This window comes from Lactobacillus sp. 23-2 (genome assembly GCF_044902225.1).
Lineage (GTDB): Bacteria > Bacillota > Bacilli > Lactobacillales > Lactobacillaceae > Lactobacillus > Lactobacillus absianus.
The window spans coordinates 1-115,343 of sequence record NZ_JAOQBX010000004.1 but is presented as its reverse complement, the minus strand read 5'-3'; the positions used below and the strand labels follow the sequence as shown (position 1 = coordinate 115,343).

Genomic DNA, 115,343 nt, shown 5'->3' with positions numbered 1-115,343 from the left:
AGGAGAACAACATGAAGAAAAATGAAATCGTCGAAGTCGAAATCACCGACTTGTCCTATGAAGCCATGGGGGTTGGCCACGTCGATGGGGAAACCGTCTTTGTGAACAACGCTTTGCCTGGCGAAATTGTCAAGGCCAAGATCCTGAAGACCAAGAAGGCCTTTGCTTTTGCCAAGATTGAGGAAATCATCAAGGAAAGTCCCGACCGGGTTAAGGTGCCGCTACGCCAGTATCTGCAAACGGGTCTGGCCAGCCTGGCCCACCTTAAGTATGACAAGCAGCTGGAATTCAAGCAGCAGCAAGTGGCAGGACTCTTGAAGAAGGTTCATTTGGATCAAATCAAGGTCAACGCTACCCTGCCAAGTCCGCTGCAAGACAGCTACCGCAACAAGGCGCAAGTGCCGGTCAGAGAAGTGAATGGCAAGCTGGAAATCGGCTTCTTCCGCCGGCATTCACACGACCTGGTGCCACTGGAAGACTTCTTCACCAATGACAAGGAAATCGACCGCGTCCTGCTGGCAGTGCGCGATATCTTGCGGGAAAACCATGTTCCAGCCTATGATGAAGTCAAGCACCAGGGTGAGGTGCGCTATCTGGAAGTCCGCCGCGGGATCGCGACGGGCGAGATCATGGTCATCCTGGTTTGCCTGCACAAGGAATTTCCAAGGCTGGCCAAGGTGGTTGACGAAATCAAGGAAATTGCCGGGGTCAAGAGCATCTTCTTGAACCACAATCCCAGAAAGACCAACGTGATTTTGGGGACGAGCGACTATCTCCTGTGGGGCAAGCGGTATATCGATGACAAGATTGGCGATTTGACCTTTGAAATCTCACCGCAGTCCTTCTTCCAGATCAACTCTTCCCAAACGCCGCGCCTCTATGACTTGGCGTTCAAGCAGGCAGGCTTGAAGGACAGCGATTTGATCGTTGATGCCTACTCCGGAATCGGGACGATCGGCTTATCAGCGGCCAAGTACGTCAAGGAAGTGCGCGGGGTGGAAGTAGTCAAGGCCGCGGTCAAGGATGCCAAGAACAACGCCCGCATCAACCAGATCCACAACGCCAAGTACTATGCTGGCAAGGCGGAAGACTTGATGCCGAAGTGGGCTGAAAAGGGCCTGAAGACCGACGTGATTTTTGTTGACCCGCCGCGTAAGGGCCTGAGCCCGGACTTTATCGAGGCCGCGGTCAAGACCGGCCCAGAGAAGATCGTCTACATTTCCTGCAACCCGGCAACGCTGGTGCGCGACATGCAGCTGTTCATGGAGAAGGGGTACACGACCGATGAGGTTTCACCAGTTGACATGTTCCCGCAGACCCCGCATGTGGAATGCGTGACCGTGTTGAAAAGAACAAATTGAAAGAGGGCCGAAAAAGCCCGTGTTTAAGCCATTTCTGCGGCATCTGTCTTTCTGAGAAGAGAGGCGGGTGCCGCGTTTTTTATAGAAAAAATGTGAAAGTTGGTCGGGCGTGGCTGTGGGAAGGCTTTTCTGTTTTTCACGAATTCCAAACATGATATACTAAGTATCGAATTGTGCTGATGAGAAATGGATATAATTGCAACTGATTTCAAAGCCACTTGGAATAAGACAAGAACGTATTCCAAGATATAAATCAGGATTTGGCTCAGCCTACGAAGGAGTGGTTGGATACACTCACTGAGAAACAGATCCTTGCGGTTATTGTATGGCATTTCAGGAGAGATCATTTTAGTGAAGGTAGCTGGATCGCAGATTCTGGAGCTGATGGACATATGGCTGTATTGGTGGATGCATTGTTGGGAAGATGCGAGCGACAGGGTTTAATTATGAAGACAAAGACAATAGAAACCGACGGAATTACATATATAGAGCCTGTTCCCGGAGCCACAAGTGAGTGGTATTACGGTATGGATTATGAACACGGTGATCTTTACGAGGCCGAAGAACTGTTTAAGGATGGACATGTGGTAAAAGGAAGAAAGCTTTGTCTTGTCCATTTTCCGGACGGAGAGGTTTTCTTTCCAGTTCCGAAGACAGAGGGGCATTATAGCGAAAAACCGATATTCTTTGACGGCGGAATATATATGCTTGATGTGGATTTTCCAAATGGAGTGATCAGGATTGTCAGATTCGACAGCAGAGATCATCAGGTAAGCATTCATACGGAGCTTCCGCTTTCATCAGTGAAGGATTGTTATAATCTGCAGCTGCGTATCAGTCCACTTACGCTTTTGAGACAGAGCGGTAATGAATTGGATATTGTTTGGCCGGAGAAGGTCAGCCTTTCAATGGAGGATCATGATTCCTTCTTTTTACGGGATGGAGAGAAACTGTTCTTTAACAGATGGTTTGAAGAAGGGGAAGACGTGGATTACAAGTACTGGGAGGAGACTATAGTTCGGGATCTTAATGGAAATGTAATTGAGATATTTCCCGGGGATGTAATGCAGATGCCAAATGGAGAAATGTGGTACTTGAAGTAGATTCTTAAGAGAAGATGACAAATCGAAAGTTAGAGGATTAGACATGAATCATTGTGGAACCTATACGATAGAAACGAAAAGGCTGTTGTTAAGAGAATTTATGGTCGAAGATGCAGAGGCCATGTTTCAGAATTGGGCATCAGACAAAGAGGTTACAAAGTTTCTGACATGGCCTGCTTATACCAGTTTGGATACCGCAATTCATATATTGAATGAATGGACTGCGTCCTATGAAAAGCCGGACTTTTATCAGTGGGCAATTGTGCCGAAAAATCTCAACGAACCGATTGGTTCAATATCTGTTGTATCAATCAATGAAAAAACGCAGATGGCAGAAATTGGTTACTGCATTGGCAGACCGTGGTGGAACCGTGGAATAACTTCGGAAGCGTTGAGTGCAGTAATTAATTTTATGTTCGATCAGGTCGGTGCGAATCGCGTCCAGGCAAAACACGATGTAAATAATCCTCATTCAGGACTGGTTATGAAAAAATGCGGAATGAAGTATGAAGGTACCCTAAGAAGCGCGGCTGTAAATAATCAGGGCGTCTGCGATGTGAGCATCTATGCATTATTAAAGTCAGATCGATAACTTCCAGTTCAATGTGGTTTGCAATGTCGCTGATATCATTGAAGGTAATGGAGCATCATATTTCTGACAAATTCCCGAACAGCATGTCCCTACCTTGACCAATTCCCAGACAGCATGAACCAGTATGATTATTTTTTCTACTGTCTCGGGGCATGTTGAGACCGTGGCTCTGCTAACGAGAGTAAATTGAAAGAGGGCTGGAAAAGCCCGTGTTTAAGCCATTTCTGCGGCATTCGTCTTTCTGAGAAGAGAGGCGGGTGTCGCTTTTTCTTTTTGAAAAAATGTGAAAGTTGGTCTGGCGTGACTGTGGGAAGGCTATTTTGATGAATTTTTAACTGGCGAGACTGTAGCTTTGCTATTTTCGGAGGTTGTGACTGTGGAAAGGCTATTTGACCAGGAATAGAAAAAAGGCGATGCAGAATCATCATCTGCACCGCCTCCCATCGTGTTAATCCTCTTTGAAAAATTCGCTTTCCAGCTTCTTTATCCGCTTCCGATCGGAATAGATTGTGTTGCTGGGAAGATTCAGCATTTCATGAATTTCCTTCACACTATAACCTTCATCCTCGAGCAGCTTGATTTTAGCCAGCTTCTTCTGATGCTTCGCAAGAAAGTTAATAAGCTCGTCGTATAAAATACGCCCCATAGCTTCAGTGCTCGTGATGTCCTCTGTGGCAGGTTTCCAGTTGCTGTTCTTCTTCAGGTCTTCGATATAGGATGTTTGATTTGTCTCCATATCCTTCCCGGCATTTGGACAGCAGGTGCAGGATGCCCTGCGGCAGATGATCGGTGTTCCATGAGCACCTTCAACACGGCACTTATGTGAACGAAGGTTACGCTTATCCTCCGACCAGTCAGGCCGCATCATCGCATTGAACAGTTCCTCAAGGACGGGTACCATGTAGCATTTGTACTGACGACTGCCTTTCCACCACATGCGAATAAGTTCTGGTACAAAACTGTGTGCTGAGGTGTCAGCAGTCTCAATATCCATCGGATACATCCGGTATCCGTCAGGAGGCACGATTTCAACTCGTCCATCCTCATAGGTCTTAACTTCTACTGTTGCATAAATTCTGCCGTTTTCATAAAAATTTACTCTTTTGACTTTGATTGCCATCTTGGCGTCCTCGTTTCTTTCCGAAACGGGGAGCCGGTGATGACAGATTCAATTTTTCCTTCATTCAGGCCACCTAAGCGGGTTACCCCGTTTCTAATCAGCGTCCAGCCGTGCATGAAGCTGAACCAAATTTGTCTTGTTGCCTGCTCCATCCGGAGATGCACTCGTCTATCCGCGGTAGGGCGCACCGAGTGGAGCAGGGAATTCCCTTGCCTTGTCCTGATCGTTAGCTGGACGATAGGACCGAAGGACTTTCGTATTCAGTTGTCAGTCGTAGTTCTCGATGTAGGCATAAAGCTCAGAGAATACTTCTTCGTAGTCGCCCGGATTCAGGTCGTAGATGCTTCTTGCACCATGTTCCCTGAGAATGAAGTGAACAACTTCTCTTCCGCAGATACCGGCAACCTCGTCTGCTGTGTTTTCCAGATTGATAATCCAGTCTTTGTTTGACATGCTTTTGTCTCCTTTTGTCATGGAGGCTTGCTTACCCTATGAACAATGTCCTCGTTTGCAGGTGCATCACCAAACGTTCGGGTCAGCCTTGATCAGGGGCTATTGCTTGGCGGTGACATGTTTTCTGAAATAGGAGCGTAGGTTGGTCTCTTATTTCAGATGTGCTCATCTCATCTGCTCGAGCCATCTCTGTGCACGAGAGTGAGCATCTGTGAAGGGTGGACAGTTTAACGACATATCCAGGTCATTGGATTTTCGACTTTCGGCTTCCAGAGTCTTGATGTCACTTTGAAAAAGCAAATATTTACGTGATCACGCAAATAAATTCCTTTAAGGATAGAAATAAACACGATATTCTACTATGCTGTTAGATGTAAGGCGTTCCCTCTATCTGCAAATAATTCTAAAAAAATCGCCGGCAATAGTATTTGCCAGCGATTTACCACCAATTTACCAGTGATTTTCCGGACGCCCAGTTTTGGAGGTGTAATGTGAGTGAACTAAATACGGCTTCTTATATACTGACCCTTCGATCTGGCCTTTCGGCGAACGGAGGAAAAGAAGCTGCAGCGAATCTGATTCTTGGGACAATCAATAATCAAGATTATGTTCGAGAACATGGATATGAAGAGGATCTCTCTTCCAAAAAGATAAGCCGAGTGTTAGGAGAACTGGCTAATACACCTGATGGTATTAAACAGGCATCAGTTATCCCTGAAGTGATAGATGAGACTATTGAAAATTTTAACAAAGACGTGATTCCAGATTTGAATCCTCATCTGAAGGACGATACTTTGGCAAACATCAGAAAACTCATCAGGTGCGATGTGACGATTTCGGAGCCAAAGAAGGAATCTCTTCTGAATTATTACAAGCATGGGCAGACTACTAAATTTCTTGCTTACACCTTTTTATATGCAGTTAATAAACCCAACATAGTGAGAGAAGGTGAAGAAGTTCAAGTTGACGACATACCGTTCCTTGCAGAGGTGGGGTATGAATGCCCGTTGTGCCATAAGGAGCTTGTTGAGCAGGTGCGCGGTAGGGCAAGAAAAAAGTATAGGATTACTCAGATCTTTCCGAATGACCTGGATGATAACACAGCAGCGGAGTTTGAGGCAGAATATCCAAAGCCGTTGAACTTGAATGCTCCAGAAAACTTAATAGCCCTGAATGAAGAGGAGTCCAGCGATTACTTGTTTGATCCATCAGTGGAGCTTTATAAGAAGTTATATGAGACTAAGAGGGCTCTGGTTAAAAGCCACCAAGCAAAGATGAATGTAAACCAGGAACAGCTGGAAGAAGAGATCAGAACTGTCCTAGATGCAGTTATGGATTTACAGGACCAGCCAGCGACTGAGCCGCTTAACTTTGATGCCCTGCATGTTGATGAAAAAATCAAAGAGCCATTCGTACTACGGAAAACCGTGAGGGACGAGGCGATTACTTATTACAGCTATATTGAGAAGGTGTTCAGGGATTCTAATGCAAACTTTGATGTCATTGCTTCGCAAATAAAAGCTAGTTCAAAGATGCTGGAGAGTTCTGGACTTTCTCAGAAAGAAGTGATAAGTCAGCTCTCCGAATGGATCAGACATCGTGCTGGGCTCGGAGACGATGCAGAGATGGCCAGCAATATAGTTGTTTCGTTTTTTGTTCAAAACTGTGAGGTGTTCCATTCATGAAATTTCCAAGCAAGGTTACCCCATATAAAGAAAGTTCAATCGCAAAGATGCCGGTCATATTAAATGCACTTGAAAAGTGTGATATGACTCCAAAGGAGCTTTATGGAAAGGTAAAGAATAAGATGTCAGGTATACAGGAGTTCATTGACCTTTTGGATAGTCTGTATGCCATGAGAAAGATAGATGAAAAGGAGGGCGCCATTCATTATGTTGACGGAAATAAGATGCGAAAAATTTGTAAGTAATGGTCAGCCCAGAGAACCTATAGAATTTCATCCAGGCCTGAATGTTGTTCTGGGGGATGACAATGGATCAAATTCTATAGGAAAGTCGACATTCCTTATGATAATTGATTTCGTCTTCGGAGGAAAAGATTATATCAAGAAGAGCAAGGATGTGCAGGAAAATATTGGAGAACACAATATTTGCTTTGCATTCGACTTCGAAGGCGAGAAATACTATTTCAGCAGGAATACTGTTCACTATATGCAAGTGCAGAAATGTGACGAAAAATATCAGCCACTTGCGAATACAGAACCATTAAGTTTGGATGCATATAATGATTTTCTCAAGAGCAAATACAACATCAGCAAGGAATGCTCAAGTTGGAGAGGTGCAGTCTCAAGATTTATTCGAGTTTATAAAAGAGAAACACTAAATGAAAATCATCCACTAAAGTCAGCAACATCGGAGTCTGCAGATAAGGCAATCAAAAGTTTTATGAAACTTTGGGGTAGGTACGAAGTTGTAGAAAAACAGATAAATGCGGCAAGTCAAGCAGCTGATGAAATGGATGCCTTTAATAAGGCACAGCGGTATAACCAGATTCGTAGTGCCAGAAATAAAAAGGAATTTGAAAAAAATAATAAACAGATTAAGTCCCTGCAGGATAAAGAGAAAGACTTAGTAAAGAACAGCAATGAGGGCCTTTTAAATCTAGATGGTATGCAGGCACAGAGACTTTCTGAGCTGCAGACTCAGATAGTTCATTTTCAGCGTGAAGCAGCTCAGGTACGCCACGATCTTAATAATGTTAGACGTGATATGACTGGTGAAAAGAAGAGCTTTACGAAAGGATTTGGTGAATTAGAACGATTCTTTCCGAATGAGGACTTCCGTTTGCTTGAGGAGATAGAAGCTTTTCATAAGCGCTTATCTAAAGTGCTGCAGGATGAATACAAGGATGCCGAGCGAAAACTCGCGACTTCCTACATGACGTTGAATAACGAAATTGTAAGGCTCAAAGAGGAAGTGGCTTCAATAAAGAAGATCCCGAATGTATCGACAGCTATTTTGAAAGAGTATGCCAGAATTATGACCGAACTCAATAATCTTCAGGAAGCGAATAAGAACTATGAAGAACATGAACGACTTAATAAAGTGGCAAAGGAATATGCTGAGAATCGTGACAATGTTATCAAGGATCAGTTGTTTGCCATTCAATCTGCAATCAACCAGGAAATGCGTGCGATAACCAATCAGATTCTTGGCAGAGGAAAGCAGTCGCCAATATTAAAACTTGAAGGATTAAAAAAGTATTCCTTCGAGACACCTAATGACGGCGGAACCGGAGCACAGTTTAGAGGGGTTATTACTTTTGATCTTGCAAATCTGCGATTGACAACTCTTCCATTCATTGTTCATGACTCAGTTGTTTTAAAAAACCTATCAAAAGATACGCTGGCGAAGATTGTGAAACAGTATGCTTCATTTTCATCACAAGAAGGAATGGAAAAGAAACAGATCTTTATTTCATATGACTCCTTGGATTCTTATGATGCAGATACTGAAAAGATCATGAAAGATCATGCAGTATTGGAGTTATCACCGAATGGCAATGAGCTGTTCGGATGGCCTTGGAACAAGGAAGCGGAGACAAAGTGATATGAAGAAGGAAAAAATGAAATTAGAAACACAGTTTAGTTATAACAAGCTGTGGAAACTTCTAATAGATCGTGGCTTGAAGAAACAGGATCTTCAGAAAATGAGCCATGTGAGTGCGGCATCAATTGCTAAGATGGGACGTTGCGAGAATGTTACAACAGAAATTTTACTTCGGATCTGCGAAGCACTTGACTGTGAAGCGCAGGATATTATGGAGCGAGTAGAAATTCCTAAAAATAATGAAAAGCAGAAAAGCACGGAGGAACAATAATGGATAACCAGGAGTACAACTCGATAGTCAGTTTTATATGGGGAATCGCAGACGATTGCCTGCGCGACGTCTATGTCCGTGGCAAATACCGTGACGTTATTCTGCCGATGACAGTCATTCGCCGCCTTGATGCAATGCTTGAAGGAACAAAGAAAGCCGTCCTTACCATGAAGAAACAGCTAGACGCTGCCAAGATCGACAATCAGTGGCCTGCACTCTGCAATGCAGCTGGACAAGCGTTCTGCAATGCTTCGCCATTCCTTTTAAAGGATCTGACGAGCCGCTCGAAGAAGCAGACACTTGAAGCCGACTTCAGGGCATACCTGGACGGTTTCTCTCCGAACGTTCAGGAGATCCTCGACAAGTTCAAATTCCGCGACCAGATCAGAACTATGGTCGATGCGGATATCCTTGGTGCGATCATCGAAAAGTTCACGTCATCGGATATCAACCTCAGCTCGAATCCTGTCTATAAGGACGCGGAGAAAAAGATCGTGAAGCTGCCGGGACTCGATAACCACGGCATGGGAACAATCTTCGAAGAATTAATTCGCCGCTTTAACGAAGAAAACAACGAGGAAGCCGGAGAACACTGGACGCCGCGTGACGTTGTCGAGCTCATGGCAGACCTTGCGTTTTACCCGGTGGAGGACAAGATTCTGGATGCATCGTACTCCTGCTATGACGGGGCGTGCGGGACAGGTGGAATGCTTACAGTTGCACAGGCACGGCTTTTGACTCTCGCAAAGCGCCGGGGCAAGAACGTCTCCATTCACCTGTTTGGGCAAGAGATTAATCCGGAGACTTATGCGATTTGCAAGGCGGACATGCTCCTCAAAGGCGATGGTGAGGAAGCTGAGCACATTTCTTATGGATCAACCTTGTCGCTGGACGGAAACTCCTCTCGTCAATTCGACTTCATGCTCTCCAATCCGCCGTACGGCAAGAGCTGGAAAACAGATGCAGACAAACTGGGTGGCAAGAGTGAAATCCTAGACACTCGTTTTAATGCATACCTTCCCGGCGGTGAGGAGCTAAAGATGATCCCGCGCACAAGTGATGGACAGCTTCTCTTCCTGCTCAACAACGTATCCAAGATGAAAACCGACACAGAACTCGGCAGTCGCATCATCGAAGTCCATAACGGCTCATCCCTGTTCACGGGCGACGCAGGAAGCGGCGAAAGCAACGCACGCAGATATCTAATCGAGCGCGATCTGGTAGAGGCCATCATCGCATTGCCTGACAACATGTTCTACAACACAGGTATTGGCACATACATTTGGGTGCTTTCCAATAAGAAGGAAGAACGCCGCAAAGGGAAGATTCAACTCATCGACGCGACCAACATGAAGAGCCCGTTGCGCAAGAACATGGGCAATAAGAACTGTGAATTCACGCCGGAAATCCGTAAGGAAATTGTTCGCATTTTCCTTGACATGGAGGAAAGCGATGTAAGCATGATATTCGATAACAGTGAGTTCGGTTACTGGAATGTGACCGTCGAGCGCCCGTTGCGCCTGCGCGTATTCCCGGAACGAGAAATCCCTGAAAAAAATGAAAAGGGGAAGCTTTTGTTTAAGAAAGCGACAGATCTTGAAACGGTAAGAAAGGCGGTCGCCGATGTGCCGAATGACACACCACTTGACGATTGGGACGCTTTTGCCAAGGCGACAAAGCTCAAAAAAACGCAGCTCAAGAAGATCCGTCCGTTTATCACGGAAGCTGATCCACATGCAAAAGAGGTTGAAGGCGAATCCGATCCGAACCTCCGCGACTCGGAAAACATCCCGTTCAACTACGATGGCGGGATCGATGCGTTCATCGAAAAGGAAGTCAAGCCATACGCGCCGGACGTCTTCGTGGATGAAAGCAAGACAAAGATCGGTTACGAGATCAGCTTCACGAAGTACTTCTACAAGCCGGTGCAACTCCGTGATATGGGGGACATCCTTGCCTCACTTGAAGAGCTCGAAAAGGAATCGGATGGCGTCATGGATGAGATCATGGAGGGGCTGAAGTAATGTTGGAATACAGTTCTTATAAAAATTCATCCTATGATTGGCTTGGTCAAATTCCCGCTCACTGGAAAGAAAAGTTCTTAGAGCAGACTGCATCTGAGAAATGCATTAAGAATATCGGTGGTACAGTTAAGCAAGTTTTGTCCTTAAGCTATGGAGAAATTAAGAAGAAGAGTGATTTAAACAAGGGATTAATCGCACAAGATTTGTCGACGTATCAAATTATTGAACCCGGCGATATCATTATGCGTCTTACTGATTTGCAAAACGATCATAAAAGTCTTCGTACTGGCCTAGTTAATGATAATGGAATCATCACTGCAGCATATTTGTGTCTCGTTCCAAGAATGAATTCCGGATACCTACACTACTTACTGCATGCCTATGACGTTCAAAAAGTCTTTTATGGCATGGGAGGAGGCGTTAGGCAATCTATTGGGTTCAAAGACATCCGCCACATGTATATTCCCGTTCCTCCCCGCGCTGAGCAGGATCAGATTGTGCGCTTCCTCGATTGGAAGGTCTCTGAGATCAACAAGCTGATTGGAATACGCCGGAAGGAAATACAGGAATTCAATCAACTGAAGAACACGGTTATTACTAAAACTGTAACTACAGGACTAAAACGAGAAGAAATGTGTGGGACAGATAATAGCTACTATCGGATGATTCCAAAAGGATGGCGAATTACGAAAACACTCCGTGTCCTTTCACAACCGCTGACGGACGGCCCACATACAACTCCACAGTTATATGAGGAGGGTATCCCCTTTGTTTCTGCAGAAGCTGTTTCGTGTGGTAATGGAAAAATTGATTTTAATCATATTCGAGGATTTATTTCTCAGGACTTTTATGAAGAATGTTGTAAGAAATATGTGCCTAAGATTGATGATATATACATGATCAAATCAGGCGCGACTACTGGACGAGTATCAATTGTAGATACAGATAGAATATTTACTATATGGTCTCCACTTGCCGTTTTCCGTTGTAATCAAGAAGTGATGTTACCGCGTTTTCTCTTTTACGCTTTGCAGGCTTTGCCATATCAACAACAGGTGCAGGATGGTTGGTCATATGGTACTCAGCAAAACATCGGCATGAGAGTATTGGAACAGTTAAAACTTGCTTATCCTGATGTTACTGAGCAAGAGAAAATTGCTTGTTATTTGGACGATAAATGCGACATGCTTGATAAAGCTATTCAATTAGCAGAAAGCAAAATAAAAGCGCTTCAGGAGCTAAAATCAACAATCATCTCGGATGCTGTCACCGGCAAAATCGATGTCCGCAATGTTACTGTTCCCGAGTATGAACACGTAGATGACGTCGTTGACGATGATTCGGAGAATAACGAAGAAACAGAGACCGACGGAGAGGAGGCTTGATCATGGCTTTTACGGATAAAACCGAGAAGGGCTTTGAGACGATAATCGTGAACTGGCTCGTGGAGCAGAATGGCTACGAGCAGGGAACGAATGATGATTACAACAAGGAATACACCGTAGACGAAACCCGCCTCTTCCGGTTCCTGAATGATACGCAGCCGAGGGAAATGGCAAAGCTTGGTGTAAATAACAGCGAACAGAAAAAGCGGCATTTTCTAAACCGCCTCTCCGGAGAGATTGCCAAGCGCGGCATTATTGATGTTCTGCGAAACGGCGTGAAGGAATACCCGGCTGATCTCATCATGTTCTACTTTACGCCGACGGAAAACAACGAGAAGTCGAAGCAGATGTTTGAAAAGAATATCTTCAGTGTGACACGGCAGCTTCGCTATTCCATCGACGCTTCAAAGCTCGCACTCGACCTTTGCCTATTCATCAATGGTCTTCCGGTCGTCACGATTGAGCTCAAGAATCATTTCACTGGTCAGTCGACAGCAGATGCCGTTGAGCAGTATAAGGAAGATCGCGATCCGCGGGAACCGCTGTTCTCGTTCAAACGGTGCATGGTGCATTTCGCGGTAGACGACCAGACCGTCATGTTTTGCACGAAGCTTGCTGGTAAAGACAGCTGGTTCCTGCCATTCAACAAGGGCTATAACGATGGCGCGGGCAATCCGCCGAATCCGGACGGCATCATGACAGACTATCTGTGGAAGGACATTCTGACGAAGTGGAAGCTCTCCCGCATTATTGAGAATTACTCTCAGGTCGTCGTTGATGTCGATCCAGATACTAAGAAAAAATCGGTTAAACAGATTTGGCCGCGTTATCACCAATTAGACTGCGTTGAAAAGCTGCTCGCAGATGTGAAAGAAAACGGTGTTGGAAAGCGCTATCTCATCCAGCACAGTGCAGGCTCAGGAAAGTCGAATTCTATCGCATGGCTTGCTCACCAGCTGATCGGCCTTGAGCAAGATGGCCATCCGATGATCGATTCCGTTATCGTCGTCACCGACCGCAGGATTCTGGATAAGCAGATCCGCGATACCATCAAGCAGTTCATGCAGGTGAAAAACACGGTCGTTTGGGCGCAGCATTCCAGAGACCTGAAGAAGGCAATCCAGGATGGCAAGCGGATCATTATAACCACGGTTGAGAAGTTCCCGTACATCTCGCAGGAGATCGGTCAGGAACATATCAATAATCATTTTGCCATTATCATCGATGAGGCCCACTCAGGCCAGAGTGGGCGCAATTCCGCGAATATGAATCTGGCGCTTTCCGGCATGGCTTCAGACAACGAAATGGACAATGAAGACAAGATCAATGCGATTGTCGAGGGCCGGAAGCTCGTAAAGACCGCAAGCTATTTTGCGTTCACCGCGACTCCAAAGAACAAGACCGAGGAGATTTTCGGAACGCCATATGAAGAGGATGGTGAAATCAAGCACAGGCCTTTCCATGTCTACACGATGAAGCAGGCTATTCAGGAAGGCTTCATTCTTGACGTCTTGAAGAACTATACGACGATCGACAGCTGGTACAAGATTGCCAAGAAGGTCGAGGACGATCCGATGTTCGACAAGAAGCGCGCCCAGAAAAAAATGCGTTCCTTTGTAGAGGGGAATCCGGATGTTATCGCCAAGAAAGCAGCCATGATGGTGGATCACTTCCATGAGCAGATTATCGCTAAGAAGAAGCTGAACGGAAAGTCCCGCGCAATGGTAGTGACCGCGAGCATCCCACGCTGCATCGAGACCTACTATGCAATCAACAAGTGCCTTGCAGACAGACATAGTCCGTACAAGGCGATTATCGCTTTCTCCGGCGAGTGCAAATACAACGGACAGGAACCTGCCCTGACATCAGCAGAACTGAACGGGTTCCCAGACGCCAAGATCCCGAAGGAGTTCAAGAAAGATCCGTATCGTCTTCTGGTAGTTGCCGACATGTTCCAGACCGGATTTGATGAGCCGTTGCTGCAGACCATGTATGTGGATAAGCCACTTTATGATATTGCGGCAGTGCAGACACTTTCCCGTCTGAACCGCGCGGCTCCCGGAAAGGACGAAGTCTATGTGCTGGACTTTGCAAACAAGACATCGACGATTCAGGACGCCTTCTCTAAGTTCTACAGGACAACGATACTGTCTGGAGAGACTGATCCGAACAAGCTTTACGACCTGATCACGCTCATGGAGAGCTATCAGGTGTATGACAACGATGATGTAGAGCACGTAGTTGATTTGTTCCTTGGCGGAGCTGAGAGAGACAGGCTTGATCCGCTGCTTGATCCGTGCGTGGCTACCTACAACGAACTCGAAACGGACGATCAGATCAAGTTCAAGAGCGCAGCGAAGTCATTTGTCCGTACATATGGTTTCCTTGGCTCCATTCTTCCTTATGGGAATGTGGACTGGGAAAAGTTGTCGATCTTCCTGAATCTGCTAATACCGAAACTTCCGTCACCTCGTGAGGATGATTTGTCAGAGGGCATTTTGTCTACGATCGATCTGGACAGTTATCGGAATGAAGCACAGGAGGCCGTGGCTATAAAACTGGAGGACGAGGACGCCGAAATTGCTCCGGTCCCTGCCGGAAAGGTCGGCCATATCGTCGAGCCGGAACTTGATCCGCTTTCCGAGATCATCATGGATTTCAACGATACGTTCGGAAATATTCAGTGGAATGACGCTGATAACGTACAGCGCCAAATCCTCCGGATTCCGGCGATGGTTTCTCGTGACAAGAAATACCAGAATGCCATGAAGAATTCTGATGAGCAGGAAGCCCGAACAGAAAGCGAGAACGCCCTGCAGAATGTCATTTTCTCCATCATGGCGGACAACATGGAGCTCTTTAAGCAGTTTCAGGACAATTCGTCATTCAAGAAGTGGCTTACGAATATGGTATTCAACCTGACGTACAACAAGGAAGGGAAACCGTATGAAGCACCAGACGATTTGGATTCTTCGAAGGACATAAGTGGCAATTTTACAAGCCATCGTTACCAGACGGAATCATCCACGAGCGGAATGATGGTAGCCGAGGATAAAGCTACATATAGAGAAAAGAGGGACATCGATTCTAAAAAGTAAACAGACGCAGATAAGGGGAGGCATCAAGCGTGGAGTGATCCAAAACTGTAAAGGACAAGACATTCGATGATTACTTTACAGAGGTGGAGCATTCCGAGACGATCAGCGGAATGGTCCGTCCTGGTTCTCTGCGCCTTTTTTGCCTCAACGTCAGAAACGGGAACATCAAATCATCCGAGGGGTTAGTCTGGCCGATGATTATCCAAGTATTTTGACCATGACAGCTTCTGCAAACAAAATGCTGTCAGGAGGTGCGTACAAGATAGAAGCAAGTATCGTAGTGACGATTTTGAATGTGATCTTAATGGGGATATTTTATTTTCGATACCGAAAAACTAAGCGTATCAAGGCACAAGAACAATAAGAAAAAAGACAGACCAAGGCTCCTCGCTTCCGGCAAATGTGTCGGCGGCGAGGAGCCTTTTTATGCTCTGATGTCGATTGTGATGCCGGACTTCAATTCCACGGTGAAGCGGTAATCGTGAATGGTGATCTGCTGGATCAGCTTTCGAACGAGGCTTTCGTCGAATTCGGTGATTTCGGATTGCTGACTTCCGATGAAGTCCTGCAGCTCGGCGACGCGCTTCCGGGTCTTCTCGCGGCTTCCGGTGTCTGCCTCGTACTGTGATTTCTGCTCGCGCAACGTAAAGAGTTCATCGGCGATGGCATCGTAGTTCTGCTTGCTGTTGGCCTTTCGGATGAGCTCCTTCTGCAGCTCGTCGAGCCTGGCCTGGATACTTTCCGGGCTCATCGTGTCGGCATCCATTATCGTTTTTGCGATGTTCTTCTGCATCTGCCGGAGGAAACCGTCCTTGTCGCTGAGTATTCAGAGGTACAGGAGAAAGCAACTTGATCGGTGACCGACCAAGATAAGCGACCAAGTTAACGGCATACTGGGCCTGGACCTTGATCATAAATCGGCTGAGCAGAGCAGGTCGAGACGATGGCCTCCCTCCTGCCCACTGTGTTATAGGTAGAAAAACACGTGGACCAGTTACCACAGACCCCGCACGTTGAATGCATGACCGTGCTGACTAAGGAATAGCTTATGGCCAATTAACAAAGTCCTTTCACTGCCAGGGATGCTTTTTTTGGTTGATGAGCTAATATTCTACGTCTAAATCGGGCAAAAGTTCCTTGAAAGTTTTACCTTCAAACAAGGGAACGTCTTCTACCAACTTACGGAAATTCTTATTTTGAATTATGACTTTTCCGCTGAGTTCTTCGGCAATCATGTAGCCACCGTCACCGTAGGCGGCGGTAATGATATATCTAATACTGTGATACCAGAAAAGAAAATCCATTGTTAAAGGTGGATCGTCCTTTCTTTCCGGAAATTCGTTCCATGATTCAGATAACATAAAACTTTCCCAAGTGAAAGGCTTATCTTCTTCTACGTGATCTTTGTTTGGCTTCATTCTATTTTCTCCCAAGTTAGATGTTTTGCTTTTTGAATACCCTTAATATACCAGAGTTATCAAGAAAAGCGTAAACTATCTCATAGAAGTATTTTTGGGGAATGTAATGACGATGAAAAAATTTATCTATATGAGGAAGGAAAATATGGATGTATAAGGTAATCGCAATAAAAGAATATGAATTTACGCGAGATATCATGGTTGAAAGTCAAAAATCCAAACAGCAATATACAGTATTTGATGATTCGGATTTAATTGGAAATGATCAATTCTCTTTTGTGAAAGAGCAAGAGATCTATGATTGTAAGATAGGCATACTATACGAAGTAAATCATTCTGGAAAAAAATTTTATGTTTTATCTCGGGAAAAGGTTGGTAAGATGAACTTATTTAGGGTAGCAAATTCAGACGGTGATAACTTTTATTTGCCAGCCACCACAGATGTAAAAATTGGTAGTCAAATTAAATTGATAGTAAAAAGATATGATTTGCTCTCAGTTAATAATGTAATAAACGATAGGGCGTTATAATTTTATGGAATGAAGCACATCGGAAGAATTATTATGGCTACAGCAGCATTAGGAAGTAACGTCCCTTCATGTCTAAGCGTGAAGGGACTTTTTTAGTCCAATTATTTGCTCTTTCGTCCAAAATCGGGCAAAATTGGACGAAAAAAAGAGCTAGTTGGACGAAAGGCTATTACAGCTATGAAAAAGACGTTGACTTAGCCAAGCTGGAAGCCAAGTTCAAGGAAGTCTTCAACGACCATTACGACCAACACGTCACTCTTTCAATTGCGGCTTGTAAAATAAACCGCGTCGACTAAAACTAAGCCATTCAGAGGATCAAATTCCCCTGGATGGCTTTTTTCGTAAAAAAATTTGTAAAAATCCAGATCTTGATAGAAATCAATTGGGGAATTCTGCTTTCCCGGTATATTAAAAGCATCAAAGCAAGGAGGTCGAAAGATCAATGCAAAAATGGTTAATGAAAAATCGCAACCGGCTGACGGCCGCAACGGGCATCTTAATCGTCCTGGCCTTCGCCGCTAAATGGTTATTTAAAAGTGAAACAGCAGAGTCCGGCCTGCTCCTGGCCGCCTCCCTCATCGGCGGCTTCCCGATCGCCATAGAGGCTTGGCAGGCCTTAAAGGTCAAAGTCATCAGTATCGACTTGCTGGTGACCCTGGCCATCTTAGGCGCCTTCGTCATCCAGGAATTCGAAGAATCCGCCATCGTGGCCTTCCTCTTCTTGTTTGGGGCTTACCTTGAACAAAAGACCCTGGCCAAGACCCGGTCAGCCATCAAGGAACTGGTGGAGATGGTGCCGGAAACCGCCCTTCGGCAGACGGCGGACGGCGACTTTGAAGAAGTTGACTTAGATGACTTGGACGAAGGGGACATCCTTTTGGTCAAGACCGGCGGCAAGATCCCGGTTGACGGGGAAGTCGTCGCCGGCTTCGGGACGGCCAACGAAGCCAGCATCACCGGTGAATCTATGCCTTTAGGCAAAAAGCCTGGCGACCCGGTCTATGCCGGTACTATTTTGGAAAACGGGACCATCCGGATCAAGGCGGAAAAAGTCGGGGATGAAACGACTTTTGGCAAGATCATCGAACTGGTCGAAGAAGCCCAGGACTCCAAGTCCCAGGCTGAGCGTCTAATTGACCGCTTCTCTAAGTACTACACCCCAGTCGTCCTGCTCCTGGCCATTATTGTTGGCCTCATCAGCCAAGACCTGGAACTGGCCGTAACCATCCTGGTTCTCGGCTGCCCAGGTGCCTTGGTCATCGGGGTTCCGGTTTCCAACGTGGCCGGAATCGGCAATGGGGCCAAGCAGGGGATCCTTTTTAAAGGCAGTGAAGTCATCACCAAGTTCAGCAAGGTCGACACGATCATGTTCGACAAGACCGGGACCTTGACTTACGGTGACCCCCGGGTCAGCCAGGTGAAAAAGTACGGCCAGGGCCAGCTGGCTGAACAGCTTTTGGTCAGTGTGGAAAAAGAATCTTCCCACCCTTTGGCGAAAGCTATCACTGGCTACTATGAAGACCTGGAAGCTAAAGAAGTTGAAGATTCCCAGGTCCTCCAGGGCGGCGGGATCGTTGCTCAAGTAGCTGGCCAGCAGGTCCTGGTCGGCAACCGCTACCTGCTTGACCAGTACCATGTCCCAGTTACAAAAGAAATGGAAAAGGACATGGAAGAGCTGGCAAGTGCTGGTAATTCCCTGGTTCTGGTGGCCGTAAACGGGCAGCTGGAACTTGCTTTAGGCTTAAAGGACGAGATCCGGGCCGGGGTCAAGGAAGACCTGGCTGCTTTAAAGAAGCTGGGCGTCAAGAACCTGCTCCTCTTGTCCGGTGACAACCAGAAGACGGTTGACCTGGTAGCGGAAGAACTGGGCCTCACTGAGGCATATGGTCAGCTTTTGCCAGAAGACAAGGCGGAATTTGTCAAAAAGCGGCAGGCAGCCGGTGAAATCGTGGCCTTTGTCGGCGACGGGATCAACGACAGTCCGTCACTGGCCCGGGCAGACATCGGGATTGCCATGGGCAGCGGGACTGACGTGGCAATTGAGACTTCAAACGTGGTCCTCATGAACGGCAGCTTTGACCGGATTCCGCGGGCCCTGGCCCTGGCTAAGGCCACCCGGCGGAACATGATTGAGAACATCACTATCGCCCTGGCTGTCGTCGCCGTCCTGCTGGTCAGCGTGTTAGCCAGCTCATGGATGAACATGGCCATCGGGATGTTTGTCCACGAAGGCAGCATCCTGGTTGTAATCTTAAACGCCATGCGTCTTCTGGCCTACCAGTCAAAATTACAAAAATCGCGAAAGTTGATAGAAAACAATTTTTCTCAAGCAGAAGGCCCGTATACTAAGGGCATCGAAAGTATCCAATAGGAAAAAGAAAGGACAAGGAATCATGCAAAAAGCAATTTTACAACTCGAAACTTTAGCCTGCCCGACCTGCATGCAGAAGATCGCGGGGGCCATCGCCAGTGTCGACGGGGTTGAAAAGACCAGCGTCAAGGTCCTCTTCAACGCGAGCAAGGCCAAGGCCAACTTCGACCCGGACAAAACCAATTTGGACACGATCACTCAAGCCGTCAAAAACATCGGCTATGAGGTCTTGAAGGCCAGCGCTAAATAAGAGAAAAAAGCAAAAACAAAGTTAAAAAGAGCAAAAGCAAAAACAAGAAAACGACTGATCAAGAAAAAAGGAGAAAAATAATGATCAAGGAATTTTTTACCAAGAACGATGAAATGTTAGACTTATATACACAGGCAATTACCAAGGCCCACGGCGCCCACCACCCGGAAGTCTTTGAAGTCCGCAAGGTTTACGAAGACATTCAAAAGAAGGTGAAAGCCGGCCAGGAAGACTTAACTGCCGACTTCAGCAAGCTGCGGTCCTTGACCGCGGATTACGCCATTCCGGCCGACGCCTGCGGGGCGATGACTAAGACCTACCAGACCCTGGAAGAATTCGACCACTTGGTCCAGGGCTAATTTTTACCAGCAGAGGAGAGCAAAATGCAGCATATATGTGTCAGCCTGGTTCCCTTATTCGCGGACCTGCCAGAAAAAGACCAGCTTAAGATCAATTCCCTGGCCAGTCACCGGCGCTATCAAAAAGGTGAGACGATTTTTCAGCCAGGGGATGAAAAGCTGCAGATCGTGGCCCGGGGAAACATGAAGGTTTACCAGCTGTCTGCCAGCGGCCGCGAGCAGTTGCTCCGGGTTGCCCAGCCGGGTGACTATGAAGGGGAAAAGCAGCTTTTTGGCCTGGAAAACGACAGCTTCTTCGGCCAGGCCATGGAGAATACGGAAATCTGCAGCTTGAGCAAGGCCGACTTCAACCGGGTCCTCCTGGAAAATCCCCAGCTCTCCCTCAAGCTGCTGGAACTCAATACTCAGAAGCTGCTGGCCACGGAAAGACAGACCCAGTTCCTGGCCATGGAGCGGGTCGAAGAAAGGCTGGCCAGCTACCTGCTCGACTTGGCTAAAGTGGCTGGAAGCGACCAGGTCCAGCTGTCCATGAAGATGAAAGATATTGCCCTTTACTTGGGAACTACTCCCGAAACTCTCTCCCGCAAATTCAAACTCCTCGAAAAAATGGGCTATCTGAAAAGGACAGGCAAGCAGGTAAAAATCCTTGACGAAGACGGCCTGCTGGACTTGTAGCAAATTTTTTAACAGAGAGCAAAACTCCCTCTGGCAGATCAAATGCTAGAGGGAGTTTTTTTGTACCTAATTTTTGCTTTTTGTAAAAGGTTGCGTATAAAGATGGAAAAAAAGAATTATACAGGTATGAATTAGTGCAAGGAAGTTACAAAAGTGATCAGGCCAAAGATAATGCCAGGGACATTGGCGATAAAGACCGGCCAGTCCTTGTACTTCTGCAAAAGGGCGTAGCTGCACCAAAAGGAGCTGTTGATGCAGGCAACCAGCGGCTGCATGGGGTTGCCATATTGGCCGTGCAGGTTGTTGATGATCTGTGGAATGTAGGAGACGTACATCAGAATTGACATGATGCTGGCAATCCGGCCGACAAGCATGGCTTTCTTAGAATTCATTAGCAGCCTCCTTTAAGTCCAAACTGCTCTCTTCTTGCCGCAAAAGCCCGTAGAGGGTTCCTAGCAAGTTAGCGTCATTGCGGTACTTAGCCGCCACGATCTCTGGCTTGGTTAAAGTTTCGCCGATAATGGCGGGATTAGCGGTCAGCCGGTCATAAGCGGCCTGGATCCGGTCAAGCAGGAGGGGCTGGGCGGAAACGCCGCCGCCAATGGCCACCCGGTCGCCGTCAATGATGGTCTGGATGTTCAAGATCAGCTGGGCCAGGTTGAGGCTGTATTGGTCCAAAACCGTCAGAGCTGCCTGGTTGCCGCTGGCCGCGCTGGCAAAAGCTGCCTGCCCGTCCAAAAGGTCGATATTCCCGGCTGCTTGGTTCATGGCCTGAACCATCCCCACGGCTGACCCGTTGTGGGCCACCATTTTTTCATCGCCAGCCGCCGGATCCCGGGTCATCATGAAGCTGAATTCCCCGGCCTGGGCGTGCAGGCCATAGTGAAGCTGGTGACCGATTACGATCCCGCCGCCAACTGCCGTTCCCAAAACGATAACGGCGCCGGTGTCAGTGTCTTTCAAGCTGCCCTGCCAGACTTCAGCTAAAGCCGCGGCCTTGCCGTCGTTTTCAACATGAACCGGCAGGCCGAAGTCGCTGAGCAGGTCGGCAAAATTAATCCCGTCCAGGAAGGGAAGCATCCCTCCAAAGCGCAGGCGCTGGGTCACTGGATCAACCGTGCCCGGCGTGCTGATGGCGATCCCGCTGATCCTGCTTCTGTATTGGCTGACCAGGGACCGGATCTTGCCGGTAAAAGCTTCCGCGACTGCCGGCGTAGAGGATGACTGCTTGTCAGTCAAGTTGCCTTGGTCATCAGCCAGGGCGCTTTTTAACTTGGTGCCCCCGATGTCTAAGCAAAGATAAGTCGTCATGCTAGTCCTTTCTTAAAAAATCAGCGATCTGTTTTACCGCCTGGTCGCTTTCCGGCATGTCAAAGAGGACAAAGACGTGGAAAAGTCCCGGCCAGACCTTCAAGGCCGTGTCAACCCCGGCCTTGGTGGCCAGGTAGTTCAGAATCAAGGAGTGGTCCAGCTTGACCTCTTCGCTGCCGCAGTTGATCATCATTGGCGGGAAGCCCTGGAAGTCCCCGTAGATCGGTGAAATCAAGGGATCTTTCTTGGCCGGTTCAGTGAAATACGGCACCGGGTCGCCGGCCCCAACCAGCATCGGGTCCCGGTCATCGTTTAAGTATTCTGAGGTCAAAATGCTGAGCTGAGAAATAACCGGGGAAAAGAGGGCCAGCCTGTCTGGCAGCTTTTCGCCTTTTTCTTTTAAAGACAGGGTCAAAGTCAAGGCAAGGGTAGCTCCGGCTGATTCACCGAAGACCAGGATATGGCTGTAGCGCTCTCTTAAGTAGGCGTAGGCGGCTTCAACGTCGTTTTGCGCGGCGGGATGCCGGCCTTCCGGGTATTGGGTATAGTCAACCGCGAAGACGTCGCAGGAGATCAGTTGGCCCAGTTTTACCGCAAGGCCCCGGCGGGACTTGACTGTCCCGGTCGCGTAGGCGCCCCCGTGCAAAAAGAGGAGGACCGTGTCTTTAAGTTTCTTTTGCTCAAGCCGGTAAAATTCTCCTTTAACCGGACTGGCCACTTCTTCTAAAGTCACCCCAGCCGGGAAGCTGAAGGGGTTGCCCTCATCAGCTGACTTGCGGGCCCCTTGGACCATTTCCGGCGTAAAGGGTTCTCTTTGGGCCGGCTTGAGATATTTTCTTGAAAATTCGATTGCTTTTTCTGCTGCTTGACTAAGCATTTTGTCCCTCCAGATTGTTAGTGTTGTCTGCTTTCTTTGCTTTTGTCCCTTGGCTGAATTTGCCGTAATTGATCCCGATCAAGATGGCTACGACCAAGAGGATGGCGAAGACGAAGGCCCCAAAGACGAAGGTGGTTGCCGGAGACTTGCTGCCAAAAATTTTGCTTACTGCCTGGGCGATGTATGGTGAAACCAGAGTCCCGATGTTAGCGGCTGACATAGCCACGGAAGTTGAGAATGGCACCCGGGAAGGGCTGGTGAAGTCACCCACGTAAGAACCCATGGAAACCATGGACATGGAAACGGCGATGCCGACCAAAACGACAGCCAGGCCGCTGAGGACCAAGGAGCTAGACAAAGGCAGGATAACAAAGGCCAGGGTCCCGCAGGCCAGGGCGATCGCCATGGAGAAGTGCTTGATATTGCCCTTCAAGGCCATGAAGATGAAGCCGCCGGCTGCCATGGCAAAGGACATGATCCCCAGCAAGGTGCTGGCGTCTTGGACAGAGCCGTAGCCCTTAGCAACAACCAGGCTGGCAAAACGGATGGTGATGAAGGCGAAAGTCGCGTTGAAGCAGAACATGAAGATAGCTAAAAGCCAGACCGGGCCGTCAACGTGCTTGTCAGTCTTGACTTGGCTTTGGGAATTTTGACTGGCCGCGAACTTTTGGTCAATGCTGCTAGGAATGAAGAAGAGGACGAGCAGGAAGACAAAGAGGGCGAAGGCGTTAACCCAGTAAGAAGCCTGCCAGCCGTAACGCATCAAGGAGCCGGCAAAGTAGGTCATGAGGAACATCCCCAGCCCTTGAACGACGCTGGAAAGACCCATCATCTGCCCTTGTTCCTGGCCCTGGTAAAGGGCGATGATCAAGGCCAAAGCGTAGGAGGCCAGCATCCCGGTCCCGACCCCGATCCCGATTCTAGAGATGAAGATCAAGGCGAAGTTGGTGGTCAAGGCTGGCGTAACCCCGGAGATCAAGATAATCAAAAGGCCCAGCAGGATGTCTTTCTTGACCCCGATCCGGTCAACGATGAAGTTGCTCAATGGCGTAAAAATGATGATCCCCAAGGCCGGCACCGTCATCAAGAGCTCGATCATGGTCGGGCTGACATTGCTGAAGGACTTGGTCATCAAAGGAACAGTGGCGGCCGTGGCGCCGGAAGCGACCACGAAGACATTCAAGAGAAGAATGGCTAATTTTGAGAAAAAGCGTTTCATTTTGCTACCTCACTTGCTTTTTGCAGAGAATAATTTTGGAATAATTGGTTGATTTGCTTGATTTCGTCTTTATTTAAAGGCTGGAAGCCGATGCCCCGCATCTCCTGGCTGAGCTGGTATAAAGAGAAGTCCTGGAAGTGGTCCAGGTTGCCTGGCGCGGTCAAGAAGCCCCAGAAAGGCACCCGCTCTTGCAGCTGGGCAGCCAGGCTTGCGATTTGGCAGTAGTCCTTCAGCGGGGTGTGGACGTCGAAGCTTTTGACTAAGGGCTGGTTAGGCTTGATGGTAAATTCGTAGCTGCCAGGACCAAAAATTTTTTGTATTTCTGGCCGGTCCAGTTTGACCTTTCCGCCAAAAGGCACGGTCAAGGTCAGCTTGACTTCGCTGGGACTGATAATTTCCCAGCCCGCCGAAAGGCTCCCGGCTGGCAAGGCGATCTGTCCGGCAAATTCTGTAAATTCCGGACTGATCCGCGGCTGCCAAGTAACTAGGTTGCCGTCTTGCTTTAAGCCCAGCAGGTCTTCATAAGCCCACTGCATAACGGCCCCGCTTGAGTAGTGGTTGAGGGAGTTCATCCCGTTTTGGGCGATCTGGCCCTCAGCATCCACGGAATCCCATCTTTCCCAGATGGTCGTGGCCCCGTGCTCAACTTCGTAGAGCCAGCTTGGGAAGTCATTGTTTAAAAAGAGTCTGACCGCTAAAGCGTGTTCCCCGTTTCTGGACAGGGCCGGCAATAAAAGCGGCGTGCCGACAAAGCCGGTGCTTAAGTGGTTGTGGTTTTTTTCAATAATGTCGACTAAGCGGCGGACTAAGCGGCCTTTTTCCTGGTCAGGGTAGAGGCCGAAGCTGAGGCAGATGGCTAAGCCAGTCTGCGTGTCAGCTAAAGGCCGGCCGGACTTGGTGAAGAATTCTTCCAGGAAGGCCTGTTTGATCAATTTGGCCAGCTGCCGGTAGTACTGCTGCTCATGCTTCATGTTCAGCACCTGGGCGCTTTGGGCCACCAGGCTGGCTGAATGGTAGTAAAAGGCGCTGGCGATCAAGTCGTCATCGGTCTTGCCCTTTAAGTGCATGATATCTTCAGTATCCAGGGCCAGCCAGTCACCCAGCTGGTCATCGCCCAGCCAGAGGTATTCGCTTCCGGCTTCCATCGCCCGGTCGTGGACCCAGTCGACCCAGGACATCATGGCCCCGATGTTTTGCTTTAAAATTGCCGGGTCTTGGCTGCGGCTGTAGGCCTGCCAAGGGATGATGACGCTGGCGTCGCTCCAGACGGCCTTGCCCCCGTCTTCTTCACCGACGCTTGGCACGTAGAGGGGGAGCTTGCCAGCCATGCGGCTTTGCTCAACAGCCATGTCGTAGCTGAATTTTTTGAAAAATTCGTAGCAGTCCATGTTGTAGGCAGCCGTCTTGGCAAAAACAGCCGCGTCCCCAGTCCAGCCCAGGCGCTCATCGCGCTGCGGGCAGTCGGTCGGGACATCGATGAAGTTGGACTTCTGTCCCCATTTTACGTTTTCAAAGAGGCGGTTGACGTCTGCCCGGCTGCTCTTCAACCAGCCATTTTCCGCCATGTCTGAGTAAAGGGCCACGGCTTTAAAGTCCTTTGCCTCGACCTGGCCAAAGCCGGTCAGCTTGGCATAGCGGAAGCCAAAGTAGCTGAAGTGGGGACGAACCCAGCCGGTCTCTCCGTCGCTGACGTAAGTAAAGCTGGCCCGGGCTGAGCGGAGGTTGTCCCGGTAGAATTCCCCGTTTTGCAGGATTTCGCCAAACTGCATTTCAACCTTTTCTCCTCTTGGCAGGTGGTTCTTGAATTCAACCCAGCCGGCCAGGTTCTGGCCAAAGTCCAGGACGCAGTCCCCGCTTGGGGTGTTGATTAATTTGGCGGAGAAAACTTCGTGCTTGGTAATTGGCAGGCTGAGCCGGTCAACGATGTAGCGGCTGACCGGCTTGACCAAGGCTGCTTGTCCCAGCTTTTGCTTAGGCAGGGTCGGGTCAAAGTCCTCCCCGTAGTAGATGCCGGAGTGCGGTACCGGGGACTGAAGCAAGTCCCAGCTTTCGTCGGTCGTGATGACTTCTTCCTGGCCGTTTTCGTCCAGCATTCTTAAGTCACAGACCGCCATTAACTGGTCGCCGTAGTTGTTGGCGATCCCGCCGTGCTGCTTAAGGCCGAGCTTGCCCCGGTACCAGCCGTCGGCTACCATGATTTCCAGGTCATGGCTGCCGTCTTTTGTTAAAAGTGAGCTGGCATCGTAAACGGCTCTTTGCAAGTAGTAGTTGTAGTCGGTAAAGCCAGGGGCCAGGAATTCGTCGCCTAATTTTTGCCCGTCCAGCCAGACCTCGTAAAGGCCCAAGGCGGTTATGTAGAGACGGGCTTGTTGCACGTTTTGGCTGGTAAAGTGGCGGTGGAAGATCACCCCGTGCCGGTCCTTTTGCGGATCGCCGATCCACTTGCCCAGTAAGTCTTCGTCCATGTAGCCAGTTTCAAAAAAGCTGGAGGCGGAAGCTTCGTCTTCGCCGCTCTTGGCGAAAATTTCAACTTCGTAGCGGCTGCGGGACTGTAAGTCTACGTCAGCCTGGAAAATGAGGCTGCTGCCTTCTTCAATCCCCGTGTCGTAGATGCTTTCGCCGGCGGCTTTGATGACCAGGCGGCGGCTGACAGTGTTAACGGCGGCTCCGGTCAATTCGGCGGAGATCCAGAGGGGGCTGGCCAGCTGGAAGCCCACTGGCTCAGTCATATGGTTGATTTGGATCTTGCTTATCTTCAATTTGTTCACCTCGGAATATAGTCGCGGATTTGTAACCGCTTCATTTCTTGACGTTTACTATTATGCGATGATTTTTGCTTGGCTTTTTATAATTCATGCTATAATTTTAGACAAAACGTTAAAAAGAGAGCGGTTACAGAGATGGCAGAGACAAGCAAGCTGTTAAGCGAGTTCCAGCAGGCCACGGATTTGGACCTGTGCCTGTATTCAGTTAAAGAAGAAAAGATTATTGAGAGCTACACCCGGCCCCTGGCCGTATTGCCGAAAAAGCACCTGCTCAAGGACTTGGCTAAAGAAGACGGGCGGGTCCAGCTGAAGCAGGAGAAGTACCTCAGCCTGCTGGCGGCATTTCCCTTTAAAGATAATTTGGTCGTGGCCTGGAGCACCAGTTATTCTTTAAAGGGAAAGGGGAATTATGACCGGCAGGTTCCCCTCTTGAGCGTGGAGCGCTTCCGCCATTTGGTCTTTTGCCTTTACTGGCTGCTGTATCAAAAAGAGCCGGTCTTTAAGGAAAATATCGGGCAGATTTCGACCGGGGATAATTTGGGCCTGGCAATGTCTGACAAGCAGCCAAGCTTGGCAGGGTATCTGGCTGAAGAAAAAATCATGACGGATGTCCGGCAGGGGGACCTGGACAAATACAACCAGGACTTCCGGGACTTTGTCCAGGTGGGGAATTTTGGCGGCTTCAACCCGACATCTCTGAGAAGCAAGAAAAATATGGCGATTGCCGCCACGACTCTTTATACCCGGGCGGCGATTGATGGGGGCTTAAGCATCCCGGAAGCCTACCAGGTCAGCGATGAGATCATCAAGGGGATAGAGAGCGACGTGCAGATCTCGAACCTGTATGAGTATACCCGGGCGATCGGGGAAATTTTCATCAACCGCCTCTGCCAGCAGAAGCGGCAGGCGGTCAGTCCCCTGGTTTACCGGGCCCAGCAGTATGTCAATGAGCACTTGAATCCGCCGCCAGATTTGGCGGAAATTGCCGGCCAATTGCACGTCAGCCAGTCTTATCTGCAGCACGTCTTTAAAGAAGAAACCGGGCAGGGGGTTAAAAATTACATCGACCAGCAGCGGCTTTTGAAGGCCAAGCAGCTGCTCCGCTTTAGCAGCGATTCAGTGACGGATTTGGCCCAGCAGCTGGGTTATTCCAGCCCCAGTCAGTTCTCCCAGTTTTTCAAGCGGCTGACGGGCCAGTCCCCCCAGCAGTTCCGCAAGCAGGCTGATCAAAAAGAAAATACTGGTCGGTAATAAATATGTGATATGACCCCCGAAATTAGGACACTAATTTCGGGGGTCATATCAATGAGCTGCCTTCACCCAATTCAATCAGATCTAATTTTCTCAACAGGACTTTAACAGCCAACATACTTAGACGAGATTCACAATTGAATGGTGAAGCTGCCCGTTTTGCTTACGACATCGAGTGTCCAAGAACTCCACGGCATTGGCTTCATTTCCACTTTACATAGTAAAAGAAAAAGTGTTGAACGATTACTCCGTCGAGTAATCATCCAACACTAGATTAGTATGTTTTACTATTTTAAAAAGGATGCTAAATTCCCCTTGACCTGGAGTTGACTCCAAGTAGTATCCTGTTTTTAGAAATTGCAAACAATGGCTAGAGAAACACATGGAAGGTAATAAATATGACTGAAAAAGCAAAAATTGTATTGGGTACTTGGGCCTGGGGCGATAATGGCAGCTACTTCGGCAACCACTATGATGAGGACCACTTCAAGCCGGTCTATGAGGAAGCCCTTAAAGACGGCTTGAACATCTGGGACACGGCCTACGCATATGGCGCCGGGGCTTCAGAAAGCATCCTGGGCAATCTAGCGGCCGCTACCCCGCGGCAAAATATCGTGATCTCCACGAAGTTCACCCCGCAAATGGAAGACGGCACGGCTAAAGCGGTGGAAAACATGCTTAATGGCAGCTTGAAGCGGCTGAAGACCGACTACGTTGACTACTACTGGATCCACAATGACGCGGACGTGGAAAAGTGGACGCCGCGAATCATTCCTTTGCTTAAATTAGGCAAGATCAAGCACGTTGGCGTATCCAACCACACCTTGAGTGAAATCAAGCGGGTGCAGGAAATCCTGGCGGCGGCCGGTTTTAAGCTGGACGCCGTGCAAAACCACTTAAGCCTGCTGGACCGAACTTCTGAACAAGCCGGCATTCTGGATTACTGCCAGGAGAACGGAATTGAATTTTGGGCTTACATGATTCTGGAACAAGGGACCTTGACGGGCAAGTATGACGTCGATCATCCTTTCCCGGCCGGCAGTGCCCGGGCAGCGGTTTACAACTCCAAGCTGCCGGAACTGACTGACTTGATCGCGGCTTTGAAGGAAGTTGGCGCGGCTCACGACTTGACCATCGCGCAAACCGCGATGAGCTGGGCGGTAACTAAGGGCGTCCTGCCAATCATCGGGGTGACGAGCGCCAAGCACGTTGCCGCCGCCGCTCAGGTGGGGGCAAGTCATTTGACTGCTGCCGAAATGGACCGGCTGGAAAAGGCCGCTGACAAGGCTGGCGTTGATACGATTGGCAGCTGGGAACAGGACATGCGGGAGTAAAATATGCCGGATTTATCAATTACCGAAATCAGTAAAAAATACGACATTACGCCGGACACCCTCCGCTACTATGAGCGGATCGGCTTGATTCCAGAAGTTCTCCGAAAGGAAAACGGGAACCGCTACTACAATGAGGGGATGCAGGGCTGGATTGAAATGATCGTCTGCCTGCGCCACTCTGGGGTAACGGTTGAAGCTCTAATCGACTATGCCAAAATGCTGCAAGAGGGCGATTCAACTTTAGAGGCGCGCGAGGACCTGCTGAAAGAGCAGCTGGAAATGCTGGAAGAAAAGAAGCGGAACTTGAACAGGTCCATCAAGCGTTTGAAGCATAAAATTTCCTTGTACGAGACTGGTGAAATCAAAAAGGGCAAGTCATATTTTGAAGAATACAAAATCATGGATGATTAGGAGGCAAAAAATGACTGAATGGACTAGCGAAGAATTAAAGGACTTTGCGGATGTTGAAGCGCTGCAAAACCGACCGTACGAAGACGACGGCAAGACTTTCGAACAGGACATTCCGACCTGGACGGTGCCTGCCGGCGGTAAGCTTTACGTCAGAGGCGCTAAGGGCGGCGACACCAAGTGGGTGGCTTTCGGCACTAAAAACGGCGGGCAAGTTGCCGTCAATGGCAAAAAATACGAAGTTGATTACGAATTAGTTACTGGTCCTGCCGAAATCGAGGCAGTCACCGCTGCTTTTAAGAACAAGTATCCGGCGGGCCCAATTTTGACCATGATGACCGGCAAAGTTGCTGAAAGCGCGACGGTCAAGCTGGTCAAGAGATAAAAAATAACTGAGGTGCTCAAATTGAAAATCGATGCGTTTGCCCACATTTTGCCGGAGAAATTTTACCAGCAGATGCTGGCTATTGACCCGAAAATCCCGAACAAGTATCCCTTCATTAAGATCAAGACCCTGGCCGACTTGGACAGCCGACTGAAATTATGGCCAGACAAGATGGTCAAACAGGTCATTTCCCTGGTCAACATCAGCCCGGAAGACTACGCTGGTCCGGAAGAATCAGCTGCCTTATGCCAAAAGGCCAACGAAGAACTGGCCGCGATCGTTAGCTGCCACCGGGATTATTTTGCCGGCGGGGTGGCTATCCTGCCGATGAACAATATTCCTGAAGCAGTGAGAGTGATTGAACAGGTGGCCCAAGATCCGGTTTTGGTCGGGGCGCAGATTTACACCCGCCATCTGGGCAAAAGCATTGCCGACCCGGAATTTATGCCGGTCCTGGCCAAAGCGGCGGAACTTGGCGTTCCCCTGTGGCTGCACCCGGTTTTTGACCCAAGAAAGCCAGACAACGAGTTAGTCTTCTCCTGGGAGTACGAATTGTCGCAGGCCATGCTGGGCTTGGTGCAAGCGGATCTTTTTGAAAAGTATCCGCAAAGCAAGATCATCGTGCACCATGCCGGAGCGATGGTGCCGTTTTTTGCCGGCCGGATTGACCACATCCTTGACCCGGTCCACGCGGCGGATTTTAAGAAGTTCTACGTTGACACCGCGATTCTCGGAAACCCGGCAGCCTTGAACCTAACGATTGATTACTATGGAATTGACCATGTGCTCTTTGGCACTGATGCCCCATTCGCGGTTCAGCCTAGCGGCGCTAATGAGCTTATCGTTTCTGCTATTGACAGCCTGGACTTGACTAAAGAAGAGCTTGCCAAAATCTACCATGGCAACTATGAAAAAATGTTCTAGGCAAGGAACGGCTGCTTCTTACATGTTAAAATAGCTTTGTAAACGCTTTTAAAATTAGGAGGACAATATGAGTTTAACAGTTAATCTTTACTACCACGGGCAAAACGGCAGTGCCCGCAAGTTCGCGGAAGAAATGGAAGCAAGCGGGGTGGCCCAGGCCATCCGGGAAGAAGCCGGCAACCTCCGTTATGAATACTTCCAGCCACTCGCTGACCCGGAAACTATCCTCTTGATCGACAGCTGGGAAAACCAGGAGGCACTGGACGCCCACCATGCTTCGCCGATGATGGGCCAGCTGGCTGAGCTGCGCGAGAAGTACGACCTCCACATGAGCGTTGAGCGCTATGTTTCAGCAGAAGAAGTGGCTGGCGACGAGAAATTCATTAGAAAATAGAAAAAACAGAGTTTCCTCTTTAGCTTAGGAAACTCTGTTTTTTGCGTTAGGCGCGTTTTTTGCTGATTGAAGCCTTGATAGCTAAAATGACAAAGGTGACAGCGACTGGAACCAGCCAGCCCAGGCCATCCTGGTAAAGGGGCAGGACGCGGCCGTAAAGGCTGGTAACCGTCTTAACCTGCATCCCTGCCGGCAAAGCCTTGAAGAAGTCGCCCAGGGCGCAGAGGAAGGTAACCGCCGTCATGATCTGGTAGTCGACCTGCTTAAAGTCAAAGAGCTTGCTGGTCAGTGCCAGCAGGATCAAGGAGATCGCCAGCGGATAGAGCAGCATCAAGACTGGCAGGGAGAAGGAAATGATCGTGGTTAGACCCACGTTGGCAATCCCAAAGGCCAGGAGGCTGAAGATGATGGCCCACTTGTTGTAAGACAAAGTCTTCGGGAACATTTCCACGAAGGTCTCGCTGCAGGCCGTGATAAGGTCAATGGCCGTCTTAAGGCAGGCCACGAAGATCATCAAGGCAAAAATTACTGCCCCCAGACCTGGGAAGTAGTGGCGGGCAATCTCAGACGGGGCTTCCCCGCCGTTAGCAGCTAAGCCCAAGGCAGTCCGGCCTGCTGGACTTGTAATAGGCAAGCAAAATCTCCCTCTAGATTACTAGGGGGAGATTTTTTAGGGAGAAATTAGTGCAGATCAGTCAAGGAAGCGATCAGGCCGAAGCTAATGCCAGGGACGTTGGCGATAAAAGCTGGCCAATCCTTGCTATAGCCGATTTTCTGGCGACTATGTCAAAAATCCGTGCGCTTTGTTTCCGAAAAGTCCCTAACTAAGTCAAAATCTGCGAAATCCGTTCCTGAGAGATAAGGCTTAAATAGCATTCTCAGCAGCAAGAGCCGTATCATTGGATTTGTTGGGCAAGTCAACTATCTGCTAGAATATGAATTATCTTGGACATGCAGCGTTAATCTTGCGCTGCTGGCCGGATTTGTGGTTAAGCATAGAAGTAAAGCGCGGCGGCCAATTGCCGCATCACGCTAAAGGAGAGAAAAAATGACTGAAAAGGAAAAGATGCTGGCGGGAAAAATCTACGATTCAACCGATTCAGAACTGGTTGGTCTTAGAGCCAAGGCCCACCGTCTTAGCAAGGAGTTTAACGACCTGCTTGAAAATGACGGGCGGCGGACAGAAATTCTCAAGGAGCTCGGAATTGCCGGGGATGCCTTCTACCTGCAAGGACCAGTTCAATTCGACTATGGCTGCTTTACCTCGATCGGGAAAAATTCATACGCCAACTTCAACTTGACCTGCGTTGACTGCTGCCCAGTGACGATTGGCGACAACGTCTTTATTGGCCCCAATGTCTCCCTGCTGACGCCGATGCATCCCCTCCGCTGGCAGGACAGAAACCAGTACCTGAAAGCTGACGGCACGGCGACCGATAAGGAATACGCCAAGCCGATAACGATCGGCGACAACTGCTGGCTTGCCGGCAACGTCACCGTTTGCGGGGGCGTGACGATTGGCGAGGGTTGCGTAATCGGGGCTGGCAGCGTGGTTACGAGAGACATCCCCGCAAACACGCTGGCTGTTGGCATCCCATGCCGCCCAATTCGCGAAATAACGGCAGAGGATGCCCTGGAAAATCATCCAGAGCTCTTCTAAAACAGCAAAATAATCAATCCAGATGCGCGGCGCAAGCTGCGCTTTTTTTGCCAACTAATATAGCAAGCTTGCTATTGACCTACGCCTGATTCTGTTAAAGTTAAGGCAAGATGATTGATGTTGTGCAATAAGGAGCGTACAATAGCGTTCAGACTGTTTTTTGGAATGCTATGCATGTCGAGGAATGATTGTGCATATATAAGTGTATAAGGAAAATGTTATGAACAACAAGCAAAGAAGGCAGAAACCGGCTTCTATTCCATCAAGAGACTGCGCCAGCACCTGTTCCGCTCAAACTGCTTTACGGTTTGGCCGGATAAGATTGCGGCCATCAACCGGACCAGCATCGGCTTTTTTACCTGGCTGGGACCCCTGTCGATCATAGTTTGTGCCTGTCATGATCCACGAATCGCTGGCAGATTTCTGCTGTTTGTGCTCTATGCGGTTATTTACGCCATCTACGGCTTGCAAATCCAAAAGCATATGAATGAGCGAACGACCTTGTTTGCCTACTTGATTCAGCTGCCGGCTGTCTTGGCTGGTCTGTTTATGAGTACTTTTTTGAATATGGCTGGCAATGGCTTCTCGATTTTGATCATGCTGGCGGTCTTTCTCTTCTTTATCTTTGACAAGCCGTGGCGCTTGACTGGCTACTCGCTGGCAATCGCGGCCACGTTCTTGGGACTGGCCTTCTTCCTCAAGCCCTTTCCGCTTTTTCTGCATGAGTGCCTGCATACAGCAATTTCCCTCTTGATCGGCTGGGCCGGGCAGATGTTTATCCTGAACTCCCGCATCAACAGCGTTGAGCAGGGAGAATATGACCCGCTGACCCACCTGTACAACCGGCGGGGGGCTGAGAACCGGATCCGGGCCCTGGTCAACGGCCACCACCCTGGCACCATGCTGATGATCGACGTCGATCACTTTAAGCAGGTCAACGATGCCTATGGCCACAAATTCGGCGACCAGACCCTGGTGTCGATCGGTCAGGCCCTGCATGTCTTTTTCACTGACCACAATGTCGTGATGCGCTATGGCGGAGATGAATTTATCGTCTTTATCGACGGGGTGACCAGCAGGATGGAAGTTGAAGCCAAGCTGACTGACCTGAAGCAGAAAATCCACCAGCTGCGGGTATTGCCTGATGAACAAGAGCTCTCGGTTTCAGTTGGCGCAGCGATCTACGATGGCCTGGCCGACCGGCAGCTCTACAAGGCCAAGTGCAATGGTCGTGACGGCTTTGCAATTGAATGATCGATGATCCTTATTAAAAAAGTAAAAAAGTTGTAAGAATTTTGACGATCTAAAGTTTCTTTATTCTGATAAATGATAAAATATAATTTAAAGTACTCGAAGCTTAAGGAAAGAAAGGCATAATGAAAATCAAGGAACCCAAGGATAAGTACACGCTTATTGGCGCGGTCTGGCGCTATTACCGGCACTTGTTCAACAACAACTGCTTTACGGTCTGGCCGGACAGGATTGCCGAAATCAACAAGGAAAGCATTACTTTCTTCAGCTTGTTTGGGCCACTGACGGTCTTTTTGTGTGCCATGCACAGCGCGGATACTTTCTTGCTCAAGCTCACGTCCGTGCTTTACACTGCCTTCTATCTGGCTTACTGCCAGCAGATCCGGTCGTATATGGAGCGCGGCACGACCCTGTTTGCTTATTTGGTTCAGCTGCCGGCAATTGTAGCAGGCATCGCTTTGGCTACAGTGGTGACGCCGGATTTGATCGGCTATTCCATCATGCTGATGCTGGCAGTCTTTCCTTTTTTCATTTATGACCGGCCTTGGCGCCTGTCCCTTTATTCAGTCCTGATCGCCCTGGCCTTTACGGTCGTTTCCTTCATCTGCCAGCCGCGGCAGATAGCCCTGCATGAAGTTAAGCACACGCTTTTGGCCCTCTTGATTGGCTGGACCGGGCAGATGTTTATCCTGAACTCCCGCATCAGCAGCGTGGAGCAGGGGGAATATGACCCGTTGACGGGAATCTACAACCGGCGGGGGGCTGAAAGCCAGATTGAAAGCCTGCTGCTTGCCAAGACCCCAGGCGTCTTGCTGATGATCGACGTCGACTACTTCAAGAGCGTCAATGACAGCTTTGGCCACGAGATCGGCGACCGGACTTTGGTCGAGGTGGCCCGGACCTTGCAGCGCTTTTTTGCCTCAAATGACATTGTGATGCGCTTTGGCGGGGATGAGTTCATCGTCTTTATTAAAGGGGAAAAAGACCGCCGGCGCCTGGCCGCGCGGCTGACCGATCTTTGCGACCAGATCGACGCGCTGGATGATTTCCCCGATGGCAACAGCGTCTCAATTTCCATTGGGGCGGCCATGTATGCCGGCAAGGGAGTCGTGGACTACGAGTATCTCAGGAGGCAAGCCGATGGCCTGCTCTATCAGGTCAAGCAAAGCGGCCGCGATGGCTTTAAGATCGGGTAGACCGCAAAAGATAAGAATTTTAAGCAGAACCGCCAGTGACTGGCGGTTATTTTTGTTATGATAAGGTCAAAAAAGCAGGAGGCAGCATTATGGAAATCAGACACGCGACGGCAGCAGACTTGGAGGCCTTGGCGGAAGTGGAAGGCGAGTGCTTCCCTAAAGCGGAGGCGGCAACGGCTGAAGAGTTTGCTGGCCGGGTAAAGTACTATGGCAACCACTTCTGGCTCATGTTTGACGGTGACCGGCTGGTGTCCTTCGTGGACGGTTTTGTGACCGATGCGGCCGACTTGACTGACGAGATGTACGCAAAAGCCGAGCTGCACCAGGAAGATGGGGCCTGGCAGATGATTTTTGGCGTCAACACCCTGCCCGCCTACCGCAAGCATGGCTATGCCGGAGAACTGCTCAAGGCCGCGATCGCCGATGCCAAGGAGCAGGGGCGCAAGGGCTTGGTCTTGACCTGCAAGGACCGCCTGCTTCACTACTATGCCAAGTTCGGCTTCAAGAACGAAGGGGTCAGCGGGTCAACCCACGGTGGAGTGACCTGGTACCAGATGCGGCTGACTTTTTAACAGGTCGTAAAGGAGGAAGAAAGATGTATGGCAATTTCAAATTGACTGCAGCTGACCGCGAGGCCCTTGATGCCGGCGACGGAGGGTTCCTGAATGACCACGGGGCAGATTGCTACAAGAAGGGCGACTATGCCCGGGCGGTTGAATACTACCGCTTGGCCGCGGCCTTAGGCGAGGCGACAGCCATTTCCAACTTAGGCTATTGTTTCTTATATGGCCGCTCAATCGCCCGCAACAGGGACCTGGCCATTGCTTATTTCAAGATTGCCGCCCGCAAAGGAAATGTGAACGCCATGTACAAACTGGGGGACATTTATTCCAGCAGCAAGTGGGGCGTTGAAGACCGGCAGCGGTCCATTGAATACTATGAGCAGGCTGTCGAGCAGCTTTTAGGGCCAGCCTGGGCCTTCGCGGCTGACCTGCACCTGGCAGTCAAGCGCTTATTGCCACACCCAAGCCTTTGCTATGCACTCGGGCGGGAGTATCTGACGCGCGATCTGGATTTGGCCTGCCAGTTCTTGCTGCTGGCCCATGCCGGCTACCAGATCTTCATCGAGGGCGGCGAGGACTACTACTGCAAGGCGGATCGCGAGGTCGAGGACTTGCTGGGGCAGTCTTGCTTTGCTGACCGGCGGAAGAAATGGGCCCAGGTTTTGTTCTGAGCCAAAAGAAAACGGGATTCCCCGCCAAGCGCGAGGAGTCCCGTTTCTGTATTATGTGGATGTAAATTATTAAATGTGATGTAAGTTATGGGAATAAAGTTGAGCCTTGCACCTGCTAAATAGCAATTATGCAATAAGTCTAGACCAGCCAGCGACGCTCAAACGCGGCCGGTCCGTTAGCTCTCCTTCTCATACCAGTACAAACTGGCATGATATAATCATCTCGATAATTGGCCCGGTCGTCAAGCACCAGGAACTTATTTTTTGCTAATTTAGTGATAACTAGTTTGATATATTATTCTGCCAATCAGACCAATTTTGTAAAAGAACAGCAATAGCTGCCTGAAAACAGCAACATTACAAAAACGGATCCTTCCGTAAGACGGGGGATCCGTTTTGCTTGCTGTTTTTGACTGTTTATCGTTGGCGATAGCGGATGCTGGACCAGACAGCCATGACTAAAAAGGCGATGGCAACTGGCAGAAGCCAGCCCAAGCCGTCCTTAAAGAGGGGCAAAAGCTTGGCGTAGATATCGGTGATTCCACTGACGGCCTTGCTCAGGCTAGGCGGCAGGGCGCTCAGGAAGTCGCCGAAGGCACAGATGAAGGCTACGGCCGTCATGACCACGTAGCTTCCTTTGCCGAAGTGGAAGAAGGAGGCGGTCAGGGAGGTCAGAATCAAGGCAATGGCCAGCGGGTAAAGCAGCATCAGGACCGGGACTGAGAAAGCGATGATGGAGGTCAGGCCCACGTTGGCGATGGCCAGGGCAATCAGGCTGAAGAGGATGGCCCACTTGTTGTAGGACATAGACTTTGGGAACATCTGCACGAAGGCTTCAGCCGAGCTGGTGATCAGGCCAATCGCGGTCTTTAGGCAGGCGATCAGGATCATCAGGGCAAACAGGACTGAGCCAAAGCCTGGGAAGTAGTGGCGGGCGATCTGGCTCAAGGCCTCTCCGCCGTTGGCGGCCAGGCCCAGGGCTGGCCGGCTTTGAGCGCCGACAAAGGAAGTGATTCCGTAGATGACGGCCATCAAGAGGCAGGCCAGAATCCCCGTCTGGATGGTTGACTTGGCGATCTGCTTGGGCTCAGTGATCCCGAAGGCTCTGATCGAGGAGACGACGATGATCCCAAAGGCTAGGCCGGCTAAGGCATCCATCGTGTTGTAGCCTTCCAGGATCCCGCTGATGAACGGCGCGCTGGCGTACTCGCCGGCCGGCTTGACCGCGCTGGCGCTGCCCAGAGGGTGGATTAAGGCGGTAATCATGATCCAGAAGAAGAACAAGAGGAAGGCCGGGGTCAAAAATTTCCCGATCCAGTCCATGATCCGGCCAGGTCTTAGCGAGAACCAGAGCATAATGGCAAAAAAGACCAGGGAGAAGATGAAGAGGGCAGTCTGCTTGGACCAGTTGCCAGGCAGCAGCTGGCTGATCCCAGTTTCAAAAGGCACCGTAAAGCAGCGCGGAATGGCGAAGAAGGGCCCGATGGTCAGATACAGGGCACAGGTGAAGAAGTAGCCGTACTTGCGGGAAACCTGCTCGCTCAGGGTCAAGACGCCGTCAGAGTGGGAAATGCCCAAGGCCGCGATTGCCAGCAGCGGCAGGCCCACCCCAGTGACCAGGAAGCCCAAGAGGGCCCAGATCACGTTTCTGCCGGCGGCTTCCCCCATATAAGCTGGAAAAATCAGGTTCCCAGCCCCGAAGAAAAGGCCGAAGAGCATGCTGGAAATTGTCAATGATTCGTTTAAAGTCAGTTTTCTTTTCATGCAATCCTCCGTAAATATATCTTTAACGCTAATATTTTAGCAGAGTTGCCTAGAAAAAGTTAGCTCTCCAAGCTTGCTATAAAGAAAAGGCTAGTCTAAAGAATAAAGCTGTTATATACTATGTTGACATGTATTAACGTCTATTATGATAGAACGCGCAGCAAGAAGGCAAAAAATGACCAGTCAGGAAAAATACCAATTGATGAAAGACGAGCTCAGGCAGGCGGGCGACCCTGAAAGAGCCCCGCAAATGGCCAGGTACATGCGGGATCAGTTCAAGTACTACGGGCTGGCCTCGCCAGTTAGAAAGGAGCTTTGCCGGGATTTCTTGAAAGAAGAATACAAAAGCCGGCAGCTGGACTGGGACTTCGTTTTCCTCTGCTTTAAAGACGACTACCGGGAAATGCAGTACCTGGGCGTGGACTACGTGCGCCGCTTTGCAAATTGCGTGACCTATGAGGACCTGGAGAAAATGTATGAATTGCTGCGGACCAAGTCCTGGTGGGACACGGTCGATGCCCTGGTGAAGGTTTTGGGCAGCTTGTCGCTTCGCGATGGCCGGACTAAAGAAGTCATGCTGACCTGGGCCCAGGATCCGGATTTTTGGATCAGGCGCAGCGCGATTGAGTTCCAGCTGGGACTGAAGGAGCAGACTGACCAGGAGCTCTTGGGCAAGATCATTACTGACAACCTGGGCAGCAGCGAATTTTTTATCAACAAGGCCATCGGCTGGGCCCTGCGCGACTATTCCAAGACCAAGCCTGCCTGGGTGCGGGAGTTTATTGAAAAATACCAGTCCGCGCTCAGCCCGCTCAGCATCCGTGAGGGCAACAAGTATCTTTGAAAAAATGGCATGATAACCGCTAATTAATATAAAACAATAGCAATAAAAGGTCGAAAAGAAACGTCATGTTTGAACTAAATTATTGTCCCCAATGCGGGAGCAAGCTGGAAAAGAAATTCTTAAAAAATGAAGGGGAGATTCCCTACTGCAAGCAGTGCGCGGACTTCCGCTTCCCTATTTTTTCAACGGCCGTCAGCATGATCGTGATGAACGAGCAGCATGACCGGGTCATCTTGATCAAGCAGTATGGGCGCGATTCCTATATTTTAGTTGCCGGCTACGTCAACAAGGGAGAGGACGCTGAAGCTGCCTGCGCGCGGGAGCTGCTGGAAGAACTCCACCTGCACGCCAAGAGCCTGTCTTTTAACCGGACGCACTACTTTGCCCCGTCCAACACCTTGATGCTCAATTTCACGGTCACGGTGGATGAACAAGAAGCCGTGCAGGCCAACGAAGAAGTCGACGCCTGGCAGTGGATGAGCGTGCCTGAGGCCAGAGCAAGCATCCGGCCAAATTCCTTGGCCCAGCAGTTCCTGGAAGGCAGCCTGACCGGGGAATACCACTTTAGCAAGCAGAATCAAGCGATTCAGCCGCCAAAGAATTGAGCATGTTTATCATAAAAAAGTATTTGATACAATTCTGTTACAAAATAAAGATTTTTTCACGTTTTGGGGCAAATTTGCCAGCCAATTATTATTTGGAACTTATAGAATCATTTAAAGCCTTTCTTGAAATTTAACCCCAAAAGCAGCCCACCTTTAATTTTCACAAAAAATGACCAGCTTTGAGCAAGCGGGTGCAACAGTCAAGGCAGCAGACACCACCGCTTTCGGGAGGTATCTTTTTTAATAAATCAAGTAAGACAACGTTTTCTGGATTAATCATGAAAGATGAGCAATTGCTGAAAAGGACGATAATAGTGAAAAGTTAGCAAATAACGACAGCTGACCCGATTTTGCCAAAAGCATTTGCTTATAAGTGGCTGATTATACAGGTGCAATAACTTGATTTTGAAACAGAAATAACATATAGTGTTTAAAGCATCTTTTTAAGGGACACCCACCGCGATTAAGAAGGCGGAGAGGTGTCTTCTTTGTCTAGTACGTTTGCTGATTTATTGGAATCAGCGTTATTTTTTATCAGTGTGAGGTGGAACTTGGATAAATACGGTTCTTTTAAGCGGGATTTCGACGCGGCGGATTTTGATGGGCAAATGGCTCTGGAATTGGTTAAATACGTGGGAATGCTGAATCGCTGCATGGACCGGGCAATCAAGGACGGGACGCCGCATGACTCAGTGGTGACCTTCTTAAAGGAACTGGGTGAAGGTCTGAATGCTGACCGGACCTACATTTTCCAAGTGAATGCCAATGACCGCTTTGACAATACCTTTGAATGGTGTGCCGAGGGCGTGGAAAAAGAGATCAGTAAGCTGCAGGACCTGCCGTTTGACTTCTATTCCACCCACTGGGTTTCAGCCTTTGCTAATAAAGAGGGCTACTACATTACCGACATGGAAGCCTACCGGGAGCTGGATCCGGAAATGCACGCGATCTTGAAGCCGCAGAAGATCGACCAGCTGGCAATTTGTCCCTTCTTCTTTGAAGGCCGCATGGTCGGGGCTATTGGGGTGGACAATCCAGGCGCGGATTCATTTGAGCTCTGCCTGCCAATCCTGCAGCTGTCTTCAAGCTATATGGCTTCCCTGCTGCGCCACTCCCTCTTTGTTGAAAAGGGCGCCCAGGTTGATCCCTTGACAGGCTTGATGAGCCTGGCCAGTTTTCGGGACCAGCTGATGGAGCAGAAGAACAAGCATCAAGAGCAGCTGGACGTGGTCTACATCGACGTTACCAATTTCAAGATCTTCAACCGTGAGCATGGCTTTGGCGCTGGGGATGAGCTGCTGCGGACTTTAAGCCGGCTCATCCAGACCATCGCCGAGACGCATTACGCCGCGCGGGCAGTTGCCGATCATTTTTACGTGCTTGTGCCTGATGACAAGGCGGAAGCCATCATCAAGGCCGTTCACGACGAAATGATCAACGATGAGCGCTTTGCTGTTTCCATCCGGGCCGGAATCTATGCTTTGGACAGCGATGATGAGCTGTCCACGCCAGCGGTCGACCGGGCCAGGATGGCTGCCAACAATACGGTCGGTGACTACCAGAACTACTATTGCCGCTACAATTCAAAGATGGAAGACGACTTGATGCGGACCAACTACCTGCTGAGCCATATCGACGAAGCCGTCAAGAAGGGCTGGATCAAGGTCTTCTACCAGCCGATCGTGGATACTTTCAGCCAGAAGATCAGCACCTTTGAGGCGCTGGCCCGCTGGATCGACCCAGTCTATGGCTTCATGAACCCGGCTGAATTCATCGACGTTCTGGAGCAGGGACACCTGATCCACAAGCTGGACCTCTTTATCTTGGAACAAGTCTGCCGCGACTTGCGCGATGCCGCTGCGGCTGGCCGGCCGCACCCAGCCGTTTCGGTCAACTTGTCCCGCTACGACCTGGAAATGTCCGGCCTGCATGACAAGATCAACGGCTTGCTGGCCAAATATGGGGTTGACCGCGATGAGATCCGGATTGAAATTACCGAATCAGCCCTTTTGAACAATGGCGCCGACCTGATCAAGGAGCACATCCGGCGCTTTCACGAAGATGGCTACCAGGTCTGGCTCGATGACTTTGGCAGCGGCTTTTCTTCCTTGAACAGCTTGCAGAACTTTGACTTCGACCTGCTCAAGATCGACATGGACTTTTTGCGCCATGCCAACGGGAAGACGCCGATCATCTTGATGGACGTGATCGATATGGCCAAGCGCCTGAACATCGAAACCCTGGCTGAAGGGGTGGAAGAGAAGGAAGAATACGACTTCCTGCACGAATTGGGCTGCGTCTTGACCCAGGGCTACTATTTCTCCAAGCCCCGTCCCAAGGAAGAACTGGCAAAAGTCATCGCGGAAAAGCAGCTGGAATATGAGACGCCAGAAGAGCACTTTTTCTACCGGGAAATCGGGAAAGTCAATGTCTTGAATGCGAGCTATCCCTTTAACGATGAAAATGAGCGGCCGTCCAGCCAAACGCTGCCAGTAACCATCTTGCTGGTCAAAGATGACGTCTACCAGACGATCTATGCCAACAAGGCGTCCAAGGACTGGGTCAAGTATCTGGGCGTTAAGACGATGGCGGAGGCCAACCGGTTGACCAGCGATCCAAGCAAGCCGTTCTTCAGCCAGATTCAAGGCCTCCTGCGCCAGGCAGACCAGATAAAGGGCGTAGCCGAAAGCAACTTTGTTACCCCGCACTACCTGTGCAAGATGAAAGCCCAGCTGATTGTGGTTAATGGCGATACTAAAGCCTACTTGGTCAGCTGCCAGGATTACACCTTGGACAATGTCGGGTTCTAGAAAGGTTTTTGCCGCGGAGAACTTAATTTAGTTAATGAAACTCACTAGGGAGTGGGCCTTGCTAAGGGCCCGCTCCCTTTGATTTTTATTTTTTGAAAGGGCTTAACCAGTTGAGGCGTCTAAGCTTGTATTTAAGCGGATTTTTCTAGATAATATTATGTAGAGCTAATCAATCAGTAATGAGGAATCAAGTTATATGGCAGAAACCGAGCTAGAAAAAATGCGGAAGGGGAAGCCCTACAAATTGGACGATCCGGAGATTTTACGAGCAAAGGAAGCGGCAATTATGTGGACAAGCGAATACAGACAAGGCAATGAATTGGATATTCCGGCCCAGCTGCTGCGCCTGAAGATGCACTTGGGTGCTTTGGGCGTGGAGCCTGTAGTCGGACGCGGCTTCACCTGTGAGAACGGGAAGAATATTTTTATCGGCCACCACTGGACTTGCGGTAATGACCTGACCATCCTTGACGCGGCTAAAGTGACGATTGGGGACTACTGCATGATTGGGCCCAATGTCTTGATCACGACCATCGATCATCCAGAGTCACCGCGCCAGCGGCGCAGCCGGACGACGCTCGCCAAGCCAGTCACGATTGGCGATGACGTCTGGCTGGGGGCCGGAGTCATGGTTTTGCCGGGGGTTAAGATCGGCAACAACGTGATCGTCAAGCCTGGTGCCGTGGTTGACAAGGATGTGGCTGACAACGCCGTCGTAGCTGGCAACCCAGCCAAGCAGATCGGCGAGGTGGTCGACGATGTGCTTACCCGCAAGGAAGAAGAGGCGGCCAAGGAAAAGGCCGCCAAGCTGGCTAAGGTGGAAACGGTCGCGGAATTGGCGGAAAGAATGATCCGCCAGCACCAGCAGGAGGAAGCGGCCGCCCGGGCCAAGGCGGAAGCTGAGAAGCAGGCCAAGGCCGCGGCCAAGATCCAAGCCAAGGAAAAGCCAGCCGCCAAAGGCCGGGCTAAAGCCGCTAAAGGCAAAAAGCGGGTTAAAGCCTAAGAAACAGCATTTTTATACAAAGAAGCCAACTTCTGTAAAAGAAGCTGGCTTTTTTTGCGGATATCGTATTCAAGTTGCCGCGGTCTTTCAGCAAGAAACTGGGAAATGACCATGACTAGCCAAGGATTTGCTGATTGCGGGCAGTTTCTCCTTTAAATAAAATCAAAGTACTTATTAAGTCAAAAAGTGCAGCAAGAAAGAGTAACAGACCATGACACATAACAAGCTTAACCAGAATATTGGCCGGATCGCATCCGTGATTTCCGTCCTGATGTACGTTTCCTACCTCGCTCAGATCGCCAGCAACCTGGCCGGACAGAAGGGCAATCCAGTCCAGCCCTTCGTGGCCGCGGTCAACGCCAGCCTCTGGGTCGCCTATGGCTGGACCGCTCCTAAAAAGGATTGGCCAATCATTATCGCCAACGCGCCAGGGGTAGTGCTGGGCTTGGTTACGGGGATTACCTGTTTATAGAAAAATGGTCCAGATCGTGCTTGATCTGGACCATTTTTTGATCTCGGCATCCGCGGCTACATCCGGCTGTTTCGCCGAAATTCCAAGGGCGTGACGCCGTATAGCTTCTTAAAGGTCCTGGAGAACTGACCCTGCTCCTTGTAGCCCAGGTCGGCAGCGATCTCGGCCAGGCTCTGGCTGCCAAAGACCAGGCGGCGCTTAGCCTCTTCCATCTTCAATTGGGTCAGGTACTGCTTGACGGCCAGGCCGGTATTGGCCTTGAACAGGTGCATCAGGTAGGACTTGTTGATGCCAAGGTATTCGGCCACTTCCTGGACGCTTTGCACGGTCGTCATGTTTTCCTGCAAAAACTGCTGGGCCTTGTTGACCAAGGGCAGGACGTGCTGGCGGCGGCTTCTGGCCACCTGGCGGAGAAACTGGAGGCTGATCGTCCGGTTGTATTCGTACATATTGGTGATGACGGTCTGCTTTTCGGTTTCGGCAATAATCCGGTCGCTCAAGGCATAGGCCGTTCTGGCTGGCAGGCCGCCCCGGATGGCGGCTCTGGTGGCTAGAGTGGTCGTGGCAATGGCCAGGTCCTTTTTGTTGCGCAGCTCACCGGCATTGAAAGTGCCAAAAATTCCCGTGCTCATAAAAGTCCGGTAGGCTTGGTTGAATCCCTCCTCGTCTCCTTGGGCGATCTTATCCCAGAGCATCTGTTCGGACAAATAGCCCTGGTAGGTGTTGTCAGAGTGGATCTCTCCTTGAAAAGCCGTGTCCAGCAGCGCCCGCAGCTCGGTCTGGTGGCGGATTTCCTTGGGAAATTTATGGTAAAAGAGGGCGTAGAGGGTCCTGATCTGGGCTGAGAACTGCTCAATGCCCAATAATGGCGCCTTGCTGTCATAAGTCCCCTTGCCTTGGATGTTATAGTCGACCGACCAGCCGACGATGGTCCAGTCTTTCCAGATAAAGGCCGCGATGATGCTGTGCTTCTTTTGCAACAGGATGCGGACGTATTCCGGGCTGGCTTGCAGCTGGCTGCAGACGCTGGCGTTCAGGTCGGGAGCCAGGGCGGTCGTAGCCTGGAAGGTCTGGGCTCCGTCTTTAAAGACATAGATATTCAGATTGGTTGCCTCATGAAAGGTGGTCAGGATGTCTTGCAGCTCTTGTTCGTTCATTTTGTCCCCCTTGCCAGTCAGGTTAAAGCATTCTTATACAAAAAGTAGCATATAAGCACAAATAGTACAAGTGAAAGCGCTTAAAACGGCTTTTGGCAAATGAAGAAGTCAAACGAAAAGAAAGGCGGTGACGAGATTGAAGATGGAGCTGACCAGCACTGAAAATTAATGCATTTCTTATTTCAATTGCCACGAAAACAATGTCAAAAATAGCAAAATGTAAAGGCTCACGTGTTTTTTGAAACATGTGAGCCTTTACATTTTGTCTATCCCTTTTCTTTTAAGTTGATTTTAAGTATAATTCTTTTATTAAGAAAAGTTTAAATATATAAGCGCCTATAATTAGAAGATAATTATTTTAGCAAATGTAATCAAAACTGTTTTTTGGAAAAGAGGGTGAGCCAATGCCAGAAAGCAGCACCTGTTGCCAGACGCCTTTGGGAGTCATGATGCTCAGGGGCGGTGAAGCCGGCTTAGTCAGCGCGGAATTTGTTGCTGAGGCAGAGGGAGCGGCCAGCAGCAATCGCCAGCGGGACTTGCCGCGGCCGCTGAAAGAGGCTGCGGCCTGGCTTGAGGCCTACTTTGAGGGCCGCGAGCTCCAGCGTCCCAAGCTCCATGCCTCTGGAACGGCCTTTCAGACCGCCGTTTGGGACCAGCTTCTGCAAGTCCCGTATGGACAGACGGTGACCTATCAGGATTTGGCTGACCGGCTGCATACGGCCCCGCGGGCCATTGGCGGGGCCGTGGGCCGCAATCCGCTGGCGCTTTTTATTCCCTGCCACCGGGTTGTGGGCAGCAGGGGCCAGCTGACCGGCTATGCCTGGGGGCTGGAGCGAAAGCAATGGCTGCTGGATCATGAACGTTCGGCTCCTGTTATTTTATAAAACTAAGTAAAATCAGCAGTACTTAATAAATTAAATTTTACCTAGGCTGGATATAGATTAAACAAGAGTTGCTCTTTTTAAGCTTAAGCCGTAAAACTTAATTTTCTTTAATAAAAGTACTTGCACTTAATTTTTTTAGGCATAAAATATAGTTTATTACAAATGTAAGTTATTTAATTAGGGTAAATTAGGGGGATAAAATGGTTGAATACAAGATTGATAAAACCGACCGCCGCATTTTGCAAATGCTGGAAGAAAATGCCCGTACTTCCGTAAAGGATATTGCTGAAGCCAACTTTATGTCGTCTCCTGCCGTAGCCAACCGGATCAGAAGAATGGAATCCACCAACCTGATCAAGAACTACTACGCAGATATTGACTACTCAGCCATGGGCTATGTGGTTAAGGCTTTCATCAACTTGGAAGTCAAGCCAGAAGACAAGAGCGAGTTTTATCCTTTTATCGAAAAGATTCCTAACGTCGTCCAATGCGACTGTATTACCGGTGACTACTCCATGTTGATTCAGGCGTCTTACAAGCGGCCTGAAGAACTGGACCACTTGGTCAACGAGCTGCAGAAGTTTGGCCGCACCAAGACCGAAATTGCCTTCTCGACGCCGATTGAACACCGGCCAATCCCAGTTCACGAAACTGAAGATGACGAAGACGATGAGAAGAAGGCCAGGTAAGGCTTTTACGCAAATGAACGGGGAGACACCTATTTAATTCAGCAATGCTAATTCCTTAACTGATGGCATTGCTGACTTAGATAGGTGTTTTTTGCTTAATTTTCGAAAAACGGCCGCAGCCAGACCAATTTAAGAAAAAAGGTGAATAACGGCGGGACCGCTTCTGTTTGTTAAGCAGGAGCGGTCCTTTTTGGTAAAATTATTAATTTAAAGTTAAGTTTTCCATGCATCCGGACAATTTATACCAATTTTAAGATTTAAGACTTGACCTTTTAGACCAAAGCGGCTAATATTCCTATTGCAAACGTAAAAAGCAAGTAGTCCAATATTGGCTATTGAACTAGACCAATCTTAAAGAGACTATCGCGAAAAGGAGATTTATTTTATGTGCGGAATTGTAGGCGTAGTTGGCAAGCCGGCTAGAGAAGTTGTATTGAACGGTTTGAAGAATCTTGAATACCGTGGCTATGACTCAGCCGGTATCTACCTGAATGACTTGCAGGGGCATGAATTTTTGACCAAGGCAGTTGGCCGGATTTCAAACCTGGAAGAGAAAATGACTCCTGATGAACAAGGGACCACGGGGATTGGCCACACTCGCTGGGCTACCCACGGTCACCCAACCGAAGCCAACGCTCACCCTCACTACTCAGCTGACGGCCGCTTCTACCTGGTTCACAACGGCGTGATCGAAAACTACGCTGACTTGAAGGAGAAGTACCTTAAGGGCGTACACTTCAATTCTGAAACTGACACCGAAGTCGTTGTCCAACTGGTTGGCAAGTTTGCCGATGAAGAAGGCCTGTCAGGCTACGACGCCTTCAAGAAGGTCTTGAAGCTGGTTAAGGGCTCATACGCCTTCTTACTGGTGGACAACACCAAGCCAGACCACATCTATCTGGCTAAGAACAAGAGTCCAATGATGCTGGGCCTGGGCGACGGCTTCAACATCATCGCTTCAGACGCCATCTCAGTTTTGGACCAAACCAAGACCTTCATTGCCTTGAACGATGGCGACCATGCTGACGTAACCAAGGACTCAATCGAAATCGAAGACGTTGACGGCAACAAGGTTGAACGTGAATCACACGAGCTCGACATTGACCCAAACGCTGCCTCAAAGGGGACTTACGAATTCTACATGCTCAAGGAAATTGACGAGCAGCCAGCAGTAATGCGCCGCCTGTCAACTGAATACCTTGACGAAAACGGCGAGCCAGTCGTTGACGCCAAGATCGTTGACGCCGTATCAAAGGCAGACCGGATCTACATTTTTGCCGCTGGTACCTCATACCATGCGGGCCTGGTTGGTCAGCAAATCTTTGAAAAGTTTGCCGGCATTCCAACTGAAGTTGGCTACGCTTCAGAAGCAGGCTACCACTTCCCAATGATGTCCAAGCACCCGTTCTTCATCTTCCTGACCCAGTCTGGCGAAACCGCCGACTCACGCGTGGTCTTGACTGAAGCCAACAAGCGTCATATTCCAAGCTTGACCATGACCAACGTTGAAGGCTCAACCTTGTCCCGGGAAGCTGACTACACTATGCTGCTCAAGGCTGGTCCGGAAATTGCCGTTGCCTCAACCAAGGCCTATACGGCCCAAGTGGCCCTGCAAGCCATCCTGGCCAAGGCTGTTGGTGAAAAGCTGGGCAAGCAGGAAGCCAAGGACTGGAACCTCAAGCACGGCTTGAGCATCGCGGCTGAAGGGATCCAGGAAATCGTTGACGGCAAGGAAGCAATCGAAAAGCTGGCCAAGAAGTACCTGATACCTTCAAGAAACGCCTTCTACATCGGCCGCGGGATTGACCACGCCGTTTCCCTGGAAGGGGCTTTGAAGCTGAAGGAAGTTTCCTACATTCAAACCGAAGGCTTTGCGGCAGCTGAATTGAAGCACGGGACTATTTCCCTGATTGAAGACGGCACGCCAGTTATTGCCTTGATCAATGACCCGGTAACTGCTGACCTGACCCGCGGCAACATTCAAGAAGTCGCTTCCCGCGGGGCCAACGTCATCACGATCGTGGGCAAGCAGTTCGCCAAGGAAGGCGACACCATCGTTTTGCCAGAAATCGACTACTACCTGTCAGCCCTGGTTTCCGTCGTTCCTGCCCAATTGCTGGCCTACTACGCCTCAAAGGACAAGGGGCTGGACGTTGACAAGCCACGGAACCTGGCTAAGAGCGTAACGGTTGAATAAGGCTCTGGCTTTTCAGGCAAAATAATAAACAATAGCAAGAAAAAATTGAGAATAATTCCAAAAGAAAAACCACTAGGAAGAGTTTCCTAGTGGTTTTCGCGTTAAAGGAAATAATTTGCTGCTCAGTCAGTGACTTTAGCCCGAATTACGCAGGCCTGAAGCCACCCCGTTGATGGTGATGTGGATGATCGATTCGTAGATGCCGCTGACTTGGTCATTGCGTCCGCGCTTGATCATTTCCAATTGGATGTAGTTCAGGACGTTAAAGTAAGGCATCCGGTAGTCCAAGCTGCTTTCCAGGGATGGGTTGTCTTCCAGCAGCTTTTCGTGACCTTCGATTTGCAGGATGACTTCCTTGGTCAAGGCCCATTCAGCGTGGATGATGTCAAAGACTGACCGGGTTTCCGCATCCTGGCAAAGGTTGGCATATTGTTCAGCGATTTCCATATTGGACTTGGACAGAACCATGTCGACGTTGGACATCAATGAGTGGAAGAACGGCCAGCCATTGTACATGTCCTGCAGGACCTTCAGGTTTGCGGGATCAGCATCGATGAAGTGCTTGAAGGCAGAGCCAACCCCGTACCAGCCTGGGAACATGACCCGGCTTTGTGACCAAGAGAAGACCCAAGGAATAGCCCGCAGGCCTGAAAGCTCAGTGATCTTCTTCCGGGCGGCAGGCCGAGAGCCGATGTTCAAGCTGGAAACTTCTTTAATAGGAGTGGCTTGGAAGAAGTAGTCGTGGAAGTGCGGGTTCTCAAAGACCAGCTTGCGGTAGACCCGGTTGGAGTCAGCCACGATGGCATCCATTGAGGCCGTGAAGTCTTGGATTTCCTTTTCGCCGACCTTTTGGTTGGAGACCATTCTGTCAACGGCGGCTGACAGAAGCATTTCCAGATTGTAGTAGGCGGAGTCCTTGTTGCCATACTTGTTCTGGATGATTTCCCCTTGTTCGGTCGTCCGGATCCGGCCCTTGATTGAGCCGAATGGCTGGGAGGTGATGGCTTCGTATGAAGGACCGCCCCCACGGCCAACCGTGCCGCCGCGCCCGTGCATGAAGGTGATCTTGATCCCCATGTCTTCGCCGATCTTGGTCAATTCCTTCTGGGCCTTGTACAGGTTCCAGCATGAAGCCAGGTAGCCGCCGTCCTTGTTGGAGTCGGAGTAGCCGAGCATGATTTCCTGGTAGCCGTTCTTGGAGGCAATCCAGCGCTTGACGATGTCGAAGTTCAAGTAGCGCTTCATGATCTCGCGGGAGTTCTGCAAGTCCTCAACCGTTTCAAACAGCGGCACGACTTGGATTCTAGCGTGCTGGTTGTCAAGCAGGCCGTATTCTTTCAGCATGGTGGCTTGCTCCAGCATGTCGGAAATGCTTTCCGTGTGGGAGATGATGTGCTGCTTGATGACGTTTTCGCCCAAGGTGTCCTTCAGCTTGCGGGCCGTAGCGTAGATCTTCAGTTCCTTTTGCAGAAGCTCTGACTTAGGCGCGTTGTTGGAGTGAAGGGTCCGCGGGTCGTTTTCCAATTCGTTGAGCAACAGCTGGATCTTTTCTTCTTCTGACAAGTCGCTGTAGTTGTCGCAGATCTTGGCGCCCTTCAGCAATTCAGCTACGCAGGCTTCGTTGACGCTGGAGTCTTGGCGCATGTCGATGGTGGCCAGGTGGAAGCCGAAGACTTCGATGGCTTCAAGCAATTCGTCAAATGGTCCAGTCGTGACGGCTTGGTCGTGGTTTTGAATCAATGAGCGCTTGATTGCTTCCAGGTCGCTCTTGAATTCGTAGGCATCCTTGTAGACAGGAGCCTTTTCCAGGTTTTCTTCAGAAACGACGCTGTCCTTGGAGACGCGGTCCAGCAGCTGTTTTTCCGTGTGGGCCAGGCGGGATTCAACGTAGTAGCAGGCCCGGCGGTATGGCTCATTGACTCTGAATGGAGAGTTGTCGCCGGAAAGCTCTGACAATTTGACGACTTCTGGAGTTGGCTGCACGTAGGAAGTGGAAATGGCCAAGGTCCGGTACAAGTCGTTCATGGCCTTGGTGTAATAGTCAAAAATGACTTCCGCTTGAATGGTGCCGCTCAGGCGCAGGGTGTCGGCCGTAACGTAAGGGTTGCCGTCCCGGTCCCCGCCGATCCACATGCCCATGGTAATTGGGGTCGCGCCGTCGATGTTCAAGCCGCGCTTGCGGGCCAGTTCCTTGTAGCGGCCAGTCAGCTTGGTGATGGCAGGAATCAAGGCTTTCGGGTAGTAGACCATGACGTTCTTGATTTCGTTCTTGACCTTCAGCTTCTTTTCCCGGATGATGTCCGTCTGCATGATAATTTCAATGTAGCGGCGTAGCTGGTTGGTCCATTCGTCCCGGTCAATGGTGCCGGCGCTGACGTCCCGGTATTCCCGCAGAAGGTTGTGGATCTTGTCGGTCAATTCCAGGATGGTCTTGCGCTGCACTTGGGTTGGGTGAGCCGTCAAGACTGGCACTACGTTGACGTGGCGGAGAATTTCCGCGGCGTTGTCCTTTTGCGCAACCAGATCGACCGTATTGGACAGCTTGCCAAGGTAGTCTTGCTTGGTATTGTTCAGCAGGTTGACCTCGCTGGCCAGATCAACGTCTTCAGAAATGTTGATCAACAGCGGCAGGGTAGCAAAGTAGCGGGCAACGACGATCAGCTCTTGATTGCTCAGGGAAGCAATTTGGCTTTCCAATTGGCTGTGGTCTTTGCCGGCTGCGATCTTAACCAGGCCCTTGATCTTCGCGAATTCCTCGTCGCCGACTAAGTGACGGGTACTCTCATCGAGCAGGTCGGTCAGAATTTTGACTTCTTCAGCAATAACCTGGTGGTTACTGTTGTTTTCTAGTTTCTTAGCAGTCACGCTTAACTCCTCTCATCAAAAAGAATATGTTGTTGTCATACTTCCTATATCATACGCCTTTTTCACTTAAAAATGAATGAGAAAGGGGGTAAATTACGATAAAAAATTAGCAAAAGCGAACTATTGACGGATTTTTTGCCTTTATTTAAAGGTAATCGTTAAACATTTTCTAAGCAGTCAGTTTAAATGATTAATTTTGCCATTGGCTAAACTTAATAAAGCCAAAAAATGGCTAGATAAAACAAAAGAAAATTAAGTCAAAAATGATAATTTTTTTGAGCCAAATCGATTGTTTGAAAGCGGCTAAAACTGATATACTAACTTAGATTATCATCCGGAAGCAATTTCCGGAAAAATTTGAAAATATTGAACGAAAGAAAATGAGGACCAACTATTGATCACAGTTTCAGACTTAAGCTTACAAATCGGCAGTCGGACGCTTTACAGCGACGTCAACTTGAAGTTCACGCCAGGCAACTGCTACGGCATTATCGGGGCCAACGGCGCCGGCAAGTCGACTTTCCTGAAGCTCTTGGAAGGGAAGATGGAGCCAACGACCGGCTCAATTACCATCGGCCCCAACGAAAGAATGTCCAGCCTGAATCAGGACCACTTTGCCTTTGAAGACTTTACGGTCATGGATACTGTGATCCAAGGCCACCAGAAGCTCTACCGGGTCATGCAGGAAAAGGACGCCCTCTACGCCAAGCCTGACTTCAGCGAAGCAGACGGGGTCAAGGCGGCTGAACTGGAAACCGAATTTGCCGAGCTGGACGGCTGGAACGCGGAAAGCGACGCCTCCCAGCTCCTGCAGAGCATGAGCATTCCGGAAGACATGCACCAGAAGAAGATGAGCGAGCTGGCTGAAAGCGACAAGGTGAAGGTGCTTTTGGCCCAAGCCTTGTTCGGCAATCCTGACATCCTCTTGTTGGACGAACCGACCAACGGTCTGGACATCCACACTACGGCCTGGCTGGAAAACTTCCTGGCTGACTATGAAAACATCGTCCTGGTCGTTTCCCACGACCGGCACTTCCTGAATCAGGTCTGCACCCAGATGTGCGACGTCGACCGCGGGCAGATCAAGCTCTATGTCGGCAACTATGACTTCTGGTACGAGTCCAGCAAGCTGGCTACGGAAATGGCTAAGCAGCAGAACGCCAAGAAGGAAGAGCAGATCAAGCAGCTGCAGGAATTCATTGCCCGCTTCTCCGCCAATGCCTCCAAGTCCAAGCAGGCGACTTCCAGAAAGAAGCAGCTGGACAAGATCACCCTGGACGACATCAAGCCGTCAAGCCGCAAGTACCCATACATCAAGTTTGAAATGCACCGGGACCTGGGCAACGACTTGCTCCGGGTGGACAATGTGTCCTACAAGTCCGGCGACGAGCAGCTTTTGGACAATGTCTCCTTTATCATCCGGCCAGGTGACAAGGTAGCCTTCTTGTCCAGAAACACCCGGGCAACCACAGCCTTGATGGAAATCATCGCCGGCCGCCTGGAACCAGACTCCGGGACTGTTACCTGGGGGCAGACGACTTCCTTTAACTACATGTCCAGAGACCTTAACGCCAACTTTGACAATGACGAATTGACGATTTTGGACTGGCTGCGCCAATATGCCGACAAGGAGCACGACGACAACACCTTCCTGCGGGGCTTCTTGGGCAGAATGCTCTTCAGCGGCGACGAGATCAACAAGCAGATCAAGGTCCTGTCCGGTGGGGAAAAGGTCCGTTGCCAATTGTCCAGAATGATGCTGGAGCCGGCCAACGTGCTGGTGATGGATGACCCGACCAACCACTTGGACCTGGAATCAATCACTGCTTTGAACGAAGCCATGGAAAACTACCCAGGCTCAATCCTGTTCACTTCCCACGACCACGAGTTCATTCAGACTATCGCCAACCATATCATCGAAGTTGGGCCTAAGGGCGTCGTTGCCCGGGCCGACATCAGCTATGATGACTTCCTGGCTCACCCAACCGTGCAGGAACAGGTGGAAAAAATCTACTAAATCAGCATAAAACAAAGGGCTGATCCGTTTGCCGCGGATCAGCCTTTTTAGATTGCTAAATAGTTATTTTATTGGCCGGATTGCCTGGCGGACATGATAGAATAAAGTATACGATGAATTAGGACAATTGGTTTGTAGGTATTTTAATGAAATTAAATCTGAAGAATAAAATAATCTGGCTGGTCTTTACCTTTTGTTTCGTGATTGCTTCCTTTGCGGTGACGACGATTTTTTATTCACGGGAAATCGCGGACAAGAAGAGTAAGGCCTACCGGATTGCCGAAGCCTATGCCGTTGAGCTGAAGCGCGACTTTACCTATGCCACCAACCGCAATGCTGCTTTGGAGAAGTTAGTGATTTCCAAAAACGGCAAGCTTTCGGACGCGGAATTTATCCATGACGCGAAGCTGCTGAACACTGACTATATCAGCTTGATCGAGCTGGTTCCCAATGGCGTCGTGACTGACGCCTATCCATACCATCCTTCGCAGAAGAAGAACACCGACTTGATGAAGATTAAAGAAGCCAGAGAGGTGCTTAATTTCGTCAAGCGGAAGAAGCAGACGGTCATTTACGGGCCGATGCCCTTGGCAGGCACCAAGCGCTGCGTGGTGGTCATGAACCCGGTCACTTTGAAGAATGGCAAATTCTGGGGCTACACGATGCTGACCGTTAAGCTGCCAAACGTCTACCGGCACACTTTGAAGAATTTGAAGGCAATGGGCTATGACTACTGCATTGATACCAGCAAGTCGCCTTTGACCCAAAAGCGGGTCCAGGTTGAGTCATCCGTGGGCAAGGGCGACAAAATCCAGGACGCGGTTGGCTATACTTTTTCCTATGGCTCATGCTGGTGGACTTTGAGCGTTGTTCCTAAAGGCGGCTGGCGGGCGGGGGCAGCCGGACTGCTTTTAGCCAGTGCCGTTGTAATTGACCTGGCCATCAGCAGCCTGCTGTACCTGTTCCTAGGTACCCGCCAGCAAAAAGACGAGCTGAACCGTCTGGCCTTTAAGGATCCTTTGACGGGCCTGCTCAACCGCCGCGGCTTCCTGGAGCAATTGGAGCGGCGGCCTGAAATCCGCGACCAAAGTCCGCTGACCTTGGCTTTTATCGACTTGGATGACTTTAAATTCGTCAATGACGTCTATGGGCACGTGATAGGCGACTTGGCTTTGAAAAATCTGGCCCGGCACTTGCAGGAAGTTTTTCCGCCTGAGGCCTTGATTGGACGCACGGGCGGGGATGAGTTCTGCGTCGCGGTGCCAAGCGACCCTGCCCGTGCCCAAAAGCTGATCGAAGAAGCCGTCAGCGGGGTGCAGGAATTCACCAGCGGCCAGCAGGCAATCAGGTATACGATTTCGGCTGGCTACGCTGACTTTCCAAAGCAAGCTGACAAGGTCAAGGGCTTGGTCGTCTTGGCTGACGAGGCCCTTTACGCGGCCAAGATGCATGGCAAGAAAGCAGCCAAGCATTATGAGCCGCGGATGAAGCGAATCAAGCGGGCCCAGCTGGGCTTCAACGTCAAAAACGTGGCCCAAGGCCTGCCAGGCGGGGTCTTGATCTACCGGGCAGATGACCAGAAACGGGAAATTCTGTTTGCCAACGACTACTTGGTGCACTTGCTGGGCTGTCAGAGCTATGAGGAATTTTTGGCATATACCAAGTCCAGCTACAACAACTTTATCTACCGTGACGACTTCGCGGCAGCGGAAAAGTCCATCAAGCGCCAGCGGGAGCAAAAGCTGACGGATCCTGACAAGAGCCTGTCCTTGATTTACCGGGTCCAGGCCAAGGATGGCCGAATCCTGCATCTGAGCACCTTGGGCCGCTATGTTGAAGACAACTATTACGGGGATGTGTTCGTCGTGTTCGTCTTGCCAGGTGACCTCTCTTTTGAAAAAGCGGATTAATTGGGCAAAAGAAAAGCTGAAACTCGCGAAAAGAGTTTCAGCTTTTTGCTTGCAAGCGATAAATTTACTTCGTCTCTGGCAAGTTCTTTAAAATGTTGGTTCGGTAAAGCAGCAGGTTGAGCAGGACGATCCCGGAAGTGACCAGGAAGACGGCGCTGTAGCCCATGTGGGCTGAAACCGTGGAACCGATCATTGGGCCGACGATGTTGCCGATATACATGGCACTTTGGTTCCAGCTGAAGACCCTGCTGGTCAGGGCATGCGGCGAGTTCTTGGACAGCATGGACTGGACTTGCGGGAAGAGGCAGGCATCGGTGAAGCCAATCAGGAAGCGGCAGATCCCGAGCTCAAGCGTGTTTTGCACGAAGGCGGTCAGGAAAAAGAGAATGATGGAGCCCAGCAAGCCGCCCAGGATGATCTTGTGGGTCCCGATCCGGTCGCCTAGGCCCCCAAAGTAGGAGGCCGCGGAAACGGTCGCGATCCCCGGCAGGGCGGCGATGATTCCGCTGATGAAGACCACTTTGCCGTGTCCGCCCATCAGGCTTCTGACATATAGGGAAACGATCGGGTTGATCGACATGTTGGCGGCTTGGATGATCAAGGTGGTCAAAAGCAGGCCGATGATCATTTGTCCGCTTCTGAATTGCTTGATGGTGTCAGCGAAGCTGCCGCGCTTTTCGCCGGTCACGGGCACGAAGTCCGTTTCGTGAATGAAAAAGATGGATAGGACAAAGCAGGTGAAGAGGAGGAAGCCGGTGATGAAGAAGGTCATCCGGTAGCTGAAGGCCTGTGACAAGGCCCCGCCGACAAAGGGCCCCAGCAATTGCCCCCCGGTGGCGCAGGAGCTCATGATGCCCAGGGCCCGCCCGCTCTTGTGCTTTGGCGTTTCAGCCGCGATCAGGGCGTTGGAGTTGGAGATGAAGCCGGCAAAGACCCCCTGCATCCCCCGCAGGAAGAGCAGCTGCCAGACGTTTTGGGCCAGGCCCATCAAGGCAAAGACGATGGACATCCCCAAAGAGGCCCGCAGGATCATCGGCTTGCGGCCCTTCTTGTCGGCCAGGCGCCCCCACATGGGGGAGATCAGGGCAGCGACGATGAAGACGACTGAGAAGATGGCCCCGGACCAAAAGCTCAGCTGCTGGTGGCTAAATTTGCCCAAGCTGTCGATGTACAAGGACAAAAAGGGCGTGACTTCCGAAAATGCGATCCCCGCCAGAAAGACGCTGACCGCTGAGACATGCAGATTTCTTTTCCAGATTGGCGTTTTATTCACGTAAGAACCTTCTTTTTGACAATTTCTACCATATTTATAGCAACTTATTTGCTGAATTGCGCTCACGAATATCTATTGTAATTGCCTTTGCTTATTTACACAAGGCGAAAAATTAGCGCAGAAAAAAAGGATTGCGCCAGCAATCCTTTAAAAAATTAATTTTCTGTTCGATATTGAAGCCCTGATGCTTAGTTCTTGCTGTCGCTGTAGCCGAAGATCTGCAGCAGCTCCAGGAAGAGGTTGACGAAGTCAAGGTAGAGCAGCAAGGCCCCGTTGACAGCCAAGCCCAGGCTGGAAACCTGGTCGCCGTAAGTCTGGTAGATCTGCTTCATCTTCTGCGCGTCGTAGGCAGTCAAGACCGTGAAGATGATGACCGCGATGACGGAGAAGACGAAGGAGGCTGGGCCGCTCTTGACGAAGAAGTTGACGAGCATGGCCACGATCAGGCCGATCAAAGCGGCGTTGGCGTAAGCCCCGAAGTTGTCCAGGCTGCGCTTGGTTACGCTCCCGTAGAAGGCCATGCCGGCAAAGACGCCGGCGGCGGAGACGAAGGCCGCGGTGATGGAAGTGCCCGTGTAGACGAAGGCCAGGGTTGAGAATTCAACCCCATAGATGACGGCGATCGCCATCAGCATGAGGAAGCTGGCGGTTGGCCGCCGGGTCGCGTTGAAGCTGATGGCCACGCTCAAGACGATTGGCAGGAACAGCAGAATCCAGACCAAAGCCCGGCTGCTGGCCAGCATTGGCAGGATGGTGCCCGCGCCGACCGTCAAAGTCAGGTAGGCTGTCAAGGCGGAAACCAAGACGGCCAAGCCCATGATGGAATACATCTTGCTTAAAAAGCTGTTCAAGGCTGAGGCGTCGACGACGTGCCGGCGGTCAGCATTTGGTGAAAAGTTGTCCATTTTCTGTTCTTATCTCTTTCTTAATCTTTCAATCCGTTCGCCCCTGTTGGCGAAACTGGCAAAATCCTTTTGTCTGATTGAATACCAATTTACCATACCGGCGCTAAAAAGCAAGAAAGGCGATTCAAGCTTAAGATTGCCTTAATCAAGTTGAATAGGTTGAAGAAAAGGCTTTAAAAGTTCAAAATAGAAATTTAAGGGAGGTTTTTCAATGGAAAAATACAAGGATCGTCCGATTGGCGTTTTTGACTCGGGTCAGGGCGGCTTGACGGTGTTGAGCCGGCTGGTCGACCTGCTGCCACATGAGAACTTTGTTTTTTACGGCGACTCGGGCAACGCCCCCTACGGGGTCCGGACTAAAGAGGAGGTCTACCAGCTCTCCAAAAGGGTGGTAGAGCACTTGATCAACGATCACCAGGTCAAGGCTATCATGATTGCCTGCAACACGGCAACGAGCGCCGCGGCTGCCCGTCTGCGTGCTGAATACGAGTTGCCGATCATCGGGATCGAGCCTGCGGCCAAGCCAGCCGTCTTGGAAAACCCGGACCAGGAGGTCGTGGTCATGGCCACGCCTTTGACCTTGCGGGAAAGCAAGTTCAACAACCTGCTGCAAAAATACGACAAGGACCACCAGGTGGTCAAGGTGCCGGCGCCCAAGCTGGTTGAGCTGATTGAACAGGGGCAGACCAAGTCGCCTGAGCTTTACTCCTACCTGCACCAAGTCCTTGATCCTTATGCCGGCAAGGCTTCCGCGGTAGTCTTGGGCTGCACCCACTTTCCCTTTGCCAAGCAGGCCATTCTTGACGTCTTAGGCCATCGGACCCGAGTTTATGACGGAGCCATCGGGGCTGCCAATGAGGTCAAGCACCAGCTGGCCAAGCGGGACCAACTGACTGAGCGGACTGAGGCCGGGCGGATCATTTTTGAAAACAGCGCCCCAGGCGCCAGTGCCTTAAGTGAAGAGCTGTACCAGCTGTTCAGAAGCGAAAATTGATCAAAAACGCGCCGGCTGCTTTTTCTTTCAGCGGACCAGTCTTGTATAATATAAGAGGATAAAAATAGCCAAGCTATAAAAATGTTTAACTTTGTTTGCGACTAACAGGAGGAACTTTTAAATGAAGAAACCTGCAGAATGCACGACCATCTTAGTCGGCAAGAAGGCCACGATTGACGGATCAACCATGATTGCCCGCAGTGAGGACGGCGGCAGCCAGATCATTCCGGAAGCCTTTATTGCCGTTAATCCAGAAGAGCAGCCAAAGCACTACAAGAGCGTTTTGACCGGTCAGGAAATCGACGACGAGGACCTGCTCCCGAATCCTTTGCGCTACACCAGCGCGCCTGATGCTTCCGGCAAGCATGGGGTCTGGGCCGCGGCTGGGATCAACGATGCCACGGTAGCCATGACCGCGACTGAAACCATTACGACCAACAGCCGGATCCAAGGGATTGACCCCTTGGTTGAAAAGGGAGGCTTGGGCGAAGAGGACTTCGTGACTTTGACCCTGCCATACATCCACTCTGCCCGCGAAGGGGTTGAGCGCTTGGGCTACTTGGTTGAAAAGTACGGGACTTATGAAATGAACGGCTCAGCCTTTGCTGACCATGATGAAGTCTGGTACATCGAAACCATCGGCGGCCACCACTGGGCTGCCCGCCGCATCCCTGATGATGCCTACGTTGCCGCCCCAAACCGCCTGAACATCGACTTTTTTGACTTTGACGACAAAGACAACTTCATGTGCTCAAGCGACCTGCTGGACCTGATCAACGAATACCACTTGAACCCAGACTACACGGGCTACAACCTGCGCCACATTTTTGGCTCTTCAACCATCAAGGACGCCCACTACAACAACCCGCGCGCTTGGTACATCCACCGCTACTTTGACCCAGAATGGGAAGGCAAGCCTGGCGACCAGGACCAGCCATTCATCACTTATGCCAAGAAGAAGATTTCCCCAGAAGACATCAAGTTCTTGGAAAGCTCCCACTACCAAGACACTGAATACGACGTCTACAGCACGACCAATACTGAAGCTGAAAAGAAGCTTTTCCGGCCAATCGGCATCAACCGGAACTTCGAAACCCACATTCTGCAGATCAGAAACGATGTTGAAGAAGGCATTGCCGGCGTGCAATGGCTGGCCTTTGGTCCTAACACCTTCAACGTCTTCGTGCCATTCTACACCAACGTCACGACGACTCCGGCCAGCTTCCAGACCGGTCCTGACTTTGACTTGAGCAAGATCTTCTGGATCAACAAGCTGAACGCCCAGCTTGGCGACACCAACTACAAGGTTTACAGTGCCTTGGAGCAGGCCTTTGAGGAAAAGACCATGGCCAAGCTGCGCAAGATCGAAAATGAGACCGACCGGGCCGTTAAGGGCTTGGAAGGCCGTGAGCTGCAAGCCAAACTGGAAGAAGCCAACCAGAAGATGGCCGACCTGGCTTATGAAAACACGGTTGCTTTAACTGGTGAAATGGTTGCTTCCGGCCACACTTTGATGAAGCTGAAATACGACCTGCTTGACTAAATTAAAAAAATCAGTTGCCAGTCAATGTCATTAAGTTAAGACATTGGCTTTGAACAACGCCTTAAGACACTCATCTGACTTAGCAATGTCAGATGAGTGTCTTTTTTATGGAAATTGAATTTCGCACAACCGCTAAATAAGATTGGATTGCCAGTTCTTTTGCCGATTTCCTATTCAACAGCCTGGTCAATGGTAGAATAGAAGAGCAAATGCTTAAAAAACAAGGAGTTATCAATGGAAAAAGCACAAGAAATTCAAATGCTGAAGGATTTTTCCGATGCCAATGCCACTTCCGGCTTTGAAACGGAATTCGTCAAGCTCTTCACGGACACGGTCAAGGACTACGCTGACCTGGAAGTCGACGGGATGCTCAACGTCTACGCTGCCAAGAAGCAGAACAAGGGCCAGCGGCCAGTCATCCAGCTGGATGCCCACTCCGACGCCGTAGGCCTGTTGACCCAGGCAGTCCGCCCCAACGGCTTGCTCAAGTTCGTCACCCTGGGTGGCTGGAACAACGTTGTCTTGCCATCAATGAGGGTCAAGGTCAGAAACAAGGACGGGGAATACATCCCGGGCGTTGTGGCCTTGAAGCCGCCGCACTTCATGACGGCCGCTGAGCGCAAGGCAGTGCCGCAAGTGGCTGACCTCTCCATCGACGTTGGCTCCTCCAGCCGGGAAGAGACCATCAAGGACTACAAGATCGACACGGGCTGCCCGATCTTCGTCGACGTCAAGTGCGAGTACAATGACAAGACCGGCCTCTTCTTCGGCAAGGACTTTGACGACCGCTTCGGCGCCGCGGCCATGGCTGACGTCTTGGAAAACCTGAAGGATGAAGAAACCAACTTTGACGTCGTGGCTGCCCTGTCCAGCCAAGAGGAAGTTGGCCTGCGCGGGGCTTACGTGACGGCCCGCAAAGTCAAGCCTGACGTCTGCCTGGTTCTGGAAAGCTGCCCGGCTGACGACACCTTTGAGCCTGAATGGCTGTCGCAGACTGGCCTGAAGCGCGGGCCAATGCTGCGGGACATGGACGTGACCTTCCTGCCAAACCCGAAGTTCCAGCAGTATGCCTGCGATCTGGCGGACAAGAACGGGATTCCTTACACCCGTTCAGTCAGAACTGGCGGCGGCCAGGACGGCGCGGCCATCTACTATGAAAACGGGGCACCGACCATCGTCATCGGCATTCCGGTCCGTTATGAGCACTCGCCTTACTGCTTCAGCAGCTACAAGGACTTCAAGGCCTCAGTTGACCTGGCTTTGGCCATCATCCGCGACCTTGACCAGGAAAAGCTGGACTCCTTCAAGTCTTTTGACTAGACTGATTTGTGAAAAAAACACTAGCTTTTTAACTAATAATTGTTATAATTAGTTTGGTAAAAGTAATTATATAAGTGAGATTCTGCTGATTGCAGCAGATCAATAACGCGAACGAAAGCCACTAGGGGTGCTTACCGCTGAGAGACCATTGGTCGACCCTTTGAACCTGAACAAGACAATTCTTGCGCAAGGGAAGTGTCATTATTTAAGTGCGAGCATGAACTCCTACTGGCTTTGTTTTAGCTGGATAGGAGTTTTTATTATGTTTAGAAAAGAAAAAAGCTGGAACGTCAAGGCCGTCATCCTGGTAGCTTTAATCGGGGTTATCATGGGCGTGATCTACCAATACGTCTTCAATCCGCTCTATAACGCTACCAAGGTGGCCTTGTCCTTTGTCGGCCAAGGTCCACTGGCCGATGAGCTCTACTCAGGCCTGTGGTACATGGCCGCGCCTTTGGCCATGTACTTCGTGCCGACCTTTGGCTCCGGCGTGATCGGTGAGACCCTGGCCGCGATGGTTGAAATGGCCTTTGGCGGGCAATGGGGGGCGTTGACCATTCTGGAAGGGGCCGTGCAGGGGGCCTTCAACGAAATCGGCTTCTTCCCCAAGAAGGAAAACTATGACCGCTTCAGCTGGACCAGCTTGATTATCGGGGCCATCTGCTGCCACGTTGCCGCCTTCGTCATGTGCTACTTTATCTATGGCTGGAATGCCTACAAGCCAAGCCTGCTGATCGAAATGTTCATTGCCGGCATGGCCTCGGCCGTCTTCTTTGACGCCGTTTTGGTCAAGTGGATCACCAAGCTTTTTGATAAAATCATGAAGTAAGCAGCGCTTGCTTTAAAAAAGCAAGCCAGCAGGCAGAAACGCGCAAGATCAGCAAGCGGAACGGGAGTTTTATCTTAAAATTGATAAAATGATGCAAATTTGCTGACAAGTCTGTCTTTTGGGTGTACAATCAGAAACATATTTCAAAAAAGCTTGATATTTGCTAATATCAAGATCATTGAAAGGAGCAAAAGACATGACACGCATTAAATTATGTGAACCAAAGAACGCGAACAAGGAATACTGGGAAGTAGTCGGCGTGGTAATTGCGCTGATGCTCCTCATTGCTCTGCTTGGCCTGCACGCCGGCAGCTTCATGATGTAAGCTTAAATGAATTTAACCAGCAGCCATCGAAATCAGACTAAAAAAGGCGCGAGTCAATTTGACTCGTGCCTTTTGCGTTTTGACGTAAATTATTTGGCTGGGTTAGGCTTGGCCGGCATCGTGGCTTCCGTGCGCTCATGGCGCTTGTGGTCCCTGATGATGGACAGGAGCTTGGAGGAAACCATGTCGATGGCGACGTCGTTTTCGCCCCCGCGGGGGATGATGATGTCCGCGTACTTCTTTGACGGCTCAATGAACTGGTTGAAGCTGGGCTTGACCGTGGCCAGGTACTGGGCGATGATCCAGTCGATTGACCGTCCGCGCTCTTGGGTATCGCGTTGCAGGCGGCGGATAAAGCGGATGTCGTCGTCAGCATCGACGAAGAGCTTGACGTCCATGAACTGGCGCAGCTCTTCTGAGGCCAGGACCAGGATCCCTTCAACGATGATAATGTCAGCGGGCTCAACATGGATCGTGTCCTTGGCCCGGGTCAGGGTGTTGAAGTTATAGGTCGGCATCTCGATGGCCTGGCCGTTGAGCAGCTGCTTGAGCTGGCTGACCATGTAGCCGGTGTCGTAGGCGTTGGGGTGGTCGTAGTTGATCGCCTTGCGCTCTTCCATGGACAAGCCGGCATTGTCTTTGTAGTAGGCGTCTTCCGTCAGGATCAAGACCCTGTCGGCTGGCAGGCGCTTGCTGATCGCTTTGGCCACCGTGGTCTTGCCAGAGCCTGAGCCCCCGGCAATCCCGATGACCAGTGGTTTTTGTCTTTCTGCCATTATGCTTCCTTCTGTTCTTCCAAATCATTGCGGCGCAGGATGTCGCGGACCTTGGTCGTCAGCATGTCCAAGGCGACCTGGTTGCCGCCGCCTTCAGGAACGATGATGTCGGCATAGCGCTTGGACGGCTCAACGAACTGGTGGTAGCTTGGCTTCACCGTGGCCATGTATTGGTCGATGATGTAGTCAAAGCTGTAGCCGCGTTCGGCCATGTCGCGGCGCTGGCGGCGGATCAGGCGGATGTCGTCGTCAGTGTCGACGTAGATCTTGATGGCCATCAGGTCGCGCAATTCAGGAATGGCCAGGACCAGGATTCCTTCCAGGATGATGATGTCAGCTGGCTCCACGTGGACCGTTTCGTGCTTGCGCAGGTGGGTCGGGAAGTCGTAGACCGGCATCTCGACGGCCTTGCCGCTGGTCAGGTCCTGCAGCTGGCTGATCAGCAGGTCAGTGTCAAAGGCGTCGGGGTGGTCAAAGTTGATCTGGTCCCGTTCTTCCTGGGTCATTTCCGGGTGGTCCTTGTAATAGGAATCTTCCGTAATGATCCGGATCCGGTCGTTCTTAAACTGGTCGTACAGCTCGTGGGCAATGGTCGTCTTCCCTGAGCCAGAGCCACCAGCAATTCCGATAATAATGGGATGTTTCTTATGTGACATTATTAAACTCCTTTAACATTATATTATAGAGGCCTAAGGGGACAGGGTCTAGCAATTCTTGTCAAAAAGCCGCTGCTTGCCGTTTTTTCCTGCTTGCCGAGTTCCCAGCTTTAGCCTGATTGGCTTAAGGGCTCGTTCGGAATTGACCCGTTTGGGGCAAAACTTGCTTTTTCTTTAAAAATAAGGCAAAAGCCTTTGGAAAATAAGGGGATTTTTCTGATCTAAAGGGCAACTGTTAATAAACGTAAGTTTTCTTAGGATAAAACTTAATTTTGTTAAGCTTGAAAAGGACGGATTTAACAAAAATAATCTGTAAGCGGAATCCTAATATTAAAAAAACGTTAAATCAGCCTGTCCCCGAGAGGATGACACTTGTAATTGCCACGATTTTCTGATAAATTTAATAAAAAATTAAGGAAGACCAAACAACAATTGACGGTCGTCCAGCCGGCAGGATGGCAAAAACGTTAAGAATTAGCACTTACTTTTTGTTATTGAGATCCCGCTTTGGAGGAATTGGCAGCTAAGCAGGCTTAGCGATCCGGACTGGAATTTTTTAATTTAGCATTAAGCAACCGAGGAGGACCCAAGATGGCAGCAATCATCGAATTCAAGAACGTCAACAAATACTACGGTACCTACCATGCCCTGAAGGACATCAACTTATCCATTGATGAAGGGGAAGTCGTATCAGTTATCGGCCCTTCAGGTGCCGGCAAGAGTACCCTGATTAGAACCATCAACGGCTTGGAAGGCATTTCTTCAGGCGTCTTGGACGTTGATGGCCACGACCTGGCAGACAAGCGTACCGACCTCAACAAGATCAGAAGAGACGTCGGCATGGTCTTTCAGCACTTCAACCTGTACGAAAACCACACCGTTTTGGAAAACATCATGCTGGCCCCAAGAATCGTCCTGCACCGGGACGAACAGGAAAACCGCCAATTGGCTGAAAAGCTCTTGAAGCAGGTTGGCTTGCTGGACAAGGAAGAAGCTTACCCGCGCCAGCTCTCCGGTGGGCAAAAGCAGCGTGTCGCCATTGCCAGATCACTGGCGATGAAGCCCAAGGTTCTGCTGTTTGACGAACCAACTTCCGCCCTTGACCCGGAAATGATTCAAGACGTCCTGGACGTTATGAAGAACATCGCGGCCCAAGGGATGACTATGGTCGTCGTTACTCACGAAATGGGCTTTGCCCGGGAAGTGAGCGACCGCGTGATCTTCTTTGACCAGGGGACCGTTTTGGAAGACTCACGCAACCCGCAAGACTTCTTCGAACACCCGCACCACATGCGGGCGCAAGAATTCTTGAGCAAGGTGATTGACCGCTAATTGAGGAAAGGAGCGGCACATCTGATGAAAAACGCAAGAAAATTTTTTAAGCGAGCAGCGGCGCTCCTCCTGCTGCTGGTGAGCGGGACGGCCCTGGCTGCCTGCGGCAATACCAGTGCTTCATCCAATCCCGACCGGGTCTATGACCACGTGATCCAGTCCAAGACCGTCACTTGGGGCGTCAAGTACGACACGACCCTGTTTGGGCTGAAGAGCGTCAAGACCAACAAGCTGGAAGGCTTTGAAATCGACCTGGCCCGGCTTTTGACCAAGACGATCGCGGGCAAGGACGCCAAGACCAAGTTTATCGAAGTCACCCCGCAGACCAAGATTCCGCAGCTGAAGAACAACAACCTGGACGCGGTTCTGGCCTGCATGACCATCACGCCGGAAAGAAGAAAGTCCGTTGACTTCTCAACCCCTTACTTCAAGGCTGGTACCTCGCTTTTGACCAAGACGACCAGCAGCGTCAAGTCCGTCAAGGACCTGAACAAGAAGGGCAAGGTCGTGATCATCTGCAAGGGGACGACGGCGGCTGACGACATCGCCAAGCAGGCACCTAAGGCTAAGATCCGGGCCTACAACGACTACGGCTCTTGCACCAACGCCCTGTTAGCCGGGCAAGGGGATGCCTTTGCAACTGACAACGGGATCCTGGCCGGGATCGCCGCCCAGCACAAGAATCTGCATCTGGTTGGCGGCACCATTGCCGTTGAGCCATACGGGATTGCGGTTGAAAAGGGACAGACGAAAATGCTCAATGCCATCAACAAGGCCTTGAAGACCATCAAGGCTGACGGCAGCTATGACAAGCTGGTCAGAAAGTGGTTCGGCAGCATCAATGGTTTCAGTGTCAAGGAGGCTGAATATTAATGTTTAACTTATTGTCAGAAAACTGGTCAACGTTCCTGCTTGGCTTCTGGAACACCATTCTTTGCAGCGTGATCGCGCTGTTCTTCAGTCTGGTGATCGGTTCCGGCTTTGCCATTTTGGAAACCGTGCCAAGCAAGTTTTGGCGCGGGGTAGCCAAGGTCTACGTTGAAATTTTCCGGAACATTCCGTTGCTGGTCGTAACCATGGTCTTCTACCTGGTATTGCCGACCTACACGCCTTTAAAGCTGACCGGCTTTCAAGCCGGGACTATCGGCTTGTCTATCTACTCTTCGGCCTTCATTGCTGAAACGGTCCGCTCAGGGATCAACTCTGTCGGCGAGGGGCAGATGGAAGGGGCCCGGTCCAACGGGATGACCTACTGGCAGGCCATGCGCTACGTTATCTTGCCACAGGCCTTCAAGATCGTCATTCCAGCCCTGGGCAACCAGTTCATCAACCTGATCAAGAACTCCAGCATCTTGGCCTTCGTTGCCGGCTTTGACCTGATGTACCAAGGCGACATCGTTGCCTCCAACACTTTCCAGACGATTCCAAGCTATGTCTTAGTCGGGATCTTCTACTTGATCCTGACCCTGCCGATGAGCTACTACATGCAGTACTTGGAAAAGAAGACGGCTTAAGAGGAGGAAGAATAAATGCAAAATCTGGCAAATGCTTTGTCCTGGACCAACCTGCACTTCTTGCTGCAGGGGTTCTGGGTCACGATTGAAGTTTCCGTGATTTCAATCATTTTGAGTTTCATTTTTGGCTTGATTCTTGGGGTGCTCCGCTACACCAGAGTTGATGAGACCACGACCGTCATTTCCCGAGTGGTCGGCGTGATCGTTGACATCTTGCGAAACCTGCCTTTGCTGCTGATCATCTTCTTCTCCTACTTCGGCCTGCCGGTTATGGGGATCAGAGTGGATGCCTTCCAGGCTTCAGTTATCGCCATGGTAGTCTTTGAATCAGCCATGATTGCCGAAGTCGTGCGTTCCGGGATCAACTCCGTTGACCCAGGGCAGATGGAAGGGGCCCGGTCCAACGGGATGACCTATGTCCAAGCCATGGTACACGTGGTGATGCCCCAAGCTTTGACGCGGATGATTCCAGCCTTGCTGTCCCAGTTCGTGTCTTTGATCAAGGACACGTCACTGGCCACGATCATCGTTTTGCCTGAACTGCTCTACCACGCGGAAATCATCTACAACCAAAACACCAACTACATGATTCCAATGTACTTGACAGTTGCGGTAATGTACTTCATCATTTGTTTCGTGCTGTCCACTTTTGCCAATTACCTGAGCAAGCGGATCAAGTACTAAGCTGAATGAAAGATTCAAATTCTAAAACAAAATATCGAGATTAATGCTTGTACAAAGCGCCAACGTAGTTTGTTGCTTGCCAAGGAGGAGGTTATAAATGGCACGTAAACTTACCAAGTTGCTGGCTTTCTTCGCTGCACTGCTTGTGGCCTTGAGCTTGACTGCTTGTTCAAAAACTGGAAAAGAGACCAGTTCGGCAACCTACGACCGGGTCAAGAAAAGCAGGACCATTACTTGGGGGATGCGGGCTGATACCCGCCTGTTCAGCATGATGGACACCAAGACAGGCAAAGCGAAGGGCTTTGAAGTCGACTTGGCCCGTGCCATTACCAAGAAGATCTTAGGGCCCAAGGGCAAGATGAAAATTGAATACATCAGTGAAAAGTCCAGAATCATGGACTTGAAGATCGACAACGTCGACGCGGTCATGGCGACCATGACCAATACGCCTGAGCGCCAGAAGATCATCAACTTCTCTGACACCTACTTCATGGCTGGTGAGAACTTTATCGTCCCAAAAAAGAGCAAGTTCAAGACCGTCAAGGACTTCAACAGCAGCAAGTACGTGATTGCCGCCGTTAAGGGATCAACCGCTGAAGCTGACGTTCACAAGTACGCCCCAAAGGCCCGGATTATCTTCTATGACGACTATGGCTCCTGCTACAACGCCTTAAAGGCGGGCAAGGCCGTGGCCATGATCAGCGACAATACGGTCCTGGCCGGTTTGATGTATGCTGACCGCGACAAGTACCGTCTGCTGGACAAGAACTTTACCCAAGAGCCATACGCTATCGGGATCAAGAAGGGGCAGACCAAGTTCACCGAAGCCGTGAACCAGGCCCTGAAGGAGATCCGGGAAGACGGGACCTATAACCGCCTGATGAAGAAGTGGTTCACCGGCATTTCCGGCTTCAGCATCAAAGATGCGACAAAGACGAAGTTGGACTAGCCGGCAAACAAGGCCACTGGGAAAATATTTAGCAAAAACACTCATTGTTAAAGAGTTAACAAGAATTGGAAAAGACGCACCCGTTAATGGCGCGTCTTTTCTTGCTTTTCTTGCACTGCCAGTTATGTAAGCGCAATTAATTTTAACAATAATTTTGCACAAGAGCGGCTAATTTCTTGTACAATTGAAATAGAATGGTTTCACTGGGTCAGCCGTGAAACCTGCTCATTTCGAAATGAATTTAATGGTAAACATAGGAGACAAATATGAGCAAAAGACAATTTGGTCTAATCTATATTTCTTCTTATCAGGCGCGTCTATTCATCGTCGATTTGAAGAAACTTACAATTCTGGAACAGTTGAACTCGCCGCAGTTCGTGCAGTCTGGGAAGAAGTTTGAAGTCTACGAAAACGAGCTGCCGCGCTTGGTTGACGCGCTGATCGGCTTCAAGCGCAAGATCGCGGAATACGGGATTGACAATTACAAGGTTTACGGGAACCGGCAGCTGCTGGATAAAATTTCTGCCCGTTACCTGTCCGATCAGATCAAGGTAAGAACCGGTTTGGACGTCGAATGGCTGAACGGGGCCCAAATTGCCTACTACAAGATCATTGCCGCGATGGCCCTGCCGCAGTTCTCTGAACTCAAGGATGACGAATCCACCTACCTGCTCAGCATGGGGAGCGCGATGCTGAACCTGACCATGTTTAAGGGCCAGCATTATGTCTCTACCTGGAACTTTGCCATGGGTCCGGAAGAAATCGAAGAACTGTCTGAAATGACCCGCGATACGCCAATCGACCCGGTTGACATCATCAGCGACTTTATTTCAAGAAAGCTGGTCAGCTTCAAGACCATCAACAAGCCAACCGGCCGGGCCCGCCTGATTATCCAGCACGTTTCCGGCGCCGGCGAGCAGAGCCTGCACCCGCAAGAACGGGCCAGCGTCATCAAGCTGGAAGACTTTGACCAGACTTATGAAGACTTCCGGGAAGCGCCAGACCAGTTCTTGATGAAGAAATACGGCTTGGACACCAATGGCCTGGCCAGAATGAAGCCATCCGTCGTCTTGATTCACCAATTGATCAGGGTGATCAAGCCGGAAGTGATGACCTTGACCCAGTCATCAGCCATCACAGGCTTGATGATTCAGGCTGCTGCCAAGTTCAAGTACCGGCCAGACGACTATTCAACCATCGTCATGACCGCGACCAAGAACATTGCCCAGCGCTACAGCTCAGGCGGCAAGCACTCAAACCTGACCAACGTCTTTGCCTTGCACATTTTTGACCGCTTAGCCCACGTGGGCATGGTGGACAAAGACGACCGCCAGCTGTTGGAAATTGCCGCCCGCCTGCACGATATTGGCAACTTCATCAACTTCCACAATCACTACGCGCACGCCGCCTACATCGTTGACGCCAACCAGATCATCGGCCTGTCTGACGAGCAGAATGAAATGCTCAAGAGCATCTTGAAACACCAGGACGTGACCAGCCTGAACGCGGATGAGCGCGAATACCGCCACCTTGATCCGGCCCTGCAGGTCCGCGTGGCCAAATTGGCGGCTATCCTGCGCCTGGCCAACAGCCTGGACGCGTCAAGAAAGCAGAAGATCAGCAAGATCGTCGTGTCCATCAAGAACGATGCCATGCAGATCACGGTGCGCAGCAAGCGCGACCTGACCTTGGAACGGTTCGTTTTTGAAAAGAATGTCGGCCTGGCCGAAGCCGTCTTTGGGATGAAGATTACTCTGAAGCAAAAGAGGGGAAAGTAAGACGATGACTAAAGAAACAGAAAAACAAATCACAGAATTTACTGATCCTAGCTATTATAGCAACCGGGAATTGAGCTGGCTGGACTTCAACGACCGCTGCCTGGATGAAGCCAGAAACCCGGATGAGCCGCTTCTGGAAAGAGCCAACTTCCTGGGCATCACCCAGTCAAACGTTGACGAATTCTACATGGTCCGCGTGGCTTCCTTGAGCAAGCTGGTCGCCGCTGACGTGCAAAGCAAGGATGCCAGCGGGCTGACTCCGCTTGAGCAATTGAACGCCATCAACGAGAAAGAGCATGAAGTCGTTGAGCGCCGCTACTCAACCTACTCCCGTTCGCTGTTGCCTTTGCTGAGACGGCAGAACATCCGCATCTTGGACGTGGATGAGCTGAGCGAGGACCAGGAAGAGTATATCCGCCGCTACTTCAACAACGAATTGTACCCAGTCCTGACGCCAATGGCTGACGACCAGTCCCGGCCGTTCCCATTCATCAGCAACGACTCGCTGAACATTGCCATCCGCCTCAGAAGCGAAGAAGACGGCAAGCACGAGTTCGCGACCGTCCGCGTGCCGAACATCTTCCCGCGGCTGGTCAAGCTGCCGGATGGCGAAAATGACTTCATCATGCTGGAAGACATCGTCAAAAAGTACCTGGACCGCCTGTTTGACGGCTACGAAATCCGTCAGGCATCCTGCTACCGGGTTACCCGGGACATGGACCTGGACGTGTCTGAAAGCGATACTTCCGACTTTCTGTTGGCCGTCCGCAAGCAATTGAAGGACCGCGAGCACGGGCACGTGACCCGTTTGGAAGTTGAAAGCTCAATGAGCGCCAAGCTGGTCAAGCACCTGATGAAGCGGCTGAACGTGGATGAGCCAAGCGTCTTCTCCATCAACGGCCCGATCGACCTGACCTTCTTGAAGAAGCTGCCAGGTCTGGTTGAAGGCCACGATGACCTGCGCTATGAGCCAATGCATGCCTACATCGACCCGGCCCTGCGCAGCGACCACAATATTTTTGACTCAATCAGGGAAAAGGACTACCTGGTCCAGCACCCATATGACAGCTTTGACGCCGTCTTGAACTTCGTCAAGCAGGCTGCCAAGGACCCGGACGTCTTGGCCATCAAGATGACCCTGTACCGGGTTTCCGGCAACTCACCGATCATCAAGTACCTGGGCCAGGCGGCCCAAGCCGGCAAGCAGGTAACCGTTCTGGTTGAAGTCAAGGCCCGCTTTGATGAATCAAACAACGTCCACTGGGCGAGAACCCTGGAACAGATGGGCTGCCATGTAATCTACGGGCTGGTTGGCCTGAAGACCCACACCAAGGTAACCCTGGTCATCAGAAGAGACAGCGACGGCATCCGCCGCTACCTGCACCTGGGGACTGGGAACTACAACGACGTTACCGCCCACTTCTACACTGACTTGGGGCTGTTTACTTGCGACCGTGACCTGGGCGTGGACGCCACCAACCTCTTCAACATGCTGTCTGGCTACTCCAAGCCGCCTTACTTCAGCAAGTTGCGGATTTCGCCGAAGCTGATCCGCCAGTTCATCTACGAAAAGATCGACAACGAAATCTCCATCGCCCGAGCGGGTCGCCATGCCGAGATTCACATGAAGATGAACTCCCTGTCTGACCAGGACGTGATCGCCAAGCTGTATGAAGCCTCCGCTGCCGGCGTCAAGATTCACTTGATCGTGCGCGGGATCTGCTGCCTGCGGACCGAAATTCCAGGCGTTTCTGACAACATTGAAGTGCACTCGATCGTGGGCCGCTTCCTGGAACACAGCCGGATCTACTACTTCTACAACGACGGCAAGGAAGAAGTCTACCTGGCCAGTGCCGACATGATGCGGCGGAACCTGAACCGGCGCGTTGAAACCCTCTTCCCGATCCTGCAGGACGACCTTAAGGCCCGGGTCTTGGATATTTTTGCCAAGATGTGGCGGGACAATGTTCAAGCCCGGATCCTGCACGGGACCGAATGGGTTCACGCTGACCGCCGCGGGCAAAGTCCGTTCAGCAGCCAGGAATACTTCATCGCTGAGGCCGAGGAAAAGGTCCAGGCGGTCAAGGACGCCGAAGCGGCTGAATCCGAAAGCCACAAGGACGCTTTTGAAGCTATGAAGCCGCAGGAAAACGAGCTGGAAGACACGGAAGACTAAAATTTTAATTAGCATGCACGAAAAGATTGTTTGATAGAAGGCTTTATGAAGACAGACAAGCATGAAATTGAGAGCTTCAAGATTGACCAGCTGTTCATCGGCGACAGCAAGGAGGACCTGATCAAGCTTGGGAAAGCGCGCCGGCTCACGTATCCAATCAGGGCCATCTCCACCTTTAATCCGGTTGACCGGGATGTGGTTCACTTGATCCGCCTCACTGAGGAAAAAATGATCCCGGAATTGCTGGGGATGCGGCATGAGCGGATGATGCAGAATCCATTTTCCTACTTCCGGGCCACGGCAGGGATCATGGAAGCGGACCTCAGGGCTTTTGACGATTGCTTGAGCCATATTCCAGTCATTATCTGCGGGGACTCCCACCTGACCAATTTTGGCTTCTTTGCCTCGCCTGAGCGCCAGCTGCTGTTTGGCCTCAACGACTTTGACGAAGCCCGGATCGGCAACTGGGAATTTGACTTGAAGCGGCTGTTGACCAGCATCGTATTGACCGGGCGGATCAACGGCTTTGACCAGGACGCGATCAAGAACGTCCTGCGCAATTCCGTCCACGGCTACCGCCGGGGGATCGACTACGCCAACTCCTTTGACCTGCTGGACTTGTTCTACGCTTCCTACAACATCAACGACTTGATCGAAGAGATGACGGAAAGCGAGCGGATGAAGGCGGTCTTGAAGAAGGTGGCCCAAAGGGCGCCGAAGAACAATTCAGACAAGGTGGTCAAGAAGTTCACCCACCTGGACGCGGACGGGCAGCTGCGCTTCAATGAAAATCCGCCGCGTGCCCGGCGGGTGTCGCCTGGGCTCTATGCCCAATTGCTGCAGGGGATGGGTGAGTACCAGCAAAGCGTCTCAGATGACGTGCGGGTGCTGCTGATGAGCTACCAGGTTACGGACATGATCCGCTACTCAGTCGGCGTTGGCTCCTGGGGCACGCGCTGCTACCTGGCCCTGCTGACGGGCAAGGATGGCAGCCACCTGGTGCTTCAGATCAAAGAGGCCATGCCGCTGCGCTACAACCTGTCCGCCTTGACGGTCAGCGAAAGCCGGTCCCAGGAAAAGGACGAAGGCAAGCGGATCATTACGGCCCAGCGGGTGCTGCAGACCCACTATGACCCCTTCCTGGGCGCCATGCACGTCAATGGGCGCTCCTTCTATGTCCGTCAATTCCGCGACATGAAGGACTCCATTGACCCCCTAAAATTAGATCTGGAAAGTTTCTCAGCCTATTGCCTGATCTGCTCCTTCATTTTGGCCGTAGCCCACTACGAAAGTCCGACCGCGCCAATGATCTATGGCTATGTCCACAAGCAGCGCGACTTGGATGATGGCCTGGCCAGCTGGGCGCTGGCGTATGCCGACCAGATGGAAAGGGACTACGCCGCCTTCAGCAAGTATTTGCAGGGCGAGGATGTGGATCTAGATGATTAATGAATGCCTGACTGACAAAGAGCGGGTGCAGCTGGCGCAAAAAGCCTACGAGGGCTTGAACATCGGGGAGACGGTCGAGATCGGCCAGAAGGCCATCGGCGTCTTGACCCGGGACGTTTATGCCGAAGACGGGATGCAGGCTTTTTTGCTGGAAAACCACACGGGCCCGCAGATTGAGATTACGGTCCTGTTCAAGGGGTCGTATGGCCTGAAAAAGGGCAACGTCACCACTTGGCGCGACGAATGGATGAAGACCAACCTGCCAATTTTTGTCAATATGGTAACGGACTCCAGGGCCGTGCCCAGTCAGCTGCTTACAGCCGCCAAGTACTTGAACCGCTGGCTGCTTGAATTCCCTAAGAGCCGTTTTTACATCTACGGCCATTCCTTAGGGGCAATCAACGCCCAGTATGCCCTGGCCAATTGCCGCCACTCCGGGCAGATTGCCGGGGCCTACCTCTATGAGGGGACCAATATCTGGCGGATGCTGGACCGGCGCCAGCGGCAGATGGCCAATCACTTGCGCCCCAAGATCAATGCCTACGTGGATATCTATGATCCCGTGACCTTGGGCTATACGGCAACGCACAAGATGGTGGGCCGGCTGCACTATATCGACAGCGTGCAGCTGAAGAATCCGGTCAAGCAGCACATGTGGGGCGGCTACCGCTTTGATGAGCATGGCCGCTTATTGGAAAAGCCGGTTGATGCCAAATTTCTGCTCAGCAGCCAGCGGCAGGGCAGGTTCTTGTCCACGACGGGCGAGTTATCGGCGCTTTTGTCCGGCCGCAAGAAGCTGGCTGAAGCCGCCAGTCCAAAATGGCAGCAGCTTAAGGAGGACTTGTTCAACTCCAGCTTCATGAAGGAATTCGGCGACCGCTATGACAATTTTGAGGGAAAGGACGGGCAATAAGCCCGTCTTTTTTCTGTGCATGATCTTGGCTATAATAGGCATGATGGATTTTGTAGAGTGGCTTTTTTGGAGGTTGAAAAAATATGGCAGAAACATTGCGGGCAGTCCTGGAGAGGCAGCTGCTGGATGACGCGGATCCAGCCCTGGACCATTTCCAGGACGACTTTTACGGCGATTTCTACGACTTTTTCGTCAACTACCAGAACTTCAAGATGCTGACCGGGCAATTGACGCCGGCAGACCTGAAGAAACTGAAGCTTTACCTTTACCTGGACATCTTCAACTCCGTGGACTTTCGCGGCCGGAAGACCTACCGCTATTGCCTGGTCTTTGACCATGAGCTGAATTTTCTGGCGGCTGAGTCCGACTTTACGCTGAGTGCCCTGATCCGCGACTTGCGCAAGACCCCGGACCAGGTCAGCGACTATGAGCAGGTCAAGCAGCAGGTTCTGGAGGGCCTGGCGGAAAGGTTCCAGTCAGCGGCAAGCGATGGCAATCAGAGAATTCAGAACTTCAATGAAGTCATAGCTGACATCTATGACAAGTACAGCCTTAACCGCTATAAGATTGCATACAGTCTGAAATAGCATTGATGTGGACCTGGTGCCAATTTGGCGGCAGGTTTTTTATTGTGAAAAGCCCGTGCAGGCGAAGTTCGGTTATAATTATTTTTAGATAGCAAACGTCAGAAAAAATGAATGAGAGGATCAAACTATGAAACGGATTATTGTTGTTGGCTCAAGCAACGTGGACACGACCCTGCACGTTCAGGACTTCCCAAAGCCTGGCGAAACGATCAACGCCACTGGCGTCAGTGAAGCCGGCGGCGGCAAGGGGGCCAACCAGGCCATCGCGGCGGCCAAGAGCGGGGCAGAATGTACTTTTATTTCCCGGGTCGGCGATGACAATTTCGGCCCCTGGATGATCGACCAGCTGTCAGGCTACGGGGTCAAGACCGGTCACATCCTGACTACTCCCGGCGAAAAAACCGGCCATGCTTACATTACTTTGAATGCCGAAGGGCAAAACGACATCATCATCGATCATGGCGCCAACTACAAGCTGACCAGTGCCGACGTTGAAAAGGCCAAGGACTTGATTGCCCAAGCCGACTGTGTCGTAGCCCAGCTGGAAACCCCGATCCCGGCGACGATTGCGGCTTTCAAGCTGGCCAAGGCTGCCGGCAAGGTGACCATCCTGAATCCTGCCCCGGCAGTCAAAGACCTGCCCCAGGAATTGCTGGACTTGACTGATGCCATTACGCCAAACGAAACCGAAAGCGCCCTGTTGACGGGCTTGCCGGTTGAAAATGAGGCCGACCTGGCCAAAAATGCCGCCAAGCTGCACGAGATGGGGATCAAGACGGTCATCATCACTTATGGCAGCAAGGGCTCATATGTCTCAGCCGAAGCCTTTACCGGTCTGGTTCCAGCCTTCAAGGTCAAGGCAGTGGACACCACGGCGGCTGGGGACACCTTCCTGGGCTACTTTTCCGGGACCGTCAAGAGCGACTTCAGCAACGTCCAGGAGGCAGCCCGTTTTGCCAACCGCGCCAGCTCCCTGGCCGTGCAAAAGCTTGGCGCCCAGCCGTCAATTCCTGCCTCAGCCGAAGTCAAGGCTGCTGATGAGGCAGATAAAAAATAGGATTTTTGGGCAAACTGGTGTAAAGTAGGCACAGGAAAAACATCGAGTCACAATCATTAAGAAGCAGAAAGGATAATAAGCGAATGCTGATCGCACCTTCAATTTTAAATGCAGACAATATGTTCCTTGGCGAGCAGATTCAGGAAGCCGTTGACGCGGGCATTACCCGCTTCCATATCGACGTCATGGATGGCCACTTCGTATCCAACCTGTCCTATGGCCCGCAATTGGTCAAGGATTTCAAGCGCCACTTCCCAAACGTCCAGGCGGAAGTCCACTTGATGGGGGACAAGGTCAACGAAATGGTGCCAGTCTTCGCGGACGCGGGTGCCGACTTAATCGAATTCCACTACGAAGCCGTTGAAAATCCCAACCAGATCGGCAGCTGGGCTGACTACCTCCACCGGCATGGCAGCCGGATGGGCGTGGCCTTGAACCCAAGCACTGACGTCAAGGTTTTGACCAAGCTGGCCGCCAAGATCGACCAAGCCTTGATCATGACCGTCTTCCCAGGCTTTGGCGGGCAAAAGTTCCTGCCAGATTCAGCGGAAAGAATCAGGGCGGCCAAGGAAGTCGTTGACGCCCACGCTTCCCGCCCAGGCCGCCGGGTCATGATCGAAGTCGACGGGGGGATCAATGCCGAAACGGCCAAGATTGCCCAAGCAGCAGGCGCCGATGTCTTCGTTGCCGGCTCATATATTTTTGGCAAGGGCGACATTGCCGGCCAGGTCAAAGAGCTGACCGCGGCTTTGACTGAAGAAGAATAAACATCGAGAAAAAGCAAAGATTGACAGAAAAGGAGACAAGCAGATGGACCGCCAAAAGCAAGATGAATTGAAGCAGGCTGCCGCCAAGCAGGCAGCGGGCTTGGTAGAAGATGGCATGATTTTGGGCGTTGGGACCGGTTCAACGGTCAAGTTCTTCATCGATGAACTGGGCCGGCGCAAGGAAGAAGAAGGCCTGGCCCTTAAGGCTGTCGTCACGACGTCCAGTCGCAGCCGCAAGCAGCTGGAAGGCTTGGGCTTTACGGTCAGCGAGCTGGCTGACATCGACCAGGCCGACTTGACCGTCGACGGGGCTGACCGGGTTGACAAGCAGCTCAACGGGATTAAGGGCGGCGGCGCGGCTTTGACCTTGGAAAAGAACGTGGCCGTCAACTCCAAGAAGAACGTCTGGATCGTTGATGAAAGCAAGGTCGTGGACCACTTGAGCGGCTTCCCGCTGCCAGTCGAGGTCTTGCCGATCTCCTGCGAGCAGAACAAGCGCCGCTTTGAAGCGGAAGGGCTCAATCCGCAGTTCCGTTTGAATGCGGACGGCAGCCGCTTGAAGACCCACTACGGCAACTACATCCTGGACCTGCACGTTGATTCCGTGCCAGTGCCAAGTGGCTTGGCCGACTACCTGGACCACACGGTGGGGGTAGTTGAACACGGCCTGTTCTTGGATATCTGTGATGAAGTGATCATTGCCCGCGACAACGGGGAGATTGAAACGAGATGCCGTTAAGAGCATAATAAGAATTTTGCAAAAAGAAGCCCCGTACGGGCTTCTTTGTTTTGCTTTTTGTACCAAAAAATATGCTAAAATAGAGCTATTATTTTGTTTTTTTGCTAAAAAGCACGGATACTTAAGCTTAAATAACGAAAATTGGAGTGTAATACATGAACAAGAAACCTTTGATTATTTCAACTGACCCGGGGATCGACGACGCGGTTTGCCTGACCATCGCGCTTTTCGCCAAGGAGCTGGACGTCAAGCTGATCGTGCCAACCTGGGGCAACGTGGCCTTGGACAAGACCCTGAACAACGCCTTGCGCTTGCAAAAGTTCCTGGGCACCAAGGTGCCGGTCGTGGCCGGGGCCAAGCTGCCTTTGCTTAAGCCAGCGATCGATGCTTCTGAAGTTCACGGCAAGAGCGGGATGGACGGGTTTGACTTCCCGCCGGCTGATCAAAGCCTGCTTAAGCCTGGCCTGGCAGCTACAGCCATCCATGAGACGGTTGCGGCTAGCTCAGAACCCGTAACCTTGATGCAGATTGGGCCAGCTACCGACTTTGCCCTGTACCTGCGCCAATACCCGGAAGACCTGGCCAAGATCGACGTCCTCTACATCATGGGCGGGGCGCTGGGCCGCGGAAACTACGGGCCATACGACGAATACAACGTGTCCGGTGACCCGGAAGCAGCCAAGATCGTCTTTGACGAGGGGCTTAAGGGCTTAAAGATCTTCGTTGCCCCGCTTGAAGTCGGCAACCAGGCCTTCGTGGAAGCTGAGACCTTGGAAGAGATCAAGGCTTTGGGGCCAGTTGGCGAAATGATCTATGGCTTGAACTCCCACTATGAAGTCAACGATGCCGCGGCTGCCAAGGGCAAGCGGATCTACGACGCCTTGTCAGTCGCTATGCTTTTGGCGCCGGAGCTTTTTGAAGTCAAGGATGCCTATGTGGCCGTTGACACCAAGAGCCCTTACACTTACGGGGCCTCAGTCATGGACTTTGACGGCTTCTTCAAGATGCCAGCCAACGCGAAAATCGCGGTCAAGGTTGACCGGGAAGCCTTCAAGAAGTGGTTTGTGGCCGCTATTGCCCAAGCCGGCAAGTAACAGGCAGGTGATCAGATGGCAGATTACGTATACCGCAGAGTAATGCATGATATCAAGCAGAATATCATGGCCGGCAGGTACGAGGGGATGCGGCTGCCAGACGAGCGAAGTCTGGCAGACTACTACCAAGTCAGCCGGACTTCGATGAAGCGGGCCCTGGAGCTGTTGGAGCGCCAGGGAATCGTCTTTAAGAAGCGGGGCAGCGGGACCTTCATCAACCCGCTCTACTTAAAGAACCAGTCCATGTTCCGCTATGAAGGCTCCAACTTGGGGCTGACCGACAGCTTTACGGCTCCAGGCAAAAAGCAGTCAATCAAGCTCTTGGATTTCCGGGCCGTCAAGGCCAGTCCTGAAACGGCCCAGGACCTCTTTTTGAATGAGAATGACTTTGTCTACCAGTTTAAGCGCCTGCGCCTCCTGGATGACCAGCCTTTCCTGATTGAAGAGGGCTTCGTGCCGATCAAGATCGCGCCGGAATTAAATGATGATATTCTGCAAGGCTCTTTGTTTAACTACCTGCAAAGCGACCAGGGCCAGGACGTGACCAAGTCCTACCTGACGATCACGGTTGAGCCGTCAAGCGCGGAGGACCAGGCCCAGTTGCAGCTCAAGGCAACCGAGCCGGTCGGCGTCATGTCCGGGATCTTCTTTTTAGCTGACGGGACGCCTTTTGAAGTGTCCACGATGCGGGTTCACTACAAATACATGCGCTTTAATACTTTCGTCAACTTGAATTAGGCAGGCCAGTCATGGAATTTTCCATGGCTGGTTTTTTTATAAAAAATGGTTAAATTGGATACTACCAATTGTAAAATAGATTGACATCAATTTATAAACTGAGTATGATTAAAGCATAGATAACGATTGAGAAATTGGCAGAGCCAGTGCTTCGCGAATGCAAAGGAGAAGATAAATCATGACTGTTGACTATGACTCAAAAGACTACTTGAAGAGCGTTGACGCCTGGTGGCGGGCAGCCAACTACCTGTCAGTGGGCCAGTTGTTCCTGCTGAAGAACCCGCTTTTGAAGCAAGAACTGACGGCTGAAGACGTGAAAATCAAGCCGGTTGGCCACTGGGGCACGATCGCGCCGCAAAACTTCATTTACGCCCACTTGAATCGGGTGATCAAGAAGTATGACTTGAACATGTTCTACATTGAAGGCTCCGGCCACGGCGGCCAGGTCATGGTTTCCAACTCATACCTGGACGGGTCATACACTGAGCGCTACCCGGAAATCACCCAGGACGAGGCCGGCATGGCCAAGCTCTTCAAGCGCTTCAGCTTCCCAGGCGGCGTGGCTTCCCACGCGGCGCCGGAAACTCCAGGCTCAATCCACGAAGGCGGGGAACTGGGCTACTCGCTCTCCCACGCGACCGGTGCCATCTTGGACAACCCAGACATGATTGCTGCAACTGAAATCGGCGACGGGGAAGCCGAAACCGGCCCGCTGGCTGCTGGCTGGTTTGCCAACCGCTTCATCAACCCGGTCAAGGACGGTGCCGTCTTGCCAATCCTGCAGGTCAACGGCTTCAAGATTTCCAACCCGACCATCACTTCCCGCATGAGCGATGAAGAATTGACCAAGTACTTTGAAGGGATGGGCTGGAAGCCTTACTTCGTCTCCACCTTCAAGGGCGGGCGCTTTGACGGAATGAAGGAGATTGGCCAGATCCATGAAGAAATGGCCAAGACCATGGATGCCATCATTGAAGACATCAAGGCCATCCAGAAGCGGGCCCGCGAAAACGGGGATGAATCCTTTGCCCACTGGCCGCTGCTCATCTTCCAGTGCCCAAAGGGCTGGACTGGTCCGCAATTCGACCTTGATGGCCAGCCGATCGAGAATTCCTTCCGGGCCCACCAGATTCCAATCCCAGTCGACCAGAAGCACATGGACCACAAGGAGCTGCTGCTGGACTGGCTGAAGAGCTACAAGCCGGAAGAACTGTTCGATGAAAATGGCTACCCAACCGCCTTGGTTCTGGAAAACGCGGTTCACGGCGACCAAAGAATGGCTATGAACCCGGTAACCAACGGCGGGCTCAATCCTAAGCGCCTGAACCTGCCTGACTGGCGCGACTATGCCCTGGAAGTGGGCAAGCCAGGCTCCAAGAGCGCCCAAGACATGGTGGAATGGGCCAAGTACCTGACCAAGGTGGCCGAGCTGAACCCAAGCAGCTTCCGCGGCTTTGGGCCGGACGAATCCAAGTCCAACCGCCTGTTTGACTTCCTTGACCAGGAAAAGCGGCAATGGGAAGACGACATTCATGAGCCAAATGACGAAAACCTGGCTGCCCAGGGGCGTCTGATCGACTCCCAGCTGTCAGAACACCAGGACGAGGGGATGCTGGAAGGCTACGTCTTGACTGGCCGCCACGGCTTCTTTGCCACTTACGAGGCCTTCGGGCGCGTGGTCGACTCCATGCTGACCCAGCACATGAAGTGGCTGCGCAAGGCTAAGGAGCAGTACTGGCGCCGCGATTACCCATCATTGAACTTCGTGGCTACGTCAACCGTCTTCCAGCAGGATCACAACGGCTACACCCACCAAGATCCAGGTCTGTTGACCCACTTGTTTGAAAAGAACCGGCCAGACCTGATTCATGAATACCTGCCAGCCGACACCAACACCCTGCTGGCCGTAGCCGACAAGGCCTTCCGCAACCGGGAATGCATCAACCTCCTGGTAACTTCCAAGCAGGAGCGGCCGCAATGGTTCACGGCTGCCGAAGCCGCCAAGCTGGTCAGCCAAGGCTTGGGCTACGTTGACTGGGCCTCAACCGACAAGGATGCCAAGCCAGACGTCGTCTTTGCTTCGACTGAAACCGAGCCGACCATGGAAACCTTAGCCGCGATCGACATTCTGCACCGGCATTTCCCAGACTTGAAGATCCGCTACATCAACGTGGTCGACGTGATGAAGCTGATGGCGCCAAAGGACAACCCAGCCGCCATCTCCCAGGAAGAATTCGACCGCCTCTTCCCAAGCGACGTGCCGACCATTTTTGCCTGGCACGGCTACAAGACCATGATGGAAGCCATTTGGTTTGCCCGCAAGCGCTACAACGTCTCCATCCACTGCTATGAAGAAAACGGGGACATTACGACGCCATTTGACATGCGGGTCTTGAACCACCTTGACCGCTTTGACCTGGCCAAGGACGCGGTTGAACAGATCCCAGCCCTCAAGGACAAGAGCGCGGCCTTTATCGATGAGATGGACCGCCTGCTGGCCAAGCACCACGACTACATCCGCGACAACGGGACCGATATTCCGGAAGTCACTGAGTGGCACTGGCGCGGCTTGGATGACTAAGCCAGCGAAAACAAGCTGAATAAGCCTAAAAGGAGCCCCACGGCTCCTTTTTTGGCGTATATTTTGGTCAGCTAGGGCAACTTTGTGAAAAAGAATGTTAAAATAGGCATAGAGCATTCAATAATAAATTAGGTGACTTAGATGAGTACGACGCAAATCTGGATAAATTTACTTGCTATTCTAATAATCTTTGTGTTCGCGGCCTTCTTCGTGGCCGCGGAATTTGCCCTGGTCCAAGTGCGGCCAAGCCAGCTGGAGGACAAGATTGCCAATAAAGACGGCAACGTCAAGAAGCTGAAGCGGGCCTTGCACATGACTCACAACTTGAACGAGTACCTGTCCACGACCCAGGTTGGGACCACGCTGGTCGGCGTTATCCTGGGCTGGTTTGGGGCGGACACCTTGTCCACCATTTTTGAGCGGCTCTTGAAGCTGACGCCCATGAACCAGCACCTGGTCGATACTTTGGGGGCTTTGCTGGGCGTGATCTTCCTGACCTACCTGGAAGTCGTCTTGACGGAAGTCGTGCCAAAGAACATTGCCATTGACCAGCCCTTGAAGATGCTGATGGGGATCGTAACGCCGCTGCACCTCTTCCACACGATCGTATATCCCTTCGTCTGGCTTTTGAACACGAGCAGCGCGGGCATCTTGAAGCTGATGGGCTTCAAGCCGGCTGATGAGGAGAATGAGGTCTACTCGCAGTCAGAAATCATCCGCCTGTCCAAGAACGCCGTTCATGGCGGAGCCCTGGACAAGGAAGACTTGACCTACATGGAACGGGCCTTTGAGCTTAACGACAAGGTGGCCAAGGACATCATGACTGACCGGACCCGTCTGACGGTTCTAGACGCGACCGAAACGGTCAAGACGGCTCTGAAGAAGTACCTGGATGACGGCTACAGCCGTTTCCCAGTCGTCAGAGACAATGACAAGGACGACGTGGTAGGCTACGTCTATGCCTACGATATCGTCCAGCAGAGCCGGACGGATGCTTCCGTTCCGGTCAGCCGGATCAACCGGACCATCATCACGGTTCCGGAATCCATGCCGATTCAGGATATCTTGCGGGAAATGATCAGCAAGCACACGCCAATCGTCTTGGTCGTGGATGAATACGGCGGGACCTCGGGGATCGTGACTGACAAGGACATTTACGAAGAGCTCTTCGGCTCGGTCAAGGACGAAATCGATGACGTCTCCGATGAATACATCATCAAGAACGGCGAAGGCGAGATTCATGTTTCAGGGAAGACGACCCTATATGACTTTGAGCGCTACTTCCACCAGAACCTCAAGTGCTTCCAAGATAGCGACATCATCACCATTGGCGGCTATATGATGGAGCAGTACCCGAACCTGAAGAAGGGCGACGCGGTTGAATTTGAGGGCTACCGCTTTACCTTGGAGGACATCCAGCAGGGCTTTATGCGCTGGTTCGTCGTGGAAAAGCTAAAGGCAAACGATCAGGCCAAAAAAGAAGCTTAAAATTCTGAAAAGAGGCAATTTTCTTGGAGAAAATTGCCTCTTTTTTCGTAATTAATGTTATAATCTGAATATATTAATTGAAGCTAGTCTTTACGTACGGTATTGGTACGAAATTAGATAATTTTTTATTGAGGAAGTCAGATAATGAAGAGTATTCACGATGCAGTAGACCACAAGTTGTTTAGCGAAGAAGACATTGATGAAATGACCACCCGCCTGGGCAAGCAATTGACCAAGGATTACGCCGGCAAGCGGGTCTTGGTCGTTGGGGCCTTGAAGGGGGCAGTCTTCTTCATGGTCGACTTGCTCAAGAAGATGGATCTGCCTTGCGACATCGACTTTATCGACGTTTCCAGCTACGGCAACGGCACTGAATCAAGCGGCAAGATTACCGTAACCCACGACCTGGAAGCTGACGTGACCGGCCGCGACGTCTTGATCGTGGAAGACATCGTCGACACGGGGCTGACCCTGAAGTTCATGAAGGACGAAATGATCAAGCGCGGCGCCAAGTCAGTCAAGTGCTGCGTGCTCTTGAACAAGACCGCCCGCCGGACCACTGAAGTCGAAGTCGAATACTACGGCACCCACGTGGGCAACGAATTCGTCATCGGCTACGGGATGGACTTTGCCGGCCTTTACCGCAACCTGCCATACGTTGGCGTGATCAAGCCGCAAGTCGTTGAAGAATTCAGCAAGAAGCACGAAAACGACAACTAGTCCTTGGACCAGCAGGCATTAATTGGCAATTCCTAAAGTCTATAATTTTGTTTGCATACAGAAAACGACCCAGTTCACTTGAACTGGATCGTTTTTTCTTGTTTTATTAAAAAAGCTCAATCCCTGGTCATCTTGACCCAGTAGTAGATTGGCAGTCCCAGCAGAGTCAGCCCCAGGCCGATGACTGACAAGACGAACTGGTTGATGACGGTCATTACGATGATGAATAAGCCGCCAATGACGGAAATCAAGGGGATGAGCGGGTAGCCGGGCGCCTTGAAGGGCCGTTCCAGTTCTGGCTCTCTCTTGCGCAGGATAAAGACGGCTACGGAGAGCAGGGTGGTGAAGGTCCACATCACGAAGACCAGCATGTCGGTCAGGATGTCAAAGCTCCCCAGGGCGATCATGACCAGGGCAATCGCGTCCACGAGCAGGGCGGAGAAGACCGGGACGCCAGTTCTCACAGAGGAGCGGCCCAGTTTGCTGGAAAAGGGCAGGCGGCCAGCCTGGGCCAGGATAAAGGGCGTCCGAATCCCGGTCAGCATAAAGCCATTGCAGGCCCCGTAGACTGAGATCAGGATCCCGGTCGTGACGAGTTTCCCGCCAACTGGGCCGAAAAGGCGCAAGGAGGCATAGAAGGCCGTATTCTGGTTGCCGGCAATCTTGCCAAAAGGCAGCACGGTCATAAAGGCGTAGTTGATCAGCACGTAGATGACGGTGACGACGCTCAAGCCGATGATGATGGCTCTGGACAAGTCCTTTGTGGGATCGCGCACCTCTTTGGCCAGGTTGGTCACGATGATCCAGCCTTCAAAGGCAAAAAGGGCAGACAAGAGCCCCTGGCTGACCGCGCCAAGCCAGGACTGGTCCGCTCCTGGCGTCGGCGGGAACAAGGAGATGGCCACGGGATGCGGGTTTAAGAAGCCGAAGAAGATGATCAAGGCCAAAGGGATCAGCTTGATGACGGTCACGACCGCTTGCATCCTGGCCGCGGCTTTGGTGCCCAGGAGGTTGATCCCCAGCAAGAAGAGGACCAGGGCCAGCGCGACCCATTTGGAGTCAAGTCCTTTCAGGCCCAGCAGGGTCACGAACTGCTCGCCGAAGATGGCGGACAAGGCCGCGATCTGGGCCGGAAAATAGACGGTCATTTCCGCCCAGCCAAAAAGAAAGCCCCAGATATTGCCATAAGTGTAGTCCAGGTATTCAATGGCCCCGTTGACGTTCAAAGCGGCGGCAATTTCAGAGACCGTCAGCCCGGAACAGATGGAGATGAGTCCGGCTAGAATCCAGACGAAAATAGTCATGGACGGGGACCCGGTCTGTTGGGTAATGGTGCCGATTTTAAAGAAAACGCCGGCCCCGATGACGGAACCAACCACGGTTGCCAGCGCCTGGCGAAAGGAAATCTGTCTTTGCAATTTTTTTACCTCGATTAATTTCTTGATGCTTATTATTATAACTTAAATTTACTATATCTAGAAACCGTCAATGGGTCTGGTCTTTGGCAATAGGCGCTTTTCAATGCTGGCTGAAGCAATTTGATATGACAGGGCCTGTTTTGTTGTATAAAATGAAAGCAGGAGGCAGAGATGGACCAAAATCGACACTTTAAACACTGGGTAACCTTGCCGGCGATTATCAGCTTTTTAATCGCGGCCCTGGCCTTGCTCGCTTATGGCATATCCAATTACCGGGCCCAGACGACTTTGCCTCACGGGTCTTCGCAGAGCACGGTGGGCATCGGCCTGGATCAGCGGCAGACCGCGGTCAGGCTGGAGCGGCTGCAGCAAAATGGGGTCTCTTTCGTCTACCTGCAGGCCACGACCGGCAAGCGGGAGTTTGATCGGTCTTATCTAACTTTTAGAAAGAAGCTCAAGGGCAGCAAGCTGGCTTACGGCACCCGGGTCAAGGTTGACTCGCGCCAGTCGGCCTGCTCGCAGGTCAAGTACCTGGAGGAAAAGGCCGGCAGCCAGCTGGGCAGCCTGCCTGTCTTGCTTGATGCCGGCAGCAGCGACCCCTCAGCCGCGGCTCTCACCTGCCTGGCTCAGATGAGCCGGCTTTTGCTCAAGCAGCGCCGCACGGTCATGGTCAGGGCCGACAGCAAGTATGCCAAGCTTTTTCCAAAAGGCTGCGAGTTCCTGTCAACGGACCGAAAGACCCCGAGCCAGCTGAAATACTGCTTTTGGCAGTATTCGACCAAGGGGCGGGTCAGCGGGATGACCGGCCTCAAGTGGCCCGTGACAATGTACGCCTATATGGGCACCAGTCAGCAGTATGAACAGAAATATGGACGATTAACGCAATGATGTATAACGAGAAAATTCAAGCAGTATTGGAGAAGACCGGCAAAAGCAAGCCGACTTTGATTCAGGAGCGGACTTTTGACGCTATCAAGCACGGCGCCAGCCTGATCGGCCTGGCCAAGACCGGGACCGGGAAGACCCTGGCTTATGCCTTGCCGAGCCTGGAGCGGGTCACGGCCGGGCAAAGAAATGCCATGGTCGTTTTGGCGCCAACGACGGAGCTGGCCGTGCAGATCCGCAACGCGATCCAGCCCTTTGCCCAGGCATTGGGCTTAAAGACCCTGGCTTTGGTAGGGGCCGGCAACCGCAAGCGCCAGGATGAAAAGCTGAAGAAGGGGACGGCCGAGGTGCTGGTGGCCACGCCAGGGCGCTTTTTTGACTTCTTCTCCAGCGGACGGATCAAGCTGGCCCAGATCAAGACCTTGATCATCGATGAAGCCGACGACATCCTGGAATTTGCCAAGCTGGACCTTTTAAGCTCTTTAGGCCAAAACCTGCCGTCCAGCAGCCAGATTCTTTTGCTTGGGGCCACGGAATCCCAGATCACCAAGGAAGCCGAGGCAATTTTTGCTCGGAACTTCCTCCTGGTCGACGTCAGACCGGACCAGGGCAGCCAGACCGACCACGACTTCCTGCAGGTGGACAACAGCCACAAGATTGAATTCCTGCAAAGACTGACCAAGCTGGACCACTTCCGCGGGCTCTTGTTCTTTGACTCAAACGAAAGCATGACCCGCTTCGCGCGGATTTTTGGCCATACCAAGACCAAATTTGCCATGCTGAACAATGAAATGCCCAAGGACAAGCGGCAAAAAGCCCTGGCTGACCTGGCCAGCGGCAAGACCAAGCTGCTGCTGGCCACCGACCTGGCAGCGCGCGGCTTGGATATCCCCAAGCTGACCTACGTCATCAACTATGAAGTTCCGGCAGACGTCAATACCTACACCCACCGGGCTGGCCGGACGGGGCGGATGGAGCAGAAGGGCTACGTGGTAACCTTGGGCGACGACCACGATTTCCGCGATTTGAAGAAGCTTTTGGAAGAAGTGCCGGAAATCACGCTGCAGCGGGTCTACTTTGCCGGCTACCGCCTGAGCACGGACAAGCCGGCAAAGAAGGCCGAAAAAGACAAGGGCAAGCTGAGCCAGGGCAAGCAGGCAGACAAGGGCAAAAAGAAAAAGCACCAGAAGCGCAAGAACAAGAACAAGGGCTACCACCCGCACTACCTGAAGGAGAAGAAGAGTGAATAGGGCAGCTGACTGGCTTGAGCGCTACCTGCTGCCGCTGGCCAACCAGATCGCCGCGGTGCGCTGGCTGGTGGCCTTGCGCGACGCGTTTGTCTCGACTCTGCCAATCACGGTGACGGGTTCTTTTGCCGTCTTGATCAAGAGCTTGATCAACGCGGCTGACAAGAACTGGAACTGGCACGTCTTGGCCACCCTCCTGCAGCCCTTGGTAGGCGCATGCAACTTCGTCTGGCGGGGGAGCGTGGCCATGTTTGCCCTCTTCTTTGCCTTGGCCTGGGGCTACCAGCTGGCCCGGACCTTTGAAGTCAACCGCCTGGCCGGGGCCATGACCTCCTTGTCCTCATTCATGATGAGCATTGCCAATTACGCCTACCTGACCAAGGGGGAGACCAGGTTCAGAATCGATGACGCCTTCAACATCCAGCAATTGTCGACGACGGGGATGTTCACCGCCATTTTGTTTGGCGGCTTGGGCGTGGCCATCTATATTCTGTGCGTCAAAGGCCGGCTGGTGATCCCCATTTACAGCCAGATGCCCCATGCCCAGCTGGCGGCCTTTGAGTCCATGCTGCCGGTCATCATCTCCCTTTTTGTCGTTGGCGGGGGCAACTACCTCTTTCAGGTCATGACTGGCCAGTATTTTGGTGAATGGCTGCTGCACATCATCCAATTGCCCTTGGCCAACTTGGGCCAGGGCTTCTTGATGGTCTTCGTCGTTACCGGCCTGATCCAGATCTTCTGGTTCTTTGGCATCAACGGGAACGGGGTCATGGCTCCGGTTATCGGGTCGGTCTGGGCCACGGCGCAGAACGCCAACATCCTGGCCGCGGCCAAGGGGAGCGCGATCCCTTACCTGTGGACTTCCGCGTCATTTGGCGTCTTCGGGGTCGACAGCGTCGGTCTGCCTTTGGTCATCGGAATCCTGCTTTTCTCCAAGCGCAGCGACCACCGTACCTTGGCCAAGGTCGCTTTGGCGCCAAGCGTCTTCAACATCAATGAGCCGGTTTTGTATGGGTTGCCGATCATCTTGAACCCCGTTTGCCTGGTGCCCTTTATCGCGGCGCCTTTGGCCAACGTTTCCTTGGCTTACGTGGTGACGCGCCTGGGCTGGATCAACCGGGTCCAGGCCGTGGTTCCTGGCATCATCCCGCCAATCATTGGCCCCTTCCTGGCGACCAACTATGACTGGCGGGCCATCGTCTTGGCGGTCGTCAACCTGGTCATTGCCGTCTTGATCTGGCTGCCTTTCATCTCCGCGGCTGATCAGATTGACCAGGAAAGTTCCAACCGGGACTTTTTCATGGCGCAGTACTAGCTTTTTTCTATGAATTTCGGTAAAATATTGTGTTGAATGGCCTGGTAGCTCAGGTGGATAGAGCACTGGTTTCCTAAACCAGGTTGTCGCGAGTTCGAATCTCGCCCGGGTCATCACGCGCATTTAAGCCTGCAGATTTTGGTCTGCAGGCTTTTCTTTTACTCAAAAAAGACTTAGCTTTTACTAATTCTTAAAAAACGTAAAGTCAAAAATTCCTGTAAGCGCTAAATTAAATAAAAATGAAAAGCTTATCAAAGTCTTAACGAAATCCCTTGATCTGTGTAAAAATGACGTCTATAATTCGAAACATCAATCAGTTGCCTGAAAGAAATATTAAATCGTTAATTGATTCTCTCATGTAAGCTCGATTGATCGTTCGAAATCTTATTTATCCATTTTTCTTGTTTTTATCGTTTTACTTGTATTAAGAACAAGCGATTAGTACCGTTAGGAGGCGGACTCAATGTCTGAAACAACTCAACCAAAAGAAACAGTTGGATCATTTGTGATGAAAGTCCTCAATGGTTCAGCGACTGCCATTATCGTGTCACTTTTGCCAAGTGCCATTTTGTCAACCTTCTTGACGCCATTCGCACCCACGAACACGGTGGTGGCCAATCTTTTGCACATTGTGACTGTCTTCCAATACTTCTTTGCAGTCATGTGCGGGTTCTCAACTGCCAAGCAGTTCGGCCTGGGCTACACTGAATCAGCCTGTGTCGGCGGCGCTGCTTTCCTTGGCTCCGGCTGCGTGACTGCCGTGCCAACGACCGTTAAGGGCGTAAAGACCGTTGTCTTCCAACTGGCTGGCATGGGCGACGTAATCAACACCATGTTGACTGCTGCCGCAGCCGTATTGTTCATCAAGTGGGTGGGCAACCGCTTCGGCTCCCTGAGCATTGTTTTCTTCCCAATCCTGGCCGGCACTGGCGTCGGCTGGCTTGGGACTTTGACCAAGCCTTACGTATCCCTGGTCACTACCGGGATCGGTGACGTCATCAACACCTTCACCAAGCTGGCTCCATACCCAATGTGTATCCTGATCGCGATGTCATTCGCCATCGTCATCATCACCCCGCTTTCAACGGTCGCAATTTCCGTGGCCATTGGCTTGGCCGGCATGGGCTCAGCCGCTGCTGGTTTCGGTCTGGCCAGTGCCGCAGCCTTCCTGATCTGGGCAACCCTGAAGGTTGACAAGCCAGGCGTGCAAGTTGCCATCTTCCTTGGCGCCATCAAGATGATGATGCCAAACTTCCTGAGACACCCAGTGATCGGGATCCCAGTTGCTTTGACGGCAGCCGTTTCAACCCTGTCAGTTCCAATGCTGGGCATGCAAGGTACTCCGGCTTCCGGTGGTTTCGGCCTGATCGGTGCCGTTTCACCACTTGCCGCTTACAACGCTGGCTTCCACAACATCCCAGTGCTGGTAATCGTCTGGGTAGTCGTACCATTCGCCGTTGGCTACCTGATGAAGAAGATCTTCGTTGACTGGACCAAGCTCTGCAAGCCAGAATACTTCATCAGCCCAGCTCAATGAAATTTTAACTATTCCGAATCATTCAAGCTAAATCGTAATGTCTTAAGCATCAGCTCCTTAAATTAGTGTAAGTAAAAAGTAAGCACTCAATTAGATGACTCTGTAAGAAAAATACCAATATCAATATCAATACCAAATCAATTTACCATAAGCATCAAGACACTTACTAAGGCAGAAGGCCCAAGCGGCCTGCTGCCTTTTCTTTTGCGGCCCGTTCTTGCAATTGCTGCCTATTTTTAGTAGGATAAATAAAGTTGAATATAATTTAAAGGAACCTTTAAATTCAGTCCCGTGAGGCTGAAAAGGGGGCAGCTGCGGGAAAGCATGATTCCCGCCATTGAACCGTCTTGGAGGCACCAGGTTTCCAAGGCGTTTTTTTACGCGCCGGGTTCCGTTTTTGAAGGGAAGGTTATTTTTGGAAAAAAACGAAGAATTTCGCAATCCAGAAGCCATGCTTGACGTCCAGGACAAGCCGAAGTTTGGCCCTTGGCTGATCCTGTCCATCCAGCACCTGTTTACGATGTTTGGGGCAACCGTGCTGGTGCCGCTCCTGGTGGGGCTGAAGCCAAGCATCGCCTTGTTTTGTTCGGGCGTTGGGACCTTGGTCTATATTATGTGCACCAAGGCCAAGATTCCGGCTTATCTGGGGTCATCATTCGCTTTTATCGCGACCATGCAGGCCTTGATGAAGAGTGACGGGTATCCAGCGGTCGGCCAGGGGGCCATCGCGGCCGGCCTGGTCTACGTGATCGTGGCCTTGATCATCCGCAAGGCCGGATCCGACTGGCTGGACAAGATCCTGCCGCCGGTAGTGGTTGGCCCGATCATCATCGTCATCGGCCTGTCTCTGGCCACGACCGCGGCTAATGACGCGATGTTCAATCCCAGTGGGAAGTATGACTTGAAGTTTTTTGCCGTGGCGATTTTTACTTTGGTCATTACGATCATCTTCAATATGTTCCTCAAGGGCTTTCCGAGCATGATTCCCGTTCTGCTGGGGATCATTTGCGGCTACGTGATGGCCTTGATCTGCGGGATCGTCGACCTCTCAGGCGTAGAAAGCGCCAAGTGGTTCTCTTTGCCAGCCTTTGACGTTCTAGGCGCCAGCTACAAGTTCAAGCTTTACCCGGCAGCCATCATTACCATGGCCCCGATTGCCTTTGTCACGATGACGGAGCACATGGGCCACATCATGGTCTTGAACAAGCTGACCAAGCGCAACTTCTTCAAGGACCCCGGCCTGCACCGGACCTTGCTGGGCGACGGCCTTTCCAGCATCATTGCCGGCTTTCTTGGCGGCCCGCCAACGACTTCATACGGTGAGAACATTGGCGTCTTGGCCATGACCAAGGTCCACTCAGTCTGGGTTCTGGGCGGGGCGGCGATTTTTGCCATCATCTTCTCCTTTGTCGGCAAGGTTTCAGCCGTAATTGAATCCATCCCCAGCCCGGTCATCGGCGGGATTTCCTTCCTGCTCTTCGGGATGATCGCGGCCAACGGCCTGCGGATCATCGTCGACAACCGGATCGACTTTGAGAAGAAGCGGAACCTGATCATCACGTCCGTCATTCTGGTAGTCGGCATCGGCGGCACCTACCTGAAGCTGGGCGCCTTCCAGCTGACCAGCATTGCTTTGGCAACTCTGTTCGGGATCATCCTGAACCTGATTCTGCCGGAGAAGGCTGCCAGCGAAGAAGCCAATTAAAAGAAGCGCAAAAATCCGCGGCTCGCTTGAGCCGCGGATTTTTTGGCTGCCGCCTTATTGAAAAAAGGCCGGATGCTGCAATAAGTGCCAGCTTAAGCAGATAATCAGCAGGCAAAGGCCCAGGCCCAAGAACAGAAGGGCGCGCCGGGTCTTCTGGCTCAGGCGCGAATCGCGGCTGAACACCAGGGCAAAGACGGCAAGCATGATCAGGATGCTGTCGAAAATCAAGGGAAAAATGTTGATGGACATGGATATACCTCGCTTTTTTTGGAAAATCTCGTGAAAAAACTGATCGCAGGGGGCGGGAGTTTGCTATCATTAATTAATAGCAGAAAACTGCCGAAGGAGACTTTTAATGAAGCAGATTAAAGTGATGACGGTCTTCGGGACCCGGCCAGAAGCGATCAAGATGGCGCCTTTGGTCTTGAAGCTCAAGCATGACGACCGCTTTGACACGGTCACGGTCGTGACGGCCCAGCACCGGGAGATGCTGGACCAGGTCTTGGAGATTTTTAAAATCAAGCCAGACTATGACTTTAACATTATGCACCAAAACCAGACCTTGGCGGAAATCACCAACAAGGTGCTGGCCGACCTGACCAAGGTGATTCAAAAAGAAAAACCAGACTTAGTGCTGGTCCATGGGGATACGACAACCTCCTTTGCCGCCAGCCTGGCGACTTTCTATGAGCAGACGGCCTTGGGGCACGTGGAGGCTGGCTTGCGGACCTGGAACAAGTACGCGCCTTTCCCGGAAGAGATGAACCGGCAATTGACCGATGTCTTAAGCGACCTCTACTTTGCCCCGACCAGTCTGAGCAAGGCCAACCTGCTTAAGGAAAGCCATCCGGAGCAAGGGATTTTCGTTACGGGCAACACGGCCATCGATGCTTTGAGCCAGACGGTCCAAGCAGACTATGACCACGAAGTCTTGCAGCAGATCAAGCCGGGCAGCCGGGTCATCCTGGTGACCATGCACCGGCGGGAGAACCAGGGCGAGCCGATGCGCCGGGTCTTCCGGGTGATGAAGGACGTGGTGGACCAGCAAAAGGACGTTGAGATCATCTATCCCGTCCACTTGTCCCCGCGCGTGCAGCAAGCGGCCAAGGAAGTCCTGGGGGGCGATCCGCGGATCCACCTGATCAAGCCCTTGGACGTGGTGGATTTCCACAACCTGGCCAAGCGAAGCTACTTTATCATGACCGACTCCGGCGGGGTGCAGGAAGAGGCGCCGTCTTTGGGCAAGCCGGTCCTGGTTTTGCGTGACGCGACCGAGCGGCCGGAAGGGGTCAAGGCTGGCACCTTGAAACTGGTTGGCACCCAGGTGGACGCGATCAGAAGCGCCATGCTGGAGCTCTTGAATGACCCGGCAGCCTACCAGCGGATGGCTGAGGCCAAGAACCCGTATGGCGACGGGCACGCGGCAGACCGCATTTTGAACGATATTGCCTGGTGGTTCAATGGGCAAAAGGGGCCAAAGCCGGCTGACTTTCAATAAGAATTCACCTACAAACGAACAAAAATGAAAAGAGACAGATCGTTGCTTGATCTGCCTCTTTTGCGTTTTCGCTTATGGCTGCTTGTGTTTGTTTTCCTGCACGCGCTGCTTGAGCTTGGTCATCGTGCTCTTTTCCTTCTTCTGGAAAACGGATTTGGTGGTCAGATAGTTGAAGATCCCGACCAGGACCTGGTCGATGACCTTGACCCAAAAGGCCGGCCAGTGCAAGAGGGACAGGCCCAGCCACATCAGCAGGGTGTCCGGCAGCAGGCTGAGGATCCGGTAGGTGAAAAAGGAAAGCAGCTTCTGCCAAAGATTATGCTCATGGTCGACGTTGTCCACGAAGACGGCCTTGTGGTTGAACCAGAAGGAGGCCAGGTTGGACACGATAAAGGCCACCGTGTTGTCGATGACCAAGACCGTGTGCGGGATGGCGTGCATGACCATAAAGACCACGGTGTTGATCAAAGCCGCAATAAAGCCAAAAAACATGTAGACCCACAGGTTACGGTGCCGCTTAAAGATCCGGTTGCCAAGTTCTCTTCTTCTTGAATTATTGTTCATTTAATTTTCCAGCCAGCTCTTCAGCCGCTTGATCAATTCTGGCGATATCGTCATCGTCAGGCGCGTTTTCCACCGTGAGCGGAGGGATGGCTTCGCTTGCCCCGCAGGCCAGGAAGGCCTTCTCAAAGTCGAAGACGTTTTCACAATAGTGTTCGTTGTAAGTCTTGTCGCCGGAACCCATCACGGCAAAGTGCTTGCCAGTCAGATCCAATTCCTGCAGCTGCTCGTAGAAGTCGGCGATTTCATCGGTCATGACCCCTTCACCGTAGGTATAGGTGATGAAAACGCAGAGGTCGCTGGTGAGGTAGTCGCTGGCGTCAGTGAAGCTGACGTCAGAACAGTCTACATCAAAGCCGGCATCCTGCAGGTCTTCCTCCAGGATTTCAGCCATGTCTTCGTCGTTGCCAGTCATGCTGGCAAAAACAATCTTTGCTTTCATTAACTTAGAGCTCCTAAAAATTTATTTCTAGAACATTATACACGATTTGTGATTCCAAGGTAAAAAAACTGACCGGCAATTTGCTTAAAGCCGTTTCAAGCCGGCGCAATCTGTAGAAGGCAGGTAAAAATGCTATAATAGTAAAAGCAAAATTTTTAGATTAGCTTAAGGAAGGATAACAAAATTGATTACTATTAAATCTGTCCGCGAACTCAAGGGCATGCAAGCATCCGGCCACCTGCTCGCCACCATGTTTGAAGCCCTGCGCGATGAAATCAAGCCGGGCATGTCCACTTGGGACATCGAAGTCTTTTGCCAAAAGTACATGAAGCAGCACGGCGGCCGCTTGTCAGAGCAAGGATTTGAAGGCTACAAGTATGGCACCTGCATCTCCGTCAATGACGAAATTGCCCACCAGACGCCACGCAAGGACAGGATCCTGCACGAAGGCGACCTGGTCAAGGTAGACGTGACCTGCAACCTGAACGGCTACGAATCAGACTCCTGCACCACCTACGGGGTCGGCAAGATCTCTGAAGCTGATCAGCACCTGATCGACGTAACCAAGAAGGCCATGTACCTGGGGATCGACCAAGCCCTGGCCGGCAACCGGATCGGCGACATTGGCGCGGCTATCCAGCACTATGTTGAAGATGAAGAAGGCTACGGGGACGTGCGCGAATTGATCGGCCACGGGATTCAGCCATCAATCCACGAAGACCCGGAAGTGCCGCACTGGGGCAAAGCGGGCCATGGCTTGCGCCTGCGTCCGGGGATGACCATCACGGTTGAGCCAATGGTTGAAGCCGGCGGCGACTGGCGCATCCTGCAAAAGACGGTTGACGATCCAAACGACGACTGGGTCTTCTACGCGACGCCGGACGGGTCCAAGTCAGCCCAGTTTGAGCACACTTTTGCCATTACTGAGGACGGGCCAAAGATCTTGACTCTGCAAGAACCATACGATGGCTTGGAAAAGTACATTCCTCACTTTGACGAAATGGATGACTAATTGACATGACTGGAAAAATTGAGCAGCAGCGCCAGCGGGTGGGGGACTTCTTTGAGCATCTGTCCCATTGCACGTCGCAGGGTGAGATTTTTCAAAGTTCAATCGTCATCGCCTACTACCTTCTTTTCTCAATTTTTCCAATCGTGATCATTGTCGGCAACGTCTTGCCGCTGTTTCATATTGATACTGACCCGATCACTGAATATCTGGAGCTGATGCTGCCCAGCGATATGATCAAGTACGTCATTCCGATCGTGCAGACCTTGCTGAAGACCCAGTCAACGGGCTATATCTCCTTTGGTGCGATCGTGGCCCTTTGGTCCATGTCTTCCATGGTCAATGCCATCAGGGTTGGCATGAACCGCCTGTATGGGGTGCACTTGGAAGAATTGCAGCTGGGTTTTTGGCACTTCATCTGGAACCGGCTTTTGACCATCATTTTCAGCGCCCTCTTGGTCACCTTGTTCACGCTGCTGGCTTTGGCCGTGATTTTTGGCCAGCAGATTCTGAGCTTTTTCGCACCGGTCTTCAACTATTCGATGGCGCCGATCAACCGCCTCTTCAGCTACCGCTGGCTGATCCTGCTGGTGATCATGACCGTGACGGTTTACTACTTGAACGCTATCGTGCCCAATGTCAATATGCGCAAGAAAGCGGTCATGCCTGGAACCATCACGACGGTGGTGGGCTGGGAGGCCTTGGCCTACCTGTTTGCCTACTATCTGGGTCATTTTCCGGTAAAATGGGAAAATTATGGTATCGTTGGTACTTTTATCATTTTCATGTTATGGCTGAATTTGCTGGCCGTCGTGCTCTTGTTTGGCACGGCAGTCAACGCCGCCATCGATGAAGTGAAAATGGGGCCAGCAGTCTACTATAACGGCTTTTTAGCTGAATGGCTCAAGCGCTGGCGTGACAAACGTCATCAAGACAAGTGATTTGCCCGACAAGGTGGCACGTTCACTATAAATGTGTTATTATACGCTTGCAGTTGAAATGCTTTCATAAACACGACTGATAGAAGAAAAGAGGATGTAATTGATGAAAGTAAGAAAAGCGATTATTCCTGCCGCTGGGTTAGGAACGAGATTTTTGCCAGCAACCAAGGCCATGCCTAAGGAAATGCTGCCGATCGTTGACAAGCCAACGATCCAATTTATCGTTGAAGAAGCCATGGCTTCCGGCATTGAAGACATTCTGATCGTTACTGGCAGAAGCAAGCGGTCAATCGAAGACCACTTCGACTCAAACCCAGAATTGGAAGACAACTTGACCCAAAAGCACAAGGATGCCTTGTTGAAGGTGGTTCGCGACACGACCATGTCCAACATGAAGGTCAACTTGTACTTCACCCGGCAGCCACACCCAGCCGGCTTGGGCGATGCCGTTAACCGGGCCCGCAGCTTTATCGCTGGCGAACCATTCGTAGTCATGCTTGGCGACGACCTGATGAAGGACAAGACGCCTTTGACCAAGCAACTGATTGACTGCTACGACAAGACCCACGCTTCAACCATCGCGGTTATGAAGGTGCCACACAAGGAAGTCAACAAGTACGGGGTTATCGACCCAATCGGCGAAACTGAGCCAGGCTTGTACAATGTCAAGACTTTCGTGGAAAAGCCAGACGTTGACAAGGCCCCAAGCGACCTGGCCATTATCGGCCGCTACCTGCTGACTCCAGAAATCTTCGACATGCTGGACCAGCAAAAGCCAGGTGCCGGTGGCGAAATTCAATTGACTGACGCCATTGACGCTTTGAACAGAACCCAGCGCGTCTTTGCCCACGAATTTACTGGCAACCGCTTCGACGTCGGCAACAAGGAAGGCTACATGGAAACTTCAATCCAATACGGCCTGACCCACCCAGAAACCAAGGATGCCCTGCGCAAGTACATCATTGACTTGGGCAAGAAGCTGGAAGCTGACGACAAGAAGGCAGCCGGCAAGGCTAAGTAATCAAGCAAAAAGACGGACCTGATGGTTCAATGTTATTGAGACACTCATCGTAAGATGGGCGTCTTTTTATTTTTGGCAATCGAATGTGGGAAAAGCAGCGCGGTTGGGTACTTTTCGTATCTTTATTTAAAAACGACTCCCGGCCTGTCCGTCAGAATCTGCATGCCAAAAATCATCAGCTGTTGGTCGCCAAGACAGACGATCACGGGAATTGCCTTGGAGCCCTTGCCCAAAAGGCCAAGCAGCTTCTTTTTAGTCAAGGGGCGCTGGCCGCAGTGGAATTCACAAGCATCCCGCGTCAGCGCGACCTTGCTGAGGGGGTGGAGCTCCTGGCCGATTTGGGCATACAAGGGGGTCTGGTCGTTTAAATCATTGATTAATTGCAGAAAATTGCTGAGCAGCATGGATTGACCTCACTAATTACCTTTCTGATTTTTATATGGTATACTGTATCTATTGCTTTTCGTAAAGAAAATAATCCATGTAGAGATAGGATTGTGAAAAGAGGAATATCAATTGACTAAGACGCACAAAAAGATCATCTGGATGGTCACGGGGATCGTCCTGGCCGCTTTGGCCTTGTTCCTGGCAGCAGGACTGTATTTTTTCAATGTGGCTGAAGTGCCCGGGAAGAAGACCTTTGTCTCCAACGGAACGGTGCGCTTGAAGAAGTCAACGCCTTTGTACGCTGAGAAAAAGTGGTACCGGGACGTCAAAAAGCAGCATTGGACCATGATGTCCGCCAATAATAAGTATAGATTAGCCGCCTATTATCTGCCGGCCAAAAAATCCAAAAAGACGGTCATCGTCTTGCACGGCTTCATGTCCAACAAAGAGAATATGGGGGCCTATGCCCAGCTTTTCCACTCCTTGGGCTACAATATCCTGCTGCCTGACGCGGAGGCGCATGGACAGAGCCAGGGCAAGTACGTGGGCTATGGCTGGCTGGAGAAGACTGACGTGCGCAAGTGGAGCCAGCAGGTGATCAAGCAGACTGGCCAGCGGTCCGAGATCGCCATCATGGGCGTCTCCATGGGCGGCGCGACCACGATGATGACCAGCGGCCTCAAGCTGCCCAAGCAGGTTAAGTGCTTTATTGAAGACTGCGGCTACACCAACGCCAAGAATGAAATCGAGCATGAAGCCAAGGCCCTGTACGGGATGCCAGCCTTTCCGCGCTTCCCGTTGGTTGAGGTCCTGAGCCTGGTCTCCCGGGTGAAGGCCGGCTACTTTTTAGGGGATGCCTCCAGCCTGAAGCAGCTGCACAAGAACAAGAAGCCGATGCTCTTCATCCATGGATCCAAGGATAAGTTCGTGCCTACGGAAATGGTCTACAAGAACTACCGGGCTAGCAGCGGTCCTAAGCAGCTATTGGTCGTCAAGGGAGCCACTCACGCGGAATCCATTGAGCACAATCACCGCCTGTACAAGAAGACGGTGGCCAAATTCTTGCGCAAATATTTGAAGTAAAAAATAAAGCAAAAAAGCAAAACTTTCTCTTGCAAGCGGTTGCATAACCGTGCTATACTAAAGGCGTGGAAGAGGTAGAAAACAACTGAACAGAAGTTTTTATCTCCAGATTTTATACAATTTTTGTAATTATGATTTCGCTGTCTCTCTCTTAGGGGAGACCATAAAGCTTGAAGCTGCCAAGTGGCAATACACAATAAATAACTCGATTCTTTTTTCATTACGCTAGGACGTAAAACTCAAAACAAGTAAATGTTTATCACAGTTTGTAAAGCCATTGGTGAACATAGAAAATTGAATATCGTGACTATTAATTGATGAGCTACCTCATCCACTTGGAAAGCTGCTTCTACTGCAAGCGGCTATAAGAAAAGGCCAGAAGATTTAAGTCTTCTGGCCTCTTTTGTTGGCTGAATTTTTAACGCAAGTCCTTGCGCAGGACCAGCTTGGCGATGCATTCGCAGCGCGGGGTCTGCGGGAGCATGTCGACGTTTTCGATGACGCGGACGTCATAAGCCTCGCCCAGGAGCACCAAGTCCTGAGCCAGGGTTGACGGGTTGCAGGAGATATAGACAAAGCTCTCCGGCTTGACGCGGAGCAGGGTCTTGATCAGGCTCTTGGCCAGACCAGTCCGCGGCGGGTCAACGATCAAGGCGTCAATTGGCACCTCGTCCTTTTGCAGCTGGGGCAGCAGCTTTTCCACGCTGCCTTGCAGGTAGCTGGCATTCTTGACGTGGTTGAGCTCGCAGTTGTGCTGAGCATCCAGGACGGCTTCCGGGATGCTTTCGATCCCGATGACCTGCTTGACTTGGTCGCTGGCCAGAATCCCCAGGGTCCCAACCCCGGAGTAGGCATCGATCAGGGTCATGTCTGGCGTCAGGCTGAGAAGCTTAAGGGCTTCTGAGTACAGGGTCGTGGTCTGGACTGGGTTTAACTGGAAGAAGGCTCTTGGGCTCAAGGCAAACTGCTTGCCCATGATTTCTTCCATGATCTGGTTCTGGCCCTTGAGCTTTTCAGTCTTGTTGCCCCAGACCTGTGGGTTTTGCCAGTCGGTTTCGTTCTGATAGACGGAAACGACGTCAGGCAATTCCATGATCCGGTCTGCCAGTTCCAGCATGTGCTTCAAGCGGTGGCCAACCGTGATCAAAGTGACCTGCATTTCCTTAGTGGCTTCGGATTGGCGAACCACGATGGTCTTGATCCCTTGCCGCTGGCGGCGGACGTCGGCGATCGGCACGTCCAGCTTGACGATCAGGTCCTTGATGGCCCGCTCGGTTCTCTGGGTGTCAACGCTTTGGGTCGGCATTTCCGGCAGGTCGATCAGGCGGTGGGAGTTAGGCGCGTACATCCCCAGCAGAACATCCTTGCCGGAACGCTCGATCTGGTACTGGGCCTTGGCCCGGTAGTGCCATTGCTCAGGCGCGGGGATGGTCCGCTTGACCTTGTAGTTCTTGTAGCCGCGCGGGTGGTACTTGTCGAGGGCCGCCAGCACGTTGTCGCGCTTGAAGCGCAGCTGGGCGTCGTAGTTCATGTGGGCCAGTTCCAGGCCGCCGATTTCCGGGCTGACCTGGTCAGGGAAGGCTACCCGGTCAGGACTCTTTTCCTTGATCCGGACCAACTCCCCTTGCATGTAGTGGGGGTATTCCTTAACGATCTTGGCCACGACTACTTCTTCCGGCAGGGCGCCAGGAATGAAGATGATCTTCTTCTTGTAGTAGCCGATCCCTTCGCCGTTGATGCCCAGGCGCTTGACCGTAATGATCACGTCGCGCTCTTTTTGCGCCTTGGCCTGGCCGCGCTGGCTCTTGTTTTGGCTGTAGCGGCTATTTGCGTCCTTGCGGAAGCCGCCTTTTCTTTCTTTAAAATGATGGTCTTTTTGCATGTTAGTTCTGTTCTTTCTACAATGAAAAAATAATAAGCCGACAAGATATTATACCGGCCTTAGCCGGCAAATAGCAAGAAATTCGCGCGCTTTCGTCCAATTTGCTAAGATATAGAGGCAAAGATGCTGAAAAAAGAAAATGGTGAATCAGATGGCAATTATTACAAAAGTTAGTGCACAGAAGCGCCCTGGGCGCTACAATATCTTTTTGGACGGCCATTATGCCTTTTCGGTCAGCGAAAAGACTTTGGCCGAATTCGTCCTGCTCAAGGAGCAGGAGCTCACTGACCAGCAGATTGACCAGGTCCGCGCCTTTGACGCTGACGCCAAGGCCACAGAGCTGGCCGCCACATACCTGGGCTATGAGCCGCGAACGATCAAGGAAGTCCACGACTACCTGGTCAAGCACGAGATCTCAGAAGCTGCCGCTGCCAGCGCCATTGGTGAGCTGGCTGACCTGGGCTATCTGAATGACCCCGAATATGCCCGCCTCTTTATCAAAAACGACCTCAAAGTCGGCCAGAGCGGTCCAAAGGCGGTCAGCCGGGACCTGCAGCGCAAGGGGCTGGACCAGGAGACGGCCGCTGAAGCCATCGCGGAAGTGGCGGCGGCTGACTGGATCGCCGTCGGCCAGCGCCTGGTCAAGTCACTCATCCGCCAGCAGGGAAAAATTGCCCAAAAAGAGGTCAAGCGCAAGATGCAGGCCAAGCTCTTCAGCCATGGCTTTACCAGCACCCTGGCGGCTGCTGTCGTTGACTCCTTTGACTTCAATGACAGCGAAGAGGAGCAGCTGGAAGCCCTGAAGAGGCAGGGAATCAAGGCCTACAAGCGCTTCAGGCGCTATGATGAGGGCATCAGGGAGCAGAAGATCAAGCAATACCTGTATGTCCATGGCTTCTCCACGAGTGAAATTGCCGCTTTTTTAAGCGGGGAGGTCATCGACCTGGACGAGCTGAGCGAATACTGAGCCGGGCCAGGCTTTTTTAGTATAATAGTCAAGGATGGCTGGAACGCAAGCTTTCAGCCAATTAGCAGAAGAACAAGCATCAATACCAATAGGAGCGATAGAAGCATGAACAATGAAATCGAAGCATTGACCTTTATCGGCAAGGCCTTTCCTGACGCCATGATGGACAGCAACGCGTCATTTGGCGGCTGCAACCAAAGCGTTGAAGAAGACGAGGCCTTCCAGAAGTTTGTCAAGGATCATGACTTGGGCGAAAACCGGGCCAACCTGATCGTCTTTGGGCCAGAGCACTTTATGTACTGGTACGGGGTAGCGATTCCAGAGGAAGTTGACCAAGTGCCAGGCCTGCTCAAGTTCTCCCTGCCCAAGGCCAAGGTCTTTCAAAAGGAAGAATCAGCCAGCGCCGTAGCCTTTGACCTGCCGCTGAACTTTGAGCTGCCGAAGTTCATGAACGAAGCCGGCGAATTGGGCGACAAGTTCCAGACCAGCATGGTGGAAAACCTGACTCCATACATTCTGCGCCAGCTGGATTTGGCAAACAAAAAGCTGACCAAGACCATGTATCTTGAAATCAGCTCGGAAAAGTAGTTTTTAACTATTCTTGATTGGCTTCTGAGTCAATCGACAGATTGTCGTATTCGATATAGGCACCCAGGCAAGTTGAGATGAACATGATCAAGAGCACGAAGCCAGTGGACGTGCCGACGATGATGTTCAGGGGCAGGACGTGGCGGACGATGATGGTCGCCAGCGTGCAGAGGACGAAGTCCAGGACGACGTTGGCCGCTTGCAGAATGGGCCGCCGGCGGATGCTGAAGAAACGCAGCAGCTGCTTCAAGAAGCTGTCATAGATGTCCCCGGCCAGCAGGTTCAAGGGCCGCTGAATGGTTGCCTTGACGGCCATCATGATGATGGCCCCGACCAAGGCGCCAATGGCGGTCCGGAAGGGGTCGCTGGAGTGCAGGACCAGGGCGTTGTAGCCAATGCCGATGATGGCCAGGCTGCAGATGTAGGGAATCAGCAGCAGGAAGATAAATACCAATACGATGCGTCTCATTTTCATGGTCGAATACCTCTTTCTATCGTGGTATTTTATCATATTCTGCCCTGGCCTATGCTATAATTGTTTTTATTTAGGTTTCAAGTTTCAAGAAAGTGAGATAAGACAGAGATATGACTAGTGACCCCGGGACCGGCAGTCTACTGGACAAACTAAAAAGCCGTTTCACGAGCAATGACGAACAAGGCAAGGAAGAGCTGCAGGACGAAGCTGACAAGCTGCACGCGGCTCATTTTTTGACGGATATGGAATACACCATGATCGAAGGCAGCATGAACTTCCATGACAAGGTTGCCCGCGAAGTCATGGTGCCGCGGACCGATGCCTTCATGATCGACATCGAGGATGATTTGGCAGGGAACATTGATGACATTCTCAGCCAGCCTTACTCCCGCATCCCCGTCTACCAGCAGGATAAGGACAACATCGTTGGCGTCATCCACATCAGGACCATCCTGCGCGAGGCCAGACGGGTGGGCTTTGACCAGCTGACTTATGAGCGGCTCTTGTCCGTGCCGCTTTTTGCCCCAGAAACGATTGAGCTGGACCAGCTTTTGGCCCAGATGCAGCAGAGCCAGCAGCAGATCGCCATCTTGACGGATGAATACGGCGGAATCACTGGTCTGGTTACCCTGGAAGACCTGATTGAGGAAATCGTCGGCGACATCGCGGACGAGGTCGACAAGACGGAAGTTCTGGCCACCAAGCTCAACGACTATGAATACGTGGTCTACGGCAAGATGCCGCTGGACGACTTCAACGACCAGTTCGGGACTGACCTGGAAATGGAAGACGTCGACACGATCGCCGGCTACGTGATTACCAAACTGGGCGTGATCCCAGGCAAGACTGAGCACTTGATGGTCCACCTGGACAACGGCATGGTCTTGACGACCAGAAGAATGCAGGGGTCCCGTCTGCTCACGGTCTTATTGACTTTGCCCAAAGGCGAGGAAGTCTTTCCGTCGCCGCAGGCTGAGCAGGAATACCAGCACGAGAATACAGAAGATAGAGAAAACGAGAAAGAAAAGAAACATTAATGAACAAAGAATTATTGGATAAAGTAAATAAGCGGCGCACTTTTGCCATTATTTCCCACCCCGACGCCGGTAAGACGACGATTACGGAACAGATGCTGCTCCTTGGTGGGGTCATCAGAAGCGCTGGGACCGTTAAGGCCAGAAAGACCGGCAACTACGCTACTTCCGACTGGATGGAGATTGAAAAGAAGCGTGGGATTTCCGTTACCTCATCCGTGATGCAGTTTGAATACGAGGGCAAGCGGATCAACATTCTGGACACCCCAGGCCACCAAGACTTCTCAGAAGACACCTACCGGACCCTGATGGCAGTCGACGCCGCGGTCATGGTTATTGACTCCGCTCGCGGGATTGAGCCCCAGACCAAGAAGCTGTTCAAGGTCGTCCGCCAGCGCGGGATTCCCGTCTTCACCTTCATGAACAAGCTGGACCGGGACGGCAGAGAGCCCTTGGACCTGGTTGCTGAACTGGAAGACGTCCTGGGCATTGAAGGGGTGGCCATGAACTGGCCAATCGGCATGGGCCAGACTATGAAAGGTCTGTACGACATCGCCAACCACCGGATCGAGCTCTACCACCCGGCAGATGCCGACCACCGCTTCCTGCCGCTGAATGAGGCAGGGCGTCTGGATCCAGACCAGCCACTGGCTGATGATCCCCAATACCTGGATACCATGGATGAAATCGAGCTGCTGGAAGGGGCCGGGGCGGAATTTGACCGTGAGGCCGTTTTGGCTGGCAAGCAGACGCCGGTCTTCTTCGGCTCAGCCTTGACCAATTTTGGGGTTGAGACCTTCTTGCAGAGCTTTGTCGACCTGGCACCGGCACCAGCGGCCCACGTGGTCAATGAGACTGAGACTTTAGCGCCAGATGACGATGAATTCTCCGGTTTCATCTTCAAGATCCAGGCCAACATGAACCCCCAGCACCGGGACCGGATTGCCTTTGTCCGCGTCTGCTCCGGTGAGTTCAGCAAGGGCTTGGACGTCACCTTGGCCAGAACCGGCAAGCCAGTCCGCCTGAACAATGCCGTTGAGTTTGAATCCAGTGCCCGCGTTCAGGTTTCTGAAGCCGTGGCCGGTGATATCGTTGGTCTCTACGATACTGGCAACTTTCAGATCGGCGACTCCATCTATGCCGGCAAGCACAAGGTTGAATTTGCTCCGCTTCCGGAATTTACCCCGGAACTCTTCATGCGGGTCTCACCAAAGAACGTCATGAAGCAGAAATCATTCCACAAGGGGATGAACCAGCTGGTGCAAGAAGGGGCCGTCCAGCTCTACCGCAACTATCAGACTGAGGACTACATCTTAGGCGCGGTTGGCCAGCTGCAGTTTGAAGTTTTCCAATACCGGATGAAGAACGAATACAATTCCGATGTCGAAATGACCTCCCTGGGCCACCGGGTTGCCCGCTGGATCGATCCAGACCAGCTGGACCCGAAGATGTCATCCAGCCGCAACCTTTTGGTTAAGGACCGCTTCGGCAACCCGCTCTTCCTTTTTGAAAATGCCTTTGCTGAGCGCTGGTTCCATGACAAGTACCCAGACGTCAAGCTGACCGAAAAGCTTTAACAGGCAAAATCAACAAACTAAAACAGCTGCCCAGGAGGCAGCTGTTTTTGCGTGAAAAAATAGCAAAACAAAACGGACCGTTTTCACGGTCCGTCTGCTGAAGAATATTGGTTAATTAGCTGCAGGGCACGTCATTTGTCGACGTGAATTTCGATTACGCGCCGCCCGCTGTCAACGGTCAATTGATAGCTGCGGTCAGTTGGCACCAGACGCTTGATGACAAATTCAATTTCTTCGACCCGAATCCGCCGGTCATGGTTTTCCAATACGATACCAATGGCGTCGCTGCTTTCAGTGAAAACAACGGAAGTATTGCCAAGAGAGTAGACCTTGACGAAAGTAGCCGCCGTCGTGTTCAGTTGGCTCTGGACCAATGTAGAATAGCTGTTGGTTACATCAATCAAATGCATAAATCTCACCCATTTCTATAGCTTCTTAATATCTTCTTAACTCAATTATAGCGCATTCAGTAAAAAAGCAAGAATCTTTTTTAGATTCTTGCTTTCTCGTATAGAATTGCTAAATGAGCTTATTTTTTGCTGTCTGTCTTGGAAGCGTCGTCCTTGTCTGGAGTAGGGTTTTCATCGCTTTCAGCTGTCTTTTCAGAGATGACGATTTGCTGGTCTTGCAAGTCAGCCAGCAGGTTCTTGGCTTCAGTGTGGTCCAGCTTGAAGTCAGCCACCTTGTCCTCGATCTCTTCCTGGATCACGCGGCGCAGCGGCCGGGCACCCATGGCTGGGTCGTAGCCTTCTTCAACTAGCTTGCCCTTGGCGGCTTCGGTCACGTCGATGTGGATGCCTTGGTCGGCAACCATGGCGTTGGTCTTGGCCAGCATCAGGTTGACGATCTGCAGGAGGTTCTCCTTGGTCAATGGGTGGAACTGGATGATGTCGTCAAAACGGTTCAAGAATTCCGGCTTGAAGTACTGGCTCATCACCTTGCGGGTCTCTTCAGCCTCGTCATGGTGCTGTTCGGCGCCAAAGCCGACAGTCGTGGCTTTGATGCCTTGGCCGGCGTTAGAGGTCATGATGATGATCGTGTCCTTGAAGGAGACGGTGCGGCCTTGAGAGTCAGTCAGGCGGCCGTCATCCATGATCTGCAGGAAGAGGTTCAAGACGTCAGGGTGGGCCTTTTCAACTTCGTCCAGCAGGATCAGGCTGTATGGGTTGTGGCGGACGCGCTCAGTCAGCTGGCCGGCTTCTTCGTAGCCCACGTAGCCTGGAGCTGAGCCGATCAGCTTGGAGACTGAGTATTGCTCCATGTATTCGGACATGTCGAAGCGGATCATCGCGTCTTCGCTGCCGAACATCTTCAGGGCCAGCTGCTTGGCCAGCTCGGTCTTTCCGACGCCAGTCGGACCGACGAAGAGGAAGGTGCCGATTGGGCGGCCAGACTTGTTGAAGCCGATCCGATTTCTTCTGATAGCCCGGGCAACCTTTTCCACGGCTTCGTTTTGCCCGATGACCTTTTCTTCCAGGTCGCTGGCCAGGTTGACCAGCTGGTTCTCTTCCTGCTTCTGGATTTCGCCGACTGGGATGTTGGTCTTTTCTTCGACGATCTTGTTCATGACCTTGTCAGTAATGACCGGGGTCTTGTCTGGATCGACGTTTTGGTCCTTCATCTTCTCGTATTTTTCGATCTGGTCGCGGTAGTAGGCAGCCTTTTCGTAGTCTTCGCTCTTCAAGGCCTGCTGCTTCAGGTTTTCAGCCGCGTTGATCCGTTCCTGGACCTTTTCCTTGTCGATGTAAGGGATGGTCAGGTTCATCCGTGAGCCGGCCTCATCCAGCAAGTCGATGGCCTTGTCTGGCAGGAAGCGGTCCTGGATGTAGCGGGCGGACAGCTTGACCGCGGCTTCGATGGCGCCATCGGTGTAGTGCACGTGGTGGTAGTCCTCGTAGCGCTTTTGAATCCCCTTGAGGATGCGGATGGTTTCATCGATGCTTGGCTCCTTGACCTCAACCGGCTGGAAGCGCCGGGCCAGGGCAGAGTCCTTTTCAATCTCGCGGTATTCCTTGATGGTCGTGGCCCCAACCAATTGCAGCTCACCACGCGCCAGTGCCGGCTTGATGATGTTGCCGGCGTCCATGCCGCCTTCGGCATTGCCCGCGCCAACGATCTCGTGAATTTCATCGATGAAGAGGATGATGTCAGGTTGGGACTGCAGCTCCTTGATCAGCTGCTGCATTCTTTGCTCAAACTGGCCGCGGATCCCGGTCCCTTGGACCAGGGACACGACGTTCAAAGAGATGATCCGCTTGCTCTGCAGCTTGGCTGGAACTGAGCCGTCGACGATGTCTTGGGCCAGGCCTTCAACCACGGCAGTCTTACCAACGCCGGCTTCACCGATCAGGACTGGGTTGTTCTTGGTCCGGCGGTTGAGGATTTCAATTACCCGGGCGATCTCCTTGTCGCGGCCGATTACCGGGTCGATCTTGCCCTTTCTGGCCAGATCGGTCAAGTCCGTCCCAAACTGGTCAAGAATGGACTGGCCGTTCCCATTCCCCCCGTTTCCGCCCCGGCCGGGAATCTGGCTGCCGAACTGGCCGTCATTTCCTTCGTCGCTGTTCCCGTTGTTGGGGTTGCTGTTGCGATTCAATGCGTTGAAGAGGTCATCGAAATCGCCGAAAAATTCGTTGTTGTTCATATTTGTATTTCCTTGCTTGTTTCTCAATTCTTGGTAGCAGTGTTGGCACAAGTCAATTTCCTTGTTCACGCCGTTGATTTTCGTGTACAGATGGATCGAGGCTTGCCGCTGATGACAGTTTTGACACAGCATTGTAAGTACCGCCTTTCCGTATAAGCTTACGGTTTGATTATAGGACTTAGCACTCTTAAACGTCAAGTGCTAAGACTTGGAAAAGGTAAGTAGTTTTTGAGGCCTTTTAAAATTTTCAAATAGTTTTTAAGAATGCAAACGACTAAAAATAATTATGCAATTTACTTCCTTTTAATGTCGAATTAACAGAAAAAGCGGGAAAAAACTTAGCTAATAATTGGCAATTGCGGCGATTTGGTTGTACAATGCTTGAGTGTCAAAAAGCGCTTAATTCTAAGGAGGTAAGACATATTGGACTACACCAAGATCTTGGATCAGCTGGTCTCAGGCGAGTTGCCAGAGTATAAGGTGGAAGCCGCGACTGCCTTTGACTTTCAACAGGCTCTGCGCAATTATGGCAAGAACAAGAAGATAACAGGCAAGGCCATGCGTGGGGGGACGATTATCTATACGTCCGTCGACAACAAGGCTTAAGCAAATGAAAACATTTACAAAAAATGTTGTGTTGCTGGGAAAAACATGTTATTCTTTAGAGGAAACGGTACATCGCTACCCGATTTTTGATTTTTAAAGGAGATAATTTACTATGGAAAAGAAAGAATTTCACATTACTGCTGAAACTGGTATCCACGCACGTCCAGCTACCTTGTTGGTACAAGCTGCTTCAAAGTTTGGTTCAGACATCAACCTTGAATACAACGGCAAGTCAGTAAACTTGAAGTCAATCATGGGTGTTATGTCACTTGGCGTTGGCCAAGGTGCAGATGTTACCATCTCTGCTGAAGGCGACGACGAAAAGGAAGCTTTGGCTGCTATTGCTGAAACTATGTCAAAAGAAGGTTTGGCTGAATAATGACTGAAACTTTAAAGGGGATCGCCGCAAGTGACGGTGTAGCTGTTGCTCCAGCCTACCTCTTGGTTGAACCAGATTTGTCATTCGAAAAGAAGACTGTTTCAGACGTTGATGCTGAAGTAGCCCGCTTTGAAAAGGCAATTGCTGATTCAAAGGCTGAATTGGAAAACATCCGCAGCGTTGCTGTCAAGAGCCTTGGCGAAGAAGAAGCCAAGGTCTTCGATGCACACTTGCTTTTCCTGTCCGACCCAGAATTCACTGGTCAAATCGAAAACGAAATCAAGAACTCCACTGAAAACAGTGAAGCCGCACTTGACGCCGTAGCACAAAACTTCATTACTATCTTCGAAAGCATGACCGACAACGCGTACATGCAAGAACGTGCTGCTGACGTCCGTGACGTTTCTAAGAGAATCATGGCTCACTTGCTTGGCAAGGAATTGCCAAACTTGGCAGCGATCGACCACGAAGTCGTTTTGGTTGCTGAAGACTTGACTCCTAGTGACACCGCGCAATTGAACAAGGACTACGTAAAGGGCTTTGTAACTGACTTGGGCGGCCGGACCGCTCACTCAGCCATCATGGCTCGGTCTTTGGAAATTCCTGCCGTTGTTGGTACCCAAAAGATCACCACTTCTGTCAAGAACGGGCAAATGCTGATCGCTGACGGCTTGGATGGCGTAGCCATCGTTGAGCCAACTGACGAACAAGTTGCCGAATACACCAAGAAGGGTGAAGACTTCGCCAAGCAAAAGGCTGAATGGCGCAAGCTGAAGAACGAACCATCAGTAACTGCTGATGGCAAGCGCTTCACGATCGCAGCCAACATCGGTACTCCAGACGACCTTGACGGCGTCTTGGAAAACGGTGCCGAAGCTGTCGGCTTGTTCAGAACTGAATTCTTGTACATGAACTCAAATGACTTCCCAACTGAAGAAGACCAATTTGAAGCCTACAAGAAGGTTCTGGAAGGCATGAACGGCAAGCAAGTCATCATCAGAACCATGGACATCGGTGGTGACAAGCACTTGAGCTACTGGGACCTGCCAGAAGAAATGAACCCATTCCTGGGCATTCGTGCCATCCGTCTGTCATTGAAGAACCAAGAAATCTTCCGGACCCAACTCCGGGCTTTGCTTCGTGCATCCGCATACGGCAAGCTGGGCATCATGTTCCCAATGATCGGTACTTTGGACGAATTGCACCAAGCCAAGGCTGTCCTTAAGGAAGAAAAGGACAAGCTGGTTGCCAAGGGCGTGAAGGTTGGCGACGACCTGCAAGTCGGGATGATGATCGAAGTTCCGGCAGCTGCTGTCTTGGCTGACCAATTTGCCAAGGAAGTCGACTTCTTCTCAATTGGTACCAACGACTTGATTCAATACACCATGGCTGCTGACCGTGGCAACGAACACGTTTCATACCTGTACCAACCATACAACCCATCAGTTCTGCGCTTGATCAAGCACACGATCGACTCAGCTCACGAAGCTGGCATCTGGTGCGGCATGTGTGGTGAAGCAGCTGGCGATTCAATCATGTTCCCAATCCTGCTTTCAATGGGTCTTGATGAATACTCAATGAGTGCAACTTCAGTTCTGCGCATCAGAAGCGAAATGAAGAAGCTGTCAACTGCTGACTTGGCTGACTTGGCTGACAAGGCAACCAAGGAATCCTTGACTAGCGAAGAAAACATCGCGCTGGTTAAGAAGATCATGGCTGACAAGTAAGCAATGAAAAGCGACTAGGGCTTGCCCCTGGGCGCTTTTTTTCTTGGCAAGTTAATAGGAACTTTCAATTCTAATTTCTAGGAGCGGAAAAAATGTACCAGCGATTTCTTTTGGATTACAGGGCGGGACAAATATTGCTAACGCACTTTTTAGGGGATTAGCAGAAGCAATAGCTGACCTTGAAACTTGTCGAATGAGTTTAATAGATAATCCTGTTTTTGCTGATGTAGATAGAAGAAAGATTGTTAATTTAGACGATAATGTCACCTATTTTGCAAATCCAGCAAACTTTCAAGAAAATGTAGAGTATATTAATTCTAGAGTCTCTAAAGTAGAAAATATTAAAGTGAGAGATCACAAGCCGAATATACGAAAATTAATTGATGACATTAAAAATGTATCGTCAAGTGCATGCTTTTTAGATATTACTCCACCGTTCATTGAAAATTATAGGGTTATCAGGTTATTTATTCCAGAGTTATTATCAATTTCATTTCCATCTTTTCCACAGATGAATCATCCACGGTTTATTGGTTTAAGAAATGAAGACTACTATATAAGTGCACTACCATAGAAAAGAGGGAAATCATGCTACTAACTGTTGAAAACATTGGCAAAACTTTCAACTTAAACAAGGCTACACCTAAAAAAGTTTTATCTGACGTTAGCTTCACTTTAGATAATAAAGAAATCCTAGTTCTACTAGGGACTAATGGCGCCGGAAAAACAACAACGATTAAAAGCATTTTGGGATTAGTTGAAACAGATAATGGAAAAGTACTATTTCACGATCGTGACGTTAAAGCAGATGACTTTAAGAAAATTCACCAAGAGTCTGCAGCGCTTTTAGAAAATGCAACTAATTTGGTTGACGAATTAAGCTTGATTGACAATTTCGTATATTGGGGCCTTATGCGGGGAATTGCCAAAACTGAAGCTCTAAAACGAGGAACAGAGATTTTAACCAGATTTGGCTTGACTGATAAGAAGGACACTCCAATTAATGAATTAAGTCGGGGGATGCAACAGAGTGCAGCTATTTGTATGACGTTGATCGCTCACCCTCAGCTAGTGATTATGGACGAGCCGACTTTAGGACTAGATATCAATGCCGTAAATGAAGTAATCGCGTTGATTAAAGAATTAGCCCAAGTTCAAGAAATGGGAATTATCATTACTACACATGACTTAGACTTTGCAGAAAAAATTGCGGATAAAGTCGTTTTTATTACAAATGGGACATCTGTAAAGCCACAGACAGAAGCTTGGAGGGAAGAATATGAAAGAATTGCAAGCAGAGCTTTACATTAGAAGTGCAAGAATGAAAAAGTATCCCCTGGACTCAGCTGCAAAGCTGTTGGTCTTTACGGTTGCTTTTATGCTAGTTTTTGTTACCAATGGAAGTCAGTTAAGCGACCAAGCTTATGCTTATGCCTTTCTAGGCTATACTTGCTGGAGCTTACTGAGCGAAACTATTAGCTCGCTGTACTTTGATATTCACAATCGGGCGCAGTCAGGGATGCTAGAACAGATATACTTGATGCCGAAGAAGGTTGAGTTCTACTTTTTTATCAAAAACGTAGTTAGCCTAATTTTTGCTGCAATAGAGATGGTTGTAATTGGCTTGGCCTTGACCCTAGTAACAAGAAGGCCGATTTTGATTCCAGCTATAGCTATCATCCCAATCTTGTTGGTAATAGTTACGATTATCGGCTTAGGCTATTTGTTGATCGCCTTAGCAATATGGTTAAAAGAAATTAGTGGAATTATCCAGCTTGTGCAATACGCATACTTATTGCTATTGCTCGCACAGATTGACTTTACTATGCCGGCATTTAAACTATTACAAGTTATTTTGCCACTTGAACCAATGCTGAATTGGCTGCAACTGCTTGCCACAAAGGCGAATTATGGTTTTGGCTATTATCTGGCAATCTCAATTACTAATAGCGTACTGTGGTTGGCAATTGGCTTAGTCATGTTCAAGCGAAGCAATCATCGTGTGAAGGTTGCTGGACGAGTTGGTGGAAATTAAAGGCATGTTATTAAAGTATACAAGCAAGAAAAAACTTTCTTGCTTTTTTATATTGTGCATTTTACGTTCATGTCATTCGATTAGTATGGCATATATTACTAGCGAATTTATTACAATTGCAACTCACCCAGTAGAGGTGAGTAAGTTGTATTTGTTCCTAGTAGTTGTTTCATTATTAATTCTGTTTTTCGGTTGTTTGGGTTTTGCATTTTCACATATGTATAATTCTTTAGTTTATGATATAGATATGTATGTTAGAAACCTTGCAATACAAAGGCTATGTGAAGATGGCAATGATATTGATTTATCTTTTATGACAAACGACCTGAAGCAAATTGAACAAAATGTGATATACGGACAATTAAATCTATTATTTGATTGCTAATTTCCCAGGATTTTACAACTCAAACCATACGGCTGACAGATTTTCTGCCAGCCGTATTTCTTTTATGCATGACTTTCCAGAAACGCGAGGATCTCAGCTTTAGTTCGGGTACTTTTATCAATAGCTTTTAGTAATTCCTCCTGCTCCCGGTGCTTCTTGAGCTCATAGAGAGCATCTAGTTTCTGCGATACTTTATCGCAGCGCTCTTTAAGGCGCCGGAGTTGTTCTTCGGTTTGGGAGATCTCGGCTTCAATTGTCTTAATACTCTTCGTTCTCGGCATCTTCATCATCATCTTTCTGTTCTTCTGGCATTGCGGCGTTCTGGATATCTTTTCCAATCAGTCTTGCCTGTGCCTTGATCCATTCTTCGTCCAGTCCAAAGGCCCCTAGTATTACTTTCTGGGTAGCTGTGACTGCGTGATCTAGCTTATAATTGCCGTTCGGTTGGCGTATCAGCTCAATCTTTTCGAGCTCTTTCAGTGCTGAAGGTACGCTCAAATAGTTAGGCTTGCCCGGCATTTCGGCTTTGCGCTTTCTCAAAAGCGTGTAGATTCTTGCACGGATTATCAAAGCGATGAACTGAATGAAGATCTTGGCTTCGGCTGCTTGACTGCTTGCGACTCTGAATGAGCGATTGCCAAGGAAGGCCTTATCACTGCCAAACAGCTTTTCCGAGATGTCCCGGCTCTTGTAAAGATTCAGGGCTTCTGAAGCTGTCATCTTTTCTGAGGTTACGATTGCGAAATATCCGCACAGCTGCAGCTCTCGTTCGATGACATCTTCCCGTTCCTCGTAGCCATAGA

The 115,343-nt window shown here is 51.0% G+C and carries 108 protein-coding genes, 1 tRNA gene, 1 pseudogene and 1 riboswitch (1 of these 111 running past the window's edge); of the genes and pseudogenes, 82 read left to right on the top strand and 28 right to left on the bottom strand.

Features of this window, described 5'->3' with window-relative positions; genetic code table 11:
* The 4 genes from OCH80_RS02875 to OCH80_RS02860 form a co-directional block, all read left to right on the top strand.
* Positions 1 to 25 carry the 3' end of a TMEM175 family protein gene (locus tag OCH80_RS02875; RefSeq protein ID WP_154546901.1) on the top strand. 695 nt of this gene lie to the left of the window's left edge, so only the last 25 of its 720 coding nucleotides appear in the window; its start codon lies off the left edge, out of view; it ends in the stop codon at positions 23 to 25.
* The gene (gene rlmD, locus OCH80_RS02870; protein WP_404537739.1) at positions 12 to 1,361 is read left to right on the top strand and encodes a 23S rRNA (uracil(1939)-C(5))-methyltransferase RlmD; all 1,350 of its coding nucleotides are present in this window, start codon (positions 12 to 14) and stop codon (positions 1,359 to 1,361) included. The genes OCH80_RS02875 and rlmD (OCH80_RS02870) overlap by 14 nt, the downstream gene beginning before the upstream one ends.
* 284 nt (positions 1,362 to 1,645) lie before the next feature.
* Complete coding sequence (locus OCH80_RS02865; protein ID WP_404537737.1) at positions 1,646 to 2,464, top strand: hypothetical protein; 819 nt, start codon at positions 1,646 to 1,648, stop codon at positions 2,462 to 2,464.
* Positions 2,465 to 2,507: 43 nt separating this feature from the next.
* Positions 2,508 to 3,056: a GNAT family N-acetyltransferase gene (locus tag OCH80_RS02860; protein ID WP_015450220.1), complete on the top strand. Its 549-nt coding sequence runs from the start codon at positions 2,508 to 2,510 to the stop codon at positions 3,054 to 3,056.
* A gap of 448 nt (positions 3,057 to 3,504) precedes the next feature.
* Here OCH80_RS02860 and OCH80_RS02855 read toward each other — a convergent pair whose 3' ends face one another.
* Positions 3,505 to 4,176 carry a hypothetical protein gene (locus OCH80_RS02855; RefSeq protein ID WP_404537735.1) on the bottom strand — a complete coding sequence of 224 codons (672 nt, stop codon included), beginning with the start codon at positions 4,174 to 4,176 and terminating at the stop codon, positions 3,505 to 3,507.
* A 267-nt stretch (positions 4,177 to 4,443) separates the two neighbouring features.
* Positions 4,444 to 4,629 (bottom strand): hypothetical protein, encoded by a 186-nt coding sequence (locus OCH80_RS02850; protein WP_154546907.1) that lies wholly within the window; start codon positions 4,627 to 4,629, stop codon positions 4,444 to 4,446.
* A gap of 491 nt (positions 4,630 to 5,120) precedes the next feature.
* Here OCH80_RS02850 and OCH80_RS02845 point away from each other — a divergent pair, with 491 nt between their 5' ends.
* The 7 genes from OCH80_RS02845 to OCH80_RS02815 are packed head-to-tail and all read left to right on the top strand — an operon-like array spanning position 5,121 to position 14,976.
* A complete protein-coding gene (locus OCH80_RS02845) occupies positions 5,121 to 6,314 on the top strand; it encodes an ABC-three component system protein (protein WP_154546908.1) in 1,194 nt (397 codons plus the stop codon).
* Positions 6,311 to 6,559, top strand: a complete 249-nt coding sequence (locus OCH80_RS02840; RefSeq protein WP_154546909.1) for an ABC-three component system middle component 7 — start codon at positions 6,311 to 6,313, stop codon at positions 6,557 to 6,559. Before OCH80_RS02845 ends, OCH80_RS02840 begins: the two co-directional genes overlap by 4 nt.
* Entirely contained in the window at positions 6,522 to 8,198 is a 1,677-nt protein-coding gene (locus tag OCH80_RS02835) for a DUF2326 domain-containing protein (protein ID WP_154546910.1), read from the top strand. The genes OCH80_RS02840 and OCH80_RS02835 overlap by 38 nt, the downstream gene beginning before the upstream one ends.
* A gap of 16 nt (positions 8,199 to 8,214) precedes the next feature.
* A complete protein-coding gene (locus OCH80_RS02830; RefSeq protein WP_404537770.1) occupies positions 8,215 to 8,469 on the top strand; it encodes a helix-turn-helix domain-containing protein in 255 nt (84 codons plus the stop codon).
* Positions 8,469 to 10,493, top strand: coding sequence for an N-6 DNA methylase (locus tag OCH80_RS02825; RefSeq protein WP_404537732.1), 2,025 nt, complete (start codon positions 8,469 to 8,471; stop codon positions 10,491 to 10,493). Before OCH80_RS02830 ends, OCH80_RS02825 begins: the two co-directional genes overlap by 1 nt.
* Positions 10,493 to 11,878, top strand: a complete 1,386-nt coding sequence (locus OCH80_RS02820; RefSeq protein ID WP_404537731.1) for a restriction endonuclease subunit S — start codon at positions 10,493 to 10,495, stop codon at positions 11,876 to 11,878. The genes OCH80_RS02825 and OCH80_RS02820 overlap by 1 nt, the downstream gene beginning before the upstream one ends.
* 2 nt (positions 11,879 to 11,880) lie before the next feature.
* Positions 11,881 to 14,976: a type I restriction endonuclease subunit R gene (locus OCH80_RS02815; protein WP_404537729.1), complete on the top strand. Its 3,096-nt coding sequence runs from the start codon at positions 11,881 to 11,883 to the stop codon at positions 14,974 to 14,976.
* 424 nt (positions 14,977 to 15,400) lie between these two features.
* Here OCH80_RS02815 and OCH80_RS02810 read toward each other — a convergent pair whose 3' ends face one another.
* Both OCH80_RS02810 and OCH80_RS02805 read right to left on the bottom strand, forming a co-directional pair.
* Positions 15,401 to 15,769: a hypothetical protein gene (locus OCH80_RS02810; protein WP_404537727.1), complete on the bottom strand. Its 369-nt coding sequence runs from the start codon at positions 15,767 to 15,769 to the stop codon at positions 15,401 to 15,403.
* Positions 15,770 to 16,079: 310 nt separating this feature from the next.
* Complete coding sequence (locus OCH80_RS02805) at positions 16,080 to 16,394, bottom strand: hypothetical protein (RefSeq protein WP_206987667.1); 315 nt, start codon at positions 16,392 to 16,394, stop codon at positions 16,080 to 16,082.
* Positions 16,395 to 16,543: 149 nt separating this feature from the next.
* Between OCH80_RS02805 and OCH80_RS02800 the strand changes: the two genes are divergently transcribed.
* From OCH80_RS02800 to OCH80_RS02775, 6 genes are all read left to right on the top strand, one after another.
* A complete protein-coding gene (locus OCH80_RS02800; protein WP_154546916.1) occupies positions 16,544 to 16,924 on the top strand; it encodes a hypothetical protein in 381 nt (126 codons plus the stop codon).
* Positions 16,925 to 16,992: 68 nt separating this feature from the next.
* Complete coding sequence (locus OCH80_RS02795; protein WP_404537725.1) at positions 16,993 to 17,220, top strand: hypothetical protein; 228 nt, start codon at positions 16,993 to 16,995, stop codon at positions 17,218 to 17,220.
* A 146-nt stretch (positions 17,221 to 17,366) separates the two neighbouring features.
* Positions 17,367 to 19,295 carry a heavy metal translocating P-type ATPase gene (locus tag OCH80_RS02790; protein WP_404537723.1) on the top strand — a complete coding sequence of 643 codons (1,929 nt, stop codon included), beginning with the start codon at positions 17,367 to 17,369 and terminating at the stop codon, positions 19,293 to 19,295.
* 22 nt (positions 19,296 to 19,317) lie between these two features.
* A complete protein-coding gene (locus OCH80_RS02785) occupies positions 19,318 to 19,545 on the top strand; it encodes a heavy-metal-associated domain-containing protein (protein ID WP_404537721.1) in 228 nt (75 codons plus the stop codon).
* Positions 19,546 to 19,625: 80 nt separating this feature from the next.
* Positions 19,626 to 19,904: an iron-sulfur cluster repair di-iron protein, ric gene (locus OCH80_RS02780; protein WP_236158650.1), complete on the top strand. Its 279-nt coding sequence runs from the start codon at positions 19,626 to 19,628 to the stop codon at positions 19,902 to 19,904.
* Positions 19,905 to 19,928: 24 nt separating this feature from the next.
* On the top strand, positions 19,929 to 20,579 hold the full coding sequence (locus OCH80_RS02775) for a Crp/Fnr family transcriptional regulator (protein ID WP_404537719.1): 651 nt from the start codon (positions 19,929 to 19,931) through the stop codon (positions 20,577 to 20,579).
* A 131-nt stretch (positions 20,580 to 20,710) separates the two neighbouring features.
* Here the strand turns inward: OCH80_RS02775 and OCH80_RS02770 are convergent, their stop codons facing one another.
* Genes OCH80_RS02770 through OCH80_RS02750 form a run of 5 tightly spaced genes read right to left on the bottom strand, consistent with a single transcriptional unit; the run spans position 20,711 to position 26,745 of the window.
* On the bottom strand, positions 20,711 to 20,971 hold the full coding sequence (locus OCH80_RS02770; RefSeq protein WP_404537717.1) for a SemiSWEET family transporter: 261 nt from the start codon (positions 20,969 to 20,971) through the stop codon (positions 20,711 to 20,713).
* On the bottom strand, positions 20,961 to 21,890 hold the full coding sequence (locus OCH80_RS02765; RefSeq protein ID WP_404537715.1) for an ROK family protein: 930 nt from the start codon (positions 21,888 to 21,890) through the stop codon (positions 20,961 to 20,963). Before OCH80_RS02765 ends, OCH80_RS02770 begins: the two co-directional genes overlap by 11 nt.
* Position 21,891: 1 nt before the next feature.
* On the bottom strand, positions 21,892 to 22,767 hold the full coding sequence (locus OCH80_RS02760; protein WP_404537713.1) for an alpha/beta hydrolase: 876 nt from the start codon (positions 22,765 to 22,767) through the stop codon (positions 21,892 to 21,894).
* On the bottom strand, positions 22,760 to 23,986 hold the full coding sequence (locus OCH80_RS02755) for an MFS transporter (protein WP_404537711.1): 1,227 nt from the start codon (positions 23,984 to 23,986) through the stop codon (positions 22,760 to 22,762). The genes OCH80_RS02760 and OCH80_RS02755 overlap by 8 nt, the downstream gene beginning before the upstream one ends.
* The gene (locus OCH80_RS02750; protein WP_404537709.1) at positions 23,983 to 26,745 is read right to left on the bottom strand and encodes a family 78 glycoside hydrolase catalytic domain; all 2,763 of its coding nucleotides are present in this window, start codon (positions 26,743 to 26,745) and stop codon (positions 23,983 to 23,985) included. The genes OCH80_RS02755 and OCH80_RS02750 overlap by 4 nt, the downstream gene beginning before the upstream one ends.
* A 141-nt stretch (positions 26,746 to 26,886) precedes the next feature.
* Between OCH80_RS02750 and OCH80_RS02745 the strand changes: the two genes are divergently transcribed.
* The 6 genes from OCH80_RS02745 to OCH80_RS02720 all read left to right on the top strand — a co-directional run bounded on the left by OCH80_RS02745 (position 26,887) and on the right by OCH80_RS02720 (position 31,447).
* Entirely contained in the window at positions 26,887 to 28,002 is a 1,116-nt protein-coding gene (locus tag OCH80_RS02745; RefSeq protein ID WP_404537707.1) for a helix-turn-helix transcriptional regulator, read from the top strand.
* A gap of 398 nt (positions 28,003 to 28,400) precedes the next feature.
* Positions 28,401 to 29,336, top strand: a complete 936-nt coding sequence (locus OCH80_RS02740) for an aldo/keto reductase (RefSeq protein ID WP_404537706.1) — start codon at positions 28,401 to 28,403, stop codon at positions 29,334 to 29,336.
* Positions 29,337 to 29,339: 3 nt separating this feature from the next.
* Positions 29,340 to 29,747, top strand: coding sequence for a MerR family transcriptional regulator (locus tag OCH80_RS02735; RefSeq protein WP_404537704.1), 408 nt, complete (start codon positions 29,340 to 29,342; stop codon positions 29,745 to 29,747).
* A 10-nt stretch (positions 29,748 to 29,757) separates the two neighbouring features.
* Positions 29,758 to 30,129 (top strand): DUF2255 family protein, encoded by a 372-nt coding sequence (locus OCH80_RS02730; protein ID WP_270447357.1) that lies wholly within the window; start codon positions 29,758 to 29,760, stop codon positions 30,127 to 30,129.
* Between the two features lie 21 nt (positions 30,130 to 30,150).
* Positions 30,151 to 31,053, top strand: coding sequence for an amidohydrolase family protein (locus OCH80_RS02725; RefSeq protein WP_404537702.1), 903 nt, complete (start codon positions 30,151 to 30,153; stop codon positions 31,051 to 31,053).
* A gap of 67 nt (positions 31,054 to 31,120) precedes the next feature.
* A complete protein-coding gene (locus tag OCH80_RS02720; RefSeq protein WP_404537700.1) occupies positions 31,121 to 31,447 on the top strand; it encodes a putative quinol monooxygenase in 327 nt (108 codons plus the stop codon).
* Positions 31,448 to 31,493: 46 nt separating this feature from the next.
* Here OCH80_RS02720 and OCH80_RS02715 read toward each other — a convergent pair whose 3' ends face one another.
* Complete coding sequence (locus OCH80_RS02715; RefSeq protein WP_404537698.1) at positions 31,494 to 32,081, bottom strand: branched-chain amino acid transport system II carrier protein; 588 nt, start codon at positions 32,079 to 32,081, stop codon at positions 31,494 to 31,496.
* A gap of 414 nt (positions 32,082 to 32,495) precedes the next feature.
* Between OCH80_RS02715 and OCH80_RS02710 the strand changes: the two genes are divergently transcribed.
* The 5 genes from OCH80_RS02710 (at position 32,496) to OCH80_RS02690 (ending at position 36,788) form a co-directional block, all read left to right on the top strand.
* Entirely contained in the window at positions 32,496 to 33,107 is a 612-nt protein-coding gene (locus OCH80_RS02710; protein ID WP_404537696.1) for a sugar O-acetyltransferase, read from the top strand.
* A 432-nt stretch (positions 33,108 to 33,539) separates the two neighbouring features.
* A complete protein-coding gene (locus OCH80_RS02705; protein WP_404537694.1) occupies positions 33,540 to 34,361 on the top strand; it encodes a GGDEF domain-containing protein in 822 nt (273 codons plus the stop codon).
* A gap of 122 nt (positions 34,362 to 34,483) precedes the next feature.
* Positions 34,484 to 35,554 (top strand): GGDEF domain-containing protein, encoded by a 1,071-nt coding sequence (locus tag OCH80_RS02700; protein ID WP_404537692.1) that lies wholly within the window; start codon positions 34,484 to 34,486, stop codon positions 35,552 to 35,554.
* An 89-nt stretch (positions 35,555 to 35,643) separates the two neighbouring features.
* On the top strand, positions 35,644 to 36,126 hold the full coding sequence (locus OCH80_RS02695) for a GNAT family N-acetyltransferase (RefSeq protein WP_404537690.1): 483 nt from the start codon (positions 35,644 to 35,646) through the stop codon (positions 36,124 to 36,126).
* Between the two features lie 23 nt (positions 36,127 to 36,149).
* Positions 36,150 to 36,788 carry a tetratricopeptide repeat protein gene (locus OCH80_RS02690; RefSeq protein WP_404537688.1) on the top strand — a complete coding sequence of 213 codons (639 nt, stop codon included), beginning with the start codon at positions 36,150 to 36,152 and terminating at the stop codon, positions 36,786 to 36,788.
* 417 nt (positions 36,789 to 37,205) lie between these two features.
* Here the strand turns inward: OCH80_RS02690 and brnQ are convergent, their stop codons facing one another.
* Entirely contained in the window at positions 37,206 to 38,552 is a 1,347-nt protein-coding gene (gene brnQ, locus OCH80_RS02685; RefSeq protein WP_404537686.1) for a branched-chain amino acid transport system II carrier protein, read from the bottom strand.
* Positions 38,553 to 38,727: 175 nt separating this feature from the next.
* Here brnQ and OCH80_RS02680 point away from each other — a divergent pair, with 175 nt between their 5' ends.
* From OCH80_RS02680 to OCH80_RS02660, 5 genes are all read left to right on the top strand, one after another.
* Positions 38,728 to 39,396, top strand: a complete 669-nt coding sequence (locus OCH80_RS02680) for a DNA alkylation repair protein (RefSeq protein WP_404537684.1) — start codon at positions 38,728 to 38,730, stop codon at positions 39,394 to 39,396.
* 65 nt (positions 39,397 to 39,461) lie between these two features.
* Positions 39,462 to 40,001, top strand: a complete 540-nt coding sequence (locus OCH80_RS02675; RefSeq protein WP_206987651.1) for an NUDIX domain-containing protein — start codon at positions 39,462 to 39,464, stop codon at positions 39,999 to 40,001.
* Positions 40,002 to 40,552: 551 nt separating this feature from the next.
* Positions 40,553 to 42,811, top strand: coding sequence for an EAL domain-containing protein (locus OCH80_RS02670; protein WP_404537682.1), 2,259 nt, complete (start codon positions 40,553 to 40,555; stop codon positions 42,809 to 42,811).
* 286 nt (positions 42,812 to 43,097) lie between these two features.
* The gene (locus OCH80_RS02665; protein WP_404537680.1) at positions 43,098 to 43,814 is read left to right on the top strand and encodes a DapH/DapD/GlmU-related protein; all 717 of its coding nucleotides are present in this window, start codon (positions 43,098 to 43,100) and stop codon (positions 43,812 to 43,814) included.
* A gap of 211 nt (positions 43,815 to 44,025) precedes the next feature.
* Positions 44,026 to 44,286, top strand: coding sequence for a SemiSWEET family transporter (locus OCH80_RS02660; RefSeq protein ID WP_404537678.1), 261 nt, complete (start codon positions 44,026 to 44,028; stop codon positions 44,284 to 44,286).
* Positions 44,287 to 44,342: 56 nt separating this feature from the next.
* Here the strand turns inward: OCH80_RS02660 and OCH80_RS02655 are convergent, their stop codons facing one another.
* A complete protein-coding gene (locus OCH80_RS02655) occupies positions 44,343 to 45,443 on the bottom strand; it encodes a helix-turn-helix domain-containing protein (protein WP_404537676.1) in 1,101 nt (366 codons plus the stop codon).
* Between the two features lie 404 nt (positions 45,444 to 45,847).
* Between OCH80_RS02655 and OCH80_RS02650 the strand changes: the two genes are divergently transcribed.
* The 3 genes from OCH80_RS02650 to glmS all read left to right on the top strand — a co-directional run bounded on the left by OCH80_RS02650 (position 45,848) and on the right by glmS (position 49,213).
* Positions 45,848 to 46,327, top strand: a complete 480-nt coding sequence (locus tag OCH80_RS02650; protein WP_404537674.1) for a methylated-DNA--[protein]-cysteine S-methyltransferase — start codon at positions 45,848 to 45,850, stop codon at positions 46,325 to 46,327.
* A 200-nt stretch (positions 46,328 to 46,527) separates the two neighbouring features.
* Positions 46,528 to 47,016 (top strand): Lrp/AsnC family transcriptional regulator, encoded by a 489-nt coding sequence (locus tag OCH80_RS02645; RefSeq protein ID WP_154549228.1) that lies wholly within the window; start codon positions 46,528 to 46,530, stop codon positions 47,014 to 47,016.
* A gap of 385 nt (positions 47,017 to 47,401) precedes the next feature.
* Positions 47,402 to 49,213, top strand: coding sequence for a glutamine--fructose-6-phosphate transaminase (isomerizing) (glmS, locus tag OCH80_RS02640; RefSeq protein ID WP_404537672.1), 1,812 nt, complete (start codon positions 47,402 to 47,404; stop codon positions 49,211 to 49,213).
* A 135-nt stretch (positions 49,214 to 49,348) separates the two neighbouring features.
* Here the strand turns inward: glmS and ppc are convergent, their stop codons facing one another.
* Entirely contained in the window at positions 49,349 to 52,078 is a 2,730-nt protein-coding gene (gene ppc / locus OCH80_RS02635; protein WP_404537670.1) for a phosphoenolpyruvate carboxylase, read from the bottom strand.
* A gap of 394 nt (positions 52,079 to 52,472) precedes the next feature.
* On the opposite strand from ppc, the gene OCH80_RS02630 reads away from it, so the two are divergent.
* Complete coding sequence (locus tag OCH80_RS02630; protein ID WP_404537668.1) at positions 52,473 to 54,095, top strand: ABC-F family ATP-binding cassette domain-containing protein; 1,623 nt, start codon at positions 52,473 to 52,475, stop codon at positions 54,093 to 54,095.
* A gap of 146 nt (positions 54,096 to 54,241) precedes the next feature.
* Positions 54,242 to 56,005: a diguanylate cyclase domain-containing protein gene (locus OCH80_RS02625; RefSeq protein ID WP_404537666.1), complete on the top strand. Its 1,764-nt coding sequence runs from the start codon at positions 54,242 to 54,244 to the stop codon at positions 56,003 to 56,005.
* Between the two features lie 64 nt (positions 56,006 to 56,069).
* Here the strand turns inward: OCH80_RS02625 and OCH80_RS02620 are convergent, their stop codons facing one another.
* Together OCH80_RS02620 and OCH80_RS02615 are read right to left on the bottom strand one after the other, a co-directional pair.
* Entirely contained in the window at positions 56,070 to 57,278 is a 1,209-nt protein-coding gene (locus OCH80_RS02620) for an MFS transporter (protein WP_302188304.1), read from the bottom strand.
* Between the two features lie 188 nt (positions 57,279 to 57,466).
* Positions 57,467 to 58,183 (bottom strand): Bax inhibitor-1/YccA family protein, encoded by a 717-nt coding sequence (locus tag OCH80_RS02615; RefSeq protein ID WP_154549223.1) that lies wholly within the window; start codon positions 58,181 to 58,183, stop codon positions 57,467 to 57,469.
* Between the two features lie 211 nt (positions 58,184 to 58,394).
* Between OCH80_RS02615 and murI the strand changes: the two genes are divergently transcribed.
* The 5 genes from murI to OCH80_RS02590 all read left to right on the top strand — a co-directional run bounded on the left by murI (position 58,395) and on the right by OCH80_RS02590 (position 63,194).
* A complete protein-coding gene (gene murI, locus OCH80_RS02610; protein ID WP_404537663.1) occupies positions 58,395 to 59,177 on the top strand; it encodes a glutamate racemase in 783 nt (260 codons plus the stop codon).
* A gap of 121 nt (positions 59,178 to 59,298) precedes the next feature.
* Positions 59,299 to 60,720 (top strand): C69 family dipeptidase, encoded by a 1,422-nt coding sequence (locus OCH80_RS02605; RefSeq protein WP_206987638.1) that lies wholly within the window; start codon positions 59,299 to 59,301, stop codon positions 60,718 to 60,720.
* Between the two features lie 234 nt (positions 60,721 to 60,954).
* Positions 60,955 to 62,040, top strand: a complete 1,086-nt coding sequence (locus OCH80_RS02600; protein ID WP_404537661.1) for a M42 family metallopeptidase — start codon at positions 60,955 to 60,957, stop codon at positions 62,038 to 62,040.
* A gap of 113 nt (positions 62,041 to 62,153) precedes the next feature.
* Positions 62,154 to 62,251: riboswitch (TPP riboswitch) on the top strand.
* Positions 62,252 to 62,302: 51 nt separating this feature from the next.
* Entirely contained in the window at positions 62,303 to 62,869 is a 567-nt protein-coding gene (locus OCH80_RS02595; protein ID WP_404537659.1) for an ECF transporter S component, read from the top strand.
* A 196-nt stretch (positions 62,870 to 63,065) separates the two neighbouring features.
* Positions 63,066 to 63,194 (top strand): hypothetical protein, encoded by a 129-nt coding sequence (locus OCH80_RS02590; RefSeq protein ID WP_404537657.1) that lies wholly within the window; start codon positions 63,066 to 63,068, stop codon positions 63,192 to 63,194.
* A gap of 89 nt (positions 63,195 to 63,283) precedes the next feature.
* On the opposite strand, the gene udk (OCH80_RS02585) is transcribed toward OCH80_RS02590, so the two are convergent.
* Both udk (OCH80_RS02585) and udk (OCH80_RS02580) read right to left on the bottom strand, forming a co-directional pair.
* Positions 63,284 to 63,970 carry a uridine kinase gene (udk, locus tag OCH80_RS02585; RefSeq protein WP_404537655.1) on the bottom strand — a complete coding sequence of 229 codons (687 nt, stop codon included), beginning with the start codon at positions 63,968 to 63,970 and terminating at the stop codon, positions 63,284 to 63,286.
* Complete coding sequence (udk, locus tag OCH80_RS02580; protein WP_404537653.1) at positions 63,970 to 64,626, bottom strand: uridine kinase; 657 nt, start codon at positions 64,624 to 64,626, stop codon at positions 63,970 to 63,972. The genes udk (OCH80_RS02585) and udk (OCH80_RS02580) overlap by 1 nt, the downstream gene beginning before the upstream one ends.
* A gap of 591 nt (positions 64,627 to 65,217) precedes the next feature.
* On the opposite strand from udk (OCH80_RS02580), the gene OCH80_RS02575 reads away from it, so the two are divergent.
* The 18 genes from OCH80_RS02575 (at position 65,218) to hpt (ending at position 85,192) form a co-directional block, all read left to right on the top strand.
* The gene (locus tag OCH80_RS02575; RefSeq protein ID WP_154549148.1) at positions 65,218 to 65,958 is read left to right on the top strand and encodes an amino acid ABC transporter ATP-binding protein; all 741 of its coding nucleotides are present in this window, start codon (positions 65,218 to 65,220) and stop codon (positions 65,956 to 65,958) included.
* Positions 65,959 to 65,982: 24 nt separating this feature from the next.
* Positions 65,983 to 66,831: a transporter substrate-binding domain-containing protein gene (locus OCH80_RS02570; protein WP_404537651.1), complete on the top strand. Its 849-nt coding sequence runs from the start codon at positions 65,983 to 65,985 to the stop codon at positions 66,829 to 66,831.
* A complete protein-coding gene (locus tag OCH80_RS02565; protein ID WP_404537649.1) occupies positions 66,831 to 67,472 on the top strand; it encodes an amino acid ABC transporter permease in 642 nt (213 codons plus the stop codon). Before OCH80_RS02570 ends, OCH80_RS02565 begins: the two co-directional genes overlap by 1 nt.
* A gap of 15 nt (positions 67,473 to 67,487) precedes the next feature.
* Entirely contained in the window at positions 67,488 to 68,156 is a 669-nt protein-coding gene (locus tag OCH80_RS02560; RefSeq protein WP_154549151.1) for an amino acid ABC transporter permease, read from the top strand.
* Between the two features lie 97 nt (positions 68,157 to 68,253).
* Positions 68,254 to 69,105, top strand: coding sequence for a transporter substrate-binding domain-containing protein (locus OCH80_RS02555; protein ID WP_404537647.1), 852 nt, complete (start codon positions 68,254 to 68,256; stop codon positions 69,103 to 69,105).
* Positions 69,106 to 69,371: 266 nt separating this feature from the next.
* Entirely contained in the window at positions 69,372 to 70,883 is a 1,512-nt protein-coding gene (locus OCH80_RS02550; RefSeq protein WP_404537645.1) for an HD domain-containing protein, read from the top strand.
* A 4-nt stretch (positions 70,884 to 70,887) separates the two neighbouring features.
* A complete protein-coding gene (locus tag OCH80_RS02545) occupies positions 70,888 to 73,059 on the top strand; it encodes an RNA degradosome polyphosphate kinase (protein WP_404537643.1) in 2,172 nt (723 codons plus the stop codon).
* A 45-nt stretch (positions 73,060 to 73,104) separates the two neighbouring features.
* Positions 73,105 to 74,508: a DUF2252 domain-containing protein gene (locus tag OCH80_RS02540; protein WP_404537641.1), complete on the top strand. Its 1,404-nt coding sequence runs from the start codon at positions 73,105 to 73,107 to the stop codon at positions 74,506 to 74,508.
* Positions 74,501 to 75,421, top strand: a complete 921-nt coding sequence (locus OCH80_RS02535) for a DUF2974 domain-containing protein (protein ID WP_206987623.1) — start codon at positions 74,501 to 74,503, stop codon at positions 75,419 to 75,421. Before OCH80_RS02540 ends, OCH80_RS02535 begins: the two co-directional genes overlap by 8 nt.
* 83 nt (positions 75,422 to 75,504) lie before the next feature.
* Positions 75,505 to 76,008, top strand: a complete 504-nt coding sequence (locus tag OCH80_RS02530; protein ID WP_404537639.1) for a hypothetical protein — start codon at positions 75,505 to 75,507, stop codon at positions 76,006 to 76,008.
* 127 nt (positions 76,009 to 76,135) lie between these two features.
* Positions 76,136 to 77,065 carry a ribokinase gene (gene rbsK / locus OCH80_RS02525; RefSeq protein ID WP_404537637.1) on the top strand — a complete coding sequence of 310 codons (930 nt, stop codon included), beginning with the start codon at positions 76,136 to 76,138 and terminating at the stop codon, positions 77,063 to 77,065.
* An 83-nt stretch (positions 77,066 to 77,148) separates the two neighbouring features.
* Positions 77,149 to 77,832, top strand: coding sequence for a ribulose-phosphate 3-epimerase (rpe, locus tag OCH80_RS02520; protein ID WP_154549159.1), 684 nt, complete (start codon positions 77,149 to 77,151; stop codon positions 77,830 to 77,832).
* Between the two features lie 43 nt (positions 77,833 to 77,875).
* Positions 77,876 to 78,571 carry a ribose-5-phosphate isomerase RpiA gene (gene rpiA, locus OCH80_RS02515; protein WP_154549160.1) on the top strand — a complete coding sequence of 232 codons (696 nt, stop codon included), beginning with the start codon at positions 77,876 to 77,878 and terminating at the stop codon, positions 78,569 to 78,571.
* Positions 78,572 to 78,726: 155 nt separating this feature from the next.
* Complete coding sequence (locus OCH80_RS02510) at positions 78,727 to 79,665, top strand: nucleoside hydrolase (protein ID WP_404537634.1); 939 nt, start codon at positions 78,727 to 78,729, stop codon at positions 79,663 to 79,665.
* A 15-nt stretch (positions 79,666 to 79,680) separates the two neighbouring features.
* Entirely contained in the window at positions 79,681 to 80,403 is a 723-nt protein-coding gene (locus OCH80_RS02505; protein ID WP_404537632.1) for a GntR family transcriptional regulator, read from the top strand.
* Between the two features lie 178 nt (positions 80,404 to 80,581).
* Positions 80,582 to 82,984 carry a phosphoketolase family protein gene (locus OCH80_RS02500; RefSeq protein WP_404537630.1) on the top strand — a complete coding sequence of 801 codons (2,403 nt, stop codon included), beginning with the start codon at positions 80,582 to 80,584 and terminating at the stop codon, positions 82,982 to 82,984.
* A 141-nt stretch (positions 82,985 to 83,125) separates the two neighbouring features.
* Positions 83,126 to 84,472 carry a hemolysin family protein gene (locus OCH80_RS02495; RefSeq protein WP_404537628.1) on the top strand — a complete coding sequence of 449 codons (1,347 nt, stop codon included), beginning with the start codon at positions 83,126 to 83,128 and terminating at the stop codon, positions 84,470 to 84,472.
* A gap of 144 nt (positions 84,473 to 84,616) precedes the next feature.
* Positions 84,617 to 85,192, top strand: coding sequence for a hypoxanthine phosphoribosyltransferase (hpt, locus tag OCH80_RS02490; protein WP_404537626.1), 576 nt, complete (start codon positions 84,617 to 84,619; stop codon positions 85,190 to 85,192).
* Positions 85,193 to 85,308: 116 nt separating this feature from the next.
* Here the strand turns inward: hpt and OCH80_RS02485 are convergent, their stop codons facing one another.
* Positions 85,309 to 86,610: an APC family permease gene (locus tag OCH80_RS02485; protein ID WP_404537624.1), complete on the bottom strand. Its 1,302-nt coding sequence runs from the start codon at positions 86,608 to 86,610 to the stop codon at positions 85,309 to 85,311.
* A gap of 171 nt (positions 86,611 to 86,781) precedes the next feature.
* Here OCH80_RS02485 and OCH80_RS02480 point away from each other — a divergent pair, with 171 nt between their 5' ends.
* From OCH80_RS02480 to OCH80_RS02455, 6 genes are all read left to right on the top strand, one after another.
* The gene (locus tag OCH80_RS02480; protein ID WP_404537622.1) at positions 86,782 to 87,498 is read left to right on the top strand and encodes a hypothetical protein; all 717 of its coding nucleotides are present in this window, start codon (positions 86,782 to 86,784) and stop codon (positions 87,496 to 87,498) included.
* Positions 87,498 to 88,745, top strand: a complete 1,248-nt coding sequence (locus tag OCH80_RS02475) for a DEAD/DEAH box helicase (protein WP_404537768.1) — start codon at positions 87,498 to 87,500, stop codon at positions 88,743 to 88,745. The genes OCH80_RS02480 and OCH80_RS02475 overlap by 1 nt, the downstream gene beginning before the upstream one ends.
* Positions 88,738 to 90,057, top strand: a complete 1,320-nt coding sequence (locus OCH80_RS02470; RefSeq protein ID WP_404537620.1) for a PTS sugar transporter subunit IIC — start codon at positions 88,738 to 88,740, stop codon at positions 90,055 to 90,057. Before OCH80_RS02475 ends, OCH80_RS02470 begins: the two co-directional genes overlap by 8 nt.
* 38 nt (positions 90,058 to 90,095) lie before the next feature.
* Positions 90,096 to 90,170 (top strand) — tRNA-Arg (locus OCH80_RS02465).
* A gap of 350 nt (positions 90,171 to 90,520) precedes the next feature.
* Positions 90,521 to 91,594: a PTS sugar transporter subunit IIC gene (locus OCH80_RS02460; RefSeq protein WP_404537618.1), complete on the top strand. Its 1,074-nt coding sequence runs from the start codon at positions 90,521 to 90,523 to the stop codon at positions 91,592 to 91,594.
* 451 nt (positions 91,595 to 92,045) lie between these two features.
* Entirely contained in the window at positions 92,046 to 93,299 is a 1,254-nt protein-coding gene (locus OCH80_RS02455; RefSeq protein ID WP_404537766.1) for a uracil-xanthine permease family protein, read from the top strand.
* Positions 93,300 to 93,353: 54 nt separating this feature from the next.
* Here OCH80_RS02455 and OCH80_RS02450 read toward each other — a convergent pair whose 3' ends face one another.
* Positions 93,354 to 93,548 carry a hypothetical protein gene (locus OCH80_RS02450; RefSeq protein ID WP_206987597.1) on the bottom strand — a complete coding sequence of 65 codons (195 nt, stop codon included), beginning with the start codon at positions 93,546 to 93,548 and terminating at the stop codon, positions 93,354 to 93,356.
* A 106-nt stretch (positions 93,549 to 93,654) separates the two neighbouring features.
* Between OCH80_RS02450 and wecB the strand changes: the two genes are divergently transcribed.
* Positions 93,655 to 94,797, top strand: coding sequence for a non-hydrolyzing UDP-N-acetylglucosamine 2-epimerase (gene wecB / locus OCH80_RS02445; protein WP_404537616.1), 1,143 nt, complete (start codon positions 93,655 to 93,657; stop codon positions 94,795 to 94,797).
* Between the two features lie 72 nt (positions 94,798 to 94,869).
* Here wecB and OCH80_RS02440 read toward each other — a convergent pair whose 3' ends face one another.
* A complete protein-coding gene (locus OCH80_RS02440) occupies positions 94,870 to 95,361 on the bottom strand; it encodes a GtrA family protein (protein WP_404537614.1) in 492 nt (163 codons plus the stop codon).
* Positions 95,351 to 95,800, bottom strand: coding sequence for a flavodoxin (locus OCH80_RS02435; protein ID WP_206987592.1), 450 nt, complete (start codon positions 95,798 to 95,800; stop codon positions 95,351 to 95,353). Before OCH80_RS02435 ends, OCH80_RS02440 begins: the two co-directional genes overlap by 11 nt.
* Before the next feature lie 184 nt (positions 95,801 to 95,984).
* On the opposite strand from OCH80_RS02435, the gene map reads away from it, so the two are divergent.
* The 3 genes from map to galU all read left to right on the top strand — a co-directional run bounded on the left by map (position 95,985) and on the right by galU (position 98,771).
* Positions 95,985 to 96,812, top strand: coding sequence for a type I methionyl aminopeptidase (gene map, locus OCH80_RS02430; protein WP_154549450.1), 828 nt, complete (start codon positions 95,985 to 95,987; stop codon positions 96,810 to 96,812).
* Between the two features lie 5 nt (positions 96,813 to 96,817).
* Positions 96,818 to 97,750, top strand: coding sequence for a YihY/virulence factor BrkB family protein (locus tag OCH80_RS02425; RefSeq protein ID WP_404537612.1), 933 nt, complete (start codon positions 96,818 to 96,820; stop codon positions 97,748 to 97,750).
* Between the two features lie 103 nt (positions 97,751 to 97,853).
* Positions 97,854 to 98,771, top strand: a complete 918-nt coding sequence (gene galU, locus OCH80_RS02420; RefSeq protein ID WP_404537610.1) for a UTP--glucose-1-phosphate uridylyltransferase GalU — start codon at positions 97,854 to 97,856, stop codon at positions 98,769 to 98,771.
* A gap of 122 nt (positions 98,772 to 98,893) precedes the next feature.
* Here galU and OCH80_RS02415 read toward each other — a convergent pair whose 3' ends face one another.
* Complete coding sequence (locus OCH80_RS02415) at positions 98,894 to 99,175, bottom strand: hypothetical protein (protein WP_154549447.1); 282 nt, start codon at positions 99,173 to 99,175, stop codon at positions 98,894 to 98,896.
* Positions 99,176 to 99,317: 142 nt separating this feature from the next.
* On the opposite strand from OCH80_RS02415, the gene OCH80_RS02410 reads away from it, so the two are divergent.
* Positions 99,318 to 100,241, top strand: coding sequence for an alpha/beta hydrolase (locus tag OCH80_RS02410; RefSeq protein WP_404537764.1), 924 nt, complete (start codon positions 99,318 to 99,320; stop codon positions 100,239 to 100,241).
* 418 nt (positions 100,242 to 100,659) lie between these two features.
* Here the strand turns inward: OCH80_RS02410 and rlmD (OCH80_RS02405) are convergent, their stop codons facing one another.
* The gene (gene rlmD / locus OCH80_RS02405; protein ID WP_404537608.1) at positions 100,660 to 102,123 is read right to left on the bottom strand and encodes a 23S rRNA (uracil(1939)-C(5))-methyltransferase RlmD; all 1,464 of its coding nucleotides are present in this window, start codon (positions 102,121 to 102,123) and stop codon (positions 100,660 to 100,662) included.
* Between the two features lie 151 nt (positions 102,124 to 102,274).
* On the opposite strand from rlmD (OCH80_RS02405), the gene recX reads away from it, so the two are divergent.
* Positions 102,275 to 103,090: a recombination regulator RecX gene (gene recX, locus OCH80_RS02400; protein WP_404537606.1), complete on the top strand. Its 816-nt coding sequence runs from the start codon at positions 102,275 to 102,277 to the stop codon at positions 103,088 to 103,090.
* 105 nt (positions 103,091 to 103,195) lie between these two features.
* Positions 103,196 to 103,678 (top strand): hypothetical protein, encoded by a 483-nt coding sequence (locus OCH80_RS02395; RefSeq protein ID WP_154549443.1) that lies wholly within the window; start codon positions 103,196 to 103,198, stop codon positions 103,676 to 103,678.
* A gap of 7 nt (positions 103,679 to 103,685) precedes the next feature.
* Here the strand turns inward: OCH80_RS02395 and OCH80_RS02390 are convergent, their stop codons facing one another.
* Entirely contained in the window at positions 103,686 to 104,153 is a 468-nt protein-coding gene (locus OCH80_RS02390; protein ID WP_302187979.1) for a hypothetical protein, read from the bottom strand.
* Positions 104,154 to 104,263: 110 nt separating this feature from the next.
* On the opposite strand from OCH80_RS02390, the gene OCH80_RS02385 reads away from it, so the two are divergent.
* Together OCH80_RS02385 and OCH80_RS02380 are read left to right on the top strand one after the other, a co-directional pair.
* A complete protein-coding gene (locus OCH80_RS02385) occupies positions 104,264 to 105,190 on the top strand; it encodes a transporter associated domain-containing protein (protein ID WP_404537604.1) in 927 nt (308 codons plus the stop codon).
* Entirely contained in the window at positions 105,190 to 106,764 is a 1,575-nt protein-coding gene (locus OCH80_RS02380) for a peptide chain release factor 3 (RefSeq protein ID WP_404537602.1), read from the top strand. Before OCH80_RS02385 ends, OCH80_RS02380 begins: the two co-directional genes overlap by 1 nt.
* 131 nt (positions 106,765 to 106,895) lie before the next feature.
* Here OCH80_RS02380 and OCH80_RS02375 read toward each other — a convergent pair whose 3' ends face one another.
* Positions 106,896 to 107,174: a DUF1827 family protein gene (locus tag OCH80_RS02375; protein WP_404537601.1), complete on the bottom strand. Its 279-nt coding sequence runs from the start codon at positions 107,172 to 107,174 to the stop codon at positions 106,896 to 106,898.
* Between the two features lie 119 nt (positions 107,175 to 107,293).
* Complete coding sequence (locus OCH80_RS02370) at positions 107,294 to 109,540, bottom strand: AAA family ATPase (protein ID WP_404537600.1); 2,247 nt, start codon at positions 109,538 to 109,540, stop codon at positions 107,294 to 107,296.
* 291 nt (positions 109,541 to 109,831) lie between these two features.
* On the opposite strand from OCH80_RS02370, the gene OCH80_RS02365 reads away from it, so the two are divergent.
* From OCH80_RS02365 to OCH80_RS02340, 6 genes are all read left to right on the top strand, one after another.
* Positions 109,832 to 110,014 carry a hypothetical protein gene (locus OCH80_RS02365; RefSeq protein ID WP_154549425.1) on the top strand — a complete coding sequence of 61 codons (183 nt, stop codon included), beginning with the start codon at positions 109,832 to 109,834 and terminating at the stop codon, positions 110,012 to 110,014.
* Between the two features lie 112 nt (positions 110,015 to 110,126).
* Positions 110,127 to 110,393 carry a phosphocarrier protein HPr gene (locus tag OCH80_RS02360; RefSeq protein WP_154549424.1) on the top strand — a complete coding sequence of 89 codons (267 nt, stop codon included), beginning with the start codon at positions 110,127 to 110,129 and terminating at the stop codon, positions 110,391 to 110,393.
* Entirely contained in the window at positions 110,393 to 112,120 is a 1,728-nt protein-coding gene (ptsP, locus tag OCH80_RS02355; RefSeq protein WP_154549423.1) for a phosphoenolpyruvate--protein phosphotransferase, read from the top strand. Before OCH80_RS02360 ends, ptsP begins: the two co-directional genes overlap by 1 nt.
* A gap of 193 nt (positions 112,121 to 112,313) precedes the next feature.
* On the top strand, positions 112,314 to 112,694 hold the full coding sequence (locus OCH80_RS02350) for a hypothetical protein (protein ID WP_404537597.1): 381 nt from the start codon (positions 112,314 to 112,316) through the stop codon (positions 112,692 to 112,694).
* A gap of 14 nt (positions 112,695 to 112,708) precedes the next feature.
* The gene (locus tag OCH80_RS02345) at positions 112,709 to 113,431 is read left to right on the top strand and encodes an ABC transporter ATP-binding protein (RefSeq protein WP_009557754.1); all 723 of its coding nucleotides are present in this window, start codon (positions 112,709 to 112,711) and stop codon (positions 113,429 to 113,431) included.
* Positions 113,400 to 114,155: a hypothetical protein gene (locus OCH80_RS02340; RefSeq protein WP_035173120.1), complete on the top strand. Its 756-nt coding sequence runs from the start codon at positions 113,400 to 113,402 to the stop codon at positions 114,153 to 114,155. The genes OCH80_RS02345 and OCH80_RS02340 overlap by 32 nt, the downstream gene beginning before the upstream one ends.
* 447 nt (positions 114,156 to 114,602) lie before the next feature.
* Here OCH80_RS02340 and OCH80_RS02335 read toward each other — a convergent pair whose 3' ends face one another.
* Entirely contained in the window at positions 114,603 to 114,833 is a 231-nt protein-coding gene (locus OCH80_RS02335) for a hypothetical protein (RefSeq protein ID WP_002880222.1), read from the bottom strand.
* Positions 114,799 to 115,343 (bottom strand): annotated as a pseudogene (locus tag OCH80_RS02330) (transposase); the annotation flags it as partial. The pseudogene OCH80_RS02330 and the gene OCH80_RS02335, both read right to left, overlap by 35 nt.

Bases quoted from the DNA above. Each gene is read 5' to 3' on its own strand.
- OCH80_RS02645 (WP_154549228.1), top strand. From the start codon at position 46,528: ATGGTTGAATACAAGATTGATAAAACCGACCGCCGCATTTTGCAAATG.
- OCH80_RS02575 (WP_154549148.1), top strand. From the start codon at position 65,218: ATGGCAGCAATCATCGAATTCAAGAACGTCAACAAATACTACGGTACC.
- OCH80_RS02380 (WP_404537602.1), top strand. From the start codon at position 105,190: ATGAACAAAGAATTATTGGATAAAGTAAATAAGCGGCGCACTTTTGCC.
- OCH80_RS02720 (WP_404537700.1), top strand. From the start codon at position 31,121: ATGAGTTTAACAGTTAATCTTTACTACCACGGGCAAAACGGCAGTGCC.
- OCH80_RS02475 (WP_404537768.1), top strand. From the start codon at position 87,498: ATGTATAACGAGAAAATTCAAGCAGTATTGGAGAAGACCGGCAAAAGC.
- rbsK (WP_404537637.1), top strand. From the start codon at position 76,136: ATGAAACGGATTATTGTTGTTGGCTCAAGCAACGTGGACACGACCCTG.
- OCH80_RS02755 (WP_404537711.1), bottom strand. From the start codon at position 23,986: ATGAAACGCTTTTTCTCAAAATTAGCCATTCTTCTCTTGAATGTCTTC.
- OCH80_RS02455 (WP_404537766.1), top strand. From the start codon at position 92,046: ATGCTTGACGTCCAGGACAAGCCGAAGTTTGGCCCTTGGCTGATCCTG.
- OCH80_RS02765 (WP_404537715.1), bottom strand. From the start codon at position 21,890: ATGACGACTTATCTTTGCTTAGACATCGGGGGCACCAAGTTAAAAAGC.
- ptsP (WP_154549423.1), top strand. From the start codon at position 110,393: ATGACTGAAACTTTAAAGGGGATCGCCGCAAGTGACGGTGTAGCTGTT.
- OCH80_RS02795 (WP_404537725.1), top strand. From the start codon at position 16,993: ATGTCTAAGCGTGAAGGGACTTTTTTAGTCCAATTATTTGCTCTTTCG.
- rpiA (WP_154549160.1), top strand. From the start codon at position 77,876: ATGGACCGCCAAAAGCAAGATGAATTGAAGCAGGCTGCCGCCAAGCAG.
- OCH80_RS02530 (WP_404537639.1), top strand. From the start codon at position 75,505: ATGGCAGAAACATTGCGGGCAGTCCTGGAGAGGCAGCTGCTGGATGAC.
- OCH80_RS02335 (WP_002880222.1), bottom strand. From the start codon at position 114,833: ATGATGATGAAGATGCCGAGAACGAAGAGTATTAAGACAATTGAAGCC.
- OCH80_RS02480 (WP_404537622.1), top strand. From the start codon at position 86,782: ATGGACCAAAATCGACACTTTAAACACTGGGTAACCTTGCCGGCGATT.
- galU (WP_404537610.1), top strand. From the start codon at position 97,854: ATGAAAGTAAGAAAAGCGATTATTCCTGCCGCTGGGTTAGGAACGAGA.
- OCH80_RS02340 (WP_035173120.1), top strand. From the start codon at position 113,400: ATGAAAGAATTGCAAGCAGAGCTTTACATTAGAAGTGCAAGAATGAAA.
- OCH80_RS02675 (WP_206987651.1), top strand. From the start codon at position 39,462: ATGTTTGAACTAAATTATTGTCCCCAATGCGGGAGCAAGCTGGAAAAG.
- rpe (WP_154549159.1), top strand. From the start codon at position 77,149: ATGCTGATCGCACCTTCAATTTTAAATGCAGACAATATGTTCCTTGGC.
- OCH80_RS02570 (WP_404537651.1), top strand. From the start codon at position 65,983: ATGAAAAACGCAAGAAAATTTTTTAAGCGAGCAGCGGCGCTCCTCCTG.
- OCH80_RS02540 (WP_404537641.1), top strand. From the start codon at position 73,105: ATGAAGACAGACAAGCATGAAATTGAGAGCTTCAAGATTGACCAGCTG.
- OCH80_RS02415 (WP_154549447.1), bottom strand. From the start codon at position 99,175: ATGCTGCTCAGCAATTTTCTGCAATTAATCAATGATTTAAACGACCAG.
- OCH80_RS02565 (WP_404537649.1), top strand. From the start codon at position 66,831: ATGTTTAACTTATTGTCAGAAAACTGGTCAACGTTCCTGCTTGGCTTC.
- OCH80_RS02370 (WP_404537600.1), bottom strand. From the start codon at position 109,540: ATGCTGTGTCAAAACTGTCATCAGCGGCAAGCCTCGATCCATCTGTAC.
- OCH80_RS02385 (WP_404537604.1), top strand. From the start codon at position 104,264: ATGACTAGTGACCCCGGGACCGGCAGTCTACTGGACAAACTAAAAAGC.
- OCH80_RS02535 (WP_206987623.1), top strand. From the start codon at position 74,501: ATGATTAATGAATGCCTGACTGACAAAGAGCGGGTGCAGCTGGCGCAA.
- OCH80_RS02595 (WP_404537659.1), top strand. From the start codon at position 62,303: ATGTTTAGAAAAGAAAAAAGCTGGAACGTCAAGGCCGTCATCCTGGTA.
- OCH80_RS02545 (WP_404537643.1), top strand. From the start codon at position 70,888: ATGACTAAAGAAACAGAAAAACAAATCACAGAATTTACTGATCCTAGC.
- OCH80_RS02615 (WP_154549223.1), bottom strand. From the start codon at position 58,183: ATGGACAACTTTTCACCAAATGCTGACCGCCGGCACGTCGTCGACGCC.
- OCH80_RS02690 (WP_404537688.1), top strand. From the start codon at position 36,150: ATGTATGGCAATTTCAAATTGACTGCAGCTGACCGCGAGGCCCTTGAT.
- OCH80_RS02700 (WP_404537692.1), top strand. From the start codon at position 34,484: ATGAAAATCAAGGAACCCAAGGATAAGTACACGCTTATTGGCGCGGTC.
- OCH80_RS02760 (WP_404537713.1), bottom strand. From the start codon at position 22,767: ATGCTTAGTCAAGCAGCAGAAAAAGCAATCGAATTTTCAAGAAAATAT.
- OCH80_RS02665 (WP_404537680.1), top strand. From the start codon at position 43,098: ATGTGGACAAGCGAATACAGACAAGGCAATGAATTGGATATTCCGGCC.
- OCH80_RS02735 (WP_404537704.1), top strand. From the start codon at position 29,340: ATGCCGGATTTATCAATTACCGAAATCAGTAAAAAATACGACATTACG.
- OCH80_RS02745 (WP_404537707.1), top strand. From the start codon at position 26,887: ATGGCAGAGACAAGCAAGCTGTTAAGCGAGTTCCAGCAGGCCACGGAT.
- udk (WP_404537653.1), bottom strand. From the start codon at position 64,626: ATGTCACATAAGAAACATCCCATTATTATCGGAATTGCTGGTGGCTCT.
- OCH80_RS02450 (WP_206987597.1), bottom strand. From the start codon at position 93,548: ATGTCCATCAACATTTTTCCCTTGATTTTCGACAGCATCCTGATCATG.
- OCH80_RS02605 (WP_206987638.1), top strand. From the start codon at position 59,299: ATGAAGAAACCTGCAGAATGCACGACCATCTTAGTCGGCAAGAAGGCC.
- OCH80_RS02830 (WP_404537770.1), top strand. From the start codon at position 8,215: ATGAAATTAGAAACACAGTTTAGTTATAACAAGCTGTGGAAACTTCTA.
- OCH80_RS02810 (WP_404537727.1), bottom strand. From the start codon at position 15,769: ATGCAGAAGAACATCGCAAAAACGATAATGGATGCCGACACGATGAGC.
- OCH80_RS02860 (WP_015450220.1), top strand. From the start codon at position 2,508: ATGAATCATTGTGGAACCTATACGATAGAAACGAAAAGGCTGTTGTTA.
- OCH80_RS02555 (WP_404537647.1), top strand. From the start codon at position 68,254: ATGGCACGTAAACTTACCAAGTTGCTGGCTTTCTTCGCTGCACTGCTT.
- OCH80_RS02825 (WP_404537732.1), top strand. From the start codon at position 8,469: ATGGATAACCAGGAGTACAACTCGATAGTCAGTTTTATATGGGGAATC.
- OCH80_RS02710 (WP_404537696.1), top strand. From the start codon at position 32,496: ATGACTGAAAAGGAAAAGATGCTGGCGGGAAAAATCTACGATTCAACC.
- OCH80_RS02785 (WP_404537721.1), top strand. From the start codon at position 19,318: ATGCAAAAAGCAATTTTACAACTCGAAACTTTAGCCTGCCCGACCTGC.
- OCH80_RS02815 (WP_404537729.1), top strand. From the start codon at position 11,881: ATGGCTTTTACGGATAAAACCGAGAAGGGCTTTGAGACGATAATCGTG.
- OCH80_RS02855 (WP_404537735.1), bottom strand. From the start codon at position 4,176: ATGGCAATCAAAGTCAAAAGAGTAAATTTTTATGAAAACGGCAGAATT.
- OCH80_RS02410 (WP_404537764.1), top strand. From the start codon at position 99,318: ATGGTCACGGGGATCGTCCTGGCCGCTTTGGCCTTGTTCCTGGCAGCA.
- OCH80_RS02840 (WP_154546909.1), top strand. From the start codon at position 6,311: ATGAAATTTCCAAGCAAGGTTACCCCATATAAAGAAAGTTCAATCGCA.
- OCH80_RS02730 (WP_270447357.1), top strand. From the start codon at position 29,758: ATGACTGAATGGACTAGCGAAGAATTAAAGGACTTTGCGGATGTTGAA.
- wecB (WP_404537616.1), top strand. From the start codon at position 93,655: ATGAAGCAGATTAAAGTGATGACGGTCTTCGGGACCCGGCCAGAAGCG.
- OCH80_RS02680 (WP_404537684.1), top strand. From the start codon at position 38,728: ATGACCAGTCAGGAAAAATACCAATTGATGAAAGACGAGCTCAGGCAG.
- OCH80_RS02655 (WP_404537676.1), bottom strand. From the start codon at position 45,443: ATGAACGAACAAGAGCTGCAAGACATCCTGACCACCTTTCATGAGGCA.
- OCH80_RS02600 (WP_404537661.1), top strand. From the start codon at position 60,955: ATGGAAAAAGCACAAGAAATTCAAATGCTGAAGGATTTTTCCGATGCC.
- OCH80_RS02775 (WP_404537719.1), top strand. From the start codon at position 19,929: ATGCAGCATATATGTGTCAGCCTGGTTCCCTTATTCGCGGACCTGCCA.
- OCH80_RS02500 (WP_404537630.1), top strand. From the start codon at position 80,582: ATGACTGTTGACTATGACTCAAAAGACTACTTGAAGAGCGTTGACGCC.
- OCH80_RS02350 (WP_404537597.1), top strand. From the start codon at position 112,314: ATGAGTTTAATAGATAATCCTGTTTTTGCTGATGTAGATAGAAGAAAG.
- OCH80_RS02660 (WP_404537678.1), top strand. From the start codon at position 44,026: ATGACACATAACAAGCTTAACCAGAATATTGGCCGGATCGCATCCGTG.
- OCH80_RS02625 (WP_404537666.1), top strand. From the start codon at position 54,242: ATGAAATTAAATCTGAAGAATAAAATAATCTGGCTGGTCTTTACCTTT.
- OCH80_RS02505 (WP_404537632.1), top strand. From the start codon at position 79,681: ATGGCAGATTACGTATACCGCAGAGTAATGCATGATATCAAGCAGAAT.
- udk (WP_404537655.1), bottom strand. From the start codon at position 63,970: ATGGCAGAAAGACAAAAACCACTGGTCATCGGGATTGCCGGGGGCTCA.
- OCH80_RS02395 (WP_154549443.1), top strand. From the start codon at position 103,196: ATGAACAATGAAATCGAAGCATTGACCTTTATCGGCAAGGCCTTTCCT.
- OCH80_RS02650 (WP_404537674.1), top strand. From the start codon at position 45,848: ATGCCAGAAAGCAGCACCTGTTGCCAGACGCCTTTGGGAGTCATGATG.
- OCH80_RS02770 (WP_404537717.1), bottom strand. From the start codon at position 20,971: ATGAATTCTAAGAAAGCCATGCTTGTCGGCCGGATTGCCAGCATCATG.
- OCH80_RS02360 (WP_154549424.1), top strand. From the start codon at position 110,127: ATGGAAAAGAAAGAATTTCACATTACTGCTGAAACTGGTATCCACGCA.
- OCH80_RS02375 (WP_404537601.1), bottom strand. From the start codon at position 107,174: ATGCATTTGATTGATGTAACCAACAGCTATTCTACATTGGTCCAGAGC.
- OCH80_RS02550 (WP_404537645.1), top strand. From the start codon at position 69,372: ATGAGCAAAAGACAATTTGGTCTAATCTATATTTCTTCTTATCAGGCG.
- hpt (WP_404537626.1), top strand. From the start codon at position 84,617: ATGAAGAGTATTCACGATGCAGTAGACCACAAGTTGTTTAGCGAAGAA.
- OCH80_RS02850 (WP_154546907.1), bottom strand. From the start codon at position 4,629: ATGTCAAACAAAGACTGGATTATCAATCTGGAAAACACAGCAGACGAG.
- glmS (WP_404537672.1), top strand. From the start codon at position 47,402: ATGTGCGGAATTGTAGGCGTAGTTGGCAAGCCGGCTAGAGAAGTTGTA.
- OCH80_RS02695 (WP_404537690.1), top strand. From the start codon at position 35,644: ATGGAAATCAGACACGCGACGGCAGCAGACTTGGAGGCCTTGGCGGAA.
- OCH80_RS02510 (WP_404537634.1), top strand. From the start codon at position 78,727: ATGAACAAGAAACCTTTGATTATTTCAACTGACCCGGGGATCGACGAC.
- rlmD (WP_404537608.1), bottom strand. From the start codon at position 102,123: ATGCAAAAAGACCATCATTTTAAAGAAAGAAAAGGCGGCTTCCGCAAG.
- murI (WP_404537663.1), top strand. From the start codon at position 58,395: ATGGAAAAATACAAGGATCGTCCGATTGGCGTTTTTGACTCGGGTCAG.
- OCH80_RS02740 (WP_404537706.1), top strand. From the start codon at position 28,401: ATGACTGAAAAAGCAAAAATTGTATTGGGTACTTGGGCCTGGGGCGAT.
- brnQ (WP_404537686.1), bottom strand. From the start codon at position 38,552: ATGAAAAGAAAACTGACTTTAAACGAATCATTGACAATTTCCAGCATG.
- OCH80_RS02805 (WP_206987667.1), bottom strand. From the start codon at position 16,394: ATGAAGCCAAACAAAGATCACGTAGAAGAAGATAAGCCTTTCACTTGG.
- OCH80_RS02835 (WP_154546910.1), top strand. From the start codon at position 6,522: ATGTTGACGGAAATAAGATGCGAAAAATTTGTAAGTAATGGTCAGCCC.
- rlmD (WP_404537739.1), top strand. From the start codon at position 12: ATGAAGAAAAATGAAATCGTCGAAGTCGAAATCACCGACTTGTCCTAT.
- OCH80_RS02425 (WP_404537612.1), top strand. From the start codon at position 96,818: ATGACTGGAAAAATTGAGCAGCAGCGCCAGCGGGTGGGGGACTTCTTT.
- OCH80_RS02345 (WP_009557754.1), top strand. From the start codon at position 112,709: ATGCTACTAACTGTTGAAAACATTGGCAAAACTTTCAACTTAAACAAG.
- OCH80_RS02800 (WP_154546916.1), top strand. From the start codon at position 16,544: ATGTATAAGGTAATCGCAATAAAAGAATATGAATTTACGCGAGATATC.
- recX (WP_404537606.1), top strand. From the start codon at position 102,275: ATGGCAATTATTACAAAAGTTAGTGCACAGAAGCGCCCTGGGCGCTAC.
- OCH80_RS02435 (WP_206987592.1), bottom strand. From the start codon at position 95,800: ATGAAAGCAAAGATTGTTTTTGCCAGCATGACTGGCAACGACGAAGAC.
- OCH80_RS02390 (WP_302187979.1), bottom strand. From the start codon at position 104,153: ATGAAAATGAGACGCATCGTATTGGTATTTATCTTCCTGCTGCTGATT.
- OCH80_RS02790 (WP_404537723.1), top strand. From the start codon at position 17,367: ATGCAAAAATGGTTAATGAAAAATCGCAACCGGCTGACGGCCGCAACG.
- OCH80_RS02590 (WP_404537657.1), top strand. From the start codon at position 63,066: ATGACACGCATTAAATTATGTGAACCAAAGAACGCGAACAAGGAATAC.
- OCH80_RS02560 (WP_154549151.1), top strand. From the start codon at position 67,488: ATGCAAAATCTGGCAAATGCTTTGTCCTGGACCAACCTGCACTTCTTG.
- OCH80_RS02495 (WP_404537628.1), top strand. From the start codon at position 83,126: ATGAGTACGACGCAAATCTGGATAAATTTACTTGCTATTCTAATAATC.
- OCH80_RS02820 (WP_404537731.1), top strand. From the start codon at position 10,493: ATGTTGGAATACAGTTCTTATAAAAATTCATCCTATGATTGGCTTGGT.
- OCH80_RS02780 (WP_236158650.1), top strand. From the start codon at position 19,626: ATGATCAAGGAATTTTTTACCAAGAACGATGAAATGTTAGACTTATAT.
- OCH80_RS02460 (WP_404537618.1), top strand. From the start codon at position 90,521: ATGTCTGAAACAACTCAACCAAAAGAAACAGTTGGATCATTTGTGATG.
- OCH80_RS02440 (WP_404537614.1), bottom strand. From the start codon at position 95,361: ATGAACAATAATTCAAGAAGAAGAGAACTTGGCAACCGGATCTTTAAG.